The sequence below is a fragment of the Streptomyces sp. CB02366 genome, from assembly GCF_001905905.1.
In the GTDB taxonomy this organism is placed as follows: domain Bacteria; phylum Actinomycetota; class Actinomycetes; order Streptomycetales; family Streptomycetaceae; genus Streptomyces.
This window is the reverse complement of sequence record NZ_LIVT01000003.1, coordinates 803,790-918,569: the sequence shown is the minus strand read 5'-3', so window position 1 is coordinate 918,569 and position 114,780 is coordinate 803,790. Positions and strand designations below refer to the sequence as shown.

Here is a 114,780-nt window from a genome sequence, read left to right as displayed (position 1 = left end):
AGCCCGAGCTCTTCCTCCTTGACGCCGTGCCGCTTCATCGAGCTCATGCACTCGATGACGACCCGCGCGCCCACCAGGGCGTGCACCCCGTCGACGGAGGAGACGGACCGGACGACGCGGTCCGGGAGCGGTACGGGCTCCTCACCGCGGCGGAACGGCGTGAGGACGAGCAGGTCGCCGCTGAACCAGTCCTTGATCCGGGCCGCCTCGTAGGTCGTCCCGACCGCCAGGGTGTCGGCCCCGAAGCGGATCGTCTCGTCCGCGAGACGCTCGTGGCCGAACCCGTAGCCGTTGCCCTTGCAGACGGGTACGAGACCGGGGAACTGGTCGATCACGGACTTCTGGTGCGCCCGCCAGCGCGCGGTGTCGACGTAGAGGGAGAGCGCCATGGCCGGCCCGGAACCTTTCTGGTGGCTGCGGTGGATCGAAGAACGGACGAGGGGACGCCCGGAGGTGCGGTGAAGCCGATCAGCGGCGCGACATGTAGATGTCGAGCGCCTTGTGGAGGAGTTTGTTGAGCGGGAAGTCCCACTCGCCGACGTACTCGACGGCCTCGCCGCCGGTGCCGACCTTGAACTGGATCAGACCGAAGAGGTGGTCGGTCTCGTCCAGCGAGTCGCTGATGCCGCGCAGGTCGTAGACGGTGGCGCCCATCGCGTAGCTGTCGCGCAGCATGCGCCACTGCATCGCGTTGGACGGCCGGACCTCGCGGCCGATGTTGTCGGAGGCGCCGTAGGAGTACCAGACGTGTCCGCCGACGACGAGCATGGTGGCCGCGGAGAGGTTCACGCCGTTGTGCCGGGCGAAGTAGAGCCGCATCCGGTTGGGGTCCTCGGAGTTGAGGACGGTCCACATGCGCTGGAAGTACGAGAGGGGGCGCGGCCGGAAGCGGTCGCGTACCGCGGTGATCTCGTACAGCCGCTGCCACTCGGCCAGGTCCTCGTAGCCGCCCTGGACGACCTCGACGCCGGCCTTGTCGGCCTTCTTGATGTTGCGGCGCCACAGCTGGTTGAAACCCTTGAGCACGTCCTCCAGGGAGCGGTTGGCCAGCGGTACCTGGAAGACGTAGCGGGGCTGTACATCCCCGAATCCGGCGCCGCCGTCCTCGCCCTGCTGCCAGCCCATCTTCCGCAGCCGGTCGGCGACCTCGAAGGCGCGCGGCTCGATGTGGGTGGCCTCGACGTCGCGCAGGCGCTTCACGTCGGGGTCCTGGATGCCGGACTTGATGGCCGCCGCGTCCCAGCGGCGGATGACCACCGGGGGGCCCATCTTCACGGAGAAGGCGCCCTGCTGCTTCAGGTGGGCGAGCATCGGCTGGAGCCAGTCGTCCAGATTCGGCGCGTACCAGTTGATGACCGGCCCCTCGGGGAGGTAGGCCAGGTAGCGCTTGATCTTGGGGAGCTGGCGGTACAGGACGAGTCCCGCGCCGACCATCTGGCCGTCCCGGTCGAACCAGCCGAGGTTCTCCGAGCGCCATTCGGTCTTCACGTCAGCCCACGCCGGAACCTGGCAGTGACTGGCCGAGGGCAGACTCTGGATGTATGCCAGATGCTGCTCTCGGCTGATGGTCCTCAGGGTCAGGCTCATGCGGGGCGCTCCTCGGCAGGTGTGTCCCCATCGGTCAGGGGCTCCGGCTCTCGCGCCGAAGCCTACTGTGACCGAGGCCCGCCCGGCCTGGCCCCGGGGGGCCGGAAAGCGCGACGGGCCGGTGCGGGCGTGCCCGGGCGCCCGTACCGGCCCGCGATCCGGCCGCGACGCCGGCCGGTGGGCCGGTCAGGTGATCACGCCGCCGAAGAGGCCCCCGTGGGCCATGCCGAGGTAGAAGCCGACCGCGGAGGCCCCGATGCCCATGATCAGGGCGAACCTCTCCCAAGTGGTCTTCGAGATGTACTGGCCGTAGAGGCCGGTCAGAATCCCGACGAGCCCCGCCCAGGAGCTGATCAGGTGCAGGTGGTGGAACATCGCCGTGACGAACGCGAGGATGCCGAGCACCCCGGTCACCACCATCAGGACGTCCTGGACGGGGTGCGGCCTGCCGTCCGTGGCGAAGAGCGAACCGGTGGCCGGACGGCCGGTGGCGGGCCGGGAACCTGCGGGGCGGATGGTCTGTGCCATGGAGTACCTCCTGGCCGGACGGGTGGGCGGGGGAATCCGGCGCTCCCGCCTCGGCGGATGTAGCGCCTCTCACACCGCATCTGTCTCGATTGTGCCCTCTGAGCTCCTGATTTCAACCGGAGGCCGGTCTACGGGTAGTCTGTACGGTCTGCACCGGTGTCTGCCCAGGCCAGCACGGCGACCCCCTCCCCGAACCCCCGACCCGGGATCGTTCGGGAGCGGATTGTCAGTGCCGGGTGTTCTCCTCGGGGACGCCGTTGCATCACGCATCACGACCCTCCTGCCACGGAACGACCGTGGCCGCTGAGTCCAAAGGAGGTGGGTTCCACATGCGTCACTACGAGGTGATGGTCATCCTCGACCCCGATCTCGAGGAGCGAGCAGTCTCCCCGCTGATCGAGAACTTCCTCTCCGTCGTCCGTGAGGGCAACGGAAAGGTGGAGAAGGTCGACACCTGGGGCCGTCGTCGGCTCGCCTACGAGATCAAGAAGAAGCCCGAGGGCATCTACTCGGTCATCGACCTGCAGGCCGAGCCTGCGGTCGTCAAGGAGCTCGACCGCCAGATGAACCTGAACGAGTCGGTCCTCCGGACCAAGGTCCTCCGTCCCGAAGCCCACTGAGTCTCTGACTCAGCGGTTCTCGGGTCCGAGTAGCAGCAAGCAGCCAGAAGCAATCCCCGCCGAGAGGTTCACCCATGGCAGGCGAGACCGTCATCACGGTCGTCGGCAATCTCGTCGACGACCCCGAGCTGCGCTTCACCCCGTCCGGTGCGGCGGTCGCGAAGTTCCGTGTCGCGTCCACTCCCCGCATCTTCGACCGGCAGACCAATGAGTGGAAGGACGGCGAAGGCCTGTTCCTCACCTGCTCGGTCTGGCGTCAGGCGGCGGAGAACGTCGCGGAATCGCTTCAGCGAGGCATGCGCGTCGTCGTGCAGGGCCGGTTGAAGCAGCGGTCGTACGAGGACCGTGAGGGCGTCAAGCGCACGGTCTACGAGCTGGACGTCGAGGAAGTCGGCCCCAGCCTCAAGAACGCCACGGCCAAGGTCACCAAGACCACCGGTCGCGGTGGCCAGGGCGGCCAGGGTGGATACGGCGGCGGCCAGCAGGGTGGCGGCAACTGGGGCGGCGGTCCCGGTGGCGGTGGCCAGCAGGGCGGCGGCGGTGCACCCGCCGACGACCCGTGGGCGACCGGCGGCCAGGCCGGAGGACAGCAGGGCGGCGGGGGCGGCTGGGGCGGAAGCTCCGGCGGTTCCGGCGGCTCGTCCTCCGGCGGCGGCTACTCGGACGAGCCTCCCTTCTAGGGCGGCTCGTACCCCACTTCTTGATCACACAGGAGAAACACCATGGCGAAGCCGCCTGTGCGCAAGCCTAAGAAGAAGGTCTGCGCGTTCTGCAAGGACAAGACCCAGTACGTGGACTACAAGGACACGAACATGCTGCGGAAGTTCATTTCCGACCGCGGCAAGATCCGTGCCCGCCGCGTCACCGGCAACTGCACGCAGCACCAGCGTGACGTCGCCACGGCAGTCAAGAACAGCCGTGAGATGGCGCTGCTGCCCTACACGTCCACCGCGCGATAAGGGAAGGGTGACAACAGCATGAAGATCATCCTCACCCACGAGGTCTCCGGCCTCGGTGCCGCCGGCGACGTCGTCGACGTCAAGGACGGGTACGCCCGCAACTACCTGGTTCCGCGTGGCTTCGCCATCCGCTGGACCAAGGGCGGCGAGAAGGACGTGGCGCAGATCCGCCGCGCCCGCAAGATCCACGAGATCGCGACGATCGAGCAGGCCAACGAGATCAAGGCCAAGCTCGAGGGTGTGAAGGTTCGTCTGGCCGTTCGCTCCGGCGACGCCGGCCGTCTCTTCGGCTCCGTGACCCCGGCCGACATCGCCTCGGCGATCAAGGCTGCCGGTGGTCCCGACGTCGACAAGCGTCGCGTCGAGCTCGGTTCGCCGATCAAGACGCTCGGCGGACACCAGGTGTCCGTCCGTCTGCACCCCGAGGTCGCTGCGACCCTCGGAGTCGAGGTCGTCGCTGCCTAAGGGCAGAGCTCGTCCGAGCTGAGGAAGGGCCGCACCCTCTGGGTGCGGCCCTTCCTGGTGTTTCACGTGAAACGGGCGGTCTGTTTCACGTGAAACAGACCGCCCGTTTCACGGTCAGCGTGTTGCTCCGGTGACGACCCACCGGCCCGAGCGGGCGCGTACCCAGAGCGTGATGAGGCGGACGGCCATCATCAGCGTCATCGCCCACCAGAGAGCGGTGAGCCCACCGCCCAGGACGGGCACCAGGAGCGCGACAGGTGCGAAGACGGCGAGCGTCACCAGCATCGCCCAGGCGAGGTAGCGGCCGTCGCCGGCACCCATCAGTACGCCGTCCAGGACGAAGACCACGCCGGCGATCGGCTGGGAGACGGCCACCACCAGAAGGGCGGGGAGCAGGGCATCCTTCACCGAGGGGTCGCTCGTGAAGAGCGGAATGAACAGCGGACGGGCGAGCACGATCAGGACGCCGAGCACGATGCCGCAGCCGATGCCCCACTCGACCATGCGACGGCATGCCTCGCGTGCGCCCTTCTCGTCGTTCGCCCCCAGATAGCGGCCGATGATCGCCTGTCCGGCGATGGCGATGGCGTCGAGAGCGAAGGCGGTCAGGCTCCAGAGGGAAAGGATGATCTGGTGCGCGGCGATGTCGACGTCCCCGAGTCGGGCGGCGACGGCGGTGGCGATCATCAGGACGGCGCGCAGCGAGAGGGTCCTGATCAACAGGGGCACACCGGCCCGTGCGCTGGCCCTGATACCGGCCGCGTCGGGACGCAGGGAGGCGCCGTGCTTCCGTGCCCCGCGGATCACCACGATGAGATAGGCGGCCGCCATGGCCGCCTGGGCGATTACCGTTCCCCAGGCGGATCCGGCGATGCCGAGCCCGGCGCCGTAGACGAGGGTCACATTGAGGATGGCGTTCGCCGTGAAACCGCCGATGGCCACGTACAGCGGGGTGCGGGTGTCCTGGAGACCGCGCAGGACACCGGTGGCGGCGAGGACGACGAGCATGGCCGGGATGCCGAGGACGGAAATCCTCAGATAGGTGATGGCGTAGGGGGCCGCGGTGTCCGACGCGCCGAAGACGTCGACGAGCCAGGGGGCGGTCGGCATCGCGGCGGCGACGACGACCGCTCCGAGCAGGAGGGCGAGCCAGATACCGTCCATTCCCTGACGGATGGCGGCAGGGAGGTCGCCCGCCCCGACGCGGCGGGCGACGGCAGCGGTCGTCGCGTAGGCCAGGAAGACGAAGATGCTCACCGCGGTCATCAGGAGTGCCGCGGCGATGCCGAGGCCAGCCAGCTGCGGGGTGCCGAGGTGGCCGACGACGGCGCTGTCGACCATCACGAACAGAGGCTCGGCGACGAGAGCGCCGAACGCCGGGACGGCGAGGGCGATGATCTCGCGGTCGTGCCGTCGACGGCCGTTCTTCGGGGTCGCAGGAGCCTGGTTCATGGGGTCAATCTAATCTTCCACAGGTAAGACATGCAATCTATCTTTGGCCCTTACTTCTGTCCTCGGTGGAGCCTTCTCGTCGCGCCGTTCGAGGTGATCTTGAAAGGAAGGCGAAAGTTTTTCTCCCCCACAGTCAGTGGATGGAGAAACCCCAGGTCAGGGTAGTTGGATCCCTGTCGCTATGAGTTTGTCCACAGTGCTGTCCCCCGGTCCGTGCACAGGTTCAGCGGGGTTGTCCACAGCATCTGGTGCGTCATCCACACGCCCTGTGGATAACCAGATTGGCCGAGAGTGCGGAGGGGCCTACCGTGGTGCGGCGCCCGCACTCCGTTCCGGCACCGGAATCCTCCGAACCAGACGTCCCGGAAGTGGAGTCGGGCGACCTGTTTGTCGGTGCCGTGACGTAAGAAAGAGTCGCACGGCTAGGTCCGCGACGCGGACGGGAGGAGGCGGCCCGGTGAGCATCCCCGAGCCTTTGGACGACCCCTGGACCGACACCGGTCCCGGGGACCGTCTGCCCGTCTCCCGCCAGCGTCGCGGTGATCGCAAGGGGCGGGAGGACCGGCACGACCGCGGCTCGGACGAGGCGTGGGAAGGCGGCGCTCCCGGCTTCGAACGGGTGCCGCCCCAGGACCTCGACGCCGAGCAGTCGGTCCTCGGCGGCATGCTGCTGTCCAAGGACGCCATCGCCGAAGTCGTCGAGGTCATCAAGGGGCACGACTTCTACCGTCCTGCCCACGAGACCGTCTTCTCGGCGATCCTCGACCTGTACGCCAAGGGCGAGCCGGCCGACCCGATCACGGTCGCCGCCGAGCTGGTGAAGCGCGGAGAGATCACCAAGGTCGGCGGAGCGCCGTATCTGCACACCCTGGTGCAGTCCGTCCCGACCGCGGCCAACGCCTCGTACTACGCGGAGATCGTCCACGAGCGGGCGGTGCTCCGGCGGCTGGTCGAGGCCGGCACGAAGATCACGCAGATGGGGTACGCGGCGGACGGGGACGTCGACGAGATCGTCAACTCCGCGCAGGCCGAGATCTACGCGGTCACCGAGCAGCGCACCAGCGAGGACTACCTCCCCCTCGGCGACATCATGGAGGGCGCGCTCGACGAGATCGAGGCGATCGGCTCGCGCAGCGGCGAGATGACCGGGGTGCCGACGGGTTTCACGGACCTCGACGCCCTGACGAACGGTATGCACCCGGGTCAGATGATCGTCATCGCGGCCCGTCCCGCCATGGGCAAGTCGACGCTGGCGCTGGACTTCGCGCGCGCCGCCTCGATCAAGAACAACCTGCCCAGCGTGATCTTCTCGCTCGAAATGGGGCGCAACGAGATCGCGATGCGTCTGCTGTCGGCCGAGGCGCGGGTGGCCCTGCACCACATGCGGTCCGGCACGATGACGGACGAGGACTGGACGCGCCTCGCGCGCCGGATGCCCGAGGTCTCCGCCGCCCCGCTCTACATCGACGACTCCCCCAACCTGTCGATGATGGAGATCCGCGCGAAGTGCCGCCGGCTCAAACAACGCAACGACATCAAGCTCGTGATCATCGACTACCTGCAGCTGATGCAGGCCGGCGGCTCGAAGCGGTCCGAGAGCCGGCAGCAGGAGGTCTCGGACATGTCCCGAAACCTGAAGCTGCTGGCCAAGGAGCTTGAGGTGCCGGTGATCGCGCTCTCGCAGCTGAACCGTGGACCCGAGCAGCGCACCGACAAGAAGCCGATGGTCTCCGACCTGCGCGAGTCCGGCTCCATCGAGCAGGACGCCGACATGGTCATCCTGCTCCACCGCGAGGACGCGTACGAGAAGGAATCCCCGCGAGCGGGGGAGGCCGACATCATCGTCGGCAAGCACCGTAACGGCCCGACGGCCACCATCACCGTGGCCTTCCAGGGCCACTACTCCCGTTTCGTGGACATGGCCCAGACCTGACGGGCTGCTGGAGGCGGACCGACCACGGGCGGCCCGAGCGCCCCCCTGCTTCCCGCGCGCTTCCGCCCCCGCCGAGCGGCGGAAGCCGCCACGGGGAGCGTGCCGGCCGCCTCTCAGCCGGTAGCGAGGAGAGGCAGCAGACGGTCCCAGTGGCGCTGCAGAGCGGCCGGATCGAAGGCGTCGGTGTCGGACATGGTGAAGCCGTGAACCGTGCCGGGGTAGATCTCGGAGGTGTACGCGATCCCCGCCGCGTCCAGGGAGTGGTTCAGCTCGTCGAGTTCCTGGGGGCCGAGGTCCGTCTCGGCGTGGCCGAAGTGGACCTCGGCGGTGAGGCGACGAAGGCGTCGGGGGGACCGTCCGCGGTGGGGACCCGAACCATCTTGGTGGTAATGGCGGAACTTCCTTTCGGGGAGTCGTCGCTGCCCGGAGCCTGCCGAAACGAGGAGACGGGCGGATTCCGCGGGCCGGTCGTGCGCGGCCTCGTCGAGCGGGGGCCCGACGAGCGGGCGCCGGGGGCCGCAGCACCATCACGGTCACCGCCCGGGCAGCCCTGATCTCGCGTCATGACGCCCTCATACTGGCGGTTGTGCCCCCGACGGCACCACCTGATCCGGAGTACCGCGCCACTGTTCATCGTCGAGCCGCTGCCCCCTTCCGAGGATTCGCCACCGCGCTGTGAGCGTCCCTGATCTCCTGTTCTTCCGTCGACGGGGTGGAGCGGGATGCCCGGACCGGACGCCTCACGGCCGAGAAGAGCGGGTGGGACTCCGGCGAAAAGAGTTCGTCAAGGAGCGGCCCGTCGGATAAGGGTGGGGGTATGACCTCTCTCGGTGAAGACCTGCTTCCCCCTACCCGGCGCGCACTGCTGCACCGCATCGCCGTCGCCCAGCGGGAGGGGCGTGCGCCGTCTCTCGTGGCCGCGGTGCGCCGTGGGGGGCGTACGGCCTGGAGCGGGGCGCGGACGGGCGTCGAGGGCCACGCCCCCGACGCCGATACGCAGTACCGCATCGGCTCGCTCACCAAGACCTTCACGGCTGTTCTGGTCCTGCGGCTGCGGGACGAGGGCCTGCTCGACCTGGACGATCCCCTGGAGAAGCACCTCCCCGGCACGGGTGTGGGCGACGTGACCGTATTCCAACTGCTGGGCCACAGCGCGGGGCTGGGGGCCGAGGCCCCGGCGCCCTGGTGGGAGCGCACGCCGGGGAGCCTGCGGCCCGGGATCGCGGACGTGCTGGGCGACCGACCGCAGACGCACCCCGCCGGGCACCGCCACCACTACTCCAACCCGGGTTACACCCTGCTCGGCTCACTGGTCGAAGCGGTACGCGGCGTCTCCTGGGAGGAGGCGCTGCGCCGCGAGATCCTGGAACCGCTGGGCATGCACCGTACGACCAGCGATCCCGTCGCGCCGCACGCGGAGGGGTGGGCCGTCCATCCCTGGGCCGACGTCCTGTTGAGCGAACCCGCCGAGGATCTCGGGATCATGGCGCCCGCCGGCCAGCTCTGGTCCACCGCGGAAGACTTGTTGCGGTTCGCCGCCTTCCTGACCGAGGGAGACGACCGGGTCCTCCCGGCCGCTTCCGTACGGGAGATGCGGGCGCCTGCCGCGCCGGTCGAGACGGGCGGCAGTGGTTATGGACTCGGGCTCCAGATCGTCGGGGGCGAGGGGCGGGTGCTCTTCGGGCACACGGGGTCGCTTCCCGGCTTCGTCGCCGGCCTCTGGGTGTGCGGGGAGGAGGATGTGGCGGTGGTCGTCCTCGCGAACGCCACCTCGGGCCTGCCCGCCGCGACGGTGGCGGCCGAACTCCTGAACATCGTCGTCGAGGCCGAGCCGCGGATTCCGGAGCCGTGGCGACCGCTGCCCGAGGTGGACGACGAACTGCTCGCGCTGACCGGCGTCTGGCACTGGGGCACCCTCACGTTCACCCTGACGCTCACCGAGGGCCGGGGCCTGCGGCTCACCCCGCTGGGCGGCAAGGGACGCGGCGCGGCCTTCACGCGCAACCCGGACGGCACCTGGACGGGTCGGAACGACTACTACGCGGGGGAGATCCTGCGGGTCGTACGCAAGGACGACGGCTCGGTGGACCATCTCGACCTCGGGTCGTTCGTCTTCACGCGGGAGCCGTACGAGGCAGGGGCGGCTGTGCCCGGCGGGGTGGACGCGGAGGGCTGGCGCGGGCTCGGCGGCTGAATTCCGGGCCGAGGGGCCAGGAGTCGAGCACTTCGGAGCGGCGGGGCGGGAAGGGGTGGGCGTTTCACGTGAAACGCCCACCCCCGCGCGTTCGTTCAGAGCGCCAGTTTGAAGCCCACATGGCTGGCCGTGAAGCCGAGCCGTTCGTAGAAGCGGTGCGCGTCCTCACGGCTGACATCCGAGGTCAGCTGTACCAACTGGCAGTTCTGGCGGCGTGATTCGTCCACCGCCCACTGGACGAGCCGGGTGCCGAGTCCGCTGCCGCGCTCGTCGCGGTGGACACGGACACCCTCGATGATCGAGCGGGTCGCCCCGCGGCGGGACAGCCCCGGGACGATGGTCAGCTGGAGGGTGCCGACGACTCGGCCTTCGCGGACGGCGACGACCACGTGCTGGTTCGGATCGTCCGCCAGCCGCTGGAAGGCCACCCGGTAAGGGGTGAGATCGTCCGGGGATTCCCGCTGTGCCCCCAGCGGATCGTCGGCGAGCATCGCGACCACCGGAGCCAGGTCGTCCGAGGTGACAGGCCGTATTTCGAGATCACTCATGATCGGCATCCTAGGTCGCCACCAGGGCGCCGAGGGGTGATCAGGCCGGGACCTTCAGCTCTTCGACGGCCCTGCCCAGGGGGACGAGCTCCGGGTTCTCCGCCGCCTCATCTACACCGCCCCCCACTGGGTCGGCGCCGCGCCGGCGGCCTCGGCTCTGGTCCTGGCCGTGCTCTCCAGCCTGCTGGAGCGTCGGGAGACGCGCGGGAGCCGGATCATCGCCGGGAGCGGCGCCGAGCCCGCTCCGGCGGCGGCGGCTCGGCGCTGAGCCAGACGCCTCGGGGGAGCCGTCCCGCAGCGCCCCTCAGCCAGCAGTGCCCCTCAATCGCGCCGCCCTCCCGGCGGTCCGGCTGTTCCGCGTCAGCCCGTCGCGAGGGTGAGCGGAGCGAACCTGCGCAGGGCGTCGCCGGGGAGGTCGGGGATGCCGTAGATCATCACCGTCGTCCGGGAGACGGACTCCAGTCCACGCTCCGCCAGCCGTCCGAGCAGTTCCTTGTGCCGGTCCTCGACATCGAGCCGCAGCGGACGGTCCGTCGTGGCGGCCAGGTCCGTGATCAGCGCCTGCGCGACGTCCGTGTCCCGCGCGATCAGCGGGCCCACCACCGCGGTGCTCCCGCTCGGCCAGAGCGCCGCGTAGCCGACCAGCTCGCCGTGCTCCTCGGCCACCTGGAGCCGGTCGGAGAAGGCGGGCAGCCGGGCGAGGAGATGCGTCCGGTCGGCGCCGAAGGCGGTGAGGTCGAGCCGGACCATCGCCTGCAGATCGTCCGCGGCGGCCGGGCGCGTGGCCACCGACGAACCGGAGGAAGCGACCGAGGGGGAGCCGCCGCGGTTCCCCGCGGCCAACCGGCCACCGACGCGTTCCGCCCGCCCCACGGCGGAGAAGCCGAGGTCTTCGTAGAGCGGCTGCCCCTGCTCGGTGGCGTACAGGGCGAGCGGGGCGCCCTCCTCCGCCTCCATCACATGCCGCATCAGGCGTCGAGCGATCCCCTGGCGGGCGTAACGTCCGGCGACGAGCAACATGCCGACGGCGGTGAGGCCGGGGCCGTACGACATGGTCAGGCAGGTCGCCGCCAGACCCCTGCCGTCCGGGGCGTCGATCCCGTACCCCGTTCCGGCCGAGAGCAGCAGTCCCCAGCGGTGTTCGTCGCGGGGCCAGCCGCGGTCCTCGCAGAGGTCGGCACAGGTGACCAGGTCTCCCCGGTTAAGGCGCCGGATCGGCAGGTCGACGAGGGGGCGGGGTGATGGCCTGTGCATGGGGCCAGGCTGACGGACGGGATGATCGCCCGTCCACCGATTTCGCGGAACTGGCCAAGATCCGCAGCCCTCCGCCCCGAGGACCTGCCCGGGACCGGTCGGTGCCGGGCAGCGGTTTCACGTGAAACACAGCGCCGAGGGGCCGGGCGGCTCCCCCCGGCGCGGGGCCTCACCCCAGGTCGGGAGCGTGCAGCGCCCGCACCCCTTCGATGTTGCCGTCCAGATAGTGGCGCAGGGACAGCGGGACGAGGTGCACGGCCGCGATGCCGACCCGGCTGAACGGCACCCGGACGATCTCGTACTCCCCGCAGGGCTCGTCGATCTCCGGACCGTGGCGCCGCGAGACGTCCATCGACGCCAGGCGGCAGACGAAGAAGTGCTGGACCTTCACCCCGGCCACGCCGCCGTCCGCGATGTGCTCCACGGTGTCGACGAAGCACGGGACCACGTCGACGATCTTCGCGCCGAGCTCCTCGTCGACCTCGCGGTGCAGCGCGTCGACGACGGTGGCGTCCTCGGGTTCCACACCGCCGCCGGGCGTGAGCCAGTACGGATCGACCCCCGGCTTCGTGCGCTTGATCAGGACGAGGTCGTCGCCGTCGAGCAGAACGGCGCGTGCGGTGCGCTTGACCACTGGGCGTTCGGTCATGGCAAGAGAGTGGCCCATGGGAGGCCCCCTGAAACTCTCCCGGACTACCGGACCGCGGCGTCCAGTGCCTGTTCGACGTCGGCGAGCAGGTCCTCGGGGTCCTCCGCGCCGACCGAGAAGCGGATGAACCCCTCCGCCACGGCGTCGCCGCCCCAGCGGCCCCGGCGTTCCGCGGTGGACCGGACCCCGCCGAAGCTCGTCGCGTCGTCCACCAGACGCAGTGCGGACAGGAACCGCTCCGCGGTCCCCCGGTCGGCCAGTTCGAAGGAGATCACGGAGCCGAAGCGCCGCATCTGGCGTGCCGCTACGGGGTGCGACGGATCCGTGGGCAGCCCCGGATACCGCAGTCCGGTGACCTCCGCCCGCTCCCCCAACGCCTCGGCGAGGGCGAGGGCGGTGGTGCACTGCCGGTCGATGCGCAGGTGGAGGGTGGCCAGCGAACGGTGCGCGAGCCACGCCTCCATCGGCCCGGGGATCGCCCCGACGACCTTGCGCCAGCGCCGTACGTCGGCCGTCAACCGGGGGTCGCGGCAGGTCACATGGCCGAGCAGGAGGTCACCGTGCCCGGTCATGCCCTTGGTGTCGCTGGCGACCGAGAAGTCGGCTCCCAGCTCCAGCGGGCGCTGCCCGATCGGGGTGGCCAGGGTGTTGTCCACCGCTACCAGCACATCCGCCGCGTGCGCGGCCTCCACCAGGCGCCGGATGTCGCAGACGTCCAGCCCGGGGTTGGACGGGCTCTCGATCCACAGCAGCTTCGCGCCCTCCAGCAAGGCCGCCTGGGCGTCCCCGCCGGTCGGCGCGGTCCGGACCTCGACCCCGTACGCCGCCAGTTGCTCCCGTACGAGCGGAAGCGCCTGGTAGCCGTCGTCGGGCAGGACGACGGCGTCGCCCGAGCGGACCTGGGAGAGCAGCACCGCGGTGATCGCCGCCATGCCCGAAGCGAAGACCGTGGTGCCCACCTCTTCACCGGGAGCCTCCAACTCCCCGATGGCCTGCTCCAGAAGGGTCCAGGTCGGGTTGGTCTCCCTGCCGTAGGTGTAGGGCCCCACCGGATCGCCGGAGAGGTGGAAGTGGGCCGCGAAGACCGGTCCGGGCAGGGTGGGTTCGAACTGCTCCGGTACCGGAAGCCCGGCTCGTACCGCACGGGTGCCGTCGCCCAGGGTGCTCATGCCTGCTCCTTCGCTGCTCCGCCGGTGGGGGTCCGGCGCTTTCCCGCACTCTTCCAGAGGCCCGGGAGAAGGCTCCCACCCGTTCCCCCTGTCCGTCCTCCTCGGGCAGGGCGACCGGGGCCGGTGTGAGGGCCTCGCGGCCCGTGCGGGCGCCCGGCGGCACAGTGTCGCCGATCAGGCCGGCCCCCCTCGCGTCGGCGACCGTCTTGACTACGAAATTCTTCCTGTGTCTGATCGTGGCAGGCATGATCGGTGGCGGTCACCGGCAGCACAGGTACAGCCGACGGTGCGAGAACAAAGGGCGGGACGGACCATGAAGGCATTCAGACTGGACGAGCTGGAGGCGGAGCGCGCCGCCAACGACGGTGCGTATCTGCAGTTCCTGCGGGAGCGCACCATGTCGGTCGGCCTCTACGCCCTGGACGCGGGAGAGCTCGACCCGCAGCAGCCGCACCGGCAGGACGAGGTCTACTTCGTCGTCAGCGGGCGGGCTTCGATCACGGTGGGTACGGAGACCACACAGGTCGGCAGGGGAAGTGTCGTCTACGTGCCCGCGGGCGTGGCACACAAGTTCCACCACATCACCGAGGACCTGCGGGTGATGGTCGTCTTCTCGCCGCCCGAGGGCTGACCGCCGGTTCGGGGCCCGCGCTCCGGAGGCCGCCCGCCCCGGGGGCCGGAGGCGGGCCGGCCTCGGGGATCCCTAGGGGCTCGATCAGGGGTCTTCAAGGGCTGCCAGGCCCCCGCCGGCCGCCTCCGCGCCTTTAGCATCGAGGCAAGGACCCAGAGAGACGAGGTAGAGGCGATGGCCGTGCGGGAGATATTCGCGGGAATGCCCTGGTGGGTGAAGTGGATCGCGGTGCCCGTCATTGCGATCTTCGTGTTCGGCGGGCTGATCGCCAGCGTGGTGGGCTTCGTGATCAGCCTGCTCTTCAAGGTGCTGCTCTTCGTCGTCCTGGTCGGCGGACTGCTCTTCCTCATCCGCAAGTTCATGTCGTCGTCGTCCTCGCGCGGTGACTGGTAGCACCCGGACGCGGGTCGGCGCGGGGGCCGGCCTGACCCGTCCGACCGGGCGGGCCCGGTTCCGGAGGCGATCCGGCGGGCGGGGGCCCACGAGCCGCCCCGGTGGATCCGGCCCCCGGGGCCCGGGACGGACGGCGCCGACCCGGGGGTATTAGCCCAGCAGAGCTAAGTCCCGGAGGAAACCACCCGTTCGCCGCAGGCGGCCGATACAGTGGCACACCACTGCCGCCATCCGGAATGTGACCTTCCGTCACCATATCGATCACCTGATCGTCCTGGGTACGACAGTCCGGTCGTTGGCCTCCGATCGCCGGCGCCCGGACCGGTCCTCGCCGGTCGCGGGTCACCGGAACTCCGGTCCCCTCCGGTCCTCGGGATCGCGGCAGTCCCGTGGGGGCGGCCCCCACGGGAGGGCCGACGGCCCGTCACCATGCCTGGGGGTGACCGTTGACCACGGCATCGAGCACCGCTGTCCCGACGTTGATCGGTTCGGTTCAGCGGGCGTTGAGGCTGCTGGAGGCGGTGGGAAATCATCGGAACGGCGCACCCGCGAAACAACTGGCCCGCGAGGCGGGGCTGCCGCTGCCGACCGCGTACCACCTGCTGCGCACGCTGACCTACGAGGGTTATCTCCGCCGGGAGAACGGGGTCTTCCACTTCGGTGCGGCCGCCGAGAACCTCACCTCGGCTCCGGGTGCCAGGAGCCGCCTGCGCCGGGCCCCTTCCGTCGCCGACTCCCTCGGCCGCTGGCGGGACATTCTCGGGGCTCCGGTGTACTGCGCCGTCTACTGCGACGGCGAGATCGAACTCGTCGCGGTCGCGGACGCGCCCGACACTCCGGCGGTGGAGGAGTGGGCCTCCTTCCGGGAGACCGCCCACGCCCACGCCATCGGCCAGTGCCTGCTCGCCCAACTCGACGAGCAGGCCCGCGAGGAGTACCTCGACCGGTACCCCGTACGGCCCCTTACCCGTTACTCAGTGCGAGATCGCGCCACACTTCTGGAACGGCTGCGTACCCTCCGACGAGGTGAACCGGTCATCGAACGCCAGGAGTACGCACTGGGGACCGTGTGCGCCGCCATTCCGGTCACAGCCGGTGCCACCATTGCGGCGATGGCCATTTCTGTACCCTTGGACCGAGAAGATCGGTTGCTACCCGCAGTCGAACAGTTACGTGGCGAAGTCGCCAGCCTCTTGCGTTCGTTCGTGTTCTCTATCAGTATCTGAAAAATCACTCCTTGTGATCTGCTATCGCGTGCACCACGATGGCGTCAATAGGGCCATGGGGGATCATTCCTGGCCAGTTTCATCTACTGCGGGGTTGAACGATGCGCGAGTCGGTTCAAGCAGAGGTCATGATGAGCTTCCTCGTCTCCGAGGAACTCTCGTTCCGTATTCCGGTGGAGCTCCGGTACGAGGTCGGCGACCCATATGCCATCCGGATGACGTTCCACCTGCCCGGCGATGCCCCTGTGACCTGGGCTTTCGGCCGCGAACTGCTGCTGGACGGGCTCAACAGCCCGAGCGGCGACGGAGATGTGCACATCGGTCCGACCGAACCCGAGGGCCTCGGCGATGTGCACATCCGGCTCCAGGTGGGCGAGGACCGTGCGCTGTTCAGGGCGGGCACGGCGCCGCTGGTGGCGTTCCTCGACCGGACGGACAAGCTCGTGCCGCTCGGTCAGGAACACACGCTGGGTGACTTCGACGGCAACCTGGAGGACGCGCTCGGCCGCATCCTCGCCGAGGAGCAGAACGCCGGGTGACCGGGCGCACCCGATGCCCCTTCACCCCTTCTTACGACGACGGCCCCGGCCGGCCCGCACGGGCGCGGCCGTAGCCGTCTGTGCGCCGTCGGCCCCCGTCCGGTCCGCGGAGACCACCAGCGCGGCGAGCGCCGTGGTCACCGGCACCGAGGCGACCAGACCGATCGACCCGATCAGCGTGCGGACGATCTCCTCAGCCACCAGCTCGCTGTTGGCCACCGTCCCCACACTGCTCTGGGCGATGGAGAAGAGGAGCAGCAGGGGCAGCGCCGCGCCCGCGTACGCCAGCACCAGGGTGTTGACCACCGAGGCGATGTGGTCCCTCCCGATCCGGATACCTGCCCGGTACAGCCCCTTCCAACCCATCCCGGGGTCGGCCTGGTGCAGTTCCCAGACCGCGGAGGTCTGGGTGACCGTCACATCGTCGAGCACCCCGAGCGAACCGATGATGACACCGGCCAGCAGCAGACCGCTCATATCGATGTCCGGGTAGAGGCCGTGGATGAGGCCGGTGTTGTCGTCGGTGTTGCCGCTCAGGTTCCCCCAGCCGATGAACAAGGAGCCCAACAGCCCGATCAGCAGCAGGGAGATCAGGGTGCCGACGACCGCGACGGAGGTGCGGGCCGTCACCCCGTGGCACAGGTAGAGCGCCGCCAGCATGATGGCGCTGGCTCCGATCACCGCCACCACCAGCGGATTCGAACCCTGGAGGATCGCCGGCAGGATGAACAGGGTCAGCACGGCGAACGACACGGCCAGCGCCACCAGCGCCATCACCCCGCGCAGCCGGCCCACCACGACCACCGCCAGCGCGAAGATCCCGGCCAGCAGCGCCAGGGGAACCTTCCGGTCCACATCGGTCACGGAGTACTGGAGGTCGCGCGGTGCGTCGGGGGCGTAGGCCACGACCACGCCCTGGCCCTCCTTCAACTGGCGGGGCGCGTCCGGCTGGACCACCTCGACGAACCTGCGGCCCTTGTCCTGGCCGCTGGTCACCTCGACGGTCGCCTTCGCGCACTCCCCCTCCTGCTCGTTGACGGCCTCCCGCCCCGAGGGCGTGGAGGTGTCGCCGGTCGGGGGCACCTGCGAGGCGTTGACGTCGGCGCAGTCGACCTTGACGACCTGGACGACCTTGCCGTCCTGGGTCTGCCGGTCGAAACCGACGCCGGTGCGTTCGTGGTCGGGCGCGCCGCCGGGCCAGAGGGCGATCAGGCCGATGACGACCGCCGTGGCGAACGGGATCACCACGGCGGCGATGACCTTGCGCAGATGCCGGGAGACGGGAGCGGCCGGGCCGTGGTTGTGCGTGTGGCCGTGGGAGGGGCCCTGGGGCGGCTGGGAAGCGGAGTCGCTCGGGGGAGAGGTCACGGGGCGATCATCGCAAGAACGCGGGGGCCCTCTGGTCAGCACGCCGGAAAGGACGCTAGCGTGGAGGCACCTTTGCACACGCGGGAGCTCGGAGCACCGGGCTGAGAGGGCGCTGACCTCCGTACGTCCGCACGTACGGGAAAAGCTGCGCCGACCGCCGAACCTGTTACCGGGTAATGCCGGCGTAGGGAGTAGGTCTCATGACCACATCGGACGCGCGCACGCCTGCCTCGAAACAGAACGACGAGGCCGGGAAGTCCATCGGCTGGCACAAGGGGTACGTCCAGGGCTCGCGCCCGGACCTCCGGGTGCCGGTCCGACAGGTGCACCTCACCAACGGCAAGGACGTGACGCTGTACGACACGTCGGGGCCGTACACCGATCCCGCCGTCGACACCGATGTCCGCCGCGGCCTCACGCCTGTGCGGGAGAGCTGGATCACCGCCCGCGGCGACACCGAGGAGTACGCGGGCCGGCCCGTCCGCCCCGAGGACGACGGGCTCAAGCACACCTCGCCGCGGGGCGGGCTGCGCAATCTCGACGCCGTCTTCCCCGGCCGCCCGCGCCGGCCGCGCCGCAGCCGCGACGGCCGGCCCGTCACCCAGCTCGCGTACGCCCGGCGGGGGGAGGTCACCCCGGAGATGGAGTACGTGGCGATCCGGGAGGGCGTCGAGGCGGAGGTCGTACGCGAGGAGATCGCGGCGGGCCGGGCGGTGCTGCCGGCCAACGTCAACCATCCGGAGATCGAGCCGATGATCATCGGCAAGCGGTTCCTGGTGAAGGTCAACGCCAACATCGGCAACTCGGCCGTGACCTCTTCCATCGAGGAGGAGGTGGACAAGATGACCTGGGCGACCCGGTGGGGCGCGGACACGGTCATGGACCTGTCCACCGGACGCAACATCCACACCACCCGTGAGTGGGTGCTGCGCAACTCCCCCGTGCCGATCGGCACCGTCCCGCTCTACCAGGCCCTGGAGAAGGTGGACGGCCGGGCCGAGGAGCTGACCTGGGAGATCTACAAGGACACCGTCATCGAGCAGGCTGAGCAGGGCGTGGACTACATGACGGTGCACGCCGGAGTGCGCCTGCCGTACGTCCCGCTGACGGCCCGTCGTAAGACCGGGATCGTCTCGCGCGGCGGTTCGATCATGGCGGCCTGGTGCCTCGCGCACCACAAGGAGTCGTTCCTCTACGAGCACTTCGAGGAGCTCTGCGAGATCCTCGCGACGTACGACGTCACCTACTCGCTCGGGGACGGACTGCGCCCGGGCTCGATCGCGGACGCCAACGACGAGGCGCAGTTCGCCGAGTTGCGGACCCTGGGCGAGCTGAACACGGTGGCCAAGCGGTTCGGCGTCCAGACCATGATCGAGGGCCCCGGGCATGTCCCGATGCACAAGATCAAGGAGAACATCGACCTCCAGCAGGAGATCTGCGAGGAGGCCCCGTTCTACACGCTGGGCCCGCTGACCACGGACATCGCGCCCGCCTACGACCACATCACCTCCGGCATCGGCGCCGCGATGATCGCCTGGTGGGGTACGGCGATGCTCTGCTACGTCACGCCCAAGGAGCACCTGGGGCTGCCGAACCGGGACGACGTGAAGACCGGCGTCATCACCTACAAGATCGCCGCCCACGCGGCCGACCTGGCCAAGGGGCACCCGGGCGCGCAGGAGTGGGACGACGCCCTTTCCGACGCGCGGTTCGAATTCCGCTGGGAGGACCAGTTCAACCTGGCCCTCGATCCGGACACGGCCCGGGAGTACCACGACGAGACGCTGCCCGCCGAGCCGGCGAAGACGGCGCACTTCTGCTCGATGTGCGGGCCGAAGTTCTGCTCGATGAAGATCTCCCAGGACATCCGGCGACAGCACGGAGGTTCGCAGCAGGAGATCGAGGAGGGCATGGCGGCGAAGTCGAAGGAGTTCGCCGCCGCCGGGAACCGGGTGTACCTGCCGATCGCCGACTGACCCGCCCGGCGGCCTGTTCACCCCGGCGGCCTGTTCACCCCGGCGGCCTGTTCACCCCGGCGGCCGGGGCGCCCCGGCCGCCGGCCGGTCCGGCCGGTACGGCGGAAGGGGCCCGCCGGCCCACCGGGGCAGGCCGGTGTTCCGGTCGTCCGGCGCGGGGCCGGCGGGCGGCGGGGCACGGGGGGCCGTGCCTTTCGGCTCCTCGTCCCCGCGCGCCCCGACCGGCGCGTTCCGGCTGCCGGTCAGGTCTGCTCCGGTCCGGGCGGTTGCTCCGTGCCGAACGGGTTGTCGATGACGTAGCGCCAGAACCCGTCGGGGCCCCGGCGGGCGACGACGGTGGCCGTGCCCGCGATCCGGACCTGCGGGACGGTGGACCGCCCTGGTGCTGCGCGAACTCATGGGCGGTCCGCTCGGCTTCTCCGAGCCGAGGGGACGGCTGCCGGAACTGTCAGCGAAGGTTCTCAGCCAACGGCTCAGGGAACTGGGCGAGCGCGGCCTGGTGTCGGTGGAGCGGCGGCGCGGATTCCCGGTGCGGACGAGCTACACCCTGACCGGGGCGGGCCGGGCGCTCCGCCCGCTGCTGATCGAGCTCTGCGCTACGGGGGAGGCGCTGCTCGCCGCGACTGACCGCCCGGAGACGGAAGCACGCACCCCGGAGCCCTGATCCGGCCACGGCGGAAGGGCTCATGGGGTGTTCTGCGTGGATTGGCCAACCTCAGCCATCCTGACGGAGTTTGCGGGGGTTGCGCAGCTTATTGAGCGACAGTATGGACACGGTCGGGCGGCAGCTGGATGTACGTTCTCCTTCTGCGTCAATGGAGCTTGACCCAGTCCTTATCTGTGGCTTACTTTCCGGCTTGCTTGGCTGAAAAGGGGAGCCCTCGCACGGAGGGCTTCGGGGAGGGAACACAGTGAACTGGTACCTGGCCGTACTCAAGAACTACGCAGGCTTCAGCGGACGTGCGCGCCGCAAGGAGTACTGGATGTTCACCTTGATCCACATGGTCGTGGCGATCGTCCTCGCGGCTGTCGGCTTCGCGATAGAGACCACCATCCCGTACATGATCTACCTGGTCGCGACGATCATTCCGTCGCTCGCGGTGATGGTGCGGCGTCTGCACGACACCGGTCGCTCGGGCTGGTGGTTCCTGATCTCGTTCGTCCCGCTGGTCGGCGGCATCATCCTGCTCGTCTTCCTCGCTTCGGAGGGCAAGCACGAGGCGAACCAGTACGGCGCCAACCCGAAGCTGGCTCCGCAGGCCGTCTGATCCACCGCTCCGGTCCGTCCGGAGCGTCCCCCGGGCCGGGCGCGGCACTCGCCGCCCCGGCCCGGGGTGTGTCCGGGCGGAGGAAGGCTACGGCCCGGCGCGAGGACCCGGGCCCCTCTCACTCCGGCTGGTGCTCGGGGCCGCCGAAGTCCGGGCTCGTGAAGTCGGGGCTGGTGAAGGTCGGCCGGGGCCCGGCGGCCGGGCCGTTCTCCGGACCGGAGAAGTCCGGCCTGCTGTAGCCGATCTTCGGGATGCGGTCGGGCGAAGGGTGCGGGGTGCGTGCGGCGGGCCCCGCCGTGGGGTCGTCCAGGGCGTCCCGGAGGAACGGGAGGATGCCCCGCTCCAGCAGGGCGTGGCGCCACGCCTCCCTGGCCCGCGCGACCTCTTCCGGAAGCTCCTCCTCGTCCTCGGCCTCCAGGGACGTCGCACCGTTGCGGAGCGCGGTGACGAGCAGCCCCACGGCGGCGACCAGGATCGCCGCGGCGGCGACGCAGGCGAAGAACCACCCGGCCGTGACCAGGGAGCGGCCGAACGCCAACGACGGGTTGACCGCCCTGAGCAGGTAGCCGACGAGCAGGAAGATGACCGCCGCGGCGCCGGCCAGCAGCGGCGTCAGCACCGTGACGACCGCGCCTACGCCCGCGCCGCCTCTGGCCGCCGTGCTCTGCGGCCCGTCCAGAGGCGGCATCTCCTCGGCCGCCGCCCGGCGCAGTTCGCCGCGGGCCGTGACGTAGTGCTCGTACTCGGTGGCCGCGGACGCGGTGATCAGCGCCGTGGCGCCGAGCGCCATGGTGCGCAGCTGTTCGGTGTTGAGCCGGTCACCGACGCCCTCGAGGTCCGGGCGTTCATGAGCGTGGCGCAGTGCGTCGCCCAGAATCCGCTCGTACTCGGGTCCGTCCTCGGCCAGCAGGTGCGGAGCGCTTGTCATCTGCATCCCCCGATGCTCCGTCGGTGCCCGAATGCCCGCGTGGACCGGGCGATCGGGCGGAAACGGAGGAGAGCCTGCCACTGTTAGGCCGATGGTAGAGCGCTCACGGCACGGGGTGACAGGGTGTTTCCAGAATTGGGTCCGGTGACGGGCCCGGTGATCGGCGGAGTCGGCGCGGGCGGAACCTGAAGCGACTTCCCCGTCGACGGTCAGTCATGCAGCGGGAGCTGAACGACCAACAGCTTTCCGGCCATGGTCACACCGCCGTCCATGGCGATGGCGAGGCCGTCCGCGTACACGTGGGGGCCGTTGATCACCGGGCCCGAGTCCTCGTCGCCGTCCTCCGTGCCGACCTCGCCCAGAAGGTACGGAATGGGGCTGTGACCATGGACGACGCGCTGTCCCCCGTACGTCGACAGCAGCTCGCGCACGGCCTGGGGGCCGCCCTCGTCCCGGAAGGCGAACCGCTTGGTGAGCTTGCGGAACAGGTCCCAGCACTCGTCGGCGTCATTGCGCGTGAGAATGGCCGTGATCGTGTCGTTGACGTCCTCGATGGTGGAGCCGTAGTCGAGGTAGGCCGTCGTGTCGGAGTGCAGCAGCAGATGACCGTCCTGCTCGACGACGGCGTCGAGCCGCGACATCCACTGGAGGTGGACGTCCTGGAGGCGGTCCATGTCGGCCTTCTGACCGCCGTTGAGCAGCCAGGCGGCCTGGAAGGTGGCGGTGCCCGCCCCCGAGTTGACGGGGGTGTCGCCGAACCGCTTGGCGCCGATCAGCAGCAGTTCGTGGTTGCCCATCAGGGCCTTGCAGTAGCCGCCGGCCGCCGCGGCCTCGGCGGAGAGCCGCATGACGAGGTCGATGACCCCGATGCCGTCCGGGCCGCGGTCGGTGAAGTCGCCGAGGAACCACAGCCGGGCGTTGCCCGCCGCCCACTTCCCGTCGGCGTCCACGAGGCCCTGCTCCCCGAGGGCGGCCAGCAGCTCGTCCAGGTAGCCGTGGACGTCTCCGACGACGTAGAGCGGGCCGCGGCTGTCCTCGGCGCCGGGGCTCGGCTCGGCGACCGTCCGGACCTGGACCGTGTCGCCGCGGCGGATGACCGGGAGGTCCCGCTCGGTCGGTGTGTAGCCGTCCGGCTGCTCGCCGCCCACGACGGCGTTGCCGGGGTGCGGCGGCGGTACGGGCGTGTGCGGCGGCAGGGAGGCCCCTCGGGCCCCGGGAGCCCCGGGGGCTGACGGCGGGGAGGCGCCGGGCGGAGGGCCCGGCTCCGGTGCGCGTGGCGGCACCGGGGAAGGCGGCGCCTCCTGGGCGGGCGGTGGCACGGGTGTCTGCGCGTACGGCGGAACCCGGAAGTCACGCAACGTCGCCGTCCGCACCACGGGTTCCTGACCGGCCCCCTGAGTCATCGACCCCTCCACCACCGTCGCGCCGCCGTACACCTGACGGGCCCTGCCTGGTAGAGGTGGTCCGCGGTGTCGTGCGCCCATCATAGGAATGCGGATCGATCTGTGTGACGCACCAGGGGTGGTGAATCCGGGCGCACGCGCGGTTCACCGGCCGATTGGCCCGAAAAGTGACGATCAATCCCTGCTGGGGGAGCGCGGCGCGCTGACCGTGGTGCGGGGTGGACGTCGCTGCGAGGAGGTCCGCACGATGAGTTCCGTCGGTATGACCTGCTCGACCGGCCCGTCGTGCTCGACCCCTTCGATGGCGTCGATGAGGAGTTGGACGACGGCCGTGCCGATGCGCCGGGGCTTCAGCGAGAGCGTCGTGATGGGCGGTTCGGTGGCCGCGTACACGGTGGACTCGCTGCAGCAGACCAGCAGCAGGTCCTCGGGGACGCGCAGCCCGTAGCGGCGGGCCGCCGCGAGGAGGTCGGTCCCGTTGGGGTCGAAGAGCCCGTAGACCGCGTCGGGACGGTCCGGGCGGGCGAGCAGCCGGTCGGCGGCGACCGCGCCCGCGCACGGGTCGTGGGCCGGGTAGGACTCGTAGACGGGGTCCTGGCCGACCCGCTCGCACCAGTGGAGGTAGGCGGCGGTGGACAGCCGGGTGTACGTGTCGGTGGTGTTGCCGGTCAGCAGGCCGATCCGGCGGGCCCCGGCGGCGGCGAGGTGGTCGAGGAGGTCGAGCACGGCGGCCCGGTGGTCGTTGTCGACCCAGGCGGTGACGGGGAGCGTCCCGGCCGGACGGCCGTCCGACACCACGGGCAGGCCCTGGCGGACGAGTTCGGTGACGACCGGGTCCTGGTCGGAGGGGTCGATGACGACGGTCCCGTCGAGCGCGACGTTCGACCAGACGTCGTGCCGGGAGGTGGCGGGGAGGATGACGAGGGCGTAGCCGCGGGCGAGTGCCGCGGAGGTCGCGGCTCTCGCCATCTCCGCGAAGTACGCGAATTCGGTGAAGGTGAAAGGTTCATTCCCGTACGTGGTCACGGTCAGGCCGATGAGCCCCGACTTGCCCGTACGGAGGGTTCGGGCCGCGGCGGACGGGCGGTAGCCCAGGCGCTCGGCGACCTCGCGGACATGGCGGCGGGTGGCGTCCGGGAGCCTGCCCTTGCCGTTGAGCGCGTCGGAGACGGTCGTGATCGAGACGCCGGCCGCAGCGGCCACGTCACGGATACCCGCCCGTCCTGGCCGGCCGCTGCGCCGGGGGGTCTCCGTCCGGCTCACCTGGTGCTTCCCTGCTGCTGTCATGGCGAGCCGATAGTAGGGCTCCGGAGGGTGGTCGGTCCGGTCGCATATGCACACGTTGACAGGTACGTTTCTGCAAGGCGACGCGCCATCAGTTCCCTTGCAAAGAAAGGCAGTTGGACATCGCAGCTTGCAGGTTTCAGGTTGCGGGGCCTCGCGGCCTGCTGGATGGTCGATGTTTCGAAGAGGTCTCAACTCACCAGTTCGGGGGACGCGCGCCACGGCGCGGGCCACCGGCGTGCGATCGGGCGGCGAGCGCCCCCTCCGCCCGGAACCCCGTGGCGGCCCCCGCGCGGTCCCTTTCTCGGGCACTGCGGTCGATTTCCCTCTCGGCCCGTTCGCACCGGGGGGCAATCCTCATAGGGTGTGCAGTATTGCTGTGAACGGACGGTCGAGGAGGACCTGCGGTGAGCGAGACGAGCCCCAAGCTGCGCGCCGAACTGGACGGCGTTCCCGCCTACGTGCCGGGGAAGCCGGCGGCGGCCGGCGGTCCGGTCGCGTACAAGCTGTCCTCCAACGAGAACCCCTATCCGCCCCTGCCGGGCGTCCTGGAGTCGGCGCTCGCCGCGGCGGGGAACTTCAACCGCTACCCGGACATGGCGTGCACCGGTCTGATGAACGAGCTGGCCGAGCGTTTCGACGTGCCCCTCTCGCATCTCGCCACCGGCACCGGCTCGGTGGGCGTCGCCCAGCAGCTGCTCCAGGCCACCTCCGGCCCCGGCGACGAGGTCGTCTACGCCTGGCGGTCCTTCGAGGCGTACCCGATCATCACCCAGGTCAGCGGTGCGACCTCGGTGAGGGTGCCGCTGACCGAGGGGGAGGTGCACGACCTCGACGCGATGGCGGCGGCGATCACCGACCGGACGCGGCTGGTCTTCGTCTGCAACCCGAACAACCCCACCGGCACGGTGGTGCGCCGGGCCGAGCTGGAACGGTTCCTCGACCGGGTGCCGAGCGACGTGCTGGTGGTGCTCGACGAGGCGTACAAGGAGTTCATCCGTGACGCCGAGGTGCCGGACGGCATCGAGATCTACCGGGACCGGCCCAATGTGGCGGTGCTGCGGACCTTCTCCAAGGCGTACGGCCTGGCGGGGCTGCGGGTCGGGTTCGCGGTGGCCCACGAGCCGGTGGCGGCGGCGCTGCGCAAGACGGCCGTCCCCTTCGGCGTGAGCCAGCTCGCCCAGGACGCGGCGGTGGCCTCGCTCCGGGCGGAGGACGAGCTGCTGGGCCGGGTCGGCACGCTGGTCGCCGAGCGCGCCCGCGTGAGCGCCGAGCTGAAGCGCCAGGGCTGGGCGGTGCCGGAATCGCAGGCGAACTTCGTCTGGCTGCGGCTGGGGGAGCGGACCCTCGACTTCGCCGGCGCCTGCGAGCGGGCCGGGGTGGTCGTGCGGCCGTTCGCCGGGGAGGGCGTACGGGTCACGATCGGCGAGGGCGAGGGCAACGACCTCTTCCTCAAGGCGGCGGAGGCGTTCCGCGCGGAGCTGTAGCCTCCGCTCCCCCGCACGCCGAAGCGGTGTCCGTACGGGCCCCGGATCTCGATCGACGAGGTCCGGGGCCCGTCGCGTGGGCCGGCTCCGGCGCGAGGGGGCCGGAGGAACGGGCCGGTCGGAGGGGCGGGACGGCTTCGGCGTGGGCGGACGGCGAAAAAGGGATACCCCCGGCGAAGGGCTCGAAAGCATGTGCGTCATAATTGCTTGTGAATGTGAACGCGTTCACAAGCGTGCCCTGCTTTCTCCCGTGATCGGGGGAATCGCTGGGGCGTAGTGCCGGTACGACCACGGCGATGTAAGGAGACTGACGACGTGGACCTCGCTCTGGCGCCGGAGACCCTGGCGCGATGGCAGTTCGGCATCACCACCGTCTACCACTTCCTCTTCGTCCCGCTGACGATCTCGCTCGCCGCGCTCACGGCCGGCCTGCAGACCGCCTGGGTGCGGACGGAGAAGGAGAAGTACCTCAGAGCCACCAAGTTCTGGGGCAAGCTGTTCCTGATCAACATCGCCATGGGCGTCGTCACGGGCATCGTCCAGGAGTTCCAGTTCGGCATGAACTGGTCCGACTACTCGCGCTTCGTCGGCGACGTCTTCGGCGCTCCCCTCGCCTTCGAGGCGCTGATCGCCTTCTTCTTCGAGTCCACCTTCATCGGGCTGTGGATCTTCGGCTGGGACAAGCTGCCGAAGAAGATCCACCTCGCCTGCATGTGGATGGTCTCGATCGGCACGATCCTCTCCGCCTACTTCATCCTGGCGGCCAACTCCTGGATGCAGCACCCGGTCGGCTACCGGATCGACGAGGAGCGCGGACGCGCCGAGCTGACCGACTTCTGGCGGGTCCTCACCCAGGACACCGCGGTCACCCAGTTCTTCCACACCATCACGGCGGCGTTCCTGGTCGGCGGCGCCTTCATGGTCGGCATCGCCGCATTCCACCTGGCGCGCAAGAAGCACATCCCGGTGATGCGGACCTCGCTGCGGCTCGGCCTGGTCACCGTCGTGATCGCCGGAATGCTCACCGCCGTCAGCGGCGACAGCCTCGCCAAGGTCATGTTCCGGCAGCAGCCGATGAAGATGGCCGCCGCCGAGGCCCTGTGGGACGGACAGGAGGGGGCGCCGTTCTCGATCTTCGCGTACGGGGACGTCAGCGAGGGCCACAACTCCGTGGAGATCTCGCTCCCCGGGGTGCTGTCCTTCCTCGCCAACAACGATCCGAACTCGTACGTCCCCGGCATCAACGACATCAACAAGGAAGCGCAGGAGAAGTACGGGCCCGGCGACTACCGCCCCAACATCCCGGTAGCGTTCTGGAGCTTCCGGTGGATGATCGGCTTCGGGATGGCCTCCTTCGGCCTCGGCCTGCTGGGGCTCTGGCTGACCCGGAAGAAGTTCCTGCTGCCGCCGGCGCTGCGGACCGGTGAGGACGAGGTGCCGCATCTGGTGCTGTTCCGGAACAAGGCGCTGAGCCCGAAGCTCACCAAGCTCTACTGGCTCGTCGCGCTCTGGACCCTGCTCTTCCCGCTGATCGCCAATTCCTGGGGCTGGATCTTCACCGAGATGGGCCGCCAGCCGTGGGTGGTCTACGGGGTGCTGCAGACCCGGGCCGGGGTCTCCCCCGGCGTCTCGCAGGGCGAGGTCATCACCTCGATGGTCGTCTTCACCCTGCTCTACGCGGTGCTCGCCGTGATCGAGGTGAAGCTGCTCGTGAAGTACATCAAGGCCGGTCCCCCGGAACTCACCGAGGACGACCTCAACCCGCCCAAGAAGATCGGCGGACACGACGAAGAAGACGCCGACCGGCCGATGGCCTTCTCGTACTGAGCACAGGAGCTGAGAGATGGAACTCCACGACGTCTGGTTCGTGCTCATCGCCGTCCTCTGGACCGGCTACTTCTTCCTGGAGGGATTCGACTTCGGCATCGGGGTCCTCACCAAGCTGCTGGCCCGCGACCGCACGGAGCGCAGGGTCCTGATCAACACGATCGGGCCCGTCTGGGACGGCAACGAGGTCTGGCTGCTCACCGCGGGCGGCGCCACCTTCGCGGCCTTCCCCGAGTGGTACGCCACCCTCTTCTCCGGCTTCTACCTGCCGCTGCTGATCATCCTGTTCTGCCTGATCGTGCGCGGCGTCGCCTTCGAGTACCGCGCCAAGCGGCCCGAGGAGCGGTGGCAGACGAACTGGGAGACCGCGATCTTCTGGACCTCCCTGATCCCCGCCGTGCTGTGGGGCGTGGCCTTCGGGAACATCGTGCGAGGCGTGAAGATCGACGCCGACATGGAGTACGTCGGCGACGTCTGGGACCTCCTCAACCCGTACGCCCTTCTCGGCGGCCTCGTCACGCTCGCCCTCTTCACCTTCCACGGGACGGTGTTCGCGGGCCTCAAGACGGCGGGCGACATCCGGGTCCGGGCCCGCGCCCTGGCGCTCAAGCTGGGGCCGGTCACCGCGGTGCTCGCCCTGGGCTTCCTGCTCTGGACCCAGGCCGACAACGGGGACGGCTGGAGCCTGGGGGCCCTGATCGTGGCGGTGGCGGCGCTCACGGCTGCGATCGCCGCCGTCGCCAAGGGCCGCGAGGGCTGGTCGTTCGCCTTCTCGGGCGTGACGATCGCGGCGGCGGTCGCGATGCTCTTCCTGACGCTCTTCCCGAACGTCATGCCGTCCTCGCTGAACGACGCCTGGAACCTCACCGTCACCAACGCCTCGTCCAGCCCGTACACGCTCCGGATCATGACCTGGTGCGCGGGCATCGCCACGCCCGTCGTGCTGCTCTACCAGAGCTGGACCTACTGGGTCTTCCGCAAGCGCATCGGCACCCAGCACATCGCCGACGCGCACTGATTCCGGCGAGCCGCGGGCCCCGCCCATCCCGAGGGGCCCGCGGCGGACGCCGATCCCGCAGAGCTCACCGACCCCGCCGGGGGGATGTTTCACGTGAAACCGATCGATCCGCGTCTCCTCCACCACGCACGGGCCACCCGTCTCTTCCTGGCGGCCGTGGTCGCCCTCGGCCTGCTCGGCGCCCTGCTGGTGATCGCCCAGGCGATGCTCATCGCCGAGATCGTGGTGGGCGGTTTCGAGGACGGCCTCACGGTCACCGAGCTGCGCACCCCTCTGCTGCTGCTTGCCGCGGTCGCGGTCGGCCGGGCCCTGATCGCCTGGCTCACCGAGCTGTCGGCCCATCGCGCGAGCGCGGCCGTCAAGTCCGAACTGCGCGGCCGGCTCCTGGAGCGGGCCACGCTTCTGGGCCCCGACTGGCTGAGCGGCCAGCGCACCGGTTCCCTGACCACCCTGGCGACCCGGGGGATCGACGCGCTCGACGACTACTTCGCCCGTTACCTCCCCCAGCTCGGCCTCGCGGTCGTCGTACCCGTCGCGGTGCTCGCCCGGATCGTCACCGAGGACTGGGTGTCGGCGGCGATCATCCTGGTCACCCTGCCGCTCATCCCGTTGTTCATGATCCTGATCGGCTGGGCCACCCAGTCCCGGATGGACCGCCAGTGGCAGCTGCTGTCCCGGCTCTCCGGGCACTTCCTGGACGTGGTCGCCGGGCTGCCGACCCTGAAGGTTTTCGGTCGGGCCAAGTCCCAGGCCGCCTCGATCCGCACGATCACCTCCGACTACCGCCGGGCCACCCTGCGTACCCTGCGGATCGCCTTCCTCTCCTCCTTCGCCCTGGAGCTGCTGGCCACGCTGTCGGTGGCCCTGGTCGCCGTGACGATCGGCATGCGGCTCGTCCACGGAGAACTCGACCTCTACACGGGCCTGGTCGTCCTGATCCTGGCCCCCGAGGCCTATCTGCCGATCCGCCAGGTGGGGGCGCAGTACCACGCGGCGGCCGAGGGGCTGTCGGCCGCCGAGGAGATCTTCACGGTCCTGGAGACCGCGCCTCCCGTCTCGGGGGACGGGGAGGTCCCGGGCTCGCCGCGGCTGGAACTGGCGGACGTGACCGTACGCCACGAGGGCCGTGCCGAACCCTCGCTGAACGCCGCGTCGCTCACCGTGGAGCCGGGGGAGACCGTCGCCCTGGTCGGCCCGAGCGGCGTCGGCAAGTCCACCCTGCTGAACGTGGTCCTCGGATTCGCCGTACCCGACGAGGGACACGTCCGGGTGGGCGGGCGGGACCTCGCGGAGCTGGACCTCCGACGCTGGCGGAGCCGTATCGCCTGGGTTCCCCAGCGCCCCCACCTCTTCGCCGGCACGATCGCCGAGAACGTCCGTCTCGCCCGGCCCGGCTCCGATGACGAGGCGGTCCTCGCGGCGCTGCGGGAAGCCGGCGCGTACGACTTCGTCGCCGCCCTGCCCGAGGGGATGCTCACGGCGCTCGGTGAGGACGGAGCCGGGCTCTCCGCGGGCCAGCGCCAGCGCCTCGCCCTCGCCCGCGCGTTCCTCGCCGACCGGCCGGTCCTGCTGCTGGACGAGCCGACCGCGAGCCTGGACGGCGAGAGCGAGGCGGGCATCGTCGACGCGGTACGGAGGCTGGCCGCCGGGCGGACCGTCCTGCTGGTCGTCCACCGGCCGGCGCTGCTGGCGGTCGCCGACCGGGTGGTGGCCCTGGAGGCGGCCGGTGTCGCCGCCCCCCGGACCGGAGCGCCGGGCCGCGGCGCCGGACCGGCCGTTCCCCGGCCGCTCGCCGGGGGCGAACCTCTCGACGCCCGCCGTGCGGAGGAAGGGCGTGCGGTCGACAGCGGCCCGGACAAGGCCGGCACCCGGCCCGGGCGGGTGCTCGCCCGTGTCCGGGCGTCCGCCGGGGCACAGCGCGGCCGGCTGTCCCTGGCCCTGCTGCTGGGCAGCCTGGCGGTCGGATCGGCCGTGGGGCTCATGGCCGTCTCCGGCTGGCTGATCTCCCGCGCCTCCGAGGAGCCCCCGGTCATGTACTTGATGATGGCGGTCACCGCGACCCGCGCCTTCGGCATCGGGCGGGCGGTCTTCCGCTACGCCGAGCGGCTCGTCTCGCACGACGCCGTCCTCAACCTCCTCGCCGACCTGCGCGTCTCCGTCTACCGGGGCCTCGAGCGCATCGCCCCCGCCGGGCTGCGCACCACGCGCCGCGGCGACCTGCTGACCCGGCTCGTCGCCGACGTGGACGCGCTCCAGGACTACTGGCTGCGCTGGCTGCTGCCCGCCGGGACCGCCGTCGTGGTGGGGGCCGCGGCCGCCGGATTCACCGGCTGGCTGCTCCCGGAGGCGGGCGTGATCCTCGCGGTCGGGCTGCTGCTCGCGGGGGTGGGCGTTCCGCTCGTCAGCGGCGCCTGTGCCCGCCGTACGGAGGGCCGGCTCGCCCCGGCCCGCGCCGCCCTGGCCACCCGTGTCACCGACCTCCTCGGCGGCACCGCGGAGCTGACCGTCGCCGGGGCGCTGCCCGAGCGCCGGACGCGGCTGCGCGAGGCCGACGCCCTGCTCACCCGGATCGCCTCGCGGGCCGCCGCCGCGACCGCCCTGGGCGGCGGCCTGTCCGCCCTGGTCTGCGGGCTCACCGTGGTGGCCGCCGGGCTCGTCGCCGTGCCCGCCGTGAACGACGGCCGGTTGTCGGGGGTCGCGCTCGCCGTGGTGGTGCTGACCCCGCTCGCCGCCTTCGAGGCCGTCGCCGGGCTGCCGCTCGCCGTGCAGTACCGCCGTCGCGTCGCCCGGAGCGGGGAGCGGGTGTACGAGGTGCTGGACGCCCCCGTCCCCGTACGCGAGCCCGAGCACCCCGCCGAGGAGCCCGTCTCCCCGTTCCCGCTGGAGGTACGGGGGCTGAGCGCCCGCTACCCGGCGGCCGGGCGCGATGCGCTGGCCGCGCTCGACCTGACCCTGACGCCCGGACGGCGCATCGCGGTCGTGGGGCCCTCCGGCTCGGGCAAGACGACCCTGGCCCAGGTCCTGCTGCGCTTCCTGGACGCCTCGTCGGGGACGTACCGGCTCGGCGGCGTCGAGGCGTCCGCGCTGGACTCGGACACCGTCCGGCGCTCGGTCGGCCTCTGCGCCCAGGACGCCCACGTCTTCGACAGCACGATCCGCGAGAACCTGCGCCTGGCCCGCCCCGGGGCGTCCGACCCCGACCTGTACGAGGCGCTCTCCCGGGCCCGTCTCCTCGACTGGGTGCGGACCCTTCCGCAGGGTCTGGACACTCCGGTCGGCGAGCACGGCGCCCGGCTCTCCGGCGGCCAGCGCCAACGGCTCGCCCTGGCTCGCGCGCTGCTCGCCGATTTCCCCGTACTCGTCCTGGACGAGCCGGCCGAGCACCTCGACCTGCCGACCGCCGACGCCCTCACCGCCGATCTGCTGGACGCCACCCGGGGCTGCGCGACGGTCCTGATCACGCACCGGCTGACCGGGCTGGAGGCGGTGGACGAGGTGCTGGTGCTGGACGCGGGCCGGGTGGTGCAGCGCGGCCCGTACGCCGAACTCGCGGCCGAGGAGGGCCCGCTGCGCCGCATGCTGGAGCGCGAGAAGGACACGGTCGGGGCGGGGGCGTGAGCCGGGAGCCGGGAGGGCCCCGGGCAGGGGCGACGGCCGGGCGGGACGTCACGTACATTCTCGACTTTCGCCCTGTAACGGCACTAACTAGGCTCGGGCCATGGCAGAGCCCGACCCGCAGGACTCCCTCGACGCCGCCACCCGAGCCGCCCACAGCCTCCAGGGCCTCTCCACGGAGCTGACCGCCCGGGTGCCGCAGTTGCTGGAGGCGATGCGATCGGTGGGCTCGGGGCTGGAACTGCACTCCACCCTGGACCGGATCTGCGAGACGGCCGCCGAACTCGCCCACGCCGAGTACGCCGCGATCGGCGTCGTCGACGAGTCGGGCGAGGGACTGTCGGACTTCGTCACGTACGGCGTGCCGCAGGAGGCGGTCGAGGAGATCGGACGGCTGCCCGACGGCCACCGGGGGCTGCTCGGCGCGCTGATCCACGACCCGGGCCCGGTCCGCCTGGCCGACCTGGCCACCGACCCCCGTGCGGAGGGTTTCCCGGCGGGGCACCCGCGGATGCGCACCTTCCTGGGGGTGCCCATCCAGGTCCAGGGAGAGACCTTCGGCAACCTCTACCTCACGGAGAAGCGGAACGGCGCGGAGTTCACCGACTACGACCTCCACACGGTCCGGGTGCTCGCCACGGAGGCCGGGATCGCCATCGGCAACGCCCGACTGTACGAGGCGGCGCGGCAGCGGGAGCACTGGATCGACGGTTCGGTCGCCGTCACCACCGCGCTCCTGTCGGGCGGGGACGCGGACGAGGCGCTGACCGTGGTCGCCGAACAGGCCCGCCGGCTCGCCGGATCCGCCGCCGGGATCGTGCTCCTGCCGACCGAGGAGGGCGGGCTGGAGATCGTCGCCGTGTCGTCCGACGAGCCCTCGTCCTCGCTCGGGGTGATCATCCCGCCCCGGAGCGCGGTGGCGGCGAAGCTGCTCGCGGGCGAGGCGGTGTTCATCGACGACTCGGCCACCGACAGCCGGATGGCGACCAGGCTGGCCGCCCGGTTCGGTCCGAGCATGATGCTTCCGCTGCACAGCGGCGGCCGGGTGCTCGGGGCGTTGGCCACCCCGCGCGCCCGGGGCGCGCGTCCGTTCACCGAGACCGAACGGATCCTCGCCACCCAGTTCGCCTCCCAGGCGGCGCTCGCGCTGATGATGGCCGAGGCCCAGCGGGACCGGGAGCGGCTGGCGGTGTACGAGGACCGCGACCGGATCGCCCGGGACCTCCACGACCTGGTCATCCAGCGGTTGTTCGCCACCGGGATGATGCTGGAGAGCGCCCAGCGCAGAGCGGTCGTCCCCGAGGTGCGCACCGGTGTCGCCCGGGCGGTCGACGAGCTGGACGTGACGATCCAGGAGATCCGTACGGCCATCTTCGCGCTCCAGCAGGAACCGGCCGAGGCCCCTTCGGGGCTGCGCACCCGTGTGCTGCGGGAGATCAACATGGCGGCCGTCCCGCTCGGTTTCAAGCCCTCGCACCGCTTCCTGGGCCCGGTGGACGCGCTCGTCGGCGAGCTGACCGGGAAGAACCTGGTCGCCGCGTTGCGGGAGGCCCTCTCCAACGCGTTCCGGCACGCGGAGGCGTCGCTGATCGACGTGGTCGTCGACGCGACGGCGACGCTGCCGGACGGGCGGGGGGCGGTACGGCTCTCGGTGGCCGACGACGGGGTGGGCATCCCGGAGGGCGGTCGGCGCAGCGGTCTGCGCAACCTGGCCCGTCGCGCCGAGTCCCTGGGCGGGGCGAGCCGGATCGAGCCGGGCCTCGGGGAGGACGGCGGCGGGACGACGGTGGTGTGGGAGGCGCCGTTGTGAGGGAGGGCAGCGGTCGCGGCCACCGGGGGAGGGCGGCCGCGACCGGTGTGCTGAAAGGTTTCAGCGGGTTGCCGCGCGGGCGGCGAGGATCCGCTCGATGACGACGGCCACCCCGTCCTCCTCGTTGGTCGCGGTTCGGCCCGTGGCAGCGGCCACCGCGGCCGGGTGGGCGTTGCCCATGGCGAAGGAGGCCCCGGCCCAGCGGAGCATCTCGACGTCGTTGGGCATGTCCCCGAAGGCGACCACCTCGGCTGCCGCGATACCGCGCTCGGCGCAGCAGGCGGCGAGGGTGGTGGCCTTGGAGACGCCCAGCCCGCTGACCTCCAGGAGCGCGGAGGGGCTGGAGCGGGTGAAGGCGGCCCGGTCTCCGGCCGCCGAACGGGCCAGGGCGAGGAAGGCGTCGGGCGCCAGCTCGGTGTGGTGGGCCAGCAGCTTGAGCACCGGCGCTCCGGCGCCCGGCGCGTCCTCGTGCAGCAGCTTCTCGGCGACCGCCACCGTGGCGCCCGGGTCCAGGTGGAAGGGCGGGTAGGCCGGTTCGTAGTTGATGCCGGTGGTCAGCTCGACGGCGAAGGAGGCGCCGGGGGCCGCCTCGCGCAGGGTGCGCACGACGTGCAGGGCGGCGGCGCGCTCCAGCGGCCGTACGGAGAGCAGCTCGCCGTCCCTCCGCAGATCGGTGACCACGGCCCCGTTGGCGCAGATCGCCGTGCCGTGGCTCTGGACGTGGGCCCGTACGACGTCCATCCAGCGGGCCGGCCTGCCGGTCACGAAGAAGACCTCGACGCCGGCCTCCTCGGCCGCCGCGAGGGCCGCGAGCGTACGGGCGGACAGCGTCTTGTCGTCGCGCAGCAGGGTGCCGTCGAGGTCGGTGGCGATCAGCCGGGTCACGGCGGGGAGAGGCGTCTCGGTCACTGAGGTCACCGGGCCATTCTCGCCCACCGGGGTGCACGTGCGTGCGGAGGTGCGCACATCTGAGTGAATAAGACGCTGACCAGCGAAAATGCCACAGGCATATGCCGAAGCCCTGGAGAGGGGTCTGCCGCCCCTGTCCGGCCGTAGGCTCAGGGGCATGAGCCTCCGTCTGAGCACCGTGATCCTGCCCGTCCACCGCTGGAACGAGGGAGGGCGCGAGCGCTGGCAGCGGGCGGAGGAACTGGGCTTCCACACCGCCTACACCTACGACCACCTGTCCTGGCGGACCTTCCGTGACGGCCCGTGGTTCGGCGCCATCCCCACCCTCACCGCCGCGGCGACCGCCACCGGGCGGCTGCGGCTGGGCACCCTGGTGACCTCGCCGAACTTCCGCCACCCGGTCACCCTGGCCAAGGAGCTGATCTCCCTGGACGACGTCTCGGGCGGCCGGGTCACCCTGGGCATCGGTGCGGGGGGCAGCGGCTTCGACGCCACCGCGCTGGGCCAGGAGGCATGGTCCCCGCGCGAGCGCGCCGACCGGTTCGCCGAGTTCGTGCCGCTTCTGGACCGCCTCCTCACCGAGGACGCGGTGACCGAGCGCGGGACCTTCTACACCGCGGAGGAGGCCCGCAACATCCCCGGGTGCGTCCAGCGGCCCCGGCTGCCCTTCGCGGTCGCGGCGACCGGGCCGCGCGGCCTGAAGCTCGCCGCCCGCCACGGGCAGGCATGGGTCACCACCGGCGACCCGAAGCTGTACGAGAACGGCACCCCGGAGGAGTCGCGGGCCGCCCTGCGGGCGCAGAACGAGAAGTTCACGGCGGCCTGCGCGGAGATCGGCCGGGCCGCCGCCGAGCCGGGCCGGATCCTGCTGACCGGCTTCACCCCGGACCGCAACGCCCCGCTGGAGTCGGTGGACGCCTTCGTCGACTTCGCGGGACGCCACGCGGAACTGGGCTTCACCGAGATCGTCGTCCACGCCCCGATCCCGGACTCGGTCTTCGACGCCGACGAGAAGGTCTTCGAACGCATCGCGACCGAAGCGCCGGCACAGCTCGCGTGACCCCCGGCGCCCCGGCGGCGGGGCGCCGATGACGCACCGGGCCGGCGCCCGGGCCGCCCGGTGGGCCGAGGGCGCGTCCGCTGCTCAGCCGCGCAGGCGCAGGAACTCCGGCGGTACGGCCTCGGCGAGCCAGACGCCGTTGGCGCTGACCCGGAGGAGATGGCCGGCGCGGTGCATCGCGCCCGCGTCCACGGCGAGCACGAGGGGGCGGCCCCGGCGGGCGCCGACCCGGGCGGCCGTTTCCCGGTCGGGCGACAGGTGGACGTGGTGGCGGCCCATGGGGCGCAGGCCCTCGGTCCGGATCGCGTCCAGCGCCCGGGCGACCGTGCCGTGGTAGAGGTACGCGGGCGGTTCGGCGGGCGGCAGGTCCAGGTCGACGGCGACGGTGTGCCCCTGGGCGGCTCGGATGCGGTCGCCGCCGACGCCGCTCTCCACGGTGAAGCGCCGCTTGTCGTTGACGGCGACGGTGTGGTCGAGCTCGGCGCGTGTGAGGGCGAATCCGTGCCGGGCCGCGGCGGCGAGCAGTTCGTCCACTGCCGCCCAGCCGTTCCGGTCGAGGGCGAGGCCGATGCGTTCCGGCTGGTGCCGCAGGTGTTTCGAGAGGTACTTGGACACCTTGACGGTGCGACGTTCGTCCATGGTGACAGCGTGCCGGGACGAGCCGGTGGACGCATCCGCGTTTCGCCCCGGCTCCCGTGACGTCATGCCGGTGCCCACGGACGGCGTCCCGGTGCTCGCGCCGGCGCCCGGATCTCCCGGACGCCCGGTCCTCCGCTCTCCCGGACGGCTGCTCGCCGGTCCTCGGCGCCGTGATCGCGTCGCCGGGCCGGCCCCTCGCTTCTTCACATGGTCAGCCTGTCGTTCTTCTGTGATTCCTCGGTTGTTTTTCGTTATCAGGTTTGATCCACAGGTAACACGGCTTATCCACAGGAACTTTGGAAAAACTGTGGACAAGAGGCCGTGTATTTAGGGCACTTCGTCAACTTTGCCTGTTTTCATGTGAGTTGCCGCGAGGTGGTCCAACGTACGGGCTTGCACCTCTCGTTCGGTGGCCGCCGTGACGAAAGCGGCCACCCGGTCCGCGCCGACCAGGTCCTGTACCGCCTGCGTCGTCCGTACCGGCAGCAGCACCGGTCGGAACGATTCCACGTCCACGGCCCCGTCCTCCGCCGCCAGGTGGTGGTGCAGGTGCCGGGGGGCGAAGGTCCGCATGGCACGCGCCAGTTCGGCTTCCACCGACTGCTGGGCGAGCGGACGCAACCGGCGTACCAGGGCGGCGGCATCGGCCGCGTCGGAATCCGTGGGCGGCCGGTTCCCCAGATAGCGCGCGAAGACGTGTTCCGTGGTGAACTCCAGGAAACGGGAGGCTATGTGCTCGACCTGGCAGCGGAGTTCCCTCAGGTGGTCGGCGATGGCGGGCAACGGGACGCCGGCGGCATGCAGCTCGACCGCCACCGCCAGCTCTTGCGGGCTCGGCACGAGGAACTCGTCGTCCCGGCCCGGCACACGCTCCAGTACGCCGAGCTCCACCGCCTCGGCGATGGCCTCGTCGTCCCGCCGGCCGCCGAACTTCGCCTCCAGCTCCCGGCGGCTGATCCGGCCGGCCTCCTCGTCCGTCCACGGGCCGTGCACCTCCGCCACCAGGCCGAGCACCCCGCCGAGCCCCCGCCCGGCGTCCCACGCCTCCAGCAACTCCTTGATGCTGGCCAGGGTGTAGCCCCGGTCGAGCAGGTCCGCGATCTGCCCCAGCCGCACCAGATGGGCCTCCCGGTACACGTTGGCCCGCCCCCGCCGCTCGGGCGTCGGCAGCAGTCCCCGGTCCTGGTAGGCGCGGATCGTGCGCACCGTGGCCCCGCCGGCGCGGGCCAGGTCCTCGATGCGGTATTCGGCGCCTCCCCCGCTCCCGGCCGACGGCGCGGCGGGCCCGGTCACAGCGGCGGCTTCAGCCGGGCGAGGGAGCGCAGCGCCCCCGGGCTCAGCCGGGAGAGCAGCCGGAGACCGCGCGCCTCGGGCGTCACCGGCACCACGGCCTGGTTGCGCACGACCGCCCGCAGGATCGCGTCGGCGACCTTCTCCGGGGGGTAGCCGCGCCGCCCGTAGAGCTTGGCCGCCCGCTTGCGCAACCGGTCCTGCTCCGCCGCGTCCACCCCCGTGAAGCGCGCCGTACCGGTGATGCCGGTGTCCACGATGCCGGGGCATATCGCGCTCACCCCGATCGCCTTCCCCGCCAGCTCGGCCCGCAGGCATTCGCTGAGCATCAGCACGGCCGCCTTCGACGTGCTGTACGCGGGCAGCGCGCGCGAGGGCTGGAAAGCCGCGGCCGACGCCGTGTTGACGATGTGGCCGCCCTGGCCGCGGTCCGCCATCTGCTTGCCGAAGAACCGGCAGCCGTGGATGACGCCCCACAGATTGACGTCGAGGACCTTCTTCCACTCCTCGGCCGTGGTCTCCAGGAAGGGGCCGGAGAGCCCGATCCCGGCGTTGTTGACCAGCACGTCGACGGTGCCGTACTCCGAGGCGACCCGGGCGGCGAGCTTCTCCATCGCGGCCTCGTCGCCCACGTCGACCGCTTCGCCCCAGGCGGCCGGCGCCCCGATGAGCCGCGCCGTCCCGGCGGTCCGGGCGGCCCCGTCCGCGTCGCGGTCCACGGCCACGATCCGCGCGCCCGCCTCGGCGAACGCGAGCGCCGTGGCCCGTCCGATCCCGGAGGCCGCACCCGTCACCAGGACCAGCCGGCCGCCGAACCACTGCGCGTAGGGGCTCTGCGGCTCCGGTCGCCGCCGGGCCTCGTCGCGCTCGCCCGACTCGTTCGCGCTCACGAACTCGGTGATCCAGGAAGCGAGTTGGTCCGGCCGGGTGCGAGGAACCCAGTGCTTGGCCGGGAGCGAGCGGCGCACCAGCGCGGGAACCCAGTCCTCCAGCTCGTCGTAGAGCCGTTCGGAGAGGAAGGAGTCCCCGGTGGGCGTGATCAGCTGGACGGGCGCGTGGGCGTAGGCGTCCGCGCGTGGTCTGCTGAGCCGGGCGCGGACGTTGTCGCGGTAGAGCCACGCCCCGTGCGCCGCGTCGTCGGGCAGGGACGCGGTGGGGTAGTCGCCCGGCGACACCTTCTCCAGCCGCTCCAGGATCCACGGCCAGCGCCTGCCGAGCGGCCCGCGCCAGGCCAGCTCGGGCAGGACCGGCGTATGGAGCATGTACACGTACCAGGACTTGGCGCCCTGGCCGAGCAGTTGACCGACCCGGCGCGGGGTGGGGCGGGCCATCCTCTTCTTGATCCAGTGCCCGAAGTGGTCCAGGGAGGGCCCGGACATCGAGGTGAAGGAGGCGATCCTGCCCTCGGTCCGGCCGACCGTGACGAAATCCCAGGACTGGACGGAGCCCCAGTCGTGGCCGACGACGTGCACCGGACGGTCCGGGCTGACCGTGTCGATCACGGCCAGGAAGTCGTCGGTCAGCTTCTCCAGGGTGAAGCCGCCGCGCAGCGGCTTCGGCGCGGTGGACCTGCCGTGCCCCCGCACGTCGTACAGCACCACGTGCCACCGCTCGGCCAGTTGGAGGGCCACCTCCGACCAGACCTCCTTGCTGTCCGGATAGCCGTGGACCAGCACCACGGTCGGCCGGTCCGCGTCGCCCAGCTCCGCGACGCACAGCTCGACGCCGCCCGTACGCACGTACCGCTCACGCGCCTGAGACAGATTCACGCCGCCACCTTCTCCTCGGTCCAGCGCCGCACATGCGGCGGATCGTCGTCCGGCCGGCAGGCGCTCTGCCCGGGGTCCTCGGCACCGGCGACCACCAGGACCACCTCGAACTCCGCGCCCGTACCCCGGAATCCGGGGCGGGGCCCGACCGCCCACGGCCCCCGCCGCCCCGCGACCGCCCCCGCGCAGGACAGCCGTCGGACTCCTCCGACCCCCCTCGGCTCCGGGGGGAGGCCGTACTGCGCTGCCGGAGCCATGCCGGTCATGCCACCGTCCGTTCCCTGCCGTGTGCGGTACGCGTCCGTAACGTGACACCGATGAATGTGACAATGCCCAGCGGCTACGTCAAGGGGGGCGCATCGCCTGGGGAAAACCCCGGTGGACCGGCCGCAGGGCCGAGGGCGGGTCCGGGCGCCGACCGGTGCACGACTCCTGCGCGCCCCGTGGGCCGCCCGACCGGGGCGTCACCGCCCCCACCGGGGGCCCCGGGCCCCCTACGGGCGCGTACGCCTGGAGTCTGATCCCGATCCAGCCGTCAGGGCTGACGACCGGTGTGGTCCGCACCACTAACGTCGTGGACGTGACAGCCGTAATCGCTACCGAAGCCCTGAGCATGCGGTTCCCCCGGGTGACCGCGCTTGACCGGCTCACGTTGGACATCGGACCCGGTGTGACCGGGCTGGTGGGTTCCAACGGAGCCGGCAAGTCCACACTGATCAAGATCCTGCTGGGTCTCTCCCCCGCCACCGAAGGCCGGGCCGCGGTGCTCGGGCTCGACGTCGCGACCAGCGGCGCCGCCATCCGGGAACGGGTGGGGTACATGCCCGAGCACGACTGCCTGCCGCCGGACGTCTCGGCGACCGAGTTCGTCGTGCACATGGCCCGCATGTCGGGGCTGCCGCCCACGGCCGCCCGCGAACGCACCGCCGACACCCTGCGCCACGTCGGCCTCTACGAGGAGCGCTACCGCCCCATCGGCGGCTACTCGACCGGCATGAAGCAGCGGGTGAAGCTCGCCCAGGCCCTCGTCCACGACCCCCAGCTGGTCCTGCTCGACGAGCCGACCAACGGGCTGGACCCGGTAGGCCGGGACGAGATGCTCGGCCTCATCCGCCGTGTCCACACCGACTTCGGCATCTCCGTCCTGGTGACCTCGCACCTCCTGGGCGAGCTGGAACGCACCTGCGACCACGTCGTCGTCATCGACGGCGGCACGCTCCTGCGCTCCAGCTCCACCAGCGACTTCACCCAGACCACGGCGACCCTCGCGGTCGAGGTGACCGACAGCGACACCCACCCCGACGGCACGGGCGCCCTGCGCAAGGTCCTCACCGACGCCGGGGTCGCGCTCGTCGGCCACGACGGGATCGACACGGAGGGGCTGCCGGGGGCGGGCCACATCCTGTTGATCGAGGCGGACGGCGAGGAGACCTACGACCTGGTCCGCGACAGCGTCGCCGGGCTCGGACTCGGCCTGGTCCGCATGGAACAGCGCCGCCACCACATCGCCGAGGTCTTCCGTACCGAACAGGGCGGGGCCCACCCGGCCGCCGCCCCGGCCGCCGCCGGAGCCGTGCACCCCTCCGCGCAGCAGGTCGTCCAGCAGAAGGGAAGCGGCCGCGATGAGCGCTGAGACCAAGGCCGCGGCCGGGCGCGACGCCTCCCGGATCCACAACATCGGCTACCGCTCCTACGACGGGCCCCGGCTCGGCCGGGCCTACGCCCGCCGCTCCCTGTTCTCGCAGACCCTGCGGGGCTCCTACGGACTGGGCCGTTCCGCCAAGTCCAAAGTGCTGCCCATGCTGCTGTTCGGCGTGATGGCGCTGGTCGCGGCGATCCTGGTGGCCGTCTCCATGGCCGCGCCGAACGCCAGCAAGCTGGTGGTCGAGTACACGTCGTACGCGATCTACCTCCAGGCCGTCATCGGACTCTTCATCGCCGCGCAGGCGCCGCAGGCGGTCTCCAGGGACCTCCGCTTCAAGACCGTCCCCCTGTACTTCTCGCGGCCGATCGAACGCACCGACTACGTGCTGGCGAAGTTCGCCGCCACCGCCGCCGCGCTCTTCATCCTCACCGGCGCGCCGCTGCTCATCCTCTACGCGGGTTCTCTGCTCGCGAAGTTCGACTTCGCCGATCAGACCAAGTGGTTCGCCCAGGGACTGGTGTCGGTGGCGCTGCTCTCCGTGCTGTTCGCCGGACTCGGCCTCGTGATGGCCGCCCTCACCCCCCGGCGCGGCTTCGGCGTCGCCGCGGTGATCGCCCTGCTGACCATCACCTACGGGGCCGTCTCCACGGTCCAGGCCATCGCGTGGGAGACCGGGTCGACCGGGGCCGTGCAGTGGCTCGGCCTCTTCTCGCCGATCACGCTGGTCGACGGCGTCCAGACCGCGTTCCTCGGCGCCACCTCCGCCTTCCCCGGAGGGGAGGGCCCGGGAGCCGGTACCGGAGTGGTCTACCTGATCGTTGTTCTCGCGCTCGTCGCCGGCTCGTACGCCGTCCTGATGCGCCGCTACCGGAGGGCCGGGCTGTGACCACCATCGAGATCGACCACACTTCGCGCTGGTTCGGCAACGTGGTCGCCGTCAACGACGTCTCCATGACCGTGGGGCCCGGTGTCACCGGCCTCCTCGGCCCGAACGGAGCCGGGAAGTCCACCCTCATCAACATGATGGGCGGATTCCTCGCCCCCTCGACGGGGAAGGTCACGCTCGACGGCCGGCAGATCTGGCGCAACGAGGCCGTCTACAAGGAGATCGGCATCGTCCCCGAGCGGGAGGCGATGTACGACTTCCTCACCGGCGAGGAGTTCGTCGTCGCCAACGCCGAACTCCAGGGGCTGGGCGGGGCGGAGGCGCGGAAGGCGCTCGCCACGGTCGAGATGGAGTACGCGCAGGACCGCAAGATCTCCACGTACAGTAAGGGCATGCGCCAGCGCGTGAAGATGGCGTCCGCCCTGGTCCACCAGCCCTCGGTGCTGCTCCTGGACGAGCCGTTCAACGGGATGGACCCGCGTCAGCGGATGCAGCTCATGGAGTTGCTGCGGCGGATGGGCGACGAGGGGCGCACGGTCCTGTTCTCCTCCCACATCCTCGAAGAGGTCGAGCAGTTGGCCTCCCACATCGAGGTGATCGTGGCGGGCCGGCACGCCGCGTCCGGCGACTTCAGGAAGATCCGCCGGCTGATGACGGACCGGCCGCACCGCTACCTGGTGCGCTCCAGCGACGACCGGGCCCTCGCGGCCGCGCTCATCGCCGACCCGTCCACGGCGGGCATCGAGGTCGACCTCACCGAGAAGGCGCTGCGCATCCAGGCCGTCGACTTCGGACGGTTCACCGAACTGCTGCCGAGGGTGGCCCGGGAGCAGGGCATCCGGCTGCTCACCGTCTCACCGTCCGACGAGTCCCTCGAATCGGTCTTTTCCTACCTCGTAGCGGCCTGAGTAGCGGCCTGAAAGGAGCTGTGCACCGTCATGTACGACCCCACAGTCGCCCGGCTCACCTACCGGGCCCTGCTCGGCCGGCGCCGGGCCGCCATCCTGTTCGTCCTCCCCGCGCTGCTGCTGGTCATCGCCGCGGCCGTGCGGATGTTCGCCGGAGCCGATGACCAGATCGCCTCGAACGTCCTCGGCGGCTTCGCCCTCGCCACGATGGTGCCGTTGATCGGCGTGATCGCGGGCACCGGGGCGATCGGCCCCGAGATCGACGACGGCTCGATCGTCTACCTGCTCGCCAAGCCGGTGAAACGGCCCACGATCATCTTCACCAAGCTGATCGTGGCCATCGCGGTGACCATGGTGTTCTCCGCGCTGCCGACGCTTCTGGCGGGCCTGATCCTGAACGGCAACGGCCAGCAGATCGCCGTCGCCTACACGATCGCGGCGCTGGTCGCCTCGATCGCGTACAGCGCCCTGTTCCTGCTGCTCGGCACCGTCAGCCGGCACGCGGTCGTCCTCGGCCTGGTCTACGCGCTGGTCTGGGAGGCCCTGTTCGGCAGCCTGGTGGCCGGGGCGCGGACGCTCAGCGTCCAGCAGTGGGCCCTGGCGGTCGCCCAGAAGACGGCGGGCGACGGCGCGGTGGCCTCGGAGGTCGGCCTGCCGCTCGCCACGGCCCTGCTGGCCGCGGTGACGGTCGCCGCCACCTGGTACGCGGGTCAGAAGCTGCGGGCGTTGAAGCTGGCGGGCGAGGAGTGAGGACGCGCGGCTGAGAGCCGCTGCCCCGGACGCGCCGCTGGGCGCGCGAGCACAGGACGGCCCCCGCCCGGGGACAGGACGGGGGCCGTCCGCCGTGCGGCCCCGGGTGACGTCGTGGCCACCGGGTCGTTGGGCAGGGTGCGTGGAGGCAACTGGAATCCGTGGCGTCGTAGCGATCGTGACATCGGGGAATGCCGGCACCGGGTGAGGCCCAGCCCACCGGACCGGTCATCGAGTGAGTGGCAACCGTGAGCGTCCTCCACCCCTGAAGCCCGGGGTGTGGGCCGTCCTCGTCATTCCCTGCTCCCTCGTAGTTCCCTCGTACGAAAGGCACACCCATGCCCACGGAAGTCGCCCTGCTCGAATCGCGCGCGCTGCGCGGGGAGCAGATGGGGCGCGTCGACGTCCTCGACAAAGTGAGGAGCCTGGTCATGCTCCCGGACGGAATTCACGTTCGCACAGGGGACGTGGCCCGTTACTTCGAAGTATCCACAGAGGCCGTGAAGAAGGTGACCCAGCGGCACCGCGCGGAAGTCACGGAGAACGGACTCGTCTTGTTGCGCGGTGCTGAGCTGCGGCTTTTCCATAGGGACATGTTGTCCCTATGGGAGGGAGCGGGGAGGGAAAGTTATCCACAGGCTGCCACGCAGCTGACCCTCTACACCCGCCGCACCGTCCTCAACATCGCCATGCTGCTTCGCGACAGCGACATCGCCCGCTGTGTGCGGACGTACCTCCTGGACGCCGAGGAGCCGTTGCGTAAGCGGTACGCCTCCCTCGACCAGCGCGTCACCCGCATCGAAAGCCGCCTCTCCGGGGTGGGCAGCGCGCTGCAGGAGCTGGGGCCGGTGCTGGCGCGGATGTCGGAGCGGCTCGACAGCCTCGACCGGAAGGTGGAGCTGACGCACCAGGTGGTCGGGGCGATGAGCGTGCGGCTGGCGGACGTCCAGCAGGACGTCGTGCGCCTCGACGGACGGCTGGACGGTTTCGCCCGGCAGATGAAGGACCTGCGCCGCCGTGGCGAGAGGCGCGGGCAGCACGGACAGCGGTAGGGAACGGCGGCCCGGCACCGCGGGTCGCGGTGCCGGGCCGCCGGCGCGCTGCACGGGGGCGGGCGCTCCGCCGCGAGGGCTACCGCGCGGACTGCACGGATGCCGAGCGGAGCAGTTCCTCCAGCACCACCGCGATGCCGTCGTCCTCGTTGGAGGCGGTGATCTCGTGGGCGACGGCCTTCAGGTCGTCGTGGGCGTTGGCCATGGCCACGCCGTGGCGGGCCCAGCCGAACATCGGGATGTCGTTGGGCATGTCGCCGAAGGCGATCGTGTCGGCCGCCTTCACCCCGAGCCGGCGGGCGGCCAGCGAGAGGCCGGTCGCCTTGCTGAGGCCCAGCGGCAGGAGCTCGACCACGCCGGGCCCGGCCATGACCACGTCGACCAGACTGCCCACGGCCGCCCTCGCGGCGGAGGCCAGCGCGTCGTCGTCCAGCTCCGCGTGCTGGAGGTAGACCTTGTTGAGCGGGGCGGTCCACATCTCCGCGGCGTCCTCCACGAAGACGTACGGCAGCGGCCCCTCCTGCACCCGGTAGCCGGGGCCCACGAGCACCTCGCCGTCCAGACCGTCGCGGCCGGCCGCCAGGTGCAGGGGGCCGACCTCCGCCTCGATCTTGGCCAGCGCGAGACCGGCGAGCTGCCGGTCCAGGGTCAGCGAGGTCAGCAGCTTGTGCTCGCCCGCGTGGTAGACCTGCGCACCCTGGCCGCAGACGGCGAGCCCCTCGTACCCGAGGTCGTCCAGGATGTGCCGGGTCCAGGGCACCGCCCGTCCGGTGACGACGATGTGCGCGGCGCCGGCCGCGGTGGCGGCGGCCAGGGCCTCGCGGGTGCGCCCGGAGACCGTTCCGTCCCCGCGCAGCAGCGTGCCGTCGAGGTCGGTCGCGACGAGCTTGTAGGGGAAGGTCACGTGGCGACCGGTTCCAGGACCTCGCGCCCGCCCAGGTAGGGGCGGAGCATCTCGGGCACGCGGACCGAGCCGTCGGCGAGCTGGTGGTTCTCCAGGATCGCCACGATCGTGCGCGGTACGGCGCAGAGCGTGCCGTTCAGCGTGGCCAGCGGCTGGACCTTCTTGCCCTCGCGCATCCGGACGGACAGGCGGCGGGCCTGGAAGCCGTCGCAGTTCGACGCGGAGGTCAGCTCCCGGTACTTGCCCTGGGTGGGGATCCACGCCTCGCAGTCGAACTTCCGCGAGGCCGAGGCCCCGAGGTCGCCGGTGGCGACGTCGATCACCTGGAAGGGCAGCTCCAGGCCGGTGAGCCACTGCTTCTCCCACTCCAGGAGCCTGCGGTGCTCGGTCTCGGCGTCCGCCGGGTCGACGTACGAGAACATCTCGACCTTGTCGAACTGGTGGACGCGGAAGATGCCGCGGGTGTCCTTGCCGTACGTGCCGGCCTCGCGGCGGAAGCACGGCGAGAACCCGGCGTACCGCAGGGGCAGCTTCTCCGCGTCGATGATCTCGTCCATGTGGTACGCGGCGAGCGGGACCTCGGAGGTGCCGACCAGGTAGTAGTCGTCCTTCTCCAGGTGGTACACGTTCTCCGCGGCCTGTCCGAGGAAGCCGGTGCCCTCCATGGCGCGCGGGCGGACCAGCGCCGGGGTCAGCATCGGGACGAAGCCGGCCTCGGTGGCCTGCGCGATCGCCGCGTTGACGAGGGCCAGCTCCAGGAGCGCGCCGACGCCGGTGAGGTAGTAGAACCGCGAACCGGAGACCTTCGCTCCGCGTTCCATGTCGATGGCGCCCAGCGCCTCGCCGAGCTCCAGGTGGTCCTTGGGCTCGAAGCCCTCGGCGCCGAAGTCGCGGATGGTGCCGTGGGTCTCCAGGACGACGAAGTCCTCCTCGCCGCCGACCGGCACGTCCTCGTGGACGATGTTGCCGAGCTGGAGCAGCAGCCGCTTGGCCTCCGCGTCGGCCTCGTCCTGGGCGGCGTCGGCCGCCCTGACCTCGGCCTTGAGCTGTTCGGCCTTCTTGAGGAGTTCGGCGCGCTCCTCCGGGGTGGCCTTGGGGATCAGCTTGCCGAGCGACTTCTGCTCGGCGCGGAGTTCGTCGAAGCGGACGCCGGACGACCTGCGCAGCTCGTCGGCGGAGAGCAGGGCGTCGACGAGGTCGACGTCCTCTCCACGGGCGCGCTGGGAGGCGCGAACACGGTCGGGGTCCTCACGGAGCAGGCGAAGGTCAATCACCCCACCAGGCTACCGGTGCGCGGTTCTCGCCCTCGAACCGATATCACCGAGCGTGTCCCTATGGGCGAATTGCCAGAAATGACATTTATGAGGGTAATTGTCACTTCTCTCCGGGCGGGATTTCGGCGGTGGCGGCGATGTCGGCGAGGGGAGGGGGTCGATAATCGCCGCCAACTCCTCCGAACCGGGCGGAAGGCGTGATCCGTGTGGGCCTACCGGCGGGGAGGGGACGGGAGTTGGGGCGGGGCGGGCGTCGGAGGCGGGGCGGGCGTTGTTGTCCACAGGGGGGCGGTGCCGGAATAGTTATCCACAGGCTGTGTGGAAGTTCTGTGGATGCCGGAGGGCCTTGTGCCGGCACTCGGCCGAAGTGCCGCCGAATCCCCGTCAAACCTGTTCTGTACGCTCGTTCGGGTGGGAATTCGTCGCCGCAAAGGGGTGATCGGCCATATGTGGGCGATGTGGAGGACGCGTGACGCCTTGTTCCGCCTCGTACCCCTGTGGGCCACTCCAGAGGCGCTGGGGTGATTTGTCGATGATGTCGCGCGGGAGTGTCGACTTGTCCCCAGGCGGAGAGTCCGGCCTGTGGATAACTCTTTCGCTCGCGTGACGATCCGCAGCCCACCGCGGGATACCGCTCGGGGAGGCCGCCCCGGAAGCGTGGGGTGTGCCGGGGCCCGCTCGCTTTGCCGTCAGACCCGGCCGTCCTGGCAGCGTGCCAGCCAGTCGGACGCCTCCGTGAACGACGCGTCCGACGTCCCCGCCCGCAGCGGCCGTGCCTCGCCCGGGGAGGCGTCCGCCCGCGGGTACGAGCCGAGGAACCGCACGTTCGGGCTGATCCGCTTCAGCCCCATCAGGGCCTCCCCGACCCGCCGGTCCGCGATGTGCCCCTCCGCGTCCACGGCGAAGCGGTAGTTGCCGATGCCCTCGCCGGTCGGCCGGGACTGGATCAGCATCAGGTTGACGCCGCGCACGGCGAACTCCTGGAGGAGCTCCAGCAGCGCGCCGGGGTGGTCCTCCTTCATGGAGATCACCACGGAGGTCTTGTCCGCGCCGGTCGGGGAGGAGGGCCGGGCGGGGCGGCCCACCAGGACGAAGCGGGTCTGCGCGTTCTCCGCGTCGTGGATCTCCGTCACCAGCGGTTCCAGGCCGTAGGTGACGGCGGCGAACTCCCCCGCGAAAGCGGCGTCGTAGCGCCCCTCCTGGACCAGCCGGGCACCGTCCGCGTTGGAGGCCGCCGACTCCCACACGGCCCCCGGGAGGTGGGCCGCCAGCCAGTTGCGCACCTGCGGCTGGGCGGCCGGGTGGGCGGTGACCGTCTTGATGTCCGACAGCGCGGTACCGGGCCGTACCAGCAGCGCGAAGGTGATGGAGAGCAGCACCTCGCGGTAGATCATCAGCGGTTCTCCGCCGGCCAGTTCGTCCAGCGTCGCGGTGATGCCGCCCTCGACGGAGTTCTCGATCGGCACGAGCGCCGCCGCCGCCTCGCCGCTGCGCACGGCGTCCAGGGCGGCCGGCACGGACACCATCGGGACGAGTTCCCGGGTGGCTGCCTCCGGGAGCATACGGAGGGCGACTTCGGTGAAAGTGCCTTCGGGGCCGAGGTAGGCGTAGCGCGTGGCTGACATGTGTTCAGCCTAATGTGCCCTCCGAGGTCCGCCAGGCCGTCCCGGAATACGGGCGCCGGGGCCCGGCCGGGCCCGGAAGCGCCTGCTCCGCTCAGGGGCAGGAGCGCGAGGCAGGGACAGGGGCAGAGGCGCGAGGCAGGGGCGTACGCGGGCCGACGAAGCGCTCCGACGCGCCCCCGCCGACCGGCCCGGCCGGTGGACGTGCCCCCACCGGCCGTCTCCGCTACGACTCCAGGAGCCGCTGACCCACGTACTCGCCCTCCGCCGCCCCGCCCGGCACCGCGAACACGCCGCTCGCCTCGTGCCGGAGGAACGGAGACAGCGCGTCGCCCCGGTCGAGCTTGCGCTGCACCGGCACGAAGCCCCGGAACGGGTCCGCCTGCCAGCAGATGAAGAGGAGACCCGCGTCCGGAGCGCCGTCCTCCGCGATGCCGTCGTGGTACGAGAACGGACGGCGCAGCATGGCGGCCCCGCCGTTCTCCCCGGGCGAGGAGATCCGGGCGTGCGCGTTGCCGGGGATCACCGGCCTGCCGTCCGGACCCGCCTTCTCGAGGTCCATCTCCGTGGTCTCGGACCCCCCGCTCAGAGGCGCTCCGTCCGCCTTGCGCCGCCCGATGACCCGCTCCTGGTGCTCCACCGGAAGCTTCTCCCAGTCATCCAGGAGCATCCTGATCCGGCGGAAGACGGCGTACGACCCCCCTTCCATCCACTCCTGCGGCTCGCCGGGGGAGGCGGGGACGAAGACGCGCCGGTCGAAGTCCTCGTCGGTCGGCTTCGGGTTGCCGGTGCCGTCGATCTGGCCCATCAGATTGCGGGCGGTCATCGGCCGGGCGGTGGCGCCGGGGGAGCGGTTGAAACCGTTCATCTGCCACCGCACCCGGGCCGTGCCCTCGGCCTCCTTCTGGAGCGCCCGCAGCGCGTGGAAGGCGACCAGGGCGTCGTCCGCGCCGATCTGCACCCACAGGTCGCCGCCTGAACGCCTGGCGTCGAGGGCGTCGGCGGAGAACGCCGGCAGCGGGTCGAGCGCGGCGGGCAGGCGGTCGCCCAGACCGGTGCGCGCGAAGAACGTACGGCCGAATCCGAAGGTGACGGTCAGGGAAGACGGGCCCGCGTCCAACGCGACCCCGGTGTCGTGGCCGGGACCGTCCGGCGCGCCCGCCGCGGGGCGGCCCGCCATCAGCTCCTTCGCCGCCGCGGACCAGCGGCGCAGCAGCGCCGTCGCCTCCTTGCGCCCCGCTCCCGCCACCAGGTCGAAGGCGACGAGATGGCCCCGGGCCTGAAGCGGAGTGGTGATCCCCGGCTGATGTTTCCCGTGAAACATCGCCTCGGTCGCCCCGACCGTCGTCAACGCGGCCGGTCCCTCCGGCCGGGTGGCGGCGTACCCGAGGGCCCCGCCCCCGGCCCCCAGGACCAACCCCGCCGCGCCCGCCGCGCCCGCCGCGCCCGCTGTGCCCAGCAGCCGCCGCCGGGACAGGGCGGCGCCGCCACCCGTTCCGCCGCCGTCCGTACCGCCGTCGCCCGAGGGACCGGTGCGGCCTGCGCCACCCCCGGTGCTCTCCGCGACGACCGTCGTGGCGGCTCCGGAGGCCCTGGCCGGAGTCTGCTTCCTGGTCTTGCCCACCGTGCTCAGCCGATCTTCGTCTTGGTCGTGCTCACCGTGCTCAGCCGATCCTCATCCTGTCGGCGCCCCCGGGGGTCAGCCGATCTCCACGTTCTCGTCGATGGTGACCTGGTCGATGTCCGAGGTCCGTACCGTCACGTCGATCTTCCACTCCCCGGCCATCGGGATCTGCACCCCGCTCGCCGACCAGTGCCCCTCGGCCAACCGGTCCGGGACGACCGGCAGCGGGCCGATGTCCTTCGCCTCCAGGGTCAGGGCCAGCTTCAGCTCGGGGACGTCCATCGGCTCGCCGCCGCTGCCGTCGATCCACACGTGCAGGTCGTTGGAGCCGGTGCGGCCGGGTTCGAGGTCGATGCGGAGGGTGCCCTTGCCGTTCCGGCCGCCGGTGTCGAACGGCATGCTCAGATTGACCGGGCCCGCGGCCGCCGGCGCGGACGCCCCGGGGGAGCCGGCGGCGGCCTCCTCCTCCGTACGGCCCGGTTCGGTGGACGTCAGCAGGGTGGTGACGGCCAGCAGGACGACGGCTACGGCGGCCTCGGCCAGAACCGAGCGGCGCAGTCCGGAACGCTCGGGGTCGGCATCCCGTATCCGCTTCTCCTTCGTCGCGGTCAGGGCGGCCCGCTGACGGGCCAGCTGCGCGGCACGTTCGGGATCGGCCTCCGGGGCTTCCACCGCCCCCGCCCCCGGCTCCTCGGTCTCCTCCGCGTCCCGCGGCGGGGAGGCGGCCTCCGCCGGGTCCGTCAGCCGCCCCGTCCAGCGCCGGGAGAACCAGGCGACCGTGAGCAGCACCCCGATCAGCGCCACCTTGATGATCAGCAGCTGCCCGTACCGGGTTCCGGTCAGCGCCGACCAGGAGCCGACCTGCCGCCAGGACTGGTAGATCCCGGTCGCCGCCAGCACCACGACGCTGCCGAACGCGACCGACGAGAAGCGCCGGACCGCGGCGCTCCCGATGTCCGGGGTCTGGTACAGGGCCACCAGGAGCGAGACCAGCCCGCCCAGCCAGGCGGCGACGGCCAGCAGATGCAGGACGTCCACCGGCATGGCGATGTCCGCCTGGATGCCGGTCGAGGCGTGCTCGGACATCGCCCAGGTCGCGGCGAGGCCCGCCGCGACCACCCCGCCGCCGACCGCCAGCCCGAAGGTGAGGTCCTTCTTCTCCCCCGCGTCCTCGCGCCGGGCGTACGTGCCGAACAGGACGGCGATGAACAGCGCGGCGGCCCCGAGCAGCAGCAGCCGGGAGACGAGCGCCGCGCCGGGCTTGGTCTCCAGTACGTCCTGGAGCCCGGCGAGGTCGAAGGCGTCGGCGAACTTCCCGCTCCCGGTGTACGGGCTGCGCAGCAGCAGCATGGCCAGGGTCGCGGCGGTCAGCGTGAGCCAGCCGCGGACCACGACCCGCTGCATCGGCAGGGCGGACGCGCCGCCCCGCCAGCAGACCAGGACGAACGCGCTGCCGCCGACGAGCAGGACGAACCCGCCGTACGCCGCGTAGCGCGCGACGGCGTAGGCGACGCCGACCGGTCCGTCGCCCGTCTGCTGCGAGGACAGGGCGACCGTGGTCTCGGAGGGGGCGCCGATGGAGAACGTGAAGGCGCCGGAGATCGGGTGGCTGTCGGCGGAGATCGCCTGCCAGGCCACGGTGTAGGTGCCGTCCGGCAGCCCGGAGTGCAGGGAGACGCCGTAGCGGACGGTGGAACCCTCGGACAGGTCCTTCGGCCCGGCCCCGGTGTCGGCGCGCTCGCCCCGGGGGTCGAGGACCCGGATGGAGTCGTCGCCCACGGCGATCGCCTCGGAGAAGCTGAGGGTGACCTCCTGGGGCGCGGTGTCCACCACCGCCCCGTCCTGCGGATCGCTCCCGGTGAGGGCGGCGTGCGCGGACGCCGGGCCCGCGCCGGCCAGCAGCAGCCCGAAGACCAGGCCGGCCAGTGCGGCGAGGAACGCGGCGGCGGCGACGGCCCGGCGTATCGGGGGCGGTCCGGCGTACGGGGCGGTGGCAGACATCGGCTCAGTCCCTCACTGCTTCTTCGGGTTGTGGGTGGTTTCCTTCACCGGCAGGTCGACCGTGATGGGGCCGGCCTTCTCGAAGTGCAGCTCGACGGAGACCTTCTCGCCCTGCTTGGGCTTCTGCTTGAGCTTCATGAACATGATGTGGTTGCCACCGCGTTCGAGGTCGAGCTCGCCGCCCGCGGGCACCTCGAACGAGGAGACCTTCCGCATCTTCCGGTCCTTCGTCTCGTGGATCGTGACGTCGTCGGAGAGCGGACTGGTCACCGAGGTGAGCCGGTCCCCGGCGTCGCCCTTGTTCTGGACGACGAGGAACCCGGCGGCCATGTCGCTGACGGGCTGCGGCAGATAGGCGCCGACGACCTCCAGATCCGGTTCGCCCGTCGACGAGCACCCCGCCAGGCCAAGCCCCGCGGCGAGCGCCAGGACGCCGGCGAGGGCCGTACGGGGGTTCACGGCGCCTCCCCCTTGATCAGCTTGGGGAGGTCCTCGGTGTACTCCTCGGCGCTGGTGTCCTCGCCGTACAGCACATACCCCTCGTCCGTCTTCGGGGAGAACGCGATCACCTGGGCGCCGTGCATCGAGACGACGGTGCCGTCCTTCTCCTTCTTCGGCGCGTCGATGCCGATGCCGATCTGCCGCGCCCCGGCCTGGATGGTCGGGAAGTCGCCGGTGAGACCGGTGAAGGAGGGGTCCTGGGCGGAGAGCCACTTGCCGAGCGAGGCGGGGGTGTCGCGCTCGGGGTCGGTGGTGACGAAGACGACCTGGAGCTTCTCCTGGTCGGCCTTGGGCAGCTCCCGCTTGGCGAGGGAGATGTTGCTCATGGTCAGCGGGCAGACGTCGGGGCAGTTGGTGTAGCCGAAGTAGATGAGCGTCGGCTTGCCCTTGGTCGCCTCACGGAGGTCGTACTCCTTGCCGCGGGTGTCGGTGAGGACGAGGTTCGGCTTGGTGAACGGCTGGTCGAGAACGGTCGCGGCCTTGGTCTTCGGCGCGGCGCTGACGTCGGCGATGGACGAGGAGTCCGCCTTGTCGTCACCGGTACCGCAGGCGGAGAGGGCCAGTGCGGCCGCGGCGGCGAACGCCGCGGCCGTCACTGCTTTTCTGTTGCGCATGGAAGAGACGTCCTGAACGTGGTGCGGGTGAGGGGAGCGGCCGGTCAGGCCGAGCGGCGACGGCCCGCGAGGACGCCGAACGCGACCCCCGCGATACCGATGACGATGCCGATGATGCCCAGGGTGCGGGCGGTGGTGTCGCTGGAGGAGGACGCGGCGGTGCTGCTCTTCCCGGCCGGCGCGTCGGAGTCGGCGGCCTTGTGGTCGTCGCCCTTGCCGGCGTCGCCGGCCGCGCCGCCGTGGCCGTCCTCGGCCGCGGCGGTCAGCTTCAGGACCGGGGCCGGGCTGTCGGGCTCGTCGCCGCCCGCCTCGGGCTCCTCGATCCAGCGGACGACTTCCTTGTTGTCGTACGTCTGGATCGCCTTGAAGACGAGCTGGTCGGCGTCCTCGGGCAGCGCGCCCACCGAGACCGGGAACTGCTGGAAGTAGCCGGGGGCGATCTCGCCGTCGTCCGCGGTCCAGGTCACCTTGGAGACGGCCTCGGTGATCTTCTTGCCGTGGACGTCCAGCGGCTTGTCGAGCTTGCTCTTGTCGATCGTGATCTTCCAGCCGGGCACGGCCTGCGGGGTGACGGAGGAGAGCGGGTGGTCGGCCGGGAAGTTCACCTCGACCTTCACGGTCGAGGCCTGGTCGCGCTCGTTGGGGACCTTGAAGTTGAGCGTGGCGTAACCGCCCTTGGCGGCCTCGCCCACCGGCTGGACGCTCACGTGGGCGGCGGCCGGGCCGGCGACCAGCAGGACGGTGGACGCGGCGACGCCGCCGGCGAGGGCGATGCGGGAAAGCTTCATGGCAGGAATCTCCACAGGAAACGGGTGATCCGGCGCGCGGATGCGCGGCGGCGGCACGACACCTCGTGGCGCGGTTCCGTACGGGAGCGCGTGCGCGCGGGTGCGCACGGACGGCCCGCGGGGCCCGGTGGAGGCGTCGCGTCAGGCTGCGAGGGCGTACGGGGCCGGCGGCCCGCGCCTGATCACCAGATGCTGCAGGGGATCCCCGGGCGTCGGCAGGGGGACGTCGTCGAACGGGCGCGGCATGCGCGGCCCGGCCATGATCAGTTCCCGCTCCCCGGCCCGCAGCGCGCGGACGAGGGCGAGCGCGGCCCGCAGGGAGCGCAGCCGGGCTCCGGCGGCCAGCGCCTGGGCGCCGTGGGCGGAGAGCCGGGCCAGTCCGAAGAGGGCGATCTCGCCGCGCCGCAGCAGCCAGCCGGTGGCGAGCGCGGCGAGGACGTGGACCAGCAGCATCGGCAGGCCCGGCAGCATCGAGGTGACCGCGGCGCAGACCTGCGCGAAGCCGGAGGCGCCGTCGGGGCCCGCCGCCGCGGCGGCCCGGGCCGCTCCGGCGCCGCCTGCCGCGAGGTGGTCGTGGGCTCCCGGGAGCGTCGAGGGGTCGATGGCCGCGGAGGAGACGATGCGGTGGGCGTCGGCCGCGTTCAGCCCCGCGGGCCCTTCACCGCACACGAGTCCGGCGGCGAACCGGATGAGCGGACCGTCGCCGCCCGTGCCCCCGGAAGCGGCCGGGGCGCCGCTGTGGCCGCCGTACGCGAAGAGTCCGTGCAGGAGAACCTGGCCACCGGCCAGCGCCCCCGCGATCGAGGGAAGGGACCGCTCCCGCCCGGCGAGGACCGCGGAGGCCCCGAAGACACCGAGGAACGCGGCGAGCAGGGTCCACCCGGGCACCGCCGTCCGGGCCGCGAACGCGTGCCCGGCGGCGGACAGCACGACGCAGACCGCGGTGAACACCGCGGCCCTCATGAGCCGCAGACCGGCTCCGGCGCGTGCGAGAGGCGTGGACATGGCGGAGACATCATCGCACTGCGATCCCCACGGCCGTACGGCAGGTCCGGAAGATCAGCTTCCGTCCCCAACCGGGCTTGTTTCGCCCGTTCGCGGGGGATGTACGGACCGGGGGCGCGTTCCCGGGCACCGGAACGCGCCCCCGGTGACCTGCGGCCGGGCCGGTTCATACACCGGGCGGCCGGATATCCGCATCCGCCGAACGAGGGCTCCGCCGTCCGATCCGTGCTTACGAAGTGCCGAGTGCGGCAATACGTATCGATACGTCGAGCCGCAGCCAGGAGGCTGGAAGATGAGCATCTGGTGGTCTCTCCATTTGCGGCGCGAAGCTGCGAGCGTTCCGCTCGCCCGTCGTTTTCTGCTCGGCACCATGGAAACCGCCGGGGTGGATCCGGACATCTCCTTCGACCTGTCGCTCGCGCTCAGCGAGGCCTGTGCGAACGCCGTCGAACACGGCGGCTCCCGCACGGTTCTCGGAGAGCCGGGGGACTCCGGGTACGCACGCCCCGCCCCGGACTCCGGGCAGTACCGGGTCACGGCCTATCTGGACGGCGAGAAGTGCCGTATCGAGGTCAGCGACTCCGGGCCGGGCTTCCCCGCCCGGCGCGCGCTTCGCCCAGCCGCGCGTCACGAACAGCACGAGCACCCCGCCCACCACGAGCGTCCCGAGGATCCGCAGGACGCGGGGAGCGCGGAGCACCGCGACCGGCAGTCCCCGCGGCCCGCGCCCTCCTCCCGGGACGCGGAGGCCGAGAGCGGTCGGGGCCTCAACCTGATCGAACAGCTCTCGGACCACGTCCAGTTCGGCAACCGGCCGGGCCGGGGCGCGGTGGTCAGCTTCGACAAGATCCTGAAATGGCGCGAGGGCGCGCTGCTCACGGCGTAGTGAGCGGCGCGCCCCGGCGCGTGTCCTGCGGGAAGGACCGGCCCCGCATGCCGTGCCCGCCACGGCAGGGACCGGCCCTCACGTGCCGGGCGAGGACGCTCAGCCCTTCAGGCGCGCCATCCAGGCCTCGACCTCGTCCGCCTGGCGGGGCAGCGCGGCGGAGAGGTTCCGGTTGCCGTCCTCGGTGACGAGGATGTCGTCCTCGATCCGGACGCCGATGCCCCGGTACTCCTCCGGCACGGTCAGGTCGTCGGCCTGGAAGTAGAGGCCGGGCTCGACCGTGAGGCAGACGCCCGGCTCCAGCGTGCCGTTGACGTACGTCTCGGTACGCGCGGCGGCGCAGTCGTGGACGTCCATGCCGAGCATGTGGCCGGTGCCGTGGAGGGTCCAGCGGCGCTGGAGGCCCAGCTCCAGCACCTTGTCCACCGACAGGTCGCCGAGCAGGCCCCACTCGACGAGCTTCTCGGCGAGCACGCGCTGCGCCGCGTCGTGGAAGTCGCGGTAGTCGGCGCCCGGCTTCACGGCGGCGATGCCCGCCTCCTGGGCCTCGTACACCGCGTCGTAGATCTTGCGCTGGAGCGGCGAGAACGTGCCGTTGATCGGCAGGGTGCGCGTCACGTCGGCGGTGTAGAGGTCGTTGGTCTCGACCCCGGCGTCCAGGAGCAGCAGCTCGCCCGCGCGGACCGCGCCGTCGTTGCGCACCCAGTGCAGGGTGGTGGCGTGCGGGCCGGCGGCGCAGATCGAGCCGTAGCCGATGTCGTTGCCCTCGATGCGGGCGCGCAGGAAGAACGTGCCCTCGATGAAGCGCTCGCTGGTGGCCTCGGCCTTGTCCAGGCTCTTGACGACGTCCTCGAAGCCGCGCGCGGTGGCGTCGCAGGCCTTCTGCAGCTCGGCGATCTCGAAGGCGTCCTTCACCAGGCGGGCCTCGGAGAGGTGGACGCGCAACTCCTCGTCGCGCTCCGCGGTGACCTTGTCGGTCAGGGCGGCCTCGACGGCGGCGTCGTGGCCGCGCACGACGCGGACCGGGCCGGTGGCCTCGGCCAGCGCGGGGGGCAGCTCGCGGACGTCCTTGGCGGGGATGCCCAGCAGCTGCTCGGCCTCGGCGAGGGAGTTGCGGCGGCCGACCCACAGCTCGCCCTGGCCGTCGAGCCAGAACTCGCCGTTCTCCCGGTTGGAGCGCGGCAGCAGGTAGACCGTCGCCTCGTGGCCGCTGTCACCCGTCGGCTCCAGGACGAGCACGCCGTCCTGGGTCTGGTCGCCGGTGAGGTACGCGTACTCGGTGGAGGCGCGGAAGGCGTACTCGGTGTCGTTGGAGCGGGTCTTCAGGTTGCCCGCGGGGACGACTAGGCGCTCGCCGGGGAAGCGGGCGGAGAGCGCGGCCCGCCGGGCGGCGGTGTGCTCGGCCTGGGCGATCGGCTGCAGGCCGTGCAGTTCCGTGTCGGCCCAGCCCGACTTCATGTTCTCGGCGAGCTCGTCGGAGACGGCCGGGTACAGGCCGTTCTTCCGCTGCTTGACCTTCTCCGCCTCGTTTCCCTCGGTCTCCTGCTCCGGGTTCTCCGGGATGAGCTCCTCAGACACGATTTGTCTCTCCTTGGTACGACACTGGGCCGGCACCCATCGTACGGGCGTACGGAAGGGGGCACAGGGCCGAAGGGCCTCTTACCGGGGAGAGGGCCGCCGGGGCGGTCGGCGGGTCACTCGAAGTGGGCGGCGAGGATCACGACGTCCTCGGCCGAGTCGCTCCGGTCGAGGCCGTCGGGGAGCATGGCGCGCAGGACGTGGTCGGCGACGGCCGCCGGATCGTGCCGCTCGGCCTTCGGCACGGAGGCGGCGGCGGAGTGCAGCCGGGCGAAGGCGCGGTCCATGGGATCCCCGGTGCGGCGCAGCAGCCCGTCCGTGCAGAGCAGCACCGTTTCGCCGGGGGCGGGGCTGAACTCCACGCTCGGCGCCTCCCAGCAGGCGAGCATCCCCAACGGGGCGGAGAGCGCCGTCTCGACGAACTCGCAGCGCCGGTCGCCCAGCACCAGCGGCGGAGTGTGCCCGGCCCCGGCCAGGACCACTTTGCGGGCGGCGGGCTCGCAGTAGGCGAAGAGGGCGGTCGCGGTCCGCGCGGGTTCGGTGAGGCGCAGCAGCAGTTCCAGGTCGGAGAGGACGGCGACGGGGTCCTCGCCCTCCATCACGGCGTACGCCCGGAGGCCGGCGCGCAGTCGGCCCATGGCGGCCACGGCGCTCGGCCCGGACCCGCCCGCGGAACCGACGGCGAGGCCGAGCGTCCGGTCGGGCAGCGGCAGCGCGTCGTACCAGTCGCCGCCGCCCCGGGGGCCGGTGCGGTGCCGGGCGGCGAGCCGCACGCCGGGGACCCGGGGCAGCCGGCTGGGCAGCAGTTCCTCGGCGACGGCGGCGACGTCGGCGCGAGCGCGCTCCAGCTCGATCAGGCGGGCCAGGTGCTCGGTCGCGTAGCGGGCGTAGAGGCCGGCGAGGTGGCGCTGCTTCTGCGCGGGCTCGGCCGGTTCGTCGTAGAGCCAGAGCGCCGCGCCGATCCGGCCGGCCCCCTCGGAGGAGAGCGGAAGGGCGTAGCTCGCGGCGTAGCCGAGCCGGACGGCGACCTCGCGGTGGCGCGGGTCCAGGCCCTCCTCCCCGAACAGGTCGGGGCTGGTGATCCCGTTGGTGGTGCCGGGCAGCCCGTCGAGCGCCCGGCCGAGGGCGGTGGCCGCGCGCGGCACGGTTTCGAGGTGCCCCAGATCCGCTCGGCCGAGCCCCAGGGCCCGGGTGGTGGCGGGGCCCCCGCCGTTCGCCGGTTCCAGAACGAGAAGCCCGCGGCGGGCGCCGACGAGGGCGGCCCCGGCGTGCAACAGCTCGTTCATGGCGTCGTCGAGCGTGCTCGTCCCGGCCAGCCGCTCGGTGAGTTCGTGCAGAGTCGTGAGGTCCGAGACCCAGCCCGCCAGCCGGTCCTGGATGAACGCTCCGGGCGGGCTCGGAACCTCGGTCAGAGGTGCGGCAGTGTGCGTTGAAACCGGAACTTCTGGATCGATTCCAGCCACTTTCGGCAGGTGTGGGGCGCTCATGGCAGCCAGCTTTCCGACTGGTGCGATTCGTCGAATAGCATCGCAAACCCCCATGTGATTCTGCGCCGCTATCAATGCATCCACATGTACACGTACAAGTAACCCGATGTCCAGCATTGTCCGTTTGGAGAACCGGGCGATTCGCGCCCTCCCAGTGTGAGTTAACTTGGCTGAAAAGTGCACCCTCCGAACGTCATTTGCGATCGACTGGGGCTGCTCAACCGCGGTACCTCCGGGGCGCACATCGCCGGAGGAGCGTCATTCCGGGCATGCTGGGTACGTAAACGGTGTCGCCCGGGTGCGGTGGTGTTCGACCAGGAACCCGGCAGCGGGTCCAGGCGTCCTCACCCGTGACGACGAAGCCCCGTTCCGGACGGCGGGGTTCGCACCAGGGACGGCAGGCGAGGCCCGGACCACCCTCGCCCGGCGATCGCCGGCCCGGCTCGACCCGCACGACGTCGCCGGGGCGGCACGGCTCCGCTCGGTCGCTTCGACCCCGTCCGGTTCGACTCCGCTCGACTCTGCTCGGTTCGTCTCCGAACCCGGTTCGTCCCGGGCAGGGGTTCCGCCCCCGCTTCACCCAGATCGGTTCTATTCGGACCGGTTCCACTCGGCTCGGCGCGGCTCACGCACGGTAGGACGGCACATCTGTACCGCGGAACCGATGAGCACGTACGCACAGCGAAGAGATACGCACGTGGTGTCACCTACGCGTGGTGTCATGTGGACTCGGCGTTCAACGGAAAGGAACGAGCGCTCATGCGCGAGATCCTCGGAAGGCGACGCAGGCTCCGGCGCAAGGAGGGGACCGCTCGGCTGGACGCGGCTCTGACCTGCGCCACCGTATGGCAATGGCCGGTCCTGCCCGGAGCGGGGACGGCTCGGAGCGAGCCGTCCGGCGAGGGCGGCGGCCTCGGCTGCGCCTGCCCCGAACCCGACTGCGCCGTACCGGGCGCACACCCCCTCGACCCCGGCCTGCTGGCGGCCACCACGGACGAGCGCATGGTGCGCTGGTGGTGGACCAACCGCCCCGCCGCCCCCCTCCTGCTGGCGACCGGCGGAGGCGCGCCCTGCGCGGTGAGCCTGCCCGCCGTCGCCGGGGCCGGAGCGCTGAGCGTCCTCGACGCCCTCGGCATGCGGCTCGGGCCGGTCGTGGCGACGCCCACCCGGTGGTCGCTGCTGGTGGCCCCGTACACCCTGGAGCGGCTCGGCGAACTGCTGTACGCGAAGGACTGGGTGCCCAGCTCGCTCCGGTTCCACGGTGAGGGCGGCTACCTCGTCCTGCCGCCGTCCCGGACCGGCACGGGCCAGGTCCGCTGGGAACGGCCCCCCGCGCGGCCCGGCGCCCCCGCCGGCGGCCCGGTGCTCCGGAGCCGGACGAAGGGCGCGGCGCCCGCGGCGCCCTGGCTGCCGGACGTCGAAGCGGTCCTGGACGCTCTGGTCGAGGCGAGCACGGGCGCTCCGGGAGGGGGAAGCCGGCTGGCGTACTGACCGGGGGCGCCCGTCCGGGAACTGACCGGCCGTCAGAAAGGCTTCGGACGAAGGCTTCTGAGAGGGCGCCCGGAGGGGCGGGGTCCGCACACCCGGAGAGGGCACGGGAGGCGGATCGCAGCCGGAAAAGAGGACGCCCGATCGCTGGCGACGGGGGATGCACCAGCGACCGGGCTTTTAGAACCGTAACAAGAGATCTGCTGTTCGCAAATTCGATCTCGCCTGTAGGGACGCCGATTTACTTACGGGTACGGCGAGTTGTGACGCGGGTCACCGTCCGGGGCGTCCGGTGGGCACGGTCAGCTGAGGGTCACCTGGCGGTTGGTGAGGCCGCCCCGGGCCCGGCGCTCCTCGGCGGTGAGCGGCGTGTCGGACGCCAGGGCGTTCTTCAGCCGCTCGGCGAACTCGACGGCGGGCTTCTCGCACGCCTCGGCGCCCATCGAGCTCGGCAGGTCCCAGACGGGGACCACGAGCCCGTGCGCCCGGAACGACCCGACCAGACGGGTGTCGTCGCCGAGCGAGGAGGCGCCCGCCGCGTGCAGCCGGGCGAGCGCGTCGAGGAGCTGCTCCTCGGGGTGCGGCATGACCCAGCGCAGGTGGTTCTTCTCCGGGGTCTCGCACCAGTACGCGGCGTCGACGCCGGACAGCCGCGTCGTCGGGATCGCGGCGGCGTTCGCGCGCTCCAGCGAGGCCGCCACCTCCGGCGCGGCGTTCTCCGCGTCCGGCACCCAGAACTCGAACCCGGTGTGCACGACCGGCTCGAAGGCTGCGTCCGCGGAGAGGAGGTCCTGGAGGCGCGGGCCGTCGGCCGGTACGCGGCGGGCGGCGACCGGGGAGCCGGGCTCGGCCTCCAGCGCACGCTGCAGGGTGTCCGCGAGGTCGCGGCTGAGGTCGCCGGACGAGGTGTCGTTCTGCAGGGCGAGCAGGACGGAGCCGTCGTCACGGCGCAGCGCGGGCCAGGCCATCGGCAGGACCGTCGCCAGCGTCACCGACGGGACCCCCTCGGGCAGTCCGCCCACGAGGGTGAGCCCGACCGTGGCGGCGGGCACCAACTCGCGCAGCGCGACCCAGTCGCACTCGCCCGCGAGCCCCTCGAAGGGGCGGTGGACCAGTTCGGTCACGGCCTGGGCGGCGGCGCGTCCGTGACACGCCTTGTAACGGCGGCCCGATCCGCACGGGCAGGGCTCGCGGGCCCCGACGACCGGGATCTCACCGTCCTTGAGCTGCGGCTTCCCGGCCTTGGACTGAGGGCGCTTCTTGGCCATGGTGGGCGTTCTCCCGATTGCGACAGTGCGGACTCGGCGCGAGCCTAGCCGCCCGGGGGGCCCGCCCGTCCCCCACGCCTTCGGGCCGTCCCCACGGGGCCGGCTCACGCGGCCGCCCGTGCTGACCCGGCACGCCCTTCTCCCGCGCGTCCGCGAGCCCCGGCCCGAACGGTCCGCGCGGGCTCAGCTCGCGTCGTCGAAGACGTCGGAGAAGTCCAGGCCCTCGAAACCGGTGAGCCCGCCGGCGCCGTGGGCGCCGACCCCGTTCGTACCGGCGCCGTTCGCGCGGAGGCCCTTCGTGCCGGGGGCAGTGTCGCCCCTGTCCCCGAGCGGCTTCTCCGAGGCGACCAGGGCCCAGACGGTGACCTCGCCGGGCGCGTCGTCCCGTACGCCCCACTCCTGGGCCAGGGCGCTGATGATGTTGAGCCCTCGGCCGCCGCGCGCCGTGACCGAAGGGGTGGCCGGAACCGGACGGGTCGGGCCCCCGCCGTCCGTGACCTCCACGGTGAGGGCCCCGGCGGGGTCCACCCGCCACGCGGCGCGGATGTCCCCGTCACCGACGTCGGCGTGCCGCCCCAGGGGCCTGCCGTGCCGACAGGCGTTGCTGAGAAGTTCGGAAAGGATCAGGACAGCGTCGTCGACGACCGCGTCCGACACCCCGTTGCAGCGCAACTGCTCGCGCATCCGGTGTCGTGCCTGCCCCACGCCGGCAGGGCCATGAGGAATGGCCATGCTCGACGACGCGGGCACCTCGTGTGCCACCACCAACGCCACCCCCGAGACCTCCTTTGCCCCATGCCACGGGTTGGATGCCCCACCGAGCGGGGCCGGAAACCGGCCAACCCGTTACCGGTGACGCACTCGTGACGAATGACCGCGTAGCGAGTGCGCCGGGGCACAACCCGTAACGTCCGAGGTCGGGAGCGTGAGAGGCGTTTCCGGGGCCGTCATGCGTACGGAACGCGACCCAGTTGGGACAGGACCTGCTTGGGGCGGTTGGTGATGATCGCCTCGACGCCGAGGTCGGCGCACAGGTCGACGTCGGCCGGTTCGTTCACGGTCCACACGTGCACCCGGTGGCCCGCGCGGTGCAGCCGTTCGATGTATCCGGGGTGGCTGCGCACGATCCGCATGCCGGGCCCCGCGATCCGGGAACCGGCGGGCAGCCGTCCGTCGCGCATGCGGGGCGAGACGAACTGCATCAGATAGACCGTGGGCAGCGCGGGCGCGGCCGCCTGGACGCGGTGGAGGGAGCGGGCGGAGAAGCTCATGACGCGGACGGGCGAGGGCTCCCCGGCGGGCGGGGCGTCCAGTCCGAACCGCTTCAGCAGCCGCAGGAGCCGTTCCTCGACCTGCCCGGCCCAGCGGGTGGGGTGCTTCGTCTCGATGGCCAGGTGAAGCCGCCGCCCGGTCGCCCGCACGTCGGTGAACAGCTCCAGGAGCCGTTCCAGGGTGAGTACGGAGGTGAGTTCGCCCGGAACCGGATCCCAGTCGGGCGACTCCTCGCGGTCCTTCCAGGAACCGAAGTCGAGGGCGGCGAGGTCGGCGAGCTCCAGGGCCGACACGGCGCCGCGCCCGTTGGACGTGCGGTTCACTCTTCGGTCGTGGACGCAGACGAGATGGCCGTCGGCGGTGAGCCGGACATCGCATTCCAGAGCGTCGGCACCGTCCTCGATCGCCTTGCGGTAGGCGGCCAGGGTGTGCTCGGGGGCGTCGTCGGAGGCCCCGCGGTGGGCGATGACCTGGATGGAGGTGCGCGCGGTGCGCTGCCGTGCGTGGGTCACCCGGGCCATGGTGTCACCGCCGGGGGAACGGCTGAGCCCATGTCACCCTGGAGGTCTGTTTTGTCTGATGTAAAGATTGGTGTGCGGATGCACAGGTCCTGCTTACAGTGGCCCGACGGGTCGTGGGAAAAGCTGACCGCAGACACGTGCACAGCGGATTTCTTGCCGAACGCCGACTGGATGCCGAGTGGAACCGAGGAGTAGAGAGCTGTGAGCACCGAGAACGAGGGCAACGAGGACAACGCGGCACCGAACGTGCCGTCCGTTCCGTCCGCACCTCCCGTGCCGGCCGACGCTCCCGTGCCGCCGGCTCCGGCGGGCCCGGCCCCGGGCGCCGCACCCGAGCCCGCCGCGACGGCGCACGACGCGGCGCAGGACACCGCGGGCCTTCCCGCGCGCGACGCGGGCGCGCCGGACGCCGCCCCGCCCGCCCCCGGCGGGGGAACCCCGGCCCCGGCAGCTCCGGCGTACGCCGAAGCGCCGCGCCACGACCCCACGCACCAGGGCGCCCCGGCGTACCCAGGAGGTCCGGCGCCTCAGGGGGCTCCGGCGCACGGGGCCCCGGCCGCCGCACCCGCGTACGCCCAGGGCGCCCACCCGACGCCGTCCCAGCCTCCCCAGCCGTCCCACGGCTCCCCCTACGGAGCGGCGCCCGACCTCCCCGCGGGCGCCGCCTCCTGGCCTCCGCCCCCGCCCGCCGTGCCGTCGTACGCCGGCGGGAACGCGGGGCACGCGTCCGGCGGGTCCGGCCACGGCGGCGGCCACGGTCCGGTCTGGGGCGCCCCCGTCCCGCCCGGTCCCGAGTCCCCGGACCGCAGGGGCGGCAAGAGCCGCGCGGGCGGCCTGGTGGCGGCCGTCGCGGTGGCGGCGCTCGTGGCGGGCGGCGTCGGCGGCGCCCTCGGCTTCTGGGCGGCCGACCGCAACGGCGGCGGCTCCTCCGGCAGTTCGACCACGGTCTCGGCCTCGGACACCCCCAAGGACCTGAAGCGTCCGGCGGGCACGGTGGCCGGGGTCGCGGCGAAGGCGCTCCCCAGCGTGGTCACCATCGACGCCCAGGGCGGCGACGGCGAGGGCGGCACGGGCACCGGCTTCGTGTACGACAAGGAAGGCCACATCCTCACCAACAACCACGTGGTGGCCTCCGCCGCGGAGTCCGGCGAACTGTCGGCGACCTTCTCGGACGGCAAGAAGTACGCGGCCGAGGTGGTCGGCCGGGCGCAGGGGTACGACGTGGCCGTCCTGAAGCTCAAGAGCCCGCCGTCGGGTCTGACGCCTCTCCCGCTGGGCAACTCGGAGGGCGTCGCGGTCGGCGACTCGACGATCGCGATCGGCGCGCCCTTCGGCCTCTCCAACACGGTCACCACCGGCATCATCAGCGCGAAGAACCGCCCGGTGGCCTCGGGGGACGGCCAGAGCAACAAGAACTCGTACATGAGCGCCCTGCAGACGGACGCCTCGATCAACCCGGGCAACTCCGGCGGCCCGCTGCTGGACGCGACGGGCGCGGTCATCGGCATCAACTCCGCGATCCAGTCGACGGGCGGCGGCCTCGGCCAGTCCCAGGCGGGCTCCATCGGCCTCGGCTTCGCGATCCCGATCAACCAGGCCAAGAACGTCGCCGAACAGCTGATCAAGACGGGCAAGCCGGTCTACCCGGTGATCGGGGCGACGGTCTCGATGGAGGAGAAGACGGGCGGCGCGGCCATCTCCGCCGAGGGCGCGGGCGGCACCCCGGCCGTCACCCCGAACGGCCCGGCGGCCAAGGCGGGCCTCAAGGGAGGCGACGTGATCACCAAGTTCAACGACACCGTGATCGACAGCGGCCCGACCCTGATCGGCGAGATCTGGACCCGCAAGCCGGGCGAGAAGGTGACCCTGACGTACGAGCGCGACGGCAAGGAGGCCACGGCCGAAGTCACCCTGGGCCAGCGCGAGGGCGACAGCTGACCGGGCGGGGACGTTCCGCGCGTCGGCCCGGTCCTCCCACGCGGTCCTGACGGCCCGTCGGCCGGTACGGCGACGGGCCCGCCGCCGCGGGGCGGCTCGCCCGAGCGGCCGGAGGGGACGGACGTGAGGGCCGTCGTGGCGGAGGCCGGGCCTCGCGCCCGGGTCAGGAGCGCTCGCGTACGGCCGGGTTGTTCAGGCAGAGCGCGATGTTCCGGACCGCGGCGGTCAGTTCCTCGATCACCCGGGCCGCCTGCTCCGCGTTGTGGAAGGCCGGGCGTTCCGCCAGGGCCAGGCCCAGCTCCCGGGCGGACCGGAGCGCCGGCTCGACGTCCTCGGCGGAGGGCGCGGCCGGTGCGGCGGGGGCGGGCGCATCGGCCGTCGTGGGGGGCCTCGCCGCCACCGGGTCCGCCGCGGGCGCGCCGGAGGCCGCCGGCGCCGGCTGGTACGACGGCTCGGGTGCGGGCGGTGCCGGCGGGCCGGTCACCGGCGTCTCCCCGCGCCCCTCGGACCAGGTGTGGACGGTACCGAAGTCACCCGTCGTGGAGGTGCACTCCTCATCCGGCCAGGCCGACGCGGCCGGTACGGACGGCGAAGGCCGGGGGGCCTGTTCGAAGTGCGGGGACGCGTCCCGCGCCTGCCGCGTGCGGGGGAGCACGAAGTGCTCGAAACCCGGGAACGCGGGGGTGGCGGAGGGGGCGGAGGGGGTGGAGGCGGCGGGGGACGCGGGGTGGCGGGAGTGATACTCGGCCTGCCACTGCATGCGGTAGCAGTCGACCTGGTCGGCACAGGAGGTGCGGGCGTGGAAGACGGCCGTGTCCTTCCCCAGCTCCGGGTACCAGAGGTTGGGGCCCGGGAAGCGCACGGTCCGCACCCGCGGCTTGATCGGCTCGGCGCACCCCATGCAGCAGTTCTCCGGCACCATGAGCGGGATGCCGCCGTTCTGTTCCGGGGAGCGGGGCCCGCCTTCCCAGCGGTACTCCCCGTGGCGGCAGGGCGGCAGTTCGCCGCAGGCGCGGCAGACGGCGTAGTGCTCGGGGAGGATGTGCCAGTCGTGGCTGGCGGGTGCGCACCAGTGCTTCGGCGCGGAACGGGGCAGGTTCTCGTTGCGCAACGCCAGCACCACCGGGCGCTTGTAGAACTCGGCCCGTTCCGGGGCCGGTTTGACCGCCTGGTTGTTGGCCCGCCGCAGTTCGTTGGCGTGCCACCACAGTTCCACGTGGTCGCGCCACGCCTTCTCGTAGGAGTCCGGCCACCGGTCGCCCGGGTAGCCGTCGATCTCCAGAATTCGCCACGCCTGCCGGTCGAGTACCACGATGGAGCCCGCTCGCAGTCGCATGTGCGTCCCGTTGTCCCCCTCGTCCGGCCAGTCGTGCCGGCCGATACGGGTGGGCTGGTCTGGGAGCCACTCGCGCACCTGCATGACATGCTCCTCGGTAAGGGAACTTCCTAGTTTCAACTGGGGCAGTGAGTGACATTCTGAACAAAAAGGACGTTTAGGTTGGTTCAGACACGCTCACGTTGCTGATCGAAGGTGACCGGAAACGCCTCCCGCACCACCGTTCTTCCGCGCACACCGCTGCTGCCAGGCCTTTTGACGCCGGGTCCGCCGACGGTCCCGTCTGCCGCCGGTGCGAGGGCAGCGGCTTCGTACCCTGGGGACCGCATCCGACACTCACCCGTATGTGTGGTGATGCGTAGGTTACGGTCACTCCGTACGTGTACATCACCTTGCGTGCCGACCGTCGAACGTCCCCGGGCGGCACGCCGATGGACCCGGAAAGTGGTAAGGGAGCGAGCGGCTGCGGCCCTACCACGGACCACCACCCCTCACGGCCCGTGATCCGGGTACGCTGTAGCCGCTCCGTTCCTGATGGGCGGGGCGCAGGTGGGTTGCCCGAGCGGCCTAAGGGAACGGTCTTGAAAACCGTCGTGGCAGCGATGTCACCGTGGGTTCAAATCCCACACCCACCGCAGGTGCGCGGCCTCTGACCAGGTGAACCGGTCAGAGGCCGTTTTCATGCCAGGACTCCCGGGAAAACCGCGTTCCCCCTCGGCTCCCCGGCGCACCGGACCTTTAAGGGGCGCGCCGCCGACCGGCTCAGGGGCGCGCGCCGCCGACCCGGGCGTGTTCGGCGCCCCTTCCTGCGGCCGAGCGCACGCGGGCCGGTCGCGGAAGATCTTTTCGCCGGTCGCGGAGGCTTTCCTTCTCCCGGGCCGGGGAAACCAGGGAAGGTGGACGACCTCCGCCCTCTCAGTTTTCTCCTTGCACGCTCAGTCGCGCCGTTACGGCTTCCAGTCTTTCGAGCGCCTCCGAGAGGAACGCCGATCCGGGGACCTTGACGCCGTGCACCAGCTGGTTCCGAATCCGCCGCAGGTTGTCTATCTCTCGCCGTGTGACGTCGTCCAGGTAGGGAATCTTGCGGAGAAGCCGCGTCAGGGGGATCAGGGCGGCGTCTTCCGCCTCCATCGGCACGGCATCGCGGACGACTCCCTCGAACCTGGCCCACTCGATCATGAACCGTCCGATCATCTCGTGGTTGCGGGAGGCGCGGGCGGACCCGTGCGGCTCCTTCACTTCACCCATTCTCGTTCGGATGGAATCAAACACGGCGTACCGGGACGTGTCCGCGGCGATGACGGCGTCGATGACCTGCTCGGCCAGCGGGCGCTCCTCCAGATTCCCGTGAAGCGACTCCAGGAAGGGCTGCAACAGTGACGCCGTGTCGAACTTCAGCTCGACCAGGAAGCCGTACAGCAGATCGACGCGACCGAGCCCCGAGTCCTCGACCGGTTCTCCGAGGAGGCCGTTGGCCTGGCTGAGCAGGTGGGCGGCGAGCTCATAGTGGTTCAGGAAGGACCGGCCGGTGGTCGCGACCCTGCTCTCTCCCGCCTTCTGGAGCATTTCCAGGGCGAGTTCACCTGCGAGGACCAAGCCGTTCAGCTGGTCCAGGATCTGGAGCTCCTGGCTCGACAGGTCCCCTTCCAGGGGCTTGTAGATGAGATCGTGCTCGACCTCCGACCAGGCGTGCATGAGCACCGAGGCGACTTGGATCTCCACCCGTGCTTTCGTGTACCTCTGGTTGGCGTCGCTGAGTTCCTGCTCGGTCAGCTGAACCCTGTAGTGGACCGCCGAATACCCGGAGAACCGCTTGTCCTGGGACGGGTGGCTCGCCGCAGGGAACTCCCTTTTCGGTTCGAGCAGATGAAACAGCCGATGGACGATCTTGTCGACCTGTTCCTGTTCCCCGGGGAAGTAGAGGGCCACGCGGACCCCCGCCAGGTCGACTATGTCGTCGTAGATGTCCTGGATCTCGTTGTAGATCCCCTTGGTGGCGCGCTGGCGGCATTTGTCGGCGAGCCGGGAGATGTCCTTCGCGCGATGGGTGACGATGCACCGGATCCCCGACGTCCGGAGATCCCTCTCCAGGACCTGGGCCGCCAACTGTGCGGCTTGGTTATAAAAATCGTATTCCTTGATGTACCGGGACATGAAATCGTCGATAAGGCTCATTTCGTACCTGCCTGACCATGGGGGCCACCTGGTGTGCTCGCTCGCGGTGAAAACAGAATGCCTCAGCCCTTCCGGCAGGGTTCGCGGAACGGCGCATCCTGCGTGCACGGCAGGTGCGACCGCCGGGGAGCGGAGCCTGCGGAAGGGCTCGCGGAGCGAACGGCGGTACGGCACGCGGCTGGAGGGCGACCAGGTCGTTCCGGACGGGCCGGCCGTGGCCGCCTTCTTCGCGGGCCGGGGCCGCAGGGGCCGCCGGGCCGGTTCCGTCAGGCCGCCCCGTCCGTCTGTCCGTCCCGGCCCGAGGTCAGACGCGCCGCCGAGGCGATCGTGGCGCGGGCCTCGTGTTCCGGGAGGCCGGTGCGTACGGCGGCCGCGGTGAGGGCGTCCACCAGGGCGTCGCCGAAGCCGTGTTCGTAAGCGCGGCAGGCCGCCCAGAACAGGCGGGTGTTGCGCTGGCCCGCGTGGGCGGCCAGGACGAACTGGACCAGGCCCTCGCCCTGATGGCCCGGGGGGCGGGAGGCGCCGGGACCGGCGGAGGGGGCGGTCGTGCGCCGGGGCCGGGTGAGGAGGCGGAGCAGGGCGCGCGGGCAGGGCGCCGGGGTGAGATGGGCGGTGCCGGGGGCCAGGCGGTAGCGGCCGTGGGCCGTGACCGAGCCGGGGCCGACCAGGTAGCCGCCGCTGCCGCGGATGTCGATGCCCGGGGCGAGGCGGCCGGCGGAGTTGGGGACCGCCGCGTCGGCGGGGCCGGTCAGCCAGAGGTGGCGACCGCCGCTCGGGGTGAGGACGGTGACCGTCGGCGGGATGGTGAACAGGTGCTGGAGGGCCAGTTGCCGGAGCGAGCCGGCGGCGTCGCTGCCGTACGCGGGGTCGACGTCCAGGTCGATGCCGATGAGGCGGTGTGGAGCGCGGCCGCAGGCGATGCCGTAGCCGGTCGCCCGGGGCGCGGCGGCGAAGAGGGCCCGTACGGCCGCGGGGTCGGTGGTGGCGTCGTGCACCCCGTGCCCCGGCAGCCCGCACTCGCCCCGGCAGTGCGCCGGGCGCCGCTCGTCGCGGTGGGGGGAGCGCAGGGCGGGGACCTTGGCGGCGGAGAGGGGGAAGACGGGGAGGCCGCGCCCGGCGGCGGCGAGGGCGTGGGCGAGGGCCAGGGTGGGGGTCTGCCGGTCGGTGGCCATGGAGTTATTTTCGTACATGCGTTCGAGGAAGGGAAGGGGGCGGTGCCGGGGCCGGGAGGCGCACCCCTCCGGGGTGAACGGCATCGCGGAGGCCGCCCGGCAGATCCGGGGCGCCTCGGTGAACCGGGCGGCGGGAGCGGCGGGGGCCCTGGCCGCCGCGGGTGCGGGCGTACCGGCGGCGGGCCGGGAGCCCGGCGCGGACGGCCGCGCGGCGGCGTCCGTCCCCGGGGTGGACCCGGGGGCGGACCCTGAGGGCGGCGCGGAGCCTCGTCCACCTGGAGGAGGTGCGGGGCGCCCGCCCTCTACAACCTGAGGCGGACGACGCTTCGGGACCTGGGGGCGATCCCCCCGGCGGCCCCCGCTCCTAGCGTGGAGTACATGACCACGCCAGTCTGCACGGGCGCCTCCAGGGCGGCCTCTGCCACCGCCGCCCGCCACGCCCCCGCACCGTACGCGTCGTTCTCCTCGTACGTACGGGCCCGGGGGCCGGTCCTGCTGCGTACCGCGCGCTCGCTCACCGCGAACCCCTGCGACGCGGAGGACCTGCTGCAGACCGCCCTCGCCAAGACGTATGTGGCGTGGGAGCGGATCGAGGACCACCGGGCGCTGGACGGCTATGTCCGCCGGGCCCTGGTGAACACCCGCACCTCGCAGTGGCGCAAGCGCAAGATCGACGAGTTCGCCTGCGAGGAACTGCCCGAGCGGGAGGCCGTCCCGGCGCCCGACCCGGCGGAGCGGCAGTCGCTGCACGACGCGATGTGGCGGGCGGTGCTGAAACTCCCGGACCGCCAGCGCGCCATGGTCGTCCTGCGCTATTACGAGGACCTGAGCGAGGCGCAGACGGCGGAGGTGCTCGGCGTGTCGATCGGTACGGTTAAGAGCGCCGTCTCCCGCGCCCTCGGCAAGCTCCGCGAGGATCCGGAGTTGGCTCCGGTCCGCTGACCGCTGACCGCTGACCGCAGGCCGCAGGCCGCTGACCGCAGGCCGCTGACCGCAGGCCGCGGGCTGCTGGCTCCGGACCGCACCGGGGGCGGCATGCGCTCCCGGCCAGGAATTCTCTCCCGCGAGTAGTGACATACCGCGTGGTATGTGCGCAGAATCAGCGCAACCTTACTGCCGCGTAGCGCTCCCGGGAGGACGCCGTGCTGAGCACCATGCAGGACGTACCGCTGACTGTCACCCGCATCCTGCACCACGGGATGACGATCCATGGGAAGTCGCAGGTCACGACCTGGACCGGCGAACCCGAACCGCACCGCGCGACCTTCGCCGAGATCGGGGAGCGCGCCACCCGGCTGGCCAACGCCCTCCGCGACGAGCTGGGCGTCGACGGCGACCAGCGGGTGGCGACCCTCATGTGGAACAACTCCGTCCACGTCGAGGCCTACCTCGCCATCCCCTCCATGGGCGCCGTCCTGCACACCCTCAACCTCCGGCTGCCCGCCGAACAGCTCGCCTGGATCGTCAACCACGCGGACGACCGGGTCGTCATCGTCGACGGTTCGCTGCTGCCGCTCCTCGTGCCGCTGCTGCCGCACCTGCCGAGCATCGAGCACGTCGTCGTCTCCGGCCCCGGCGACCGCTCGGCCCTCGCCGGGGTCGCGCCGCGCGTGCACGAGTACGAGGAGCTGATCGCGGACCGCCCCACCACGTTCGACTGGCCGGAGCTGGACGAACGACAGGCGGCGGCCATGTGCTACACCTCCGGCACCACGGGCGACCCCAAGGGCGTCGTCTACTCGCACCGCTCCATCTACCTGCACTCGATGCAGGTCAACATGACCGAGTCGATGGGGCTCACCGACAAGGACACGACCCTCGTCGTGGTGCCGCAGTTCCACGTGAACGCGTGGGGCCTGCCGCACGCCACGTTCATGAGCGGCGTCAACATGCTCATGCCGGACCGCTTCCTCCAGCCCGCCCCGCTCGCCGACATGATCGAGCGCGAGCGCCCGACGCACGCCGCCGCGGTCCCCACCATCTGGCAGGGCCTCCTCGCCGAGGTCACCGCCAACCCGCGCGACCTCACCTCCATGGCCAACGTGACCATCGGCGGCGCGGCCTGTCCGCCCTCGCTGATGGAGGCGTACGACAAGCTGGGCGTCCGCCTCTGCCACGCCTGGGGGATGACGGAGACCTCGCCGCTCGGCACCATGGCCCACCCGCCCGCCGGGCTGAGCGAGGAGGAGCAGTGGCCCTACCGGGTCACCCAGGGCCGCTTCCCCGCCGGCGTCGAGGCGCGGCTGGTCGGCCCGGCCGGCGAACACCTGCCGTGGGACGGCGCGTCGGCCGGTGAGCTGGAGGTCCGGGGCCCCTGGATCGCCGCCGCCTACTACGGCGGGGCGGACGGCGAGCACCTGCGGCCCGAGGACAAGTTCAGCGAGGACGGATGGCTGAAGACCGGCGACGTCGGAGTGATCAGCGCCGACGGCTACCTCACCCTCACCGACCGGGCCAAGGACGTCATCAAGTCGGGCGGCGAATGGATCTCCAGCGTCGAACTGGAGAACGCGCTGATGGCCCACCCGGAGGTCGCGGAGGCGGCCGTCGTCGCCGTACCGGACGAGAAGTGGGGTGAACGGCCCCTGGCGACCGTCGTTCTCAAGGAGGGCGCCGCCGACGTCGACTACGAGGCGCTGAAGGCGTTCCTCGCCGAACAGGGCATCGCCAAGTGGCAGCTTCCCGAGCGCTGGTCGGTGATCCCCGCCGTGCCGAAGACGAGCGTCGGCAAGTTCGACAAGAAGGTGATCCGCAAGCAGTACGCGGAGGGCGAGCTGGACGTCACCCGGCTCTGAGCCCGTCGAGCCGTATGTTTCACGTGAAACAGGGCGGGGGCGGTACGGGATCCCCGTACCGCCCCCGCCCTGCCGTGGGCACGGCCCGCGCGGTCAGTTGGTGCCGATTTTCGCCAGCAGGTCGACGATCCGCGACTGGACCTCGTCACTGGTGGACCGCTCCGCGAGGAAGAGAACGGTTTCCCCCGACGCGAGCCGCGACAGCTCCGCCGGATCCATCCCGGCCGAGGTGTAGACGACCAGCGGAGTGCGGTTCAACTGTCCGTTGGCCCGCAGCCAGTCGATGATCCCGGCGCGCCGACGACGTACCTGCATCAGGTCCATCACCACGAGGTTCGGCCGCATCCGGCCCGCCAGCTCGACGGCCTCGCTGTCCGTCGCCGCACGGGCCACCTGCATCCCCCGCCGCTCCAGGGTCAGCGTCAGGGCCGCCGCGATCTCCTCGTGCTCCTCGATCAGGAGGACGCGCGGGGGGTGCTGTTCGCTGTCGCGCGGAGCCAGCGCCTTGAGGAGGACGGCCGGGTCGGCCCCGTACGCCGCTTCCCGGGACGCCTGGCCGAGACCGGCGGTGACCAGCACGGGGACCTCGGCCGCCACGGCCGCCTGGCGCAGCGACTGCAAGGCGGTACGGGTGATGGGGCCGGTCAGCGGGTCGACGAAGAGCGCGGCGGGGAACGCGGCGATCTGGGCGTCGACCTCCTCACGGGAGTTGACGATCACCGGACGGTAGCCGCGGTCGCTGAGCGCCTGCTGCGTCGGTACGTCGGGGGCGGGCCAGACCAGCAGCCGACGCGGGTTGTCCAGCGGCTCGGGCGGCAACTCGTCGTCCATCGGCCGCGGGTGCGGCCGGTTGGCCACCTCGACCGCGCCTCCGGGCCCGTCCAGCGGCTCGGGCCCCTCGGCCCCCTCGTCGGGCGCCCCTATGGCGTACGCGCGCCCCTCCGCGACGGGGGCCGCGATGAGCTGCCCTTCGCCGTAGGCGACACCGGCGCCGGTCCCCGGGCCGGGCTGGTCCTCGCCCGGCCCCGGCCGGGAGGGCTGGTCCGACGTGTCCGGCTGAGCGGCCCCCCGGGCCGGGCCGGGCTGGGAGCCGGGCACGGAAACGCCGCTCGGCCCATCCTGCGGGGGGCGGGGCTGCTGCGGCGGGATCGGCTGGGACGGGTTCGGCTGGGACGGGGCGTGCTGACCTCCGGCGGGCCGGGCCGGGGCCCGGTCGCCCTCCGGCGGGGCGGCGAGCTTGCGCCGCCGGCCGGCCCCGCCGACACCCTGGTACGGCTGGTTCTGCTGGTGCGCGAGGTGCTGGGAGAACGGCACGCCCTGTCCCAGCGTCCGCACGCTGAAGGCCCGTCCCTGCGTCGAATCGGGGTGGACGCCCTCCGGCATCGGCTCCTCGGCCGGCAGCGGCTGCCGCCGCACGTCCGCGGCCGGAGCGCCCGCCTCGCCGTCGCCCGGGTGCGCTGCCGGTCCGGCAACGGACGCCGTGCCGGTGGCGTGCGTGGTCGGGCTCGCCCCGGCGCCGGGCCCGTGCACGGCCGGGCCCGCCCCGGTGCCGGGCCCTGCGACGGAGGCGGTGCCGGTGGCGTGTGCGGTCGGGCCCTCGCCGGTACCGGTGCCGGAAGGGACGTCCTGTCCCGCCCCACCCCACGGCGCGGGGCCCGGGGCCTGCGGCGGTACACCGGTGCCGGGACGGTCCGGGGCGGGCGCCGCCCCGGGGGGCCGGGGTGCCGCGGGCACGCTCCGGTCGGCGGAACCGGGCCCGGCGGTCCCGGGGGCGGGGGTTCCCTGGGCCGGGGGTCCGTCCGCCTGCGGGCCGACGTGCGGCGGGGCGACGGGGTGCGCCTGGGGAGGGGTGTGACCGGCCTCCGGTGCGGTACGCGCGTGGTGCGCGCTCGCCCCCGGGGCGGGGGCCGCCGGGGCTTCGGGCGCGATCGGGGCCCGGTCGGCGTCGGCCGGGGGCAGTGCGAAGGCGGTCCGCGGGCCGGCCTCGGCGGCCGTGCGTTCCTGTGCGGCGGCCAGCGCACGCCGGGCCTGCCGGCCGCCGGGCCGACGGTCGGACGGAGACGGTTCCGGGCCGGGCCCGCCCTCGGGGACGCCGCCGTTGCCGGACGCGAGGGCGGGGAGGGCGAGGTTCTCGCCCTCCCGGCGGCCCCGCCGACCGGCGGGCGGAGCGGGCTGCTGCGGGTCCACCGGCACCCCGTGCGGCGGAACGGGCTGCTGGGGGCCCACCGACACCCCCTGGGGCGGAACGGTCTGTCCGAGCTGGGGACGACCACCCCCCTGGGCGTTCTCGGCGGCGGTGACGACCGCCCCCTCGGACGGCCCGGAAGACGCTGCGGGGGCCAGGGCCAGCGCGCTCCGCTGCGGCCGGGTCTCCCGCTGCTCCCGCGCGGCGGCTTCTCCCGGAGCGGCGCCGGGAGCCGTGCCCGGAGCCGCCTCGGCCGGGCTGGGACGGCCGCGCCGACGTCCGGACCCCTCGCCCTGCTGGGCCGGGATCAGCTCGGCGGCCTGCTCCTCGGGCGCGGCCGGACCCCGGCGGGCCCGCCGCCGCCCGGTCGGCGCGGCGTCCGGGCGGTCGTCGGGGGCGGGAGGCGCGGCACCGGTCGCCTGGTCCCCGGCATCCTCCGGCGTACCGCCGGAGCCGTCCAGGAACGCGTCGGTGGAGGACCGGCGCGCCCGGCGACGGCCGCCGCTGGTGACGCCGGGGGCGCCGAGGCCCTCGGGTGAGGAGGAGGTCGTCGGGGCGGGCTGCGGAGCCGGACCGGCCCCGTCCGCCTCCGGGGGCGCGATGGTGCCGGACGCGGCGCCGATGGGCACGTCGAGGACGTACGCACTGCCGCTCATCCCCGGCATCTCGTGCGTCTGGAGCACCCCGCCGTGCGCCCGGACGATGCCGCGCACGATCGGCTCGTGCACCGGGTCGCCCCCGGCGTGGGGCCCGCGCACCTCGATCCGTACGACGTCCCCGCGCTGGGCGGCGGCCACGACGACCGTGGAGTCGACATAACCGCCCCCGGGGACGGCCCGCGCCTTTCCGGTCGAGTCGACCCCGCAGACGTCCGCGACGAGATGGGCGATGGCGGTGGCCAGCTGACGCGCGTCGACCTCCGCCTCGATCGGCGGGGTGTGAACGGCGAACTGGGCGCGACCGGGACCGATCAGCTCGACCGCCCCGTCGATCCCGCCCTTCACGATCCCCTCGACTAGGGCGGGGGCCTTGTGCAGCCCCTCCAGGCCCGCGTCCAGGCGCTGGAAGCCCAGGACGTTGTCGACGAGCGTGGTCATCCGGGCGTACCCGGCGGCGAGGTGGTGCAGGATCTGGTTGGCCTCGGGCCACAACTGTCCGGCCGGGTCGGAGGCGAGCGTGGACAGTTCGCCCCGCAGCTCCTCCAGGGGCCCGCGCAGCGAACCGCCGAGGACGGCGGTGAGCTGGGCGTGCTGGGCGCCCAGGGAGGCGAGCAGGTCGGCCTGGCCCTCGATCTCGGCGGCGTACCGTTCGCTGCGGTCGGCGAGCTCGGCGGTGTGGGCTTCCTTCAGCGCCTCGATCTCGGCGGCGTGCGCCTCCTTGAGCGCGGTGACCTCGTCGGCGTGGCTCGTGGTCAGCTCGGCGACGACGCTCGTGTGCTGCGCGGACAACTCCTCGTACGGGCGGCGGTCGGTGAACGTCATCACCGCGCCGACGAGCTGGTCCCCGTCCCGTACCGGGGCGGTCGTCAGGTCCACCGGCACCTGCGCGCCGCTCTTGGACCACAGCACCTGCCCGCGCACCCGGTGCTTGCGCCCCGACCTGAGGGTGTCGGCGAGCGGGGAGTCCTCGTACGGGAACGGCTCGCCCTCCGCCCGCGAGTGCAGGACCAGCGGGTGCAGCTCCTGGCCTCCGAGGTCGCTGGCCCGGAAGCCGAGGATCTGCGCGGCGGCGGGGTTGACCAGGACGACGCGCCCGTCGGTGTCCGTGCCGACGACGCCCTCGGAGGCGGCCCGCAGGATCATCTCGGTCTGCCGCTGGGAACGGGCCAGCTCCGCCTCGGTGTCGACGGTGCCGGAGAGGTCCCGTACGACGATCATGAGGAGCTCGTCGCCGGTGTAGCTGGAGTGGATCTCGTTGTACGCGGCCTGGCGGCTGTCGAGGCTCGCGCTGGTGACCTCGACCGGGTACTCGCGGCGGTCCGTGCGCCGCGCGATCATCCGGGTCGGCTTGGTCCTGCCCTGCTCGTCCGTGGTCTCGGGCCGGCGCATCGAACCCGGGATCAGCCGGGAGTCGAACTCCGGCAGCAGGTCGAGCAGTCCGCGACCGACGAGCGCGGTGCCCGGGGACTCGAACATGTCGATGGCGATGGCGTTGGCGTTGACGACGGTGCCGTTGCAGTTGACGAGCAGCAGCCCGTCGGGGAGGGCATCGAGTATGGCTGCGAGGCGAGCAGTGCCTCGGGACGGCCTGCTGCTCACGACGACGCTTCCTCCCTGATTACCGCACCTTGCCGACAGCGGGCCCCATCTTGCCCCTCGGACCGCGGGCTGTCACTGGAGGAGTCTAAGGCCAGGGGGAGCCCCCGGGACGGCGGATGAGGGGGAGCTCTCACCAAGGTTCTGTGCGCGCCGGGTACGCCGAGGGCCCCTGGAGCGAGTGTCCGCGCACCTGATGACGTGCGCGGACGCGCGGCGCGACCCCCGTCTTCCGGGGGGCGCGCGGTATGTGCCGGAGCGCCCCGGGCGCCGTCGGGAGCGCGCGTCTTCACTCCGGGACCGCCCGGGTGCCCGGCCCGGTTCAGCGAACGTCGGGGAGCACGGGGACGAGGCTGTTCCAGCGGGCGATCTCGCAACCGTCGCGGCGGCTCGCGGTGGTGTCCACGGCCCGGCCCTCCCAGGTGCCCACGATGCGGGCGAAGGCGTCGCCGCCGTGGATCATCGTGCACATCGTGCCCTCGGGGGTCTCCCGGAACAGCTCCTGCCGTCCCGACCGGGTGGCCCCGGCCTCCGCCAGGCGGTCACAGGCGGCCTGGCCCTCCGGGTGGGTGCCCCCGGTGGGGCCGCACTCCAGCTCGAACGTCCCGTCGGCCCCGGGGACACCGGTGTTCTCCACGCTCACGGTGAGCCGGGTCCGCGTCTCGTCCACCTCGCCGGGCTCCTCCCCCGCCCCGTCGACCGGGAACCCCGGGAGCGGGAGCGGCATGGGCAGCGGCCCCAGGGCGGGCCGGGGGGCGGCGAACGGGCCGGAGGTGGGCACGGCGGCGGGCGCCGGCCCCGAGGACGCGGGTCCGGAGGCGGTGGACGCCGGCACGGCGGTGGCGAGCGCGGCGAGCGAGACGACGGCGGTGAGGACGAGACGGCGCACCATGGGAAGCTCCAGGTTCTCTGCGGCGAGGTCGGCCGCGGGCGACGGTCACGGACGATCACGGACCCGCCCGGCCACCCCGGCTGACGGAAGACGACGGACGACGGGCGGACGACGGCGACTCGCGGAGCCGGCGACGACTCACGGAGGCGACGGCGGACGGAGACCCGGGCCCCGCCCCCCCTCTCTAACGCGCGCCGCGCCAGGACGTTGCGCCACCACGCCGAACTGCTTTGCCCCGGCCCCCCGAGGACTAGTAACGTGGGCCGCGATTGGTGGCACGGCGTTCGACTGTGTCATCATCTGCACGCACCACTCGCGTCCGCGCGAGGTGTGTGGAGGAGGCGTCGCCTAGTCCGGTCTATGGCGCCGCACTGCTAATGCGGTTTGGGTCTTAAAGCCCATCGAGGGTTCAAATCCCTCCGCCTCCGCTCCACCCCGAAGCCCCGTGCCCCTGGCACGGGGCTTCGGCCGTTCCGGGCGCGGGGGTCGTCGCGGGGAGGCGGCCGGGCCGGGACGGGTCGAGGAGGTCCGGAGAGGCCGGGGCGGGGCGGGGGGAACATGGCCGAGATGAGCCCAGAGACACTGTTTCCGCAGGTCAGGCGCGGTGGGGCTAATGGATTTCGCGTCACGGCGCAGGTCATGTAATGTTGTTCTCGCAACGCCGACCGGGGAGAAAAAAGCCCGGAACGCCAAGCACTCGTAGCTTAACGGATAGAGCATCTGACTACGGATCAGAAGGTTGCAGGTTCGAATCCTGCCGAGTGCACAGCAGGCCGGAGGCCCCCAGGAGAGATCCTGGGGGCCTCTCGCGTTGCCTGTGCAGCAGCGAATTACAGCAACCGCGTCAGCCCCGTGGCGGTCATCGCGTGCGCCCTTCTCCCTCTCTGCCCATGTACTGGGCGGCTGAAGTCGGAGGAGACCGGCCCTCCGATCGGTGCAGCCGCTCGGAAGGGCCGGTCGGGAGGAAGTGGCGGTCGGCACCATGGGGCCGGCCCCATGGTGCCGCGGTCGGCCACGGGACGCGTCCGAAGTCTGGACCTCGGGTCCGGGCAGGACAGCGAAGTGTTGGGGCATCAGTTGGGGCGATCGACGGCCTCGGGGCGTATGTCCGTGGGCCGGGTGGGGGCGTACGGCATGGCGTGGACCGGGGCATACCCGGCGGCGAGCTTGGCGGCCCGAGCGGCGGCCTCGTCCACGAGGCTGTCGGGAAGCCCGGGGGCGAAAACCTTGTCGGTGCCGCGTCCGTGCCGGGTCAGGGTGGGGACGAGGGCGGGCTCGGAGCGGTGGGCCCCGTCTTCACCGAGGGCCGCCTCCCGTCGCCAGATCAACGGTCACAGGCTTATTGGTCGCCGAAAGATTCAGAACGAGCTGCGTCAGTGAATCCACCGGGAGAACCACGCCTCCGCTGGGGTCGGCACGCTTGGCCAGTGATTCATAAGCCCGCGGTGGGATGACGAGCCGATCCTGCCGAATATCGTTGACGCCCCCGAAGCCGAGCCGAATCGCGCGGGCGTTCCCGTACCCCCTCGCAGGCGGCCGAGGCCGGCGGAGCGTGGGGAACAGGGCTGCGTAGAATTCTGTGAACCTACGCACGTGGTGCTGCCCGGCGGACGTCAGCTGTATGCCGAGCAATCCTCGGAAGTCCTTGCGGCGGATCAGGAAGGGGGAGAGAGAGGCCGCTGCTGCGGCATCAGGGAGAACCGCAGTAAGGACCCAGGGTCCATCCGGACCTGCCGCTTCCGACTCCGAGAGATCGATCAGTGCCTGCCACCCGTCCGAGGATTGGGCGCTGCGATGAAAACGTTCCATGTTCTCAGGAATTATCCCGAGCTCGCCATGGAAAATGTCGTTCCATGTGTCAACGGCGGCGAGCGCCCGATTCTGTCGGGCCGGATCGAGATCGTACTGGGCGACCACCTGTTCTCTGTACAGTCGCAGCAGTTTGTGGCGCAGGTCTTCGAGCGAGTGGGAAAGTATCCGCCGTATTCGTTGCGGAGGCCGCCCGTAGAGAGAAGAGATCTCTGCTATTTCTTCATCGGCGGTCGAAGGGCCGACCCAGGGGCCCGGCGGGTAGACGTACTTCTCTGCGAGGTTCCATATGAGCAGACCGCACCGGCGTCGGCGGAACTTCACCTGCGGAATATTGTTCATGGCTTTGTCCAGGTCGGAATGCGATATCCGGATCGCGGAAGCGACATCGTCAAGGAAGCGGGGGCGTCTTGCCGGCACGATCCCTTGGACCTCGAAGCGGCGGTACGACTTCGGTGAAACCCCGAGAGCGTCGAGGACGTCCCGCGCCCGCAGCCCGCTTGCCCTGCGGATGTCGGCCACGTCCCATGCCTCGCGCCCTCCCTCCAGCATCAGTTGCTCAGGGAGGACGCCCAGCGCTTTCGCGAGCGCGCGGACGCGCTTCGGGTCAGGGACGTGGCGGCCGTGTTCGTAGGCCAGAACCTGGGATTTGCTCGCCCCGATCATGGCACCGAGTGCCTCCGCGCTGAGCGGGCGGAGCCTCCCCGCCGCGTCCGTGTAGGCGGACCGAAGTTTTCGAAGAGCGTCGGGGTCGAAGCGGGTCTGTCCTCTGGTCATGCCTCTCTACCCTCCCGAGCCTCTGGAAGAGGGACCGATTTAGGGGGACGTACACTGGGAACGCGAAGAGCTTCTCTTGGGTGGACACGAAGCCCTGACCTGGGCATCATTGCAAAGCAGTGGCCCGCCTACTGGATGTTGGCAGGGAAGTGCGCGACTTTGTACTGCGCGGCGAACACCCTTGTACGCGAGTCACGAGTGTTCGTGCAACGAAGAGTGGCCCCGTACCCCTTGGCTAGCTAAACCATGAACGGGGTACGAGGCCGGCGAAAGGAGCTTCGGCTCCGCAGGGCCCCCTGTTGCCGCAGGGGGTCTTCGTCGTTACAGGTCCTGAAGCAGGCGACGCATGAGCTCGGCGAGCCCCTGCAGTGTCAGCCAACCAAGGGCCCGCTTGGCGAACTTGCGGATCCGGTTCTCCCCGCCCTTGGGCGGGGTAGCTTCCATACGCGACACCTCCCTCCTCGGAGCGGTCGGCTCCGATCGGAAGCGCCGACCGAGACCACTCGAATGGAGGTGCTGACCATGAACTCTACCGGTTCGTCAGAGGCACGGGTGGTCGGATCCCGAGCCCATTCGTCAACCACCTTGATCAAAGTAGTAAGTGAGTGAAAGTCATAAAGTGGAGGCGCTTCCTCCGCATTTCCCTTACCGTTCGGTAGCTCTAGCGAGGTTGTCTAGACCTCGAATGGGTCTGCGTGATGGACGGATACGTAACCGCTGTTCAGAAGGGTCTTCAGCAAAGAGCCGGTAGGCGCTGCGCGATGTGTCGTCCATGGGGGCGCGGCAGCCCTTCGGGCGGTGCCCGGGGGTCTGGGCGGCACGGCTCGCCCTGGGGTGCGCCTCACGGAGGGTTAAGTGATGCGCGCCACATGGATGGAGTCGATGGCGTTGGTGGATCGAATCAGGTGTTTCCGGGGCCTTGGGACGACCGGGCTCCTGCCGGTGCACGAGGGGCGCCTCCTCCGGGGACACGTTCCCCGATCGAAGGATGGCGGCACTCCATGTCACGGGAGTGGGCATCCTGGGGTGGTTGCGTTGACCTACGGTGACGTCGACCGTCAGCCTCAACTCCCTTGAACGACAGCAGAGATCCACAATCTTCGGGCAGCCGGCTACCGCCGTGCGGTGAGGGCGGGAAACGGCTGCACCGCTCAGGAAGGGCCCCGGGGAAAATCCGGAGGCCCTTCGCGTCGGCTGGTGCAGCAGTTCGCTCGTGCAGCGTCGAGGCCGGTGGCCGGAGCCGTTCTCAGAGCTCCGGCGCAGGACGGGCCGGTCCTGGAGCTCTACGGACCGGGTGGTCCTCAGACGCTCGTCGCGGCCCTCGGTGCCGGGGCCGGCGTCACCCGGCGGCGGGTCGGGAGGTTCAGCGTGGGGTGGGCCACGGACCAGGCCGCTCCCTTGCAGACCGCCTCCTTGTAGAGCGCGGCCAGACGGCCCGTCAGGGTGGCGTTGACCGAGCGGTCGTCGGCGGTGACGTACTGGATCAGCCCCTCCCCGCGGCCCAGGGAGACGCACTGGTTGAAGTAGCGCGGGACCGTGGTCGGGAGCTTGGCGCCGGTGAGGCGGGCGGCGATGGCGTCGGCGGCCTGCCAGGCGGTGGGGACGCCCGAGGCGCACGACATGCGCAGCGGGGCGCCGCCGGGGCCGGCCGCGCGGGCCGCGTCGCCGATGGCGTACACGTCCGGGTGCGAGGTCGAGCGCATCGTGGCATCGACCGTGATCTGCCCGTCCTCGGCCGTCTCCAGCGCCGCGGCCCGGGCGATCGGGTGGACCGCGAAGCCCGTCGTCCAGAGGGTGGCCGCGGCCGGGACGTCGCCTCCGGTGGTGGAGACCCGGTCGGCGTGCACGGCGGTGGCCTCCGTGTTCTCGTGCACGGTGATCCGCAGGCCGGCGAAGACCTTCCGCAGGTGGCGGGCGCCCTTGGGGGAGAGCCAGTCGCCCAGCGAGCCGCGGGCGATCAGCGACACGTCGAGGTCCGGGCGGGCCTCGGCCAGTTCCGTCGCGGCCTCCACACCGGTCAGGCCGCCGCCGACGACCGTGACGGGGCTGCCGGGGTCGAGGGCCGCCAGGCGGTCGCGCAGGCGCAGAGCTCCGGGGCGGTCGGCGATGTCGTGGGCGTGTTCGCTCACGCCGGGGACGGCGTGGGTGTTCCAGGCGCTGCCCAGGGCGTAGACCAGGGTGTCGTACGGCACGGTCCGCGAACCGTCCGCTTCGCGTGGGGCGCCCGTGACCGCGCCGGCTCCGGTGGCCGGGCCGGAGGCGGGGCCGGTCGCCGCCGTCACCGTTCGTGCGTCCACGTCGATCGCCGTGACCCGCCCCGACCGCAGCTCCACCCCCGTGCCCGCGAACATCTCGCTGAGCGGGCGGGGGCGCAGGGGCCGGCCCACCGCGAGCTGGTGCATGCGGACGCGCTCGACGAAGTCCGGTTCGGCGTTGACGAGGGTGATGGAGACGTCTTCGGGGTGCAGGCGGGCGGCGAGGCGCCCGGCTGCGCTCGCTCCGGTGTACCCGGCTCCGACGACGACGATGCGGTGCTGGTGGGCGGTGTGACGCGTGTGCTGCTGCATGTCCTGCCACTCCTGTCTCGCGCGGTTTCCCCCCTTGAACCGGGCAGCCCCGCGTTTCCTGACAGGCGGACCGGGTGACGTGGGCCACTCGCGTCAGCCGATGCGGAGCACCGGCTCCCCGTGGTCCGCCGCCGGCGGCCGCCGCGTCGACCTCCGTACGGGTGCGGCCCGCCGCGATGTGCTTCTTCGCGCGGTGGAACAGCTGCTGGCTCGCGGACTCCGTGGTGCCGAGGACCTCGGCGATCTTCCGGTGCGGGTGGCCGAACGCCTCCCGCAGCACGTACACCACCCGCTCGTCCGGGGACAGCCGCTCCATCAGGGTGAGCACAGCGAAGGAGACCGACTCGCGCTGCTCGGCGGTCTCGGCGGGGCCGAGCATCGGATCGCCCGCGAGCAGCGGTTCGGGCAGCCACTGCCCCACGTACGTCTCGCGCCGGACGCGCCCCGAGGTGAGTTCGTTGAGGCAGAGGTGGGTGAGCACCTTCGTCAGCCACGCCTCGGGGACCTCGATGCGCTCGACGTCGGCGGCCTGCCGCCTCAGGAACGTGTCCTGCACGACGTCCTCCGCGTCGCCCGCCGAGCCGAGCAGGCGGTACGCGATGGCCTTCAGCCGGGGCCTGGAAGCCTCGAACAGGTCCACCTGGTCCCCGGTCAGCGCCATGGCCGGGATCCTGACGGGAACGCGCGGCGGCCGTTCGGGGGGACGGAGGCGGGGTAGCCGAGTGGATACGGGGCGTGAGGAGCGCGCCTCACCGGCTCGGAGGTGGCGATGGAGGCGAAGAAACGGGGAAGGGAAGGGCGTTGGCGGGTCCGGTGGTGGGCCCTCGGGCTGCTGGCGCCGGTCGTCTGGGCCGTCGTCCGGCCGGCCTTCGACGACTGGTCGGCGTGGCCCGGGCTCCTGGTCGGCGTGGCCGTCTACGCCGCTTTCCTGACGTGGTTCCTGACGCGGCGGCGACGCGAGGAGGCGCGGGCCGTGGGCACCGAGCCCGGCCGGGTGCCGGAGCTGGAGCGGCGCATCGCCGAGAACGGCGAACTGCCCGAGGACCCGGCCGAGCGGCAGGCCATGGTCCGGCTGATCCGGCGGCGGGAGGAGAAGCTGCGGCGCAACCGGTGGTGGGCCCTCCCCACGCTCGGGCTGTTGTTCTTCGGGCTGCCCTTCCTCTGGTTCGCCGCGGGGAACGTGCCGACGGGGCTGGGGATGCTCGGCTCCGGGGTGGCGTTCATGGGGTGGATGATCTGGTTCAACCGGCGCTTCGTCCGGCGCATGGCCGCGGTGCGGCGTCGGATCGAGGGCGTCGGAGGGTACGCGTAGCATCGCCGCGCCGCGCCGCGCCGGGACGGGACGGGCCCGCCCCGTGCTCCGCAGCCGCGGCGGTGAGGGGTGCCGGATGACCGGTGGGTGGTGGTGCGCCGGACTGCGCTGGCCCGGGCCGGCGCCCGAACTGGGGTGGCGCAGGGGCGGCGACCGGCGGGTGAGCGTGCTCGCGTACGGGACCGCCCTCGGATTCCGGGCCGTCGGGGAACGGCACTGCGTGGGGGCGCGGGAGAACGCCTGTCCGCTGGGCGCCGTGGTGCCGGGCCGCTCGACCGGCGGGCGGTGCGCCGAGTGCGCGCGGCTGGACCGGGCGCACTCCGTGGCCGCCGACACCGTGGCGGACGACCCCCGGACGTACCGCGTGTACCTCGCCTGGTTCGGGCCCGGACTGGTCAAGGTCGGGATCACCGGGGAGGGGCGCGGGGCGGCCCGGCTGCGCGAGCAGGGGGCCGTCGCCTTCACCTGGCTGGGGCGCGGGCCCCTCATGGCGGCCCGCCGGACCGAGGAGGTGCTGCGGGCGGCGCTCGGGGTGCCCGACCGCATCCCGTATGCCGGAAAGCGGGCCGTGCGTGGGCGGTCGCCCGGCGCCGAGGAGCGGGCGGGGGCGGTGGCGGAGCTGTACGGGCGGGCCGCCGCGCTCCAGGGGCGCGGCTGGCCCGAGTCGTTGGAGCGGCTTCCCCTCGACGTCGTCGACCACGTGGGGGTGTTCGGGCTGGATCGCGCGCCCGCGCCCGCCCGGTCGGTGCGGGAGCTGATGGACGGGGGCGTCGTGGCGGGCCGGCTCGTCGCCGCCGCCGGACCCGACCTGCACCTCGAAGCGGACGGCGCCGGCGTGGTCGTGCTGGACACCCGGCTGATCACCGGGTGGGAGCTGACGGCCGCCGAGGGGGCTGTGCGCGTCCCCCTCATCGACATCGGCGGCGGCGGTGTGCAGGGTGGGTTGTTCTGAACGACCCGCGGCCGAATCATCCCGGAAGGACCTGCGCATGGGGGAGCCCGAAACGACCAGGACGACCGGCGGGGGAGCCGACGGGGAGGACGTGGCGCGGTTCCGGCGGCAAATCGGGCTGCCCGGGATCATCGACGTGCACACCCACTTCATGCCGGAGCGGGTGCTGCGCAAGGTGTGGGCGTACTTCGACTCGGTCGGCCCGCTCACCGGGCTGGAGTGGCCGATCTCCTACCGGTACGAGGAGGAGCGGCGGCTGGAGCTGCTGCGCTCCTTCGGGGTGGTGCGCTTCACCTCCCTGCTCTACCCGCACAAGCCCGGTATGGCCCGCTGGCTGAACGGCTGGGCCGCCGACTTCGCCGCCCGGACGCCCGACTGCCTGCACACCGCGACCCTCTTCCCGGAGGAGGGGGTGGAGACGTACGTGAAGGAGGCCGTCGAGAACGGGGCGCGGGTCTTCAAGTCCCACCTGCAGGTGGGTGCGTACGACGCCAACGACCCGCTGCTCGACCCGGTGTGGGGGCTGCTCGCGGAGGCCGGGGTGCCGGTCGTGATGCACTGCGGGTCGGGGCCCGCGCCGGGGAGGTTCACCGGGCCCGGCCCGGTGGGGCGGCTCCTGGCACGCCATCCCCGGCTGCGGCTGATCGTCGCGCACCTGGGGATGCCGGAGTACGCGGAGTTCCTGGCGCTGGCGGAGGTGTATCCGGAGGTCCGGCTCGACACGACGATGGTGTTCACCGACTTCAGCGAGAGGCTCAGCCCGTTCCCGGCGGAGGAGCGGGGACGGCTCGCCGATCTCGGGGACCGGATCCTGCTCGGGACCGACTTCCCGAACATCCCGTACCCGTACGCGCACCAGCTCCGGGCGCTGGAACGGCTCGGGCTGGGCGACGCGTGGTTGCGGGCGGTCTGCCACGGGAACGCCGCCGCGTTGTTCCTGTGAGCGCCCCGGCCGCTTTCTCAGGCAATTCACAGAAACGCGTCAGGCTTCTCTCACGGGTGGCTCACAGAGTGGTCCCCATGACGACGACGATCTCGCCCCAGGGGCGTACCGAACCGCCCGGGCCGCGCCGTACCCCCGTGCGGGTGCTGGTCGTGGGCGACGAGGCTCCGCTCACCGAACTGCTCTCGATGGCCCTGCGGTACGAGGGCTGGGAGGTGCGCGGCGCCGGGGACGGGGCCGGGGCCGTCCGTGCCGCACGGGAGTTCCGTCCGGACGCGGTGGTGCTCGACGCGGTGCTCCCGGACGCGGACGGGCTGTCCGTGCTCGGCCGGCTGCGGCGTGAGCACGCCGATGTGCCGGTCCTCTTCCTGACCGCTCGGGACGCGGGGGAGGGCCGGATCGCCGGGCTCACGGCGGGCGGCGACGACTACGTGGCCAAGCCGTTCGGCCTGGAGGAGGTCGTGGCCCGGCTGCGCGGGCTCATCCGCCGCGCGGGTTCGGCCGCCGCCGGACGCGCCGGGTCCACGCTCGTCGTGGGGGACCTGGTCCTGGACGAGGACAGCCACGAGGTGAGCCGGGGCGGGGAGCCGATCCACGTCACGGCCACCGAGTTCGAGCTGCTGCGCTTCCTGATGCGCAACCCGCGCCGGGTGCTCAGCAAGGCGCAGATCCTCGACCGGGTCTGGAACTACGACTTCGGCGGCCAGGCCAACGTCGTCGAGCTGTACATCTCCTACCTCCGCAAGAAGATCGACGCGGGGCGCACCCCGATGATCCACACCCGGCGCGGGGCGGGGTACCTGATCAAGCCCGGCGAGTAGGCGCGCGACGGGCCCAGCGGCGGGCGTTCCGGGGGCGTACGCGGCCGGGGCCGGAAACCGGCCGCGTACGTCCAGAAGTCCCGCATCGCCGCGGGCGCGACGGTCCCGGCCGACTCCATCCGGGTGAGCGGGACGGCGACCGTGCCGGGCGCCGGGACGACGTGGGACTCCAGCGATGCGCGCGGGGCGCCGGTGCTCGTGGCCTCCTCGGTGCGGCGGCATGCGCGCTCCCATGACCGGCGGGGCGACGCGAACTCATCGCCCCCGCTTGCGTACCAGCAGATCCGCCACCACCGGCCGGTGGTCGGACGCGACGCTCTCCGGCACCCACGCCCTCCGGACGGTGACCGTGCCGGCCGGGCCCCCGCCGCGCCCCGCGGTTTCCCCCTCGCCGTGCGGCCCGCTGTCGCGTTCGCCGGGCGGGGCGTCGTGCCGGCCGCCCTTCGACACCGCCACGAAGTCGATCCGCTTGACCGGGTTCCGCGCGGGGAACGTGGGCGCGGCCGGGTCGGCGTCCGCCAGCTCCCGCCAGAGCGGGGCCAGTTCGGGGGCGGCGGGCTCCGCGTTGAGGTCGCCGAGCAGGATCTTCGGGCCCCGGTCCTCGGCCATGATCCGCCGGGTGTCGGCGACCTGGGCGACGCGGACGGCGGGGTCCGGCCGGTAGTCGAGGTGGGTCACGTAGACGTGCACGGGCAGCCCCCGTACGCGTACGACGACCTCCCCGAAACCCGGGGCGGGGGCCGGGACCGGGTTCGGGTCCTGGGTCGAGAGCCGGGTGATCTCGTGGTTCTCGGCGCTCACGATCCGGTGCCGCGACAGCACGGCCACCCCGAACTCGGCGCGGGGGCCGCCCGCTTCGGACGGGTCCAGGCTGTAGATCGGGGCGAACGAGAGGTGCATCCCCAGCCGTTCGGCCAGTTCGCCCGCGAGGTCCCGCCACGCGCTCCGGGCGCCCCAGTGCCGGTCCACCTCCTGAAGACCGATCACATCGGCGTCGATCGCCCGCAGTTGGGCCACCTGGCGGTCCAGGTCGAAGACACCGTCCGCACCGGCGCCGGCGTGGATGTTGTACGTGGCGACGCGCAGCGGAACACCTCCGCCGGACGGTGGCCGGGGCGCCGCGGCGGCGAGGGCGGGCGGCGCGAGGAGCACCCCCGAGAGGGAGGCGGCGAGCAGGAGTCGAGGGATTCGGAGGGTGCGGCATCGCAGCGGCATGGCTCTCCCAACGGCCGAAGATCGCGCACTTTGTCAGGTCAGCGTCGAGAACCGTACCGCCCGGCCCCCGCCCGGGTCCTCGCAACGCGGCGGGTCCGCTCCTGCGAAAACTGACTTGTACGCCGTAGAGGGCTGTTCTACGGTGTATGACACAGCGTCCCGTACACCGTACGGCCCATGCCGGGGCGCCCCTGCCCCCGCTTCGGCAGCCGACCGCCCGAGTCCCGAGCCCCGGGCGCCGGGCCGTTCCACCCTCTCGCCCCCTCGTCCTTTCGCCCATCGACCCATGGAGCCCGTATGACGGCGCCCGCCGCACCGCGATCCGACCTCGCCCCCCAGGGGCACCCGCAGCGCTGGCTGATCCTCGGCGTCATCTGCCTGGCCCAGCTCACGGTGCTGCTCGACAACACCGTCCTCAACGTCGCCATCCCCTCCCTCACCACGGAGCTGGAGGCCTCCACCGCCGACGTGCAGTGGATGATCAACGCCTACTCGCTCGTCCAGGCGGGCCTGCTGCTCACCGCGGGCAGCTCCGCCGACCGCTACGGACGCAAGAAGATGCTGGTCGTGGGGCTCGCCCTGTTCGGCGTCGGCTCGCTCGTGGCCGGGCTCGCCCAGTCCTCGGGCCAGCTCGTCGCGGCCCGCGCCGGGATGGGCGTCGGCGGGGCCCTGCTGCTCACCACCACGCTCGCCGTCGTGGTCCAGATCTTCGACGACACCGAGCGCGTCAAGGCGATCGGCATCTGGTCGACCGTCTCGTCCCTCGGTTTCGCGGCGGGCCCGCTGTTCGGCGGGTTCGTCCTCGACCACTTCTGGTGGGGGGCGATCTTCCTCATCAACATCCCCGTCGCTTTGATCGCCCTGGCCGCCGTCGTCCGGCTCGTACCGGAGTCGAAGTCGGGCCGGGGGGAGCGGCCCGACCTGCTGGGCGCGCTGCTCTCCACGATCGGCATGACCGCCGCCGTCTTCGCGATCATCTCCGGGCCCGAGCACGGCTGGGCGTCCGGCCGGGTCCTGCTGACGGCGTTCGTCGGGGCCGCGGTGATGGCCGGGTTCGTCCTGTGGGAGCTGCACGTCCCGAACCCGATGCTCGACATGCACTTCTTCCGGAACCAGAAGTTCGTCGGCGCGGTGGCGGGCGCGGTCCTGGTCGCCTTCGGCATGGGCGGCTCCCTGTTCCTGCTCACCCAGCACCTGCAGTTCGTGCTCGGGTACGGCCCGTTGGAGGCGGGGCTGCGGACGGCCCCCATGGCGCTCACCGTGGTCGCCCTCAACCTGACGGGGCTGGGCGCCCGCCTCGTGCGGAAGTGGGGGACGCCCGTCGTCATCGCGGTGGGGATGAGCGGTCTCGCGGCCGGCCTCGCCGCCATCGCGGTGCTCGGACGGCACGGGTACGGGGGCATGCTGGCGGGCCTGGTCGTGATGGGCGCGGGGATCGCGCTCGCCATGCCGGCGATGGCCAACGCCATCATGAGCGCCATCCCGCCGGAGAAGGCCGGGATCGGCGCGGGGGTGAACGGCACGCTCGCCGAGTTCGGCAACGGCCTCGGGGTCGCGGTGCTCGGCGCGGTGATGAACGCCCGGTTCGCCGCGCTCGTACCGGCCGCCGTCGGGGCCTCGTCGCTGCCGGCCGCGCTCGCCGCCGCCGGGACGCCGCAGGCCCGCGAGCAGATCAAGGACGCCTTCGCCTCGGGCCTGGAGGTCAGCCAACTGGCCGGTGCGGTCGCGGTCCTGGCGGGCGGCCTGCTCGCCGCGCTCCTGCTGCGCCGGGCCGAGCGGACACCGGCGCCGACGCCCGTGGCCACCGGGGAGACCCCGGCGCAGAAGGCCGGGGACCGGGCAGACTCCACGGGGCCGGCGGCATAGCATCGGAGCGGACGCGCGTACCGGACCGTCAGCGTCCGGTACGCCGTTCTTCCGGCAGAACGGACGGCTCGGCGAGGCGGTCCGAGCGAGACGAGGAGAGTGCGCCATGGTGTCCGAAACCGGGTCCGACCACGCGAACGCCCCCGGAGACGAGGCCGCGGGCGGCACCGCGCCGGGGACCGGGAACCGTGCCGCTCCCGCGCCGGGCGGCGGGTCCGCACCCGGGGCCGCGGACGACGCCGCTTCCGAGCCCGGGGACGAGACCCCGGACAGCGCCCCGCGGACCAGTGTGTGGTTGGACCGGCGCGCCCCCTCGCGGTCCCGCCGCACGGAGTCCCCGGCAGGCCTGGACCGCAACCGGATCACCGAGGCGTCGGTGCGGCTGCTGGACGCCGACGGGCTCGCCAGGTTCTCCATGCGACGGCTCGCCGCCGAGCTGGACGTCACCGCGATGTCCCTCTACTGGTACGTCGACACCAAGGACGACCTCCTGGAGCTGGCGCTCGACGCGGTGTACGCGGAGATCACCCCGCCCCGCGAGGACGCCGCCTGGCAGGACCGGCTGCGCGAACTGGCCCGCAGCTACCGCGAACTCCTCGTCCGGCACATCTGGATCTCCCCGCTGGCCGGGACCTTCCTCAACATCGGCCCCAACGCGATGCTGTTCTCGTACGCCGTCCAGGACATCGTCCGGGCCACCGGCCTGCCCCTGGAACGGCAGACGGGCGCGCTGTCGGCGGCCTTCCAGTTCGTGTACGGATTCGGCACCGTCGAGGGCCACTTCAAGGCGCGGTGCGACGCGACCGGGCTCACCCAGGACGAGTACTACCGGCAGGCGATGGGCACGATCCGGGCCCAGCCGCACATGCGGCGGATCACCGAGGCGTCGGACGAGCTCATGGCGGCCCGGGGCGGCGACACGGTGGAGGAGATGCGCGAGCGGGACTTCGTCTACGCGCTGGACATCGTGGTCGCGGGCATCGAGGCGGTACGCGACCGGTCCGGCGCCCCGGCCCGGTAGGGCGGGTTTCGGGAGTCCCGCCTGCCGGGCGACGACGGCGGTTCGACGACCGGCCCCGGCTCCCGTCAGTAGCCGCGTCCCACGTCCACCGTCAGCTCGGGGCGGCGGCCCGCCGCCACGGCCTCCCAGGCGGCGGTGAAGTCCGTGACGATGTCCTCGTCCGCGGTGATGCCCGACGAGTGCGAGGTGATGACCGTGCGGGGCAGCCGCCACACCGGGTCCTGCGGCGCGGCCGGCTCCTTCGGCAGCACGTCCAGCACGGCCCGCCGCACCCGGCCGTCCCGCAGGGCGCTCTCCAGCGCCGCCATGTCCACGGTCGCGCCCCGCCCCACGTTGACGAACGTCGCCCCGCGCACCGCCGCGAACCGGTCGGCGCCGAAGAAGCCCGCCGTGGCCCCGGTCAGCGGGAGTGCGGAGACCACCCAGCGGGCCTCGCCCAGCGCCTCGGCGTCCTCGGCGGCCCCGATCACCCGGTCGAAGCCGGGCACCGCCCGGGCGGTGCCCGGCTCCGGCCCGGTCCGGGTGGTGCGGGCGACGCCCACGGTCCGCACCCCGCAGGCCCCCAGCAGCCGCCCGACGGCCGCGCCGATGCGGCCGGTCCCGTAGACCACGGCGGTCTGCCCGGCGATCAGTTCCGTGGGGAGCTGCTCCCAGTGGGCGCGGGCGTGCTGGTCGGTGAACTCGGGTACGGCCTGGCACTCGGCGAGCACCCACCCCAGCACGTACTGGGCCATCCGCTCGCCCATCCGCCCCACGGTCCGGGTCAGGAGCGCCGAGCCGGGCCAGGGGCCCGCGCCCAGCAACCGGTCCGTCCCCGCGGTGACGCTGTGGAACCAGAGCAGACGGTCCGTCCGCAACGCCTCGGGCAGCGAGCCGCCCACGCACAGGTAGGGCTCGCCGGACGGCGGTGGGGCGTCCGGCAGGGGCTGCGCACCGCGCCCGGCGATCCGCTCCACCTCCCGTACGAGACCGGCGTCCAGGGAGGGCGAGACCAGCAGCCGGGCCCGCGCGAGGTCGTCGGACGCGGGCAGCGGGGCCGGTACGGGCAGCCCGCAGGCGAGGGGCGACGTCGATGCCATGCCCCCACCCTACGACCGCCCCCGGCCGCCGCCGGGGGCTGCGCCCACGCGACCGGCAGAGGCCCGGCCCCCGCCTCCGCGGGCCCCCCGCGCAGGACCGGCCGTTCCACCGCGTCCGTGGTGGCCGGAGCGCGACCGGCCCGGGCCGCCGCGGCCGTGGCGCCGGTGGTGGCCGCCACGGCCGGGCCGGCCGGGCCGGATCACTGGGCCGGCAGTGCCTCGCCCTGGACCGCCTGGATGTCCAGCTCCACGCGCAGCGTCGTGCCGATCGCGGAGATGCCCGCCTGGACGACCTGGTTGTAGTTCATCGCGAAGTCGTCGCGGCGCAGTTCGGCGGTGGCGTGGAAGGCCGCGCGGGTGCCGCCCCACGGGTCGGGCCCGGTGCCGAGGTAGGTGAGGTCGAGGTCGACCGGGCGGGAGACCCCGTGCATGGTCAGCTCGCCGTGCACGGTCCAGCGGTCCGGTCCGGCCGGGGCCAGGGCGGTGGAGCTGTAGGCGATCTCCGGGTACCGGTCCACGTCCAGGAAGTCCGGTGAACGCAGGTGCTTGTCCCGCATGCCGTTGCCGGTGTCGATGCTGGCCGCCCTGATCACCGCGTCGACGCGGGAGCGCCCGATCTGCGGGGCGATCTCGATCCGGCCGCCGAAATCGGTGAACCGGCCGTGCACGCTGGAGATCCCCAGGTGCTGGGCGACGGCGGCGACCGAGGAGTGCGCGGGGTCCAACGACCAGGCGCCCGGCGGCGGCAGCTGCACCCCGCCCTGGCGGGCCAGCACGATCTGGCCGCCCTCGATCCGGCCGCTCGCGGTGACGAGGGCGGTGGAGGCGGCGGGCGCGTACCCGACCGCCGTGACGATCACCGTGTACGCCCCGGCCGGCAGGGAACCGTCCGTGCGGACGGCCCCGTCCTCGTCGGCGGTGGCGCGCAGCACCTGGGCGCCGGTCATGTCGGTGACGGTGACGACGGCGTGCTGGACCGCCCAGCCGTCCCGCGTCCGTACCTGTGCGCGAAGTCCCATCCCGTATCTCTCTCCTAGCTCGATGACCCCCGTGGCCCGGCCGGGCCCGTGGGGCGCATGAGTCGGGCCCCGGGGCGGTCACGGCAGGCCGTCCCCTGCTCGCCGTGCCCGCCACCGGGGCCCGTTTCCACCCGGTCGCGACAGCCTCTCCGCTGGAAGTGCCGTCCGACCAGGGGTCTTCGCGATCTCTTCACGTGCTCACGCGTTCGCGTGGTGATCACGTACACCCGCAGGACGTTTCCCCCGGGTGCACGTGCTCACGCGCCGGAAGGATCAATTCCTGGAACGGTCGCCGGCCGGTCCCGGTGTCGTGGTCCGGCCGGCCGCGACCGCCCGGTCACTCGCCCGGGTGGGCGAGTTCGATGTCGTGTCCGTCGACCCCCGGGCCGCTCACGGTGAGCGATCCGGCCACCGGCGGATAGCCGGTCGCGATGACCGCGTACTCGCCCGCGTCCAGGTCGGTGAAGGCGTACGCCCCGTCCTCGCCGGTCGTCGCGGTGGCGACCACGTTGCCCGCCGCGTCGATCAGCGTGACCCGGGCGTCGGTCAGCGGGGTCCGGGCGGACCCGGCCCGCACGACGCCCCGGACCAGCGCCCCGGACCGCAGCGCGGCCTCGACGCGGGTGACGCCCTGGCCGCCGATCTCCACCGGCAGCGCCAGCGGACGGAAGCCGGCCGCGTTGACCGCGACGGTCACGGCGCCCGGAACCAGCTCGCCGAAGGCGAACTCACCGGCCGCCCCGGACGTGCCGGTGGCCAGGACGTCGCCCCGGACGTCGGTGACGACGACCATCGCGCCCTCGACCGGATCCCCGGCGTCCTCGGCCCTGACCGTTCCGGCCAGGCCGCTCGTACCGGACAGCAGGATGTCGAAGGCCAGGGGCTCCTCGCCGACGACCACCGTGGACGCCTGCGGCTGGAAACCGTCGGCGGAGGCGATCAGCACGTAGCTGCCGGCGCCGGGCGCGTCCAAGACGTAGGCGCCGTCCGGCCGGGCGACGGAGCGCCCGAGCTGCCGGCCGCCCAGCGAGATCAGGGTGACGGCCGCACGGGAGACCGGAACGCCCTCCGCGCCGCGCACCACACCGTGGACCGGGACGCCCCGGACGCTGTCGTACGGGACGGAGGCGGGAGCGTCGGCCTCGTGCGTGTCGACCGTGGTGACCCCGGCCGTGCCCTCGGAGACGAGCCCGGCCGCGCCGACCGCGGCGGGCACGGGGGCCCCGGCCGTCTCGACGGCGGCCGGAACCGGGGCGTCCTGCGAGGACTCGGCGGGAGCGTCGTTCGCCGCGCTGGTCTTCAGGGCGACCTCCTTGATGAAGATCGTCACGATGAAGGCGACGAGCGCGGCCGGAGCGGCGTACAGGAAGACGTCGCCGACGCCGTGCCCGTACGCGGCCTCCATGACCAGCCGGAAGGGCTCGGGCAGCTTGTCCAGGTCGGGGATGCCCCCGCCGCCGGTACCGCCGTGGCCGAACCGGGCGCCCTCGGGGCCGAGCGCGGCGAGACCGTCCTTGACGTAGTGGGTGACCCGGTTGCCGAGGACCGCGCCGAGCGCGGAGACGCCGATCGCACCACCGAGGGAACGGAAGAAGGTGACGACGGAGCTGGCGGAGCCGAGGTCCTCGGGCGCGACCTGGTTCTGCGTGGCGAGGACCAGGTTCTGCATCATCATGCCGATGCCGAGGCCCATGACGAACATGAAGACCGCGACGTGCCAGTACGGGGTGTCGTACCGGATCGTGCCCAGCAGCCCGAGCCCGGCCGTGACCAGGAAGCCACCGGTGACCAGCCACGCCTTCCAGCGGCCGGTCTTGGTGATGACCTGACCGGAGACGGTCGAGGAGAGGAAGAGGCCCGCGATCATCGGGATGGTCATGACGCCGGACATCGTCGGCGACTTGCCGCGCGCCAGCTGGAAGTACTGGCTGAAGAAGACGGTGCCCGCGAACATCGCGATGCCGACGAACAGCGAGGCGACCGAGGCCAGCGTGATGGTGCGGTTGCGGAAGAGGCGCAGCGGGATGATCGGCTCGGCGGCCCGCGACTCGATGAACACGAAGATCAGGCCGAGCAGGACCGAGCCCGCGACCATGACGTACGTCTGCCACGAGAGCCAGTCGTACTTGTCGCCCGCGAAGGTCACCCAGACCAGCAGCAGGGAGACGGCGGCGCTGATGAAGAACGCGCCGGACCAGTCGACCTTCACGCCCTCGCGCTTGACGACGGGGAGCTTCAGGGTCTTCTGGAGCACGATCAGGGCGATGACCGCGAAGGGCACGCCGACGTAGAAGCACCAGCGCCAGCCCATCCAGCTGGTGTCGGTGATGACGCCGCCGAGCAGCGGGCCGCCGACGGTGGCGACGGCGAAGACCGCGCCCAGGTAGCCGCTGTAACGGCCGCGCTCGCGCGGGGCGATCATCGCGGCCATGACGATCTGCGCGAGGGCGGAGAGACCGCCGACGCCGATGCCCTGGACGACCCGGCATGCGATGAGCATGCCGCTGCTGGTCGACAGACCGGCGACGATCGAGCCCAGGACGTAGATGATCAGGGCTATCTGGACCAGCAGCTTCTTGCTGAAGAGGTCGGAGAGCTTGCCCCACAGCGGGGTGGTGGCGGTCATGGCCAGCAGCGAGGCCGTCACGACCCAGGTGTAGGCGCTCTGGCCGCCGCCGAGGTCGGAGATGATCTCGGGCAGGGCGTTGGAGACGACCGTCGACGACAGGATCGCGACGAACATGCCGAGCAGCAGCCCGGTCAGCGCCTCCATGATCTGTCGGTGCGTCATCGGCGTGCCCTCGGGGGCGCCGGAGCCGGTGTGGCCCGCGTGCCCTCCGTGTTTGGCGTGGCCGCCCCGCACACCGGTGGGTGTGGTCGTAGCCATTGAGTTCCTATCCGTGCGTATTTGCTTCTGTTACACAGGTGTACGGGTGTGAGCCTCGTTGCCGAGGCGGTTCCTGCACTCCCCGGTATGGCTTCCGGGGCTGCAGCCGCCCGCTCCACGACAGGCGAAGCTGTCGCGGAGTCGTGACAGCAGCGCGTTGAGCAGGCCGACGTCCTCGTCGGTCCAGTCCTGAAGGTTGTGGGCGAACATCTCGGTGGTCCGCCGGGTCAGCTCGTCGAGCTGCGCGTGCCCGCCGGGGGTCAGCCGCAGGATGCGGGACCGCTTGTCCGCCGGGTCCGGGGACCGTTCGATCCAGCCGCGATCGGCCACATGGGCCACGTGGCGACTGGTCACCGACATGTCCACGGACAGCAGCTCGGCGAGTCGGCTGATGCGCATCTCGCCGTGCCGGTCCAGGAGGGTCAGCACGGCTGCGGACCCCGCCGGGCAGGCGGCGGGCAGTGCGCGGGCCAGCCCTCTCTTGACGGCTCCGACGGCGCTGAGCTGCCGGGCCAGTTCCTCGTAACTACTCCTTGCCGCCACGGGAACCCCCAGCACACTCACGATGATGTTGTTGCTTAGGGCAACGATAGAAGCCGTTGGTTGCTACAGGCAAACGAAAACGGCCTTGCAGAAGTAAAGGAACCCCAAAGCCTCCGCCGGGTCCGGGTCAAGCCCTGGCAGGGGGCGCGCCGCCGTGGTCCGGACGGGGGGCCGGAGGCCCCCGGGGGTTGGGCCGGAGGCCCGAGTTCGCTAGGGTCCTGCCCCATGGCACACAACCCCCACGCCCCTCAGCCGGGCCCCGAGGGCAACCACGATCCGGCGGGCAGCACCCAGATGTTCCGCGCCTTCGTCGACGAGGGCGAGCCGCAGCGCCGGCAGCAGCCCGCGGCGACCTCGTCCGGGCCGAAGGCCGGGGTGATCGCGGCGGTGATCGCGGTCGTCGTCGTCCTCGGCGCGGTGGCCTGGCTCGCCCTGGGCTGACCCCCCCACGGCAGTGAGTCGCCGGAAGCGCGTCCGCTCGGGAGCGCGACCTTACCGACCCGCGACCGTACGACCCCCGCGTGATCCGGGAGGCTCCCGGAAGCGGGTCCGCGCGAGAGCGTGACCGTACGACTTACGCCTACCGCACGACCCGGCCGCACGGGGACGGACCGCGGAGCCGCACAGCGACGGCCCCCGTTTCCGCCCCGGGCGGCCTTCGTGCGTCCCGGCCCGCCGCCTCACTCCCCACGGCGGAGGCGTCCGTCCTGCGCCCCGACCGGCCTCCCCGGCGGAACCCGCCACGACTCCCCGCGGGCGGTGCACGTCCCGGCGCGCGTCGCACCCGCGCGGAGCGGGGCAGGTAGCGGCGGGGAAGAGGTGGTGGCCGGCCGTTCGGGCGGGCCCGGTCGCGAAGGCGCGCCCGGCCGTGAGCGCGGCCCGGCGGCCGGGCGGGCCGCTGTCGGACCCCTGGCCACCCGACGTGTGCGTGGGACGGCTGCCAGGGGCTTCCCGGGCGCCTCGGGGGAGCGGGGCGGGGTGGGGGCGCGGAGGGGGACGTACCGGTTCCCCTGCCGCCGCCGTCGCCGCGCCCCGGCGGGCCCCGGGGCCGGGACGCGTCAGTCCGCGATGAGCCCTTCCCTGAGCTGGGCGAGCGTGCGGGTCAGCAACCGGGAGACGTGCATCTGGGAGATGCCGACCTCCTCGCCGATCTGCGACTGCGTCATGTTCGCGAAGAACCGCAGCATGATGATCTGGCGCTCGCGCGGGGCGAGCTTGGCCAGCAGCGGCTTGAGGGACTCGCGGTACTCGACGCCCTCCAGCGCGGAGTCCTCGTACCCGAGGCGGTCCGCGAGCGAACCCTCGCCGCCGTCGTCCTCGGGGGAGGGGGAGTCGAGCGAGGAGGCGGTGTAGGCGTTGCCGACGGCGAGACCGTCGACCACGTCCTCCTCGGAGACCCCGAGCGCGCGGGCCAGCTCCGGCACGGTCGGGGAGCGGTCCAGTTTCTGCGCGAGCTCGTCGCTGGCCTTGGTCAGCGCGAGCCGCAGCTCCTGGAGGCGGCGGGGGACCCGCACGGACCAGGAGGTGTCGCGGAAGAAGCGTTTGATCTCGCCGACCACGGTGGGCATCGCGAACGTGGGGAACTCGACGCCCCGTTCGCAGTCGAACCGGTCGATCGCCTTGATCAGGCCGATCGTGCCGACCTGGACGATGTCCTCCATCGGCTCGTTGCGGCTGCGGAACCGCGCCGCGGCGTACCGCACCAGCGGGAGGTTCAACTCGATCAGTGTGTCCCGCACATAGGTCCGCTCCGGACTGTCCGTTCCCTCGGGGCCCGAGGCGGGGCCGAGCGCGGCGAGCCGCAGGAACAGGGAGCGGGACAGCGTGCGGGTGTCGATGGCTTCCGGTGAGCTGGTGAGCACGGCGGGTGCCGGCACGCTCTTCGTGAGCGTGAGCACCTTCGAGCTGCCCTGTTCTTCGGACATGCCACCCCCTTGAGGTCGCGGACGGTCGCGGCGGCCGCGACCATCGGAGGAACGCAGCCTCCACCTGAATACCGGAGGCGGGGCTGCGGCAAACGCGCTTCGAGCAGAATGTCACATGTCGGCAACGCGCTGTAGTGACATGTCGACAAGTCAGCGCCGAATCCGCCCTGGAAACAGGGGGTGTGGCCCTTATATGCCGTCAGAACTGCTCTCTGGACGGTCTACCCGTTCCGGTTACGCCTCGATCCTGTTTGCGGATCTCAGTCGGGCGAAACTTCTGGCGAGAAGCCTTGACACATGCATCTGGGAGACGCCTAGTTCCGCGCTGATCTGAGACTGGGTCAAGTTGCTGTAGTAGCGCAGGAGAAGGATGCGCTGCTCGCGTTCGGGGAGCTGGACGAGGAGGTGGCGTACGAGGTCGCGGTGCTCGACGCCGGCGAGCGCGGGGTCCTCGTAACCGAGCCGGTCGAGCAGCCCCGGCAGCCCGTCGCCCTCCTGGGCGGCCTCCAGGGAGGTCGCGTGGTACGAGCGTCCGGCCTCGATGCAGGCCAGCACCTCGTCCTCGGAGATCTTCAGCCGCTCGGCGATCTCGGCGGTGGTGGGGGAGCGTCCGTGAGCCGTCGTCAGGTCCTCGGTGGCCCCGGTGACCTGCACCCACAGTTCGTGCAGACGGCGGGGTACGTGGACGGTGCGCACGTTGTCGCGGAAGTAGCGTTTGATCTCGCCGACGACGGTGGGCATCGCGAAGGTGGGGAACTGCACCCCGCGCTCCGGGTCGAACCGGTCGATGGCGTTGATCAGGCCGATCGTGCCGACCTGCACGACGTCCTCCATCGGCTCGTTGCGGCTGCGGAAGCGGGCCGCGGCGTACCGGACGAGGGGGATGTTCGCCTCGATGAGGGCGGCCCGGACCCGGCGGTGCTCCGGGGTGCCCGGCTCCAGGTTCTTGAGCTGGCCGAAGAGGACCTGGGTGAGTGCTCGGGTGTCGGCGCCCCGGGCCCTGGCGGGCCGGGCGGAGGGGTCGGGCGTCTCGGTCCGGATGTCCTCGGCCTGGGCGGGCGGGACGGCTTGGACGGCCTGGGGAGGCACTTGAGGCGCTGTACTGGCCGGCACGGTGTCGCCACCCCTTTGCGGTCAACTACGGTCAACTCATCCGTCAAAAGCGGTCATAGCATCACAAGACATGTGCAGTATGCGCAAGCACCACATAGTGCCGTGTTGTGGGCATATGGGTTTAGAACCTCACGAAGGAACCCCCCGCCCGAGGGGCGAGGGGTCGATGGAACCAGTCCGGGAACCGAGCGGGGGGAACGCGCCGACCGTGGCGGCGAGAGTGGTCAGAAGGGGTAGTCCGCGATCACCCAAGTGGCGAATTCCCGCCACTGCCCGGCGGCGGCCTGGTGGGCCGGGTGCTCGACGTACCGCTTGAGCGCGTCCTCGTCCGCGACGGCGGAGTTGATGGCGTAGTCGTACGCGATCGGCCGGTCGGTGATGTTCCAGGCGCACTCCCAGAACTCCAGCTCAGGGATCCGCCCCTCCAGCTCCCGGAAGGCCCGGTCCCCGGCGACGACCCGCGGATCGTCCCGCTCGACGCCTTCGTTCAGCTTGAAAAGGACCAGATGGCGGATCATCGTACTTCTCCTACTTCACCAGTTCTGACATGAAGTCACCGACGCTCTGCGCGGCGCTGGAAATGCCTTCGAACCCTATCTGGACCAGTTCGGCGGCCCGCTGAGGAGACTGGATGATCGTGTACAGCACGAAGACCACCACTATGTAGATGATGATCGTCTTTGCCTTGGCCACAATCCTGCCTCCCCGTCGGCCCCATGTGCGATCGGGCGATTGTATCCGCACAGATGGCCGTATCCGGCGGCCGTTTTCGATCACTGACGGGGCTTTTAAGGACCTATGGCCCCGCCATCGAGGTCTTTCGCCGGACCCCCCGGCCCTCCCCCGCCCGGCAGTATGGATACCGAGCCCGAAGGGACCTGGCAGGACCCGGAGGGCCGGAACGGGGCCTCACTGTGGGGTCGGCCGACGCGTGATCCCCCCTGACCGCGATGGCCGACCGTAGGCCCTGTTCTCTTCGGGGGGAGCGGCTTGTCCCCCCGATGCCGCTTCCCCCGACCTGACCTTCCCGACGGTTCGCGTGGTGGGTTCAGACGAGCCCGCTGGTGTCGATGTCGAGTTCGAACGGCGCCGGAAGCCGCACGGCGGTGCCGAAGGGGTAGGGGCCGTCCACCCGGGTGTATCCCAGCTTCCCCGGTTCCGAGAACAGCGTCACGCAGCGGTCGATACGGTCGACGAGCAGGTACAGGGGCGCCCCGTACTCGGCGTACCTGCGTCGCTTGACGACCCGGTCCGTCTCCGCGTTCGACTCCGACGTCACTTCCACGATCAGCAGCGTCTGGTCGGGGAGAATGGCCCTGCCTCCCTTGGCCAGTTCCTCCGGCACGACGGCGATGTCGGGGACGTACCAGTTGGACGAACCGGGCAGGTCCAGATTCCCGGACCCTTCGACGCACTCGAGTTCATCGACCCGCTTCTCGATCTGACGGCGTACGAGCTTCGCAGCGCGCTCGTGGTCCCACGTCGGTGGAACCGGTTCGATGGCCCCCTCGATGAGCTGGACACGTTCCCCGCGAATGCGCTGCACGGCGAACTTCAGGGCGCGCTCGGTGTCGATGCCTTGGCTGTAGTCCGGTGCACTGGTCATTACATCCTGCTTCCGTCCATGTCCGAGACAAGGTTCTGGTACGTCCCCCCAGTGGCGGGGCGGCCGACGGGGATGCGTGAAGCACGCCTTGCACCCGGCAGAGAGCTACGCACGTTGACGGCTGTCGGGCGCTACCGCGTTCCACGGGGTGTGCGTCGTATCGCGGGACCACCTCCGCGTGCGCGGGGACTATGGCGTAGGCATGCATGCGGCGATAACGATCCCGGGAGCACCCCCGCACGCGCGGGGACGACCGGCTGAGCGACGAAGAGGCCCCCAGTCAGCGGGGCCCGTCTCCGCCCGCACAGCCGCACCTACCTCCCGCCTCCGAACTTCCGCCTCTTCGACGCCTTGCTCCAGCCCTGGCGGGGAACATCGGTCTTCTCGCTCCCCGGGTCCGATCCGCGCGGGGGGCGGGCGCTCGGGCGGTGGATCAGGGTGAGGCCCTCGTGGTCCGTCGGGTGCCAGGTGTGGTCGTGGGTCTCGAAGGCGTAGCCCTGTTCGTTGTCCGTCTGGTAGGCGAGGAGGGCGCGGCCCTGGCCGGCGTACTCGCGGACCTCGGCCCACAGGAGGTCACGGATACGGGTGGAGGGAGCGCCGAGGAAGACGCCCGGGGAGATCTCCAGCAGCCAGCGGGTGAGGAAGCCCCGCAGGCCCGTCGGGCAGTTGGTGAGGACGATGACGGTCACCAGACGATCTCGTCCCCGTAGTTGCGGCCGCCCTCGACCAGGACGTCTCCGTCGGACTGGAGCGCGACCCGGTCCGAGGACCCGCCGTCCGCCTGGGCCGTGTCGCGGGTGCCGTCGTAGCCGAGCAGGTCCTTGATGTCCTGGACACAGCGGTCGAGCAGGCCCGTCCGGTTGATGCGGTCCCGGAGCATGCGGCGGGTCCGGGCCGCGATGTCGTCCGTCCCCTCGACCGCCGCGTCGAACGCCGCCGGGATGGCGATCTCCGTCTTGTAGAAGTCCGCGACGTCCATCACGAACGAGCGCTCGTGGCCCGAGTGGACGAACCCGAGGCCGGGGGAGCAGCCGAGTGCCGCGACCACCGAGTGGGAGACTCCGTACATGCACTGGGCCGCCGCCGTCACGGCCTGGTTGGGGGCGTCGCCGGCCGAGAAGTCCGCACGGTGGTACTCGCGGCGGCGCCAGGGGACTCCCGTGCGTACGGACTCCCGCCGGTAGCACTCCTTCAGGCGGCGGCCCTCCATGCCGAGGAGGTCCTGCCGGGTGCGGCCCGTCGTGTCCTCGCCCGGGAACCGCAGCCGGTACATGGCGCGCGCCACGTCCAGCCGGGTGCGCCGGTTCGCCCATGCCGTGGCCTGCGCCTCGATGAGGCCCGAGGAACGGGTGAGCGCCCGCCCGCCCGCGTAGTACCGGACTCCGTGCTCCCCGACCCACGCCACCCCCGCCCCGCTGTCGCCGAGCAGCGCCATCGCCTGGTGGGTGACGCGGGTGCCGGGGCCGAGCAGGAGGGTGCCGATGGTGGCGGACGGGATGTGGGTGACGCCGTCCACGTCCTCGGCGGTGATCGCGTTGGAGTCCCGGTGCACGGTGCACCGCTCCAGGTAGACGAAGGAGAGCCGGTCCCCGACGCGCGTGAGCTCCCGGGGCGAGGAGGCGCCCCGGCGTCCGACCGTGGTCACGCCGCGCCCCCCTCCCGCACCGGGGCCAGGGTCATCAGGCCGCATCCGTACGCCTTGGCCTTGCCGAGCCCGCGCGTGAGCGTGCGGCGGAAGACCTCCGGGTCCGTGACGCGCAGCCGGCCGTCGTAGGTGACCTTGGTGATCTGCACGTCGCCGCCGTTCCTGCCGGCCTTCCCCGAGACCCCCGTCTGTGTCGGCTGCCGCCGGAACTGCAAGGGGGACTGGTCCCGTACCACCAACTCGTACTCGTCCCCCACCGGGAGCAGCCACCGCTCCTCCGGCTTGCGGACGATCTCGAAGCCCGCCTTTTCCTGACGCTCCAGCAGCCACCGCATCTGGTGCCGGGGGGTCCGGTGTGCGGCCCGCTTCGTCGGCTCCCCCTCCTTGAGGTACTCGTGGCGGATGTTGTGCACCGGGTTGGCGGTGAGCCTGAACCCCCAGGTGTCGCCCGGGTGCAGCGCGGTGAGGAAATCGGCGTACGCGAACGTCGTCCACCCCGGCTCGTCCGAGGCGGGCCACCCGGCCTGCTCGACCAGGTGGGTGAGGTCGGGGCGGGTCGGGCTGACGATGTAGAGCAGTGTCTCGGAAGTTCCGTTGCGGTCCAGCCGCCAGAGCACCCGGGGGCCCGATCCGTCGCGGGAGGGCGGGGTGGGGAACGAGGCGTTCACCGCGCCATGGACGCGGTGCGGCGAACCGAGCAGACGGCGGGCGTCGGACCGGCCGGTGTTCACACGGAAACGGGTGAGGTACATCAGTCGCTCCTCGGTGCGACAGGAGTGAGCAGGGCGGTGGGTTCGTGCGGCGGAGGCGGAAGCGCCGTGTCTCCGGCCGCTACGGGTACGCGGACCTCGGCGCCCCGCAGCCCCCGTAGCCCGTACCGGCGGTGACGCAGGTCGAAGCTGACCGGCAGGTCGCGCAACGTCATCTCCGGGACCGTTCCCGGCAGGCTCTCCAGCAGGAGATTCAGCCGCACCATGCCGGGAACGGGCCTGCCGCGCCGCCGGGCATCCGTCTTGTGCTTCTTCCTGTACCAGTCCGACGCCTCCCACCGCGCCTCCCGCAGCGCCTGCTCCAGCCCCACGTCCCTCGGCTCCGCGATGGTGACCGGTCGGGAGGGCGGGCAGGAACGGCGGCCCAGGTACGGGAGGAACACGGGTTCCAGCAGCGCCTCGTACAACCGCTGTACGAGGCGGTCCTCACCGCTCACCGCGGCCACGAACACCGCGTCGGCCAGGTAGAAGCGCTCCGACAGCGGCATCGCCTTGAGGGTGTCGCTGTGGTGGGCGGTGTGGAAGTCGCGCAGCCGGGTGCCGGGCTGGTCGACGCGCACGCCGAACTCCAGCGCCGCGAGATCGGAGAGATCGGCGTCCCGTCTGCGCCCCTGGGCGGCTGCGAGGAGGCCGACGACGCCGCTCTTGGTCGGTGCGTTCTCCGTGGTGCGGCGCGTGAACCGGGCCGCCGACCCCCAGGACTGGAGGGGGCCCGCGAGCCGCAGCAGCAGCACACTCATGCCCCGGACCCCGACATGACGCCCGCGTCGGCCCCCGCACCGGCCTCCGTGTCCCCGGTGCGGGCGGAGACGACGCGCCCCGCGTCCGAGCCCTCCGACGCCAGCCGGGCGACGACGGCCTCGCCCACGGAGGACAGCAACTCGGACAGGCTCACGGACTTCCCGAGGGACGCCAGCTTCTCGGTCTCCTTGCCGACCCGCAGAACCCACCCTTCCGGGCCGTCGTCCAGGCCGAAGCTCTTCTCCAGGTCGGGCACGAACGCGGCGAGCCTTTCGCAGCTCTCCTTGAGGAAACCGCCCCCGTCGCCCATCCGGACGGGCTCCTCGAAGGCCGCTACATAGCTGACCGGGCGGCGGGAGCGCAGCTTCACGATCACCGCGGCGGGCAGCGTCTGGTTGCCGAAGGTGTTGATCTTCCCGGTGGGGAGGGAGGTGATGAACCCTTCGAGGAACGCCGTCACAGCCCGCCGCACGGGCTCGGCCGGCCGGCCGTCGTCGTGCCCGGCGCCCAGGTTCTCCTGGAGACGGTTCACGTCGAGCGCCGCATAGCGGTAGAGCGTCGCCGAGTTGAAGTCGATCGTGCCGATCATCCCGGCCCCGGTCTCCGCGTCGGTGTTCTCGTCGTCGACCGCCGTGTAGTAGTCCGACTCGACCTCGACGGCGTGCACGCTCAGCGCGTGGGCGACCTGGGCCGCGGCGTCCACGTTCAGGTCAGTCGAGTCCGCGACCATACGGCCGAACAGCGCGATGTCCACCGAATGCTCGGTGAGGACGAGCTGCTTGGCCCGCGTCTTGTTCTCCTTGTCCTTGAAGTAGTCCTTGAGCGCCTTGAGGTCACCGCCCTTGCCGCCTTCGACCGTCATCGCGGCGAGCCCGTCGTACTGCCGGTCGCTCAGGAACATCAAGTACGTGGACTCGGCCGCCGGGTCCTCCGCGTCCTGCTTGCTCTTGCGGCCGGGGACGGCGACCTTCGAGCCGGTCGCCGTGGTGATCGTCTCCGCCGCCAGACTCTGCGCGGCGGCCCGCGTCATCGCCGGGTCGAGCGCCTGGACCCGCTCGGCGAGGACCTCCACGACCTTCTTGGTGCGGATGCCGAGTTCGGACGCGTCGAGCAGCCCGGCGAACGCCTTGCGCGTGGCCCGCTTCCACGCCTGGCTGGACACCCGCGACCTCCGCACGCCCCCGTATGTCGCCGACTTCGGGGTGCCCGTGTCGTCGCGGTTGAGGTTGCTCGGCGGAACGGTCTGGAGGATGTGGATGTCGAGGATCGTCCTGTTGAGGGTCACGCGTGTTCCATTTCTTCGGTCGTCGTGCGGTGATTCGTGGTGGCGGGTGAACGGGCCGGGTACGGCGGTGCGGACGGGCTGCCGGAGCCCACAGAGGGGGGCGACTGGGCGGCTACTCCCCGGCCGCGTAGCCGCCGAAGTCCTCGTCCGGGCGCAGCGTTCCGTCGATCGCGTCGCCGTTCCCGCCGTCGGCGCCCGCCTTCGCCTTCTTCGCGCCGGAGACGGCGGCCAGATGGAATTCGCGCCCCCACTCCCGCTGCACCCCCGCCCGGTCGGGGCGGTGCTGCCAGCGGTAGAGCTGCCCCGCCAGGCGCGCGTAGTCGAGGGGCACCTTCGCGCCCCGCAGCAGCAGCACGATCTCCCGGAGCCGTACGGCGACGGAGTCGAGGGACTCGGCCGTTCCGACCCGCACCAGGCGCTTGCGCAGCGGGGAGTCCTCCTCGTCCGCGCTCGCCGCCCCCTTCAGCCGGATCAGGGCGCGCACGGCCCCGCCCAGGTTCTGACTCCGGTTGTACATGCCGTGCTCGCGGCTGGACTGCTGATGCAGCGCCCACAGGGAGGTGGCCAGGACGACCGCCTCCTCCGCGTACTCGGCGCGGAGGAAACCCTCGTGGCCGCCGCGCAGTTCGGCCAGTTCTTCGGTGCCGCCGATGCCCCACAGGTCCGGGATCCGGTGGGCCCGCTTTCCGGCGCCGCGCCGCAGCCGTGCCAGCTCCCCCACGGCGGAGGGCACGTCGGCCAGGTACTGGCGCTCCAGCCGCGCGATGTACGTACCGGTCGCGCGGGCGACCAGCTGAGGGGCCGGCAGCCGCTCGGTCATCGGCTCGCCGTCCGGCGGAGGAGGCGGTGGGGCGTCGGCGCCGGACGTCGTGGTGGTGGTCATGCGGTTCCCTCCGGGGAAGGTGGGTCGGAGTGGTCGGCGCCGGTTCTGCCGGAGGCGTCCTCGGCGGGGCCGGGGGGCGTGTCCTCGGCGGGGCCGGGCGGCTCGGCGACGGCTTCGGGCGCGACCTCGGCGGCCTTGGGCAGCTCACAGTCGGCGCCGGACGCGTCCTCGGCGGTCCCGGACGCCATGAACGGCGCTGCGGGCAACACCTTGTTGATCCGGGTCCGGAACCACAGGTCCGCGCGGGAACTGTCCACCCAGCGCTTGCCGACGCCCGGCAGATCGATCACCCGGCCCTCCGCCGCCGCCTCACCCGCCGAATCGAGGAGGTCATGCCCCAGGCCGAGCACGACGCGGCGCGCGATGGCGTGCCAGTCCGCCCGCGCCCGGTCCAGGTCGCTGTCCAGGTCGCTGTACTCGGCGAGGCCCGCCAGCCAACTGCGGTACGGCGCGTCCAACGCTCCGAAGCCCAGGTCACGGGCGGTGGACGTGGCGGGCCCGGCGTCGGAGCCGACCGCGCGGGCGAGGTTCCCGGCCAGGCGGCCGAGGGCGGAGACCGCCTGCTCGGCGTCGCTGACCGCGTCGATGGCGACGACCCGGTGCAGATCGCGGTCCTGGTCGAGCAGGACGACCGGGAGCGCGATGGAGTCGTCCACCACCTCGTCCACCACGGACTGCTGCGTCCCGTAGACCGCGCCGACCAGCCGCGTACGGATCAGGGACCGCTTCGGCAGTACGCCTTCGGAGGTGAGCAGGGTCAGCCAGCGCACGATTCCGGGCGGGAGGCTCCGGTCCGTGCCGCGCCCGGTCGTGTCCCCGTCCTGTTTCTGGGCCTGCAACAGGGTGGCGAGACCGCGCCAGGCCGCCCGTGCCGGATCGTGCTGGCGCGGCAGGTAGATCAACGGCTGCCCGAGCTTCTTCTCCTGGGCCGGGCTGCGCCGCCAGCCCGTCATCGGCTCCCTCTTCTGTCGGTTGGCGGCGGCGAGAGGGTCCCCGTAACCGAGGACGACCCCGGTGGCCTCGGGGCCCTCCGTGTGCAGGAGCACCCGCCGCGACTGCCAGGTGTAGAGGTCGCGGGGGCCTGCGGGCCGGGGAACGGAAGGGTCTCCTTCCAGTACGCCGGGACCGGGGGGAGGGTCGCGCCGCCATACCGGCAGGTCTTCCTTCGGCTCCGCCGTGAGGACGTCCTCGTCCGTCGCGACCAGGTTCAGCAGGAGCGTCGCGCGCAGGTCCGCGCCCTCCGCGAAGACACCGCCGAGCCCTCCGACCCAGCCGACGCCCTGCGGGTAGACCTTGCCGCCCTTGACCCGGTCGTCGCCCACCATCCCGGACTTGATGCCGGACGAGTCGTACGCATGGGTGTGGACGAGCCAGCGCGCCGCCTCCGCGAGCCCGAGCCGGTCCACGCCGGGCCGGCGCATGGAGAAGAACGCCTCGCCGTTCGGCACGTCGGCCACGATCCGGTTCAGCGACGCGACCTCGTGCTTCTGCGTGTGCAATCCCGCGACTTGGAAGAACGGACGCTCGGGGTGGAGGAGGTCGAAGCGGTCGCGGTACCGGTCGAGGTAGCCGGCGACGACGTCGAAGGAGTCCGGCGACTCCCACAGGGCCTCCCAGTCCTCCAATGTCGCGGGTGCGCCGCTCGATCGCCCGTCGGCCTCGTCGCAGGCGTCGTACAGGATCGCCAACAGCAGCCGTAGCAAGGCCAGTTCCTGCGTGGGAAGGTCCCCCACCAGTCGGCGGACGTCCGCCGCCCGCGCGAAGACGTCCCGCAGTGAGAGTTCCCCGGTGGAACCGTCCGTGTACTGGACGGGCAGCCACGGCCGCGACACCAGGTCGAAGGAGGGCGCGGCGGACGCCACCGCTTCGTGCGCGTTCACGCCGCTCGCGGGGAGCGCGCCGACCGGTCCCACCCGGAGCCCGTCGTCAGGGCTGTAGTGGACCTCCCAGCCCGCGAGGAGGGTCCGGTGGTCCTCGTTCAGCACGAGCAGCAACTCCCCGGCCAGCCACGGACATTCCTTCACCTGCCAGGCGGGTACGACGAACCGCTCCAGCTCCGCGATGGTCCGGTCGATCGCCCCCGGGTGGGTGAGTGTCCTGGGCAGCGTCAGCGCGCAGGCGGCGACGATCTCGGCGGTCCGGTGCGGGGGAGGGGTGTGCTCGGGCAGGTCCAGCCCGCCGCGCCCGCCGTCGAGCCAGTTCACGGTGGTCAGCCGTCCGTCCGCGCGGCGCTGGACGACCAGCACCTCAAGGCTCTCCTCGCTGTCCCGTACCTGTGCGCGCCCGCTGCGGCTGTCGTCCGCGTCCCCCGCGTTTCCGTCGAGCCAGCCGAACAGGGGCCGTCCCGCCCGCCGTACCGGCCCCAGCCGGAACACGTCGGCCCGCTCCCGCTTCTCCGCCAGCCGGGCCAGATAGCGGTGCCGGGCCTCAGCCAGCGCGGGCGCCCAGTGCGTCGGCCCGACCGGCCGTTCGTCGTAGGCGGCCTGCACCAACGGGCTGATGTGGTCCGGCAGCACCAGAGGTACGCCGTCGAGGTGCGGCCCCAGCACGGCGAGGGCCCGCAGCAGGGTGTGCGGTCCCTGGTACACGGCGAGCGAGCCCCGTACGGGCATGGGCTGATCAGCGCCCCAGTCCTCCACCCCGGTGATCAGGCAGCGGGCCCGTGTGAGACGGGGCGGCCGGGTACGCGGATGGCGGTGCAGCCGGCCCATCCGCTGAAGCACCAGGTCGATGGGGGCGAGATCTGTGACCAGCAGGTCGAAGTCGATGTCCAGGGACTGCTCGACGACCTGGCTGGCCACGACGATGTGCGGCCCTGTGGGACGGTCGCCGCCCGGTCCGAACCGCTCGCGCAGCTCGGTGTCCTTGCGGGCCCGGTCTGCCGCGATGAACCGGGAGTGCGCCACGGTCACGGCATCCGAGCCGAAGTGCGCGCGCAGATGCCGGGCGGCCTCCAGGACCCGGTCCACGGTGTTGCGTACGACGAGGGCGCAGCCACCGTCGCGCAGTTCGTCCTCCAGCCTCGCCACCAGCGTCGGCAGCTCGTCGTCCAGCCGCTCCACGGCGACGTCCGTGCGCCGCCCCGAAGCCGCCGCCGGCTGGGCCGTCAGGACGGTGCTGCTGCCGGGCGCGACAGCGGTGATCAACGGGTATGCGTCGTCGGGCAGTTCGAGGGCGGCGGCGAGCTCGGGCGTCGTCTCCCCGGCGTACGCGGCCATCAGCTCGCGCCGGCGCAACGCGGGCAGCGTGGCGGAGAGCATGACCACGGGCACCCGGTAGGCGGCCAGCCACTCCAGTACGCGATCGAGGTAGGAGTTCATGTACGCGTCGTAGGCGTGCACTTCGTCGATGATGACGACCTTGCCCGCGACGGCGAGGTGCCGAAGTGCCAGGTGGCGGCTCTTGAGCCCGGCGAAGAGCACCTGGTCGATGGTGCCGACGGCGAAGGAGGAGAGAAGCCCCTTCTTCCGGCCGCGCAGCCACTGGTGGGCATGGAGAGAAGCGGGATTGACGCGGCGCGCGCCCCCGGCGGGGGAGACGTCCTCGACGGGGCCGTCCAGGTCGACGGCCGCGATCGTCCGCCGGTCGGCCTTCGTCATCCCGGCCCACACCTCGTTGAGAGCGGCCTTGGCGTGGGCGAGGACGACGGACCGGGGGCCATCGGAGGGGAGCCGCTGCAACCAGCTGATCAGCCGGGGGAACATGGCGTCTCCCGTGGCGCGGGTCGGCAGCGCCACGAGACACCCGCCGGCGCCCGAGCGTGCGGCCAAGACCTCCGCCGCCGCGAAGGCCGCTTCGGTCTTGCCCTCCCCCATGGGGGCCTCGATGATCAACAGCCCGGGCCCCGGCAGTTCACGGGCCACGCGTACGGCCTCCTCCTGTACGGGCCTGATTCCGGCGCCCTGCGGAAGGTCGAACCGTTCGCGGAACAACTCGGCGGCACTACCGTCCGGTTGCTCGGCCCGCCAGGGCCCGGGAAGGTCCAGCCCGGCCCAGGCTGCCGCGAGCCGACGCTCCTCCCCCTCCGGACCTCCGGGCGACCAGGAGGCGGGGTCGTACGGGAACAGCTCCGAGGAACTGGCGATCCAGTCCGAGACGATGACGATCGCGGTGAGGACGACCTGCACGGGCTGCGGCAACCGAACGGACCGCCACGCGGCGAACCGCCCCTCCACGCCGGCCCGCGCGGCGCAGGCGTCCATCAACTCGAACTGGACGCCCCGCCAGACGGCTTCGCTCTCCCCACCGGTACGCAACAGCCGCGGGCGGAGCCCGAGATCGTGGATCTGCTGGTGATCCGGAGGCGTACCGTGATGCCCACCCGCGACCACGGCGAACTGCCCGGAGACCCGCTCACTCCACCCGAACCGCTCCCCCAGCCACTCCTGGAGCAGCACCTGTCCGGCGAGCCCGTGCGGCGCCATCCGCCGGTCCAGCCCGAACTGCTTCTGGTACGGCATCTCCAGCCTGGCGTCCCGCATCTGATCCGCGAGCCCGTCCACCTGGCAGGCGAAGGCGGGGGTGGCCTTGCCGATGTCGTGAACGCAGGCGAGGAAGACGGCGGCCTGCCTGGCGTCCGAGGCCCCCTGGGGGAACGCGTCCGCGACGAGAGCCTTGACGCTGTCGGGCACCCACGTGTCCCAGAGCCGTCCGGCGACGGCTGCGCTGTCCGCCATGTGCCGCCAGAGCGGAAGCCACTGATCGGTCGGCCGGTCGTGCTTACCCCAGGCGGTGCGGGAGGCGTCGGACAGACAGGCGAAGGCCGAGTGGCTTTCCGGAAGATCGCGGCTCATGGCCGTATTGGACATCGGCGCGGTCGCGAGGGGGCCAGATGCCCGAGGATGAATGCAAGTGCACTTAATTGATCAACCTGGCACCGATGGAGAGCACTTGCCATGCTTTTTGTGTGGGGATCGGGTACTCCGAGGGCGCCGTGCGAACACTGAGGCGGAAACATCCCCGCCTGCGCGGGGTCCCTACGGGATCGGCGGTGGGGTGCGCGCGGATGGGAACACCCCCGCGTGCGCGGGGACCACGACACTCCCAGGGTCAGGCCGTGCGCGGGGGCGGGAACACCCCCGCGTGCGCGGGGACCACTGGGGCACGGGGCTGGAGCAGCAGGCGCAGGGGGGAACACCCCCGCGTGCGCGGGGACCACCAGAGCGCTGCCGACGTCTTGAGGAGATCGGCAGGAACACCCCCGCGTGCGCGGGGACCACGCGGATCCCCAGGGGCGTACGTGCCGTCAGCGAGGAACACCCCCGCGTGCGCGGGGACCACCGTTCGACTACTTGAGAACTTCACAGCGTGATGGGAACACCCCCGCGTGCGCGGGGACCACAGTTCGTGACCTGCGGGTTTAGGTGGCGGGGTGGCGGTTTTTACTTACTTCTCGAGAAGCCGACATATCCGACCTTACTTCGCGAAGCGGTCACGCGTGTGGTGCGGTCGGTTTCATTCTGCCTGCTGCCAGTCTGGTCGGTTCGGCTTCGGTGCAAGGGGCTGGGCTCCGCCTTCTGTGGGCGTGGTCCTGTGCGTGGGTTGTGGTGCGCCCGCCCTGGCTCTCAGAGGTGATGCGGCGGGTTTGCGTGCTGGGTCGGGGTCAGACGGGTTTGAGGAGGGCGCGGAGGTTTGCCATGTGGGCTTTGACGACGGCGATTTCGGCGGAGGAGGGTGTGCCGCTGCCGCTGCCGCTGCCGCCCCCGGCATGGGTTTGGTGGCAGAGGCGGCAGAGGCCGTCCGGCAGTGCCTCTGGGGGGCCTGGGCGGCCGCATGTTGTGCATTCGATGAGGATGCGGCGGGCGGGCGCGGGGGTGTCGGAGGCGGGCGGCGTGGCCCCCGTTGTGGGGAGTTGGGGTGGGATTTTGTCGGTGAGGCGGCGGCGGAGGAGGCCGGCGGGGGAGTCGACCTGTGCGGGGAGTCCTGCGGTGAGGGCGCTGGTGAGGTAGTCGACGCTGACGCCGCGTGCGAGCCATGCGGTTGCGAGGGGTTCGAGGGTGGTGCAGTCGTGGGCGGAGAGGGCGAGCCGGTGGTCGTTGTGGCCGAGGTGGGCCAAAGCCAAGTAGGCGGCGGAGGGCTCAGGGTCGCGGGCGTGTTGCACGGGGGTGACGGCCTCGGTGGGTGGCGCGTGGACCGTGTCCTGGGTGGGAGGTGTGGGAGTGGTGGGCCGCGTGGGTGGCGCAGGTTCGGTGGCGCGGGGCTGGGGGAGGTCGGATGCCAGGAGAGGGGTGCGTTGCTGCGGGATGGCGGCGGGCTCAGGGGACTGGACCACAGCCGGGTCCGCCGACTGTGTGGACGGCACCGGTTCCTCGGCAGGGACCCACGGCGGCGGGGGCGCGGGCGCGTCGGCCGGGGCGATCCCCTGTGCGGCGGTCTCGGTGGCGAGGTAGCTGTTCCACCACTCGTTGTCACGTGCGGTGCGGGACCAGAACGTGCGGTAGGCCCAGCGGACTTGGTCGTCCGTGCCGACCGGGCACCGTACGCGGCGCAGGTGGCCTGCGACGGAGAGGGCGGACAGGGAGGTGCTGATGGCCTGTTGGCCGTAGAGCGGGAGCTGCTTGGCCAGTTGCTTCACGCTCATCGCCGCGCCCTCGGGGAGGTGGTCGACGAAGCCGGCCACGTACCGCTCGCGGGTGGGCAGCAGGGCGAAGTCGTCGCGGGTGCGGGGGCGTTGGTCCGGGGCGGAGCGCTTGCCGTAGCCGGGTTTGGCCATCGGGTAGGCGTGTGGGGCTGCTGGAGCGGGCGGGGCGGGGCTAAGGTGCTGGGCAGCCAAGGGATCGGCTTTCTAGGTGACGATCTTGCGGTGAGACCCCGGCTCGGTGCTTCCAACACCACGTCGGGGTCGTTTGGTTCTCGCACCGTAGACATTCGTCACGCTGCGCCGCAAGTCATCACTATTAGTCATACTTGCTGGCCGTGACGGGGTGGGGAGGGTGGGGAGGTTTTCCTTAACCCCCCTTCTTTCCCTACCGGTTAAAGAAGGCGCTCGGGTCTCGGCGCTCGTGACCCGACGCCCGAGTCCCGGAACCCGAGCTTCGGGCCCGGAGCCCCTTCCTTTACCCCGAACGAGGAGCCCCGCCCACCCCGAAACCCGGGGTTCAAGACCCGAGCTTCGGGGGGGCTCCATGCCTGCTCTCGCCCCGAGCGGTGGGCAGCCGGTCGGGACGGCCTGGTGTCGGCAGGTAGTCGGCCAGTCGGTGGGGGGTCGCGGTGACGAGTCGGCGGCGGCTGCCGTCCATCCACCGCCGGGCACCCGCGTGGGCGGGGCGCCCTTGGTCCCGTGGGACACAGAAAACCCCCTCGATCGCGTTTCCGCGGATCGAGGGGGTTTTCAGAAGCGGTAGCGGTGGGATTTGAACCCACGGTGACGGGTTACGCCACA

At 71.9% G+C, this 114,780-nt stretch carries 93 protein-coding genes, 4 tRNA genes, 3 pseudogenes and 1 CRISPR repeat array (2 of these 101 running past the window's edge); of the genes and pseudogenes, 39 read left to right on the top strand and 61 right to left on the bottom strand.

What is annotated here, in order from left to right; genetic code table 11:
- The 3 genes from AMK24_RS12735 to AMK24_RS12725 all read right to left on the bottom strand — a co-directional run.
- Window positions 1–389, bottom strand: the 5' portion of a protein-coding gene (locus AMK24_RS12735) for an alanine racemase (protein ID WP_073768163.1). It extends 643 nt beyond the left edge of the window; only the first 389 of its 1,032 coding nucleotides appear in the window; the start codon lies at window positions 387–389; its stop codon lies beyond the left edge, outside the window.
- A gap of 79 nt (window positions 390–468) precedes the next feature.
- Complete coding sequence (locus tag AMK24_RS12730) at window positions 469–1,587, bottom strand: lipid II:glycine glycyltransferase FemX (protein ID WP_073768161.1); 1,119 nt, start codon at window positions 1,585–1,587, stop codon at window positions 469–471.
- A 186-nt stretch (window positions 1,588–1,773) separates the two neighbouring features.
- Complete coding sequence (locus AMK24_RS12725; RefSeq protein ID WP_073768159.1) at window positions 1,774–2,115, bottom strand: hypothetical protein; 342 nt, start codon at window positions 2,113–2,115, stop codon at window positions 1,774–1,776.
- A 329-nt stretch (window positions 2,116–2,444) separates the two neighbouring features.
- Between AMK24_RS12725 and rpsF the strand changes: the two genes are divergently transcribed.
- The 4 genes from rpsF to rplI all read left to right on the top strand — a co-directional run bounded on the left by rpsF (window position 2,445) and on the right by rplI (window position 4,159).
- On the top strand, window positions 2,445–2,735 hold the full coding sequence (gene rpsF, locus AMK24_RS12720) for a 30S ribosomal protein S6 (RefSeq protein ID WP_030115097.1): 291 nt from the start codon (window positions 2,445–2,447) through the stop codon (window positions 2,733–2,735).
- A 74-nt stretch (window positions 2,736–2,809) separates the two neighbouring features.
- Window positions 2,810–3,415: a single-stranded DNA-binding protein gene (locus tag AMK24_RS12715; protein WP_073768157.1), complete on the top strand. Its 606-nt coding sequence runs from the start codon at window positions 2,810–2,812 to the stop codon at window positions 3,413–3,415.
- 42 nt (window positions 3,416–3,457) lie between these two features.
- Window positions 3,458–3,694 (top strand): 30S ribosomal protein S18, encoded by a 237-nt coding sequence (gene rpsR / locus AMK24_RS12710; RefSeq protein WP_003967857.1) that lies wholly within the window; start codon window positions 3,458–3,460, stop codon window positions 3,692–3,694.
- Between the two features lie 18 nt (window positions 3,695–3,712).
- Entirely contained in the window at window positions 3,713–4,159 is a 447-nt protein-coding gene (rplI, locus tag AMK24_RS12705) for a 50S ribosomal protein L9 (protein ID WP_073768155.1), read from the top strand.
- Window positions 4,160–4,273: 114 nt separating this feature from the next.
- On the opposite strand, the gene AMK24_RS12700 is transcribed toward rplI, so the two are convergent.
- Window positions 4,274–5,611 (bottom strand): MATE family efflux transporter, encoded by a 1,338-nt coding sequence (locus AMK24_RS12700; RefSeq protein WP_073768153.1) that lies wholly within the window; start codon window positions 5,609–5,611, stop codon window positions 4,274–4,276.
- Window positions 5,612–6,068: 457 nt separating this feature from the next.
- On the opposite strand from AMK24_RS12700, the gene dnaB reads away from it, so the two are divergent.
- On the top strand, window positions 6,069–7,544 hold the full coding sequence (dnaB, locus tag AMK24_RS12695; protein ID WP_073768151.1) for a replicative DNA helicase: 1,476 nt from the start codon (window positions 6,069–6,071) through the stop codon (window positions 7,542–7,544).
- 113 nt (window positions 7,545–7,657) lie between these two features.
- On the opposite strand, the pseudogene AMK24_RS12690 reads toward dnaB, so the two are convergent.
- Window positions 7,658–7,888 (bottom strand): annotated as a pseudogene (locus tag AMK24_RS12690) (dienelactone hydrolase family protein); the annotation flags it as partial.
- Window positions 7,889–8,361: 473 nt separating this feature from the next.
- Between AMK24_RS12690 and AMK24_RS12685 the strand changes: the two are divergent.
- Window positions 8,362–9,738, top strand: a complete 1,377-nt coding sequence (locus AMK24_RS12685; protein ID WP_073768149.1) for a serine hydrolase domain-containing protein — start codon at window positions 8,362–8,364, stop codon at window positions 9,736–9,738.
- A 95-nt stretch (window positions 9,739–9,833) separates the two neighbouring features.
- Here AMK24_RS12685 and AMK24_RS12680 read toward each other — a convergent pair whose 3' ends face one another.
- From AMK24_RS12680 to AMK24_RS12665, 4 genes are all read right to left on the bottom strand, one after another.
- Window positions 9,834–10,286, bottom strand: coding sequence for a GNAT family N-acetyltransferase (locus tag AMK24_RS12680; protein ID WP_073768888.1), 453 nt, complete (start codon window positions 10,284–10,286; stop codon window positions 9,834–9,836).
- A 360-nt stretch (window positions 10,287–10,646) separates the two neighbouring features.
- Entirely contained in the window at window positions 10,647–11,540 is an 894-nt protein-coding gene (locus AMK24_RS12675; protein ID WP_073768147.1) for a GNAT family N-acetyltransferase, read from the bottom strand.
- Between the two features lie 169 nt (window positions 11,541–11,709).
- Window positions 11,710–12,189 carry an NUDIX domain-containing protein gene (locus AMK24_RS12670; protein ID WP_073768145.1) on the bottom strand — a complete coding sequence of 160 codons (480 nt, stop codon included), beginning with the start codon at window positions 12,187–12,189 and terminating at the stop codon, window positions 11,710–11,712.
- A gap of 44 nt (window positions 12,190–12,233) precedes the next feature.
- Window positions 12,234–13,358 carry a cystathionine gamma-lyase gene (locus AMK24_RS12665; RefSeq protein ID WP_073768143.1) on the bottom strand — a complete coding sequence of 375 codons (1,125 nt, stop codon included), beginning with the start codon at window positions 13,356–13,358 and terminating at the stop codon, window positions 12,234–12,236.
- Between the two features lie 313 nt (window positions 13,359–13,671).
- Here AMK24_RS12665 and AMK24_RS12660 point away from each other — a divergent pair, with 313 nt between their 5' ends.
- The 4 genes from AMK24_RS12660 (at window position 13,672) to AMK24_RS12645 (ending at window position 16,147) form a co-directional block, all read left to right on the top strand.
- Window positions 13,672–13,989 (top strand): cupin domain-containing protein, encoded by a 318-nt coding sequence (locus AMK24_RS12660; protein ID WP_073768141.1) that lies wholly within the window; start codon window positions 13,672–13,674, stop codon window positions 13,987–13,989.
- Window positions 13,990–14,169: 180 nt separating this feature from the next.
- On the top strand, window positions 14,170–14,382 hold the full coding sequence (locus AMK24_RS12655; RefSeq protein WP_073768886.1) for a DUF5326 family protein: 213 nt from the start codon (window positions 14,170–14,172) through the stop codon (window positions 14,380–14,382).
- 446 nt (window positions 14,383–14,828) lie between these two features.
- Window positions 14,829–15,608: an IclR family transcriptional regulator gene (locus AMK24_RS12650; protein WP_338012691.1), complete on the top strand. Its 780-nt coding sequence runs from the start codon at window positions 14,829–14,831 to the stop codon at window positions 15,606–15,608.
- A gap of 101 nt (window positions 15,609–15,709) precedes the next feature.
- Window positions 15,710–16,147, top strand: a complete 438-nt coding sequence (locus tag AMK24_RS12645; RefSeq protein WP_073768137.1) for an SsgA family sporulation/cell division regulator — start codon at window positions 15,710–15,712, stop codon at window positions 16,145–16,147.
- Window positions 16,148–16,168: 21 nt separating this feature from the next.
- Here the strand turns inward: AMK24_RS12645 and AMK24_RS12640 are convergent, their stop codons facing one another.
- On the bottom strand, window positions 16,169–17,515 hold the full coding sequence (locus AMK24_RS12640; RefSeq protein WP_073768135.1) for a YibE/F family protein: 1,347 nt from the start codon (window positions 17,513–17,515) through the stop codon (window positions 16,169–16,171).
- A gap of 200 nt (window positions 17,516–17,715) precedes the next feature.
- On the opposite strand from AMK24_RS12640, the gene thiC reads away from it, so the two are divergent.
- Entirely contained in the window at window positions 17,716–19,491 is a 1,776-nt protein-coding gene (gene thiC, locus AMK24_RS12635) for a phosphomethylpyrimidine synthase ThiC (RefSeq protein WP_073768132.1), read from the top strand.
- Window positions 19,492–19,733: 242 nt separating this feature from the next.
- Here thiC and AMK24_RS34715 read toward each other — a convergent pair.
- Window positions 19,734–19,853 (bottom strand): annotated as a pseudogene (locus AMK24_RS34715) (DUF4440 domain-containing protein); the annotation flags it as partial.
- Window positions 19,854–19,873: 20 nt separating this feature from the next.
- Between AMK24_RS34715 and AMK24_RS12625 the strand changes: the two are divergent.
- Window positions 19,874–20,155: a winged helix-turn-helix transcriptional regulator gene (locus AMK24_RS12625; protein ID WP_242435132.1), complete on the top strand. Its 282-nt coding sequence runs from the start codon at window positions 19,874–19,876 to the stop codon at window positions 20,153–20,155.
- 247 nt (window positions 20,156–20,402) lie between these two features.
- Window positions 20,403–20,759: a DUF805 domain-containing protein gene (locus AMK24_RS12620; RefSeq protein ID WP_073768130.1), complete on the top strand. Its 357-nt coding sequence runs from the start codon at window positions 20,403–20,405 to the stop codon at window positions 20,757–20,759.
- 118 nt (window positions 20,760–20,877) lie between these two features.
- Here AMK24_RS12620 and AMK24_RS12615 read toward each other — a convergent pair whose 3' ends face one another.
- From AMK24_RS12615 to AMK24_RS12605, 3 genes are all read right to left on the bottom strand, one after another.
- Window positions 20,878–21,693: a hypothetical protein gene (locus tag AMK24_RS12615; RefSeq protein ID WP_073768127.1), complete on the bottom strand. Its 816-nt coding sequence runs from the start codon at window positions 21,691–21,693 to the stop codon at window positions 20,878–20,880.
- Between the two features lie 203 nt (window positions 21,694–21,896).
- Window positions 21,897–23,090, bottom strand: coding sequence for a metallophosphoesterase (locus AMK24_RS12610; RefSeq protein ID WP_107427395.1), 1,194 nt, complete (start codon window positions 23,088–23,090; stop codon window positions 21,897–21,899).
- A 174-nt stretch (window positions 23,091–23,264) separates the two neighbouring features.
- Entirely contained in the window at window positions 23,265–24,377 is a 1,113-nt protein-coding gene (locus AMK24_RS12605; RefSeq protein WP_030725112.1) for a LacI family DNA-binding transcriptional regulator, read from the bottom strand.
- 404 nt (window positions 24,378–24,781) lie between these two features.
- On the opposite strand from AMK24_RS12605, the gene hisC reads away from it, so the two are divergent.
- From hisC to AMK24_RS12580, 5 genes are all read left to right on the top strand, one after another.
- Window positions 24,782–25,861 (top strand): histidinol-phosphate transaminase, encoded by a 1,080-nt coding sequence (hisC, locus tag AMK24_RS12600; RefSeq protein ID WP_073768125.1) that lies wholly within the window; start codon window positions 24,782–24,784, stop codon window positions 25,859–25,861.
- Window positions 25,862–26,176: 315 nt separating this feature from the next.
- Window positions 26,177–27,688 (top strand): cytochrome ubiquinol oxidase subunit I, encoded by a 1,512-nt coding sequence (locus AMK24_RS12595; protein WP_073768123.1) that lies wholly within the window; start codon window positions 26,177–26,179, stop codon window positions 27,686–27,688.
- Between the two features lie 16 nt (window positions 27,689–27,704).
- Window positions 27,705–28,706: a cytochrome d ubiquinol oxidase subunit II gene (gene cydB / locus AMK24_RS12590; RefSeq protein ID WP_073768121.1), complete on the top strand. Its 1,002-nt coding sequence runs from the start codon at window positions 27,705–27,707 to the stop codon at window positions 28,704–28,706.
- 93 nt (window positions 28,707–28,799) lie between these two features.
- A complete protein-coding gene (cydD, locus tag AMK24_RS12585; protein ID WP_073768119.1) occupies window positions 28,800–32,324 on the top strand; it encodes a thiol reductant ABC exporter subunit CydD in 3,525 nt (1,174 codons plus the stop codon).
- A 100-nt stretch (window positions 32,325–32,424) separates the two neighbouring features.
- Window positions 32,425–34,131, top strand: coding sequence for a sensor histidine kinase (locus AMK24_RS12580; RefSeq protein WP_073768117.1), 1,707 nt, complete (start codon window positions 32,425–32,427; stop codon window positions 34,129–34,131).
- 60 nt (window positions 34,132–34,191) lie between these two features.
- Here AMK24_RS12580 and AMK24_RS12575 read toward each other — a convergent pair whose 3' ends face one another.
- Window positions 34,192–35,049: a Cof-type HAD-IIB family hydrolase gene (locus tag AMK24_RS12575; protein WP_073768114.1), complete on the bottom strand. Its 858-nt coding sequence runs from the start codon at window positions 35,047–35,049 to the stop codon at window positions 34,192–34,194.
- A gap of 148 nt (window positions 35,050–35,197) precedes the next feature.
- Between AMK24_RS12575 and AMK24_RS12570 the strand changes: the two genes are divergently transcribed.
- Complete coding sequence (locus tag AMK24_RS12570; RefSeq protein WP_073768112.1) at window positions 35,198–36,100, top strand: LLM class flavin-dependent oxidoreductase; 903 nt, start codon at window positions 35,198–35,200, stop codon at window positions 36,098–36,100.
- 84 nt (window positions 36,101–36,184) lie between these two features.
- Here the strand turns inward: AMK24_RS12570 and AMK24_RS12565 are convergent, their stop codons facing one another.
- From AMK24_RS12565 to AMK24_RS35415, 4 genes are all read right to left on the bottom strand, one after another.
- Window positions 36,185–36,739, bottom strand: a complete 555-nt coding sequence (locus AMK24_RS12565; protein ID WP_073768110.1) for an RNA 2'-phosphotransferase — start codon at window positions 36,737–36,739, stop codon at window positions 36,185–36,187.
- A 327-nt stretch (window positions 36,740–37,066) separates the two neighbouring features.
- Window positions 37,067–38,032, bottom strand: coding sequence for a MerR family transcriptional regulator (locus tag AMK24_RS12560; protein WP_073768108.1), 966 nt, complete (start codon window positions 38,030–38,032; stop codon window positions 37,067–37,069).
- Complete coding sequence (locus AMK24_RS12555) at window positions 38,029–39,798, bottom strand: SDR family oxidoreductase (RefSeq protein WP_073768106.1); 1,770 nt, start codon at window positions 39,796–39,798, stop codon at window positions 38,029–38,031. Before AMK24_RS12555 ends, AMK24_RS12560 begins: the two co-directional genes overlap by 4 nt.
- Window positions 39,795–40,064, bottom strand: coding sequence for a hypothetical protein (locus AMK24_RS35415; protein WP_073768104.1), 270 nt, complete (start codon window positions 40,062–40,064; stop codon window positions 39,795–39,797). Before AMK24_RS35415 ends, AMK24_RS12555 begins: the two co-directional genes overlap by 4 nt.
- 347 nt (window positions 40,065–40,411) lie before the next feature.
- Here AMK24_RS35415 and AMK24_RS12545 point away from each other — a divergent pair, with 347 nt between their 5' ends.
- The 5 genes from AMK24_RS12545 (at window position 40,412) to AMK24_RS12525 (ending at window position 45,039) form a co-directional block, all read left to right on the top strand.
- Window positions 40,412–41,431 (top strand): ABC transporter ATP-binding protein, encoded by a 1,020-nt coding sequence (locus AMK24_RS12545; RefSeq protein WP_073768102.1) that lies wholly within the window; start codon window positions 40,412–40,414, stop codon window positions 41,429–41,431.
- The gene (locus tag AMK24_RS12540) at window positions 41,421–42,329 is read left to right on the top strand and encodes an ABC transporter permease subunit (protein ID WP_073768100.1); all 909 of its coding nucleotides are present in this window, start codon (window positions 41,421–41,423) and stop codon (window positions 42,327–42,329) included. The genes AMK24_RS12545 and AMK24_RS12540 overlap by 11 nt, the downstream gene beginning before the upstream one ends.
- Complete coding sequence (locus AMK24_RS12535; protein ID WP_073768098.1) at window positions 42,326–43,237, top strand: ABC transporter ATP-binding protein; 912 nt, start codon at window positions 42,326–42,328, stop codon at window positions 43,235–43,237. Before AMK24_RS12540 ends, AMK24_RS12535 begins: the two co-directional genes overlap by 4 nt.
- 30 nt (window positions 43,238–43,267) lie before the next feature.
- Window positions 43,268–43,987: an ABC transporter permease gene (locus AMK24_RS12530; protein WP_073768096.1), complete on the top strand. Its 720-nt coding sequence runs from the start codon at window positions 43,268–43,270 to the stop codon at window positions 43,985–43,987.
- Window positions 43,988–44,325: 338 nt separating this feature from the next.
- Window positions 44,326–45,039, top strand: a complete 714-nt coding sequence (locus AMK24_RS12525; protein ID WP_073768094.1) for a hypothetical protein — start codon at window positions 44,326–44,328, stop codon at window positions 45,037–45,039.
- A 79-nt stretch (window positions 45,040–45,118) separates the two neighbouring features.
- Here the strand turns inward: AMK24_RS12525 and AMK24_RS12520 are convergent, their stop codons facing one another.
- The 9 genes from AMK24_RS12520 to AMK24_RS12480 form a co-directional block, all read right to left on the bottom strand.
- Window positions 45,119–45,943 (bottom strand): HAD family hydrolase, encoded by an 825-nt coding sequence (locus AMK24_RS12520; RefSeq protein ID WP_073768092.1) that lies wholly within the window; start codon window positions 45,941–45,943, stop codon window positions 45,119–45,121.
- Window positions 45,940–47,217 (bottom strand): serine--tRNA ligase, encoded by a 1,278-nt coding sequence (gene serS / locus AMK24_RS12515; RefSeq protein ID WP_073768090.1) that lies wholly within the window; start codon window positions 47,215–47,217, stop codon window positions 45,940–45,942. The genes AMK24_RS12520 and serS overlap by 4 nt, the downstream gene beginning before the upstream one ends.
- Window positions 47,218–47,906: 689 nt before the next feature.
- The gene (gene pheA, locus AMK24_RS12510; protein ID WP_073768088.1) at window positions 47,907–48,842 is read right to left on the bottom strand and encodes a prephenate dehydratase; all 936 of its coding nucleotides are present in this window, start codon (window positions 48,840–48,842) and stop codon (window positions 47,907–47,909) included.
- A gap of 223 nt (window positions 48,843–49,065) precedes the next feature.
- Window positions 49,066–50,463, bottom strand: a complete 1,398-nt coding sequence (gene efeB / locus AMK24_RS12505) for an iron uptake transporter deferrochelatase/peroxidase subunit (RefSeq protein ID WP_384579596.1) — start codon at window positions 50,461–50,463, stop codon at window positions 49,066–49,068.
- Window positions 50,464–50,538: 75 nt separating this feature from the next.
- On the bottom strand, window positions 50,539–52,464 hold the full coding sequence (locus tag AMK24_RS12500) for a copper resistance CopC/CopD family protein (protein WP_073768086.1): 1,926 nt from the start codon (window positions 52,462–52,464) through the stop codon (window positions 50,539–50,541).
- Between the two features lie 12 nt (window positions 52,465–52,476).
- Window positions 52,477–52,923 (bottom strand): copper chaperone PCu(A)C, encoded by a 447-nt coding sequence (locus AMK24_RS12495; protein WP_073768084.1) that lies wholly within the window; start codon window positions 52,921–52,923, stop codon window positions 52,477–52,479.
- Window positions 52,920–53,579 (bottom strand): SCO family protein, encoded by a 660-nt coding sequence (locus AMK24_RS12490; RefSeq protein WP_073768082.1) that lies wholly within the window; start codon window positions 53,577–53,579, stop codon window positions 52,920–52,922. The genes AMK24_RS12495 and AMK24_RS12490 overlap by 4 nt, the downstream gene beginning before the upstream one ends.
- A 44-nt stretch (window positions 53,580–53,623) precedes the next feature.
- Window positions 53,624–54,367, bottom strand: a complete 744-nt coding sequence (locus tag AMK24_RS12485) for a YcnI family copper-binding membrane protein (protein ID WP_073768080.1) — start codon at window positions 54,365–54,367, stop codon at window positions 53,624–53,626.
- Window positions 54,368–54,508: 141 nt separating this feature from the next.
- Window positions 54,509–55,372: a hypothetical protein gene (locus tag AMK24_RS12480; RefSeq protein ID WP_073768078.1), complete on the bottom strand. Its 864-nt coding sequence runs from the start codon at window positions 55,370–55,372 to the stop codon at window positions 54,509–54,511.
- A gap of 292 nt (window positions 55,373–55,664) precedes the next feature.
- On the opposite strand from AMK24_RS12480, the gene AMK24_RS12475 reads away from it, so the two are divergent.
- Entirely contained in the window at window positions 55,665–56,258 is a 594-nt protein-coding gene (locus AMK24_RS12475; protein ID WP_073768076.1) for an ATP-binding protein, read from the top strand.
- 99 nt (window positions 56,259–56,357) lie between these two features.
- On the opposite strand, the gene AMK24_RS12470 is transcribed toward AMK24_RS12475, so the two are convergent.
- Together AMK24_RS12470 and AMK24_RS12465 are read right to left on the bottom strand one after the other, a co-directional pair.
- Window positions 56,358–57,836 carry an aminopeptidase P family protein gene (locus tag AMK24_RS12470; protein ID WP_073768074.1) on the bottom strand — a complete coding sequence of 493 codons (1,479 nt, stop codon included), beginning with the start codon at window positions 57,834–57,836 and terminating at the stop codon, window positions 56,358–56,360.
- Window positions 57,837–57,952: 116 nt separating this feature from the next.
- Window positions 57,953–59,440, bottom strand: coding sequence for a PP2C family protein-serine/threonine phosphatase (locus AMK24_RS12465; protein WP_199876423.1), 1,488 nt, complete (start codon window positions 59,438–59,440; stop codon window positions 57,953–57,955).
- Between the two features lie 642 nt (window positions 59,441–60,082).
- Here AMK24_RS12465 and AMK24_RS12460 point away from each other — a divergent pair.
- Window positions 60,083–60,814 carry a bifunctional DNA primase/polymerase gene (locus AMK24_RS12460; protein WP_073768070.1) on the top strand — a complete coding sequence of 244 codons (732 nt, stop codon included), beginning with the start codon at window positions 60,083–60,085 and terminating at the stop codon, window positions 60,812–60,814.
- A 299-nt stretch (window positions 60,815–61,113) separates the two neighbouring features.
- Here AMK24_RS12460 and AMK24_RS12455 read toward each other — a convergent pair whose 3' ends face one another.
- The 3 genes from AMK24_RS12455 to AMK24_RS12445 form a co-directional block, all read right to left on the bottom strand.
- Complete coding sequence (locus AMK24_RS12455) at window positions 61,114–62,079, bottom strand: DUF5926 family protein (RefSeq protein ID WP_073768068.1); 966 nt, start codon at window positions 62,077–62,079, stop codon at window positions 61,114–61,116.
- 183 nt (window positions 62,080–62,262) lie between these two features.
- Window positions 62,263–62,853: an ATP-binding protein gene (locus AMK24_RS12450; RefSeq protein ID WP_199876422.1), complete on the bottom strand. Its 591-nt coding sequence runs from the start codon at window positions 62,851–62,853 to the stop codon at window positions 62,263–62,265.
- 173 nt (window positions 62,854–63,026) lie between these two features.
- Window positions 63,027–63,872 carry a glycerophosphodiester phosphodiesterase gene (locus AMK24_RS12445; RefSeq protein ID WP_199876421.1) on the bottom strand — a complete coding sequence of 282 codons (846 nt, stop codon included), beginning with the start codon at window positions 63,870–63,872 and terminating at the stop codon, window positions 63,027–63,029.
- A gap of 201 nt (window positions 63,873–64,073) precedes the next feature.
- On the opposite strand from AMK24_RS12445, the gene AMK24_RS12440 reads away from it, so the two are divergent.
- Complete coding sequence (locus AMK24_RS12440; RefSeq protein ID WP_073768066.1) at window positions 64,074–65,810, top strand: S1C family serine protease; 1,737 nt, start codon at window positions 64,074–64,076, stop codon at window positions 65,808–65,810.
- Between the two features lie 163 nt (window positions 65,811–65,973).
- Here the strand turns inward: AMK24_RS12440 and AMK24_RS12435 are convergent, their stop codons facing one another.
- Window positions 65,974–67,230 (bottom strand): hypothetical protein, encoded by a 1,257-nt coding sequence (locus tag AMK24_RS12435; protein WP_073768064.1) that lies wholly within the window; start codon window positions 67,228–67,230, stop codon window positions 65,974–65,976.
- Between the two features lie 464 nt (window positions 67,231–67,694).
- On the opposite strand from AMK24_RS12435, the gene AMK24_RS12430 reads away from it, so the two are divergent.
- Window positions 67,695–67,781: transfer RNA gene (locus AMK24_RS12430), tRNA-Ser, on the top strand.
- A gap of 280 nt (window positions 67,782–68,061) precedes the next feature.
- Here the strand turns inward: AMK24_RS12430 and AMK24_RS12425 are convergent.
- Complete coding sequence (locus AMK24_RS12425) at window positions 68,062–69,321, bottom strand: GTP pyrophosphokinase (RefSeq protein ID WP_073768062.1); 1,260 nt, start codon at window positions 69,319–69,321, stop codon at window positions 68,062–68,064.
- 266 nt (window positions 69,322–69,587) lie between these two features.
- Complete coding sequence (locus AMK24_RS12420) at window positions 69,588–70,493, bottom strand: bifunctional DNA primase/polymerase (protein ID WP_073768060.1); 906 nt, start codon at window positions 70,491–70,493, stop codon at window positions 69,588–69,590.
- 378 nt (window positions 70,494–70,871) lie between these two features.
- Here AMK24_RS12420 and AMK24_RS12415 point away from each other — a divergent pair, with 378 nt between their 5' ends.
- The gene (locus AMK24_RS12415) at window positions 70,872–71,435 is read left to right on the top strand and encodes a SigE family RNA polymerase sigma factor (protein ID WP_073768058.1); all 564 of its coding nucleotides are present in this window, start codon (window positions 70,872–70,874) and stop codon (window positions 71,433–71,435) included.
- 200 nt (window positions 71,436–71,635) lie between these two features.
- On the top strand, window positions 71,636–73,288 hold the full coding sequence (locus AMK24_RS12410; protein ID WP_073768056.1) for a long-chain fatty acid--CoA ligase: 1,653 nt from the start codon (window positions 71,636–71,638) through the stop codon (window positions 73,286–73,288).
- A 93-nt stretch (window positions 73,289–73,381) separates the two neighbouring features.
- On the opposite strand, the gene AMK24_RS12405 is transcribed toward AMK24_RS12410, so the two are convergent.
- A complete protein-coding gene (locus AMK24_RS12405) occupies window positions 73,382–77,731 on the bottom strand; it encodes a hybrid sensor histidine kinase/response regulator (protein WP_073768054.1) in 4,350 nt (1,449 codons plus the stop codon).
- A 319-nt stretch (window positions 77,732–78,050) separates the two neighbouring features.
- The gene (locus AMK24_RS12400; protein ID WP_073768052.1) at window positions 78,051–78,620 is read right to left on the bottom strand and encodes an SSI family serine proteinase inhibitor; all 570 of its coding nucleotides are present in this window, start codon (window positions 78,618–78,620) and stop codon (window positions 78,051–78,053) included.
- 337 nt (window positions 78,621–78,957) lie between these two features.
- On the opposite strand from AMK24_RS12400, the gene AMK24_RS12395 reads away from it, so the two are divergent.
- A tRNA-Ser gene (locus tag AMK24_RS12395) sits at window positions 78,958–79,048 on the top strand.
- A 265-nt stretch (window positions 79,049–79,313) separates the two neighbouring features.
- Window positions 79,314–79,386 (top strand) — tRNA-Arg (locus tag AMK24_RS12390).
- A gap of 307 nt (window positions 79,387–79,693) precedes the next feature.
- Here the strand turns inward: AMK24_RS12390 and AMK24_RS12385 are convergent.
- From AMK24_RS12385 to AMK24_RS12370, 4 genes and pseudogenes are all read right to left on the bottom strand, one after another.
- A complete protein-coding gene (locus AMK24_RS12385) occupies window positions 79,694–79,948 on the bottom strand; it encodes a hypothetical protein (RefSeq protein ID WP_073768050.1) in 255 nt (84 codons plus the stop codon).
- Entirely contained in the window at window positions 79,917–81,206 is a 1,290-nt protein-coding gene (locus tag AMK24_RS12380; RefSeq protein WP_073768048.1) for a helix-turn-helix domain-containing protein, read from the bottom strand. The genes AMK24_RS12385 and AMK24_RS12380 overlap by 32 nt, the downstream gene beginning before the upstream one ends.
- 1,301 nt (window positions 81,207–82,507) lie before the next feature.
- Window positions 82,508–83,773 carry an NAD(P)/FAD-dependent oxidoreductase gene (locus AMK24_RS12375; protein WP_073768046.1) on the bottom strand — a complete coding sequence of 422 codons (1,266 nt, stop codon included), beginning with the start codon at window positions 83,771–83,773 and terminating at the stop codon, window positions 82,508–82,510.
- 133 nt (window positions 83,774–83,906) lie between these two features.
- Window positions 83,907–84,434, bottom strand: a pseudogene (locus AMK24_RS12370) (sigma-70 family RNA polymerase sigma factor); the annotation flags it as partial.
- 108 nt (window positions 84,435–84,542) lie between these two features.
- Between AMK24_RS12370 and AMK24_RS12365 the strand changes: the two are divergent.
- The 4 genes from AMK24_RS12365 (at window position 84,543) to AMK24_RS12350 (ending at window position 87,801) form a co-directional block, all read left to right on the top strand.
- A complete protein-coding gene (locus tag AMK24_RS12365; protein ID WP_073768044.1) occupies window positions 84,543–85,085 on the top strand; it encodes a hypothetical protein in 543 nt (180 codons plus the stop codon).
- A 76-nt stretch (window positions 85,086–85,161) separates the two neighbouring features.
- A complete protein-coding gene (locus AMK24_RS12360) occupies window positions 85,162–86,037 on the top strand; it encodes a DUF2797 domain-containing protein (protein ID WP_073768043.1) in 876 nt (291 codons plus the stop codon).
- A gap of 37 nt (window positions 86,038–86,074) precedes the next feature.
- Entirely contained in the window at window positions 86,075–86,980 is a 906-nt protein-coding gene (locus AMK24_RS12355) for an amidohydrolase family protein (RefSeq protein ID WP_073768041.1), read from the top strand.
- A 77-nt stretch (window positions 86,981–87,057) separates the two neighbouring features.
- Window positions 87,058–87,801: a response regulator transcription factor gene (locus tag AMK24_RS12350; RefSeq protein ID WP_073768874.1), complete on the top strand. Its 744-nt coding sequence runs from the start codon at window positions 87,058–87,060 to the stop codon at window positions 87,799–87,801.
- A 255-nt stretch (window positions 87,802–88,056) separates the two neighbouring features.
- Here AMK24_RS12350 and AMK24_RS12340 read toward each other — a convergent pair whose 3' ends face one another.
- A complete protein-coding gene (locus tag AMK24_RS12340; RefSeq protein ID WP_073768037.1) occupies window positions 88,057–89,016 on the bottom strand; it encodes an endonuclease/exonuclease/phosphatase family protein in 960 nt (319 codons plus the stop codon).
- 297 nt (window positions 89,017–89,313) lie between these two features.
- On the opposite strand from AMK24_RS12340, the gene AMK24_RS12335 reads away from it, so the two are divergent.
- Window positions 89,314–90,882, top strand: coding sequence for an MFS transporter (locus AMK24_RS12335; RefSeq protein ID WP_073768035.1), 1,569 nt, complete (start codon window positions 89,314–89,316; stop codon window positions 90,880–90,882).
- 106 nt (window positions 90,883–90,988) lie between these two features.
- Window positions 90,989–91,903, top strand: a complete 915-nt coding sequence (locus AMK24_RS12330) for a TetR/AcrR family transcriptional regulator (protein ID WP_242435131.1) — start codon at window positions 90,989–90,991, stop codon at window positions 91,901–91,903.
- A gap of 65 nt (window positions 91,904–91,968) precedes the next feature.
- Here the strand turns inward: AMK24_RS12330 and AMK24_RS12325 are convergent, their stop codons facing one another.
- The 4 genes from AMK24_RS12325 to AMK24_RS12310 all read right to left on the bottom strand — a co-directional run bounded on the left by AMK24_RS12325 (window position 91,969) and on the right by AMK24_RS12310 (window position 97,431).
- Window positions 91,969–92,982 (bottom strand): NAD(P)-dependent oxidoreductase, encoded by a 1,014-nt coding sequence (locus AMK24_RS12325; protein ID WP_073768033.1) that lies wholly within the window; start codon window positions 92,980–92,982, stop codon window positions 91,969–91,971.
- Between the two features lie 200 nt (window positions 92,983–93,182).
- Window positions 93,183–94,001, bottom strand: coding sequence for a YceI family protein (locus tag AMK24_RS12320; protein WP_073768031.1), 819 nt, complete (start codon window positions 93,999–94,001; stop codon window positions 93,183–93,185).
- Between the two features lie 337 nt (window positions 94,002–94,338).
- Complete coding sequence (locus AMK24_RS12315) at window positions 94,339–96,888, bottom strand: MFS transporter (RefSeq protein WP_073768029.1); 2,550 nt, start codon at window positions 96,886–96,888, stop codon at window positions 94,339–94,341.
- Window positions 96,889–96,918: 30 nt separating this feature from the next.
- Entirely contained in the window at window positions 96,919–97,431 is a 513-nt protein-coding gene (locus AMK24_RS12310; protein WP_073768027.1) for a MarR family winged helix-turn-helix transcriptional regulator, read from the bottom strand.
- Between the two features lie 225 nt (window positions 97,432–97,656).
- Here AMK24_RS12310 and AMK24_RS12305 point away from each other — a divergent pair, with 225 nt between their 5' ends.
- The gene (locus tag AMK24_RS12305; RefSeq protein ID WP_030579032.1) at window positions 97,657–97,872 is read left to right on the top strand and encodes a hypothetical protein; all 216 of its coding nucleotides are present in this window, start codon (window positions 97,657–97,659) and stop codon (window positions 97,870–97,872) included.
- A gap of 617 nt (window positions 97,873–98,489) precedes the next feature.
- Here AMK24_RS12305 and AMK24_RS12300 read toward each other — a convergent pair.
- The 14 genes from AMK24_RS12300 to AMK24_RS12240 all read right to left on the bottom strand — a co-directional run.
- Window positions 98,490–99,356: an RNA polymerase sigma factor SigF gene (locus tag AMK24_RS12300; RefSeq protein ID WP_073768025.1), complete on the bottom strand. Its 867-nt coding sequence runs from the start codon at window positions 99,354–99,356 to the stop codon at window positions 98,490–98,492.
- 234 nt (window positions 99,357–99,590) lie between these two features.
- Window positions 99,591–100,469, bottom strand: a complete 879-nt coding sequence (locus tag AMK24_RS12295; RefSeq protein ID WP_073768023.1) for an RNA polymerase sigma factor SigF — start codon at window positions 100,467–100,469, stop codon at window positions 99,591–99,593.
- 224 nt (window positions 100,470–100,693) lie between these two features.
- On the bottom strand, window positions 100,694–100,987 hold the full coding sequence (locus AMK24_RS12290) for a Dabb family protein (protein WP_073768022.1): 294 nt from the start codon (window positions 100,985–100,987) through the stop codon (window positions 100,694–100,696).
- A gap of 10 nt (window positions 100,988–100,997) precedes the next feature.
- Complete coding sequence (locus AMK24_RS34215; protein WP_199876420.1) at window positions 100,998–101,162, bottom strand: hypothetical protein; 165 nt, start codon at window positions 101,160–101,162, stop codon at window positions 100,998–101,000.
- A gap of 355 nt (window positions 101,163–101,517) precedes the next feature.
- Window positions 101,518–102,075 (bottom strand): Uma2 family endonuclease, encoded by a 558-nt coding sequence (locus tag AMK24_RS12285; RefSeq protein ID WP_073768020.1) that lies wholly within the window; start codon window positions 102,073–102,075, stop codon window positions 101,518–101,520.
- A 314-nt stretch (window positions 102,076–102,389) separates the two neighbouring features.
- On the bottom strand, window positions 102,390–102,764 hold the full coding sequence (gene cas2e, locus AMK24_RS12280) for a type I-E CRISPR-associated endoribonuclease Cas2e (protein ID WP_073768018.1): 375 nt from the start codon (window positions 102,762–102,764) through the stop codon (window positions 102,390–102,392).
- On the bottom strand, window positions 102,761–103,720 hold the full coding sequence (cas1e, locus tag AMK24_RS12275) for a type I-E CRISPR-associated endonuclease Cas1e (protein ID WP_073768016.1): 960 nt from the start codon (window positions 103,718–103,720) through the stop codon (window positions 102,761–102,763). Before cas1e ends, cas2e begins: the two co-directional genes overlap by 4 nt.
- Window positions 103,717–104,472: a type I-E CRISPR-associated protein Cas6/Cse3/CasE gene (cas6e, locus tag AMK24_RS12270; RefSeq protein ID WP_073768014.1), complete on the bottom strand. Its 756-nt coding sequence runs from the start codon at window positions 104,470–104,472 to the stop codon at window positions 103,717–103,719. Before cas6e ends, cas1e begins: the two co-directional genes overlap by 4 nt.
- Window positions 104,472–105,230, bottom strand: a complete 759-nt coding sequence (gene cas5e / locus AMK24_RS12265; protein WP_073768012.1) for a type I-E CRISPR-associated protein Cas5/CasD — start codon at window positions 105,228–105,230, stop codon at window positions 104,472–104,474. Before cas5e ends, cas6e begins: the two co-directional genes overlap by 1 nt.
- Window positions 105,227–106,516, bottom strand: a complete 1,290-nt coding sequence (cas7e, locus tag AMK24_RS12260; RefSeq protein ID WP_073768010.1) for a type I-E CRISPR-associated protein Cas7/Cse4/CasC — start codon at window positions 106,514–106,516, stop codon at window positions 105,227–105,229. The genes cas5e and cas7e overlap by 4 nt, the downstream gene beginning before the upstream one ends.
- 112 nt (window positions 106,517–106,628) lie before the next feature.
- A complete protein-coding gene (casB, locus tag AMK24_RS12255; RefSeq protein WP_073768008.1) occupies window positions 106,629–107,399 on the bottom strand; it encodes a type I-E CRISPR-associated protein Cse2/CasB in 771 nt (256 codons plus the stop codon).
- Window positions 107,396–112,192 carry a type I-E CRISPR-associated protein Cse1/CasA gene (gene casA / locus AMK24_RS12250; protein WP_079190496.1) on the bottom strand — a complete coding sequence of 1,599 codons (4,797 nt, stop codon included), beginning with the start codon at window positions 112,190–112,192 and terminating at the stop codon, window positions 107,396–107,398. Before casA ends, casB begins: the two co-directional genes overlap by 4 nt.
- A gap of 215 nt (window positions 112,193–112,407) precedes the next feature.
- Window positions 112,408–112,740: direct repeats of the CRISPR family, unit length 28 nt; unit sequence GGAACACCCCCGCGTGCGCGGGGACCAC.
- Window positions 112,741–113,001: 261 nt separating this feature from the next.
- Complete coding sequence (locus AMK24_RS12245) at window positions 113,002–114,111, bottom strand: MarR family transcriptional regulator (protein ID WP_073768006.1); 1,110 nt, start codon at window positions 114,109–114,111, stop codon at window positions 113,002–113,004.
- A 625-nt stretch (window positions 114,112–114,736) separates the two neighbouring features.
- Window positions 114,737–114,780 (bottom strand) — tRNA-Ser (locus AMK24_RS12240); it runs 44 nt beyond the window's last position.

What these genes read in the sequence shown, in the direction of transcription:
- AMK24_RS12730 (WP_073768161.1), bottom strand. Translation starts at nt 1,587, where the DNA reads ATGAGCCTGACCCTGAGGACCATCAGCCGAGAGCAGCATCTGGCATAC.
- AMK24_RS12725 (WP_073768159.1), bottom strand. Translation starts at nt 2,115, where the DNA reads ATGGCACAGACCATCCGCCCCGCAGGTTCCCGGCCCGCCACCGGCCGT.
- rpsF (WP_030115097.1), top strand. Translation starts at nt 2,445, where the DNA reads ATGCGTCACTACGAGGTGATGGTCATCCTCGACCCCGATCTCGAGGAG.
- AMK24_RS12715 (WP_073768157.1), top strand. Translation starts at nt 2,810, where the DNA reads ATGGCAGGCGAGACCGTCATCACGGTCGTCGGCAATCTCGTCGACGAC.
- rpsR (WP_003967857.1), top strand. Translation starts at nt 3,458, where the DNA reads ATGGCGAAGCCGCCTGTGCGCAAGCCTAAGAAGAAGGTCTGCGCGTTC.
- rplI (WP_073768155.1), top strand. Translation starts at nt 3,713, where the DNA reads ATGAAGATCATCCTCACCCACGAGGTCTCCGGCCTCGGTGCCGCCGGC.
- AMK24_RS12700 (WP_073768153.1), bottom strand. Translation starts at nt 5,611, where the DNA reads ATGAACCAGGCTCCTGCGACCCCGAAGAACGGCCGTCGACGGCACGAC.
- AMK24_RS12685 (WP_073768149.1), top strand. Translation starts at nt 8,362, where the DNA reads ATGACCTCTCTCGGTGAAGACCTGCTTCCCCCTACCCGGCGCGCACTG.
- AMK24_RS12680 (WP_073768888.1), bottom strand. Translation starts at nt 10,286, where the DNA reads ATGAGTGATCTCGAAATACGGCCTGTCACCTCGGACGACCTGGCTCCG.
- AMK24_RS12675 (WP_073768147.1), bottom strand. Translation starts at nt 11,540, where the DNA reads ATGCACAGGCCATCACCCCGCCCCCTCGTCGACCTGCCGATCCGGCGC.
- AMK24_RS12670 (WP_073768145.1), bottom strand. Translation starts at nt 12,189, where the DNA reads ATGACCGAACGCCCAGTGGTCAAGCGCACCGCACGCGCCGTTCTGCTC.
- AMK24_RS12665 (WP_073768143.1), bottom strand. Translation starts at nt 13,358, where the DNA reads ATGAGCACCCTGGGCGACGGCACCCGTGCGGTACGAGCCGGGCTTCCG.
- AMK24_RS12660 (WP_073768141.1), top strand. Translation starts at nt 13,672, where the DNA reads ATGAAGGCATTCAGACTGGACGAGCTGGAGGCGGAGCGCGCCGCCAAC.
- AMK24_RS12645 (WP_073768137.1), top strand. Translation starts at nt 15,710, where the DNA reads ATGCGCGAGTCGGTTCAAGCAGAGGTCATGATGAGCTTCCTCGTCTCC.
- thiC (WP_073768132.1), top strand. Translation starts at nt 17,716, where the DNA reads ATGACCACATCGGACGCGCGCACGCCTGCCTCGAAACAGAACGACGAG.
- AMK24_RS12615 (WP_073768127.1), bottom strand. Translation starts at nt 21,693, where the DNA reads ATGCAGATGACAAGCGCTCCGCACCTGCTGGCCGAGGACGGACCCGAG.
- AMK24_RS12610 (WP_107427395.1), bottom strand. Translation starts at nt 23,090, where the DNA reads ATGACTCAGGGGGCCGGTCAGGAACCCGTGGTGCGGACGGCGACGTTG.
- AMK24_RS12605 (WP_030725112.1), bottom strand. Translation starts at nt 24,377, where the DNA reads ATGACAGCAGCAGGGAAGCACCAGGTGAGCCGGACGGAGACCCCCCGG.
- cydB (WP_073768121.1), top strand. Translation starts at nt 27,705, where the DNA reads ATGGAACTCCACGACGTCTGGTTCGTGCTCATCGCCGTCCTCTGGACC.
- AMK24_RS12580 (WP_073768117.1), top strand. Translation starts at nt 32,425, where the DNA reads ATGGCAGAGCCCGACCCGCAGGACTCCCTCGACGCCGCCACCCGAGCC.
- AMK24_RS12570 (WP_073768112.1), top strand. Translation starts at nt 35,198, where the DNA reads ATGAGCCTCCGTCTGAGCACCGTGATCCTGCCCGTCCACCGCTGGAAC.
- AMK24_RS12565 (WP_073768110.1), bottom strand. Translation starts at nt 36,739, where the DNA reads ATGGACGAACGTCGCACCGTCAAGGTGTCCAAGTACCTCTCGAAACAC.
- AMK24_RS35415 (WP_073768104.1), bottom strand. Translation starts at nt 40,064, where the DNA reads ATGACCGGCATGGCTCCGGCAGCGCAGTACGGCCTCCCCCCGGAGCCG.
- AMK24_RS12545 (WP_073768102.1), top strand. Translation starts at nt 40,412, where the DNA reads ATGCGGTTCCCCCGGGTGACCGCGCTTGACCGGCTCACGTTGGACATC.
- AMK24_RS12540 (WP_073768100.1), top strand. Translation starts at nt 41,421, where the DNA reads ATGAGCGCTGAGACCAAGGCCGCGGCCGGGCGCGACGCCTCCCGGATC.
- AMK24_RS12530 (WP_073768096.1), top strand. Translation starts at nt 43,268, where the DNA reads ATGTACGACCCCACAGTCGCCCGGCTCACCTACCGGGCCCTGCTCGGC.
- AMK24_RS12525 (WP_073768094.1), top strand. Translation starts at nt 44,326, where the DNA reads ATGCCCACGGAAGTCGCCCTGCTCGAATCGCGCGCGCTGCGCGGGGAG.
- pheA (WP_073768088.1), bottom strand. Translation starts at nt 48,842, where the DNA reads ATGTCAGCCACGCGCTACGCCTACCTCGGCCCCGAAGGCACTTTCACC.
- AMK24_RS12500 (WP_073768086.1), bottom strand. Translation starts at nt 52,464, where the DNA reads ATGTCTGCCACCGCCCCGTACGCCGGACCGCCCCCGATACGCCGGGCC.
- AMK24_RS12490 (WP_073768082.1), bottom strand. Translation starts at nt 53,579, where the DNA reads ATGCGCAACAGAAAAGCAGTGACGGCCGCGGCGTTCGCCGCCGCGGCC.
- AMK24_RS12485 (WP_073768080.1), bottom strand. Translation starts at nt 54,367, where the DNA reads ATGAAGCTTTCCCGCATCGCCCTCGCCGGCGGCGTCGCCGCGTCCACC.
- AMK24_RS12480 (WP_073768078.1), bottom strand. Translation starts at nt 55,372, where the DNA reads ATGTCCACGCCTCTCGCACGCGCCGGAGCCGGTCTGCGGCTCATGAGG.
- AMK24_RS12475 (WP_073768076.1), top strand. Translation starts at nt 55,665, where the DNA reads ATGAGCATCTGGTGGTCTCTCCATTTGCGGCGCGAAGCTGCGAGCGTT.
- AMK24_RS12465 (WP_199876423.1), bottom strand. Translation starts at nt 59,440, where the DNA reads ATGCTGGACATCGGGTTACTTGTACGTGTACATGTGGATGCATTGATA.
- AMK24_RS12460 (WP_073768070.1), top strand. Translation starts at nt 60,083, where the DNA reads ATGCGCGAGATCCTCGGAAGGCGACGCAGGCTCCGGCGCAAGGAGGGG.
- AMK24_RS12455 (WP_073768068.1), bottom strand. Translation starts at nt 62,079, where the DNA reads ATGGCCAAGAAGCGCCCTCAGTCCAAGGCCGGGAAGCCGCAGCTCAAG.
- AMK24_RS12445 (WP_199876421.1), bottom strand. Translation starts at nt 63,872, where the DNA reads ATGGCCCGGGTGACCCACGCACGGCAGCGCACCGCGCGCACCTCCATC.
- AMK24_RS12435 (WP_073768064.1), bottom strand. Translation starts at nt 67,230, where the DNA reads ATGCAGGTGCGCGAGTGGCTCCCAGACCAGCCCACCCGTATCGGCCGG.
- AMK24_RS12425 (WP_073768062.1), bottom strand. Translation starts at nt 69,321, where the DNA reads ATGAGCCTTATCGACGATTTCATGTCCCGGTACATCAAGGAATACGAT.
- AMK24_RS12420 (WP_073768060.1), bottom strand. Translation starts at nt 70,493, where the DNA reads ATGGCCACCGACCGGCAGACCCCCACCCTGGCCCTCGCCCACGCCCTC.
- AMK24_RS12415 (WP_073768058.1), top strand. Translation starts at nt 70,872, where the DNA reads ATGACCACGCCAGTCTGCACGGGCGCCTCCAGGGCGGCCTCTGCCACC.
- AMK24_RS12400 (WP_073768052.1), bottom strand. Translation starts at nt 78,620, where the DNA reads ATGGTGCGCCGTCTCGTCCTCACCGCCGTCGTCTCGCTCGCCGCGCTC.
- AMK24_RS12380 (WP_073768048.1), bottom strand. Translation starts at nt 81,206, where the DNA reads ATGACCAGAGGACAGACCCGCTTCGACCCCGACGCTCTTCGAAAACTT.
- AMK24_RS12375 (WP_073768046.1), bottom strand. Translation starts at nt 83,773, where the DNA reads ATGCAGCAGCACACGCGTCACACCGCCCACCAGCACCGCATCGTCGTC.
- AMK24_RS12365 (WP_073768044.1), top strand. Translation starts at nt 84,543, where the DNA reads ATGGAGGCGAAGAAACGGGGAAGGGAAGGGCGTTGGCGGGTCCGGTGG.
- AMK24_RS12360 (WP_073768043.1), top strand. Translation starts at nt 85,162, where the DNA reads ATGACCGGTGGGTGGTGGTGCGCCGGACTGCGCTGGCCCGGGCCGGCG.
- AMK24_RS12355 (WP_073768041.1), top strand. Translation starts at nt 86,075, where the DNA reads ATGGGGGAGCCCGAAACGACCAGGACGACCGGCGGGGGAGCCGACGGG.
- AMK24_RS12350 (WP_073768874.1), top strand. Translation starts at nt 87,058, where the DNA reads ATGACGACGACGATCTCGCCCCAGGGGCGTACCGAACCGCCCGGGCCG.
- AMK24_RS12340 (WP_073768037.1), bottom strand. Translation starts at nt 89,016, where the DNA reads ATGCCGCTGCGATGCCGCACCCTCCGAATCCCTCGACTCCTGCTCGCC.
- AMK24_RS12335 (WP_073768035.1), top strand. Translation starts at nt 89,314, where the DNA reads ATGACGGCGCCCGCCGCACCGCGATCCGACCTCGCCCCCCAGGGGCAC.
- AMK24_RS12330 (WP_242435131.1), top strand. Translation starts at nt 90,989, where the DNA reads ATGGTGTCCGAAACCGGGTCCGACCACGCGAACGCCCCCGGAGACGAG.
- AMK24_RS12325 (WP_073768033.1), bottom strand. Translation starts at nt 92,982, where the DNA reads ATGGCATCGACGTCGCCCCTCGCCTGCGGGCTGCCCGTACCGGCCCCG.
- AMK24_RS12320 (WP_073768031.1), bottom strand. Translation starts at nt 94,001, where the DNA reads ATGGGACTTCGCGCACAGGTACGGACGCGGGACGGCTGGGCGGTCCAG.
- AMK24_RS12315 (WP_073768029.1), bottom strand. Translation starts at nt 96,888, where the DNA reads ATGGCTACGACCACACCCACCGGTGTGCGGGGCGGCCACGCCAAACAC.
- AMK24_RS12305 (WP_030579032.1), top strand. Translation starts at nt 97,657, where the DNA reads ATGGCACACAACCCCCACGCCCCTCAGCCGGGCCCCGAGGGCAACCAC.
- AMK24_RS12300 (WP_073768025.1), bottom strand. Translation starts at nt 99,356, where the DNA reads ATGTCCGAAGAACAGGGCAGCTCGAAGGTGCTCACGCTCACGAAGAGC.
- AMK24_RS12290 (WP_073768022.1), bottom strand. Translation starts at nt 100,987, where the DNA reads ATGATCCGCCATCTGGTCCTTTTCAAGCTGAACGAAGGCGTCGAGCGG.
- AMK24_RS12285 (WP_073768020.1), bottom strand. Translation starts at nt 102,075, where the DNA reads ATGACCAGTGCACCGGACTACAGCCAAGGCATCGACACCGAGCGCGCC.
- cas6e (WP_073768014.1), bottom strand. Translation starts at nt 104,472, where the DNA reads ATGTACCTCACCCGTTTCCGTGTGAACACCGGCCGGTCCGACGCCCGC.
- cas5e (WP_073768012.1), bottom strand. Translation starts at nt 105,230, where the DNA reads ATGAGTGTGCTGCTGCTGCGGCTCGCGGGCCCCCTCCAGTCCTGGGGG.
- casB (WP_073768008.1), bottom strand. Translation starts at nt 107,399, where the DNA reads ATGACCACCACCACGACGTCCGGCGCCGACGCCCCACCGCCTCCTCCG.
- casA (WP_079190496.1), bottom strand. Translation starts at nt 112,192, where the DNA reads ATGAGCCGCGATCTTCCGGAAAGCCACTCGGCCTTCGCCTGTCTGTCC.
- AMK24_RS12245 (WP_073768006.1), bottom strand. Translation starts at nt 114,111, where the DNA reads ATGGCCAAACCCGGCTACGGCAAGCGCTCCGCCCCGGACCAACGCCCC.